Raw genomic sequence first — 115,343 nt, forward strand, 5'->3', positions numbered from 1 at the left:
TGCCGGGGTGGTGGAATTGGCAGACACACAGGACTTAAAATCCTGCGGTTGGTGTACAACCGTGCCGGTTCAAGTCCGGCCCTCGGCACCATTTTTGGCGGTGTGGCGGAATTGGCAGACGCGCACGACTCAAAATCGTGTTCCTCTGGAGTGTGGGTTCGACTCCCACCACCGCTACCATTTATACTTAAACGTCAGAGAAATCACTGTGAAACAGTGGTTTTTTTATTTTTATCAACGTCCTGTTTAATATATGTGTCCATCTATCATGTATGAACCCAGAGGTATCTCTGGGTTTTTTGTTTATTTTATGTTTTGGAATTGCTGATTCCTGTCACTTTGCCCTTCATAAAACGCTTCCTAGCGGAATATTTCTACTGTACGATGAAAAGTAAGACATATTCATATTTCATGCAATGGGGAGAAAAAGTGATGAAAAAAAAAGGATGGATTAGTGGTGGAATTTGTTTGCTGCTTGTCTGTGCGGCTGTTTTCTTTGGAGGATATTATTTTTATACCAAGGGTGTCGAGCGAGGCACGGAGGTAGAATTGTATCGAGGATCTCAAGTGCAGGTAGCCACTGCACCAAAGCTTGAACCGGAGAAAATGGAGAACTGGCTGCAACAGCAAGCGCTTCAATCGCTGTCCATCGATTCATTTGATGGCCTCATGTTACGTGCCGTGTACCTTGAACGTGGACACAATGCGAGTGGAACGGTTATTTTGATGCATGGGTTTCGTAAACAAAAAGAGGACATGGATGAACTAGCGAGGTTATATCATCGCATGAATTTTCATATCCTCATTCCTGATGCACGGGGACATGGTGAAAGTGAAGGGGAGTACATCGGTTATGGATGGCACGACCGCCTTGATGTGGCGGATTGGATACAGCTTTTAATAAATGAATACAACGCAGAGGACATTATATTGCACGGAGAGTCAATGGGGGCTGCTCTTGCTTTAATGGCAAGTGGAGAAGAGCTTCCTGATGAAGTAAAGGGTATTGTTGCAGACAGCGGGTATACCTCTGTGAAAGAAGAACTGGCTTATCAATTAAAGCATCTTTACGGTTTTCCGTCTTTTCCACTGTTAAATACAGCTAGTTTGATCACGAAAATCAAACACGGATATTCATTTGAGGAAGCTTCTTCTCTAGAACAGGTGCAGCATAACACACGTCCATTGCTGTTGATTCACGGCGCTGAAGATGAACTGGTTCCAACGGACATGGTTTATCGTATCAACGAGGCTGCTGGCGGAGATGTTGAACGGTGGATTGTACCAGAAGCTGCACATATAAAAGCATACGATACGGACCCCGATATGTATGAAATGCGACTGTGTTCTTTTCTGGAAAAAGCATTGCATGCGGATATTTGTGAAAACAGCGAAATTACACTGTCGGGCGAACTTTTGTGAAAAACGCAGAAAGAAAAGGAGTGTATCAATGAGCTGTTTGATACGTACAAAGCGGGAGCTACATCATGAAACAGGCAGCTTTGTTCATCAAAGAAACAACAAAAACGGAGTTGTATGAAAAGCTTCTAAACTGAAAAAAGACTGGGACACAAGTATAGGAACTATATAATAATCCGAACGATTTGTTAAAAATCAGTTCGGATTATTTGTTTATTACAGGAATTTCTATCATTGCTCCGTCAACATACGTCGCGTTCCGCGGGCACGTCCCGTGCTAGGAAATGGTACGTTTTGGGGCAGATGAGTGGACAATAGAAACTGATGCATTCCCGCTGTGCAGCTGTGTGAACATTTTTGCGGCTGCGTACAGCAGCTGCTCGCTCTCTTGTACACCCATGGAAGGACGTAAATAGAAGATTTGTAACGCATTTTTTGTACGTTCTGTCGTTTTTGTTCGCGCAGAGTCAACGACGGGACTGCCAAAAGCTCCAGTCTTATCCGTGGTAAACATTTTTCCTTGCATGTTGTTTTGTCTTCCGTTTAGTCCTTCAAATGTATCATCTTCTGTTCCGATAGAGATTTTGATATAATCACGTAAGGTATCGTAGTCATAAATACCAATTGGAATTTCATATTGCAAGGAGAAAAAATTATTTAAATCGGCAGCTGAATGAATGAAAGGAAGTGCTTTTCCTTTTTCAATACGCCGAAACAATGCTTCATGAGAAGGGCGGTATCGATGTGGATCAACTCCAATGTTTTTAAAAAGACGATGCCACTCCTTGACCCCTGGATAGTCTAAAACAGACTGATGGAGAAGGTCCGTTTTGATTTTTTCTTGAAAAAACTCAAGCCTTCCTTGCAGCATTTTAGGAGATTCATCGATAACAATGTTTTTATAATAAATAATGCCATATTTACTGTTTGGTATTCCTTGCAGGATAGAGTCTGATAACATGATGTCCAACGTGAACACATCCTTTGCATTCTTTCTTGTCAGTGTATCATATCTGTTTTCAAAATGAGAAAGGAGGGAAATTCATGACAGCGGCCCAGCTCAAAGAAAAAATTATTGCATACAGTAAGGATATCGGTATTGATAAGATTGGCTTTACATCCGCTGATCCATTTTTATCTTTAAAAGATAGACTGCTCGAACAGCAGCGGCTTCAATATCAGTCCGGATTTGAGGAGAACGATATTGAAAAGCGTACAACGCCCAAGAAACTTGTGCCTGAGGCAAAGACCATTATTTCCATTGCGCTTGCCTATCCTTCAAAAATGAAGAATCCTCCCAAAAGCAGAAAAGGAGAAAGACGCGGCGTATTTTGCCGTGCTTCTTGGGGAGAGGATTACCATAGAGTGTTAAAGAATCGTTTGCAAAAGTTAGAAGCATATATTCAAGAGCTTGTTCCAGAGGCAAAATGCCAATCGATGGTAGATACTGGTGAGTTGGCTGATCGTGCAGTAGCCGAAAGAGCAGGAATTGGCTGGAGCGGTAAAAACTGTGCCATTATTACACCAGAATTTGGTTCTTATGTATACCTTGGTGAAATGATTACGACGGTTTCCATTCCTGCTGACACACCAGTCACAGAGCAGTGCGGCACATGCAATAAGTGTGTTGATGCCTGCCCAACAGGCGCATTGGTGCAAGGAGGACAATTGGATTCGAATAAATGTATTGCTTATCTCACACAAACGAAAGACTTTTTACCAAAACGGTATCGTAAAAAATTAGGAAACCGCTTGTACGGATGTGATACATGTCAACAAGTATGTCCGGAGAACAAAGGAGTAGATTCTCATCGTCATGAAGAATTCGAACCAGATCCGGAATTGGTGAAACCAAAGCTCATGCCTCTTCTGGAGTTAAGTAATAAAGAGTTTAAACAAAAGTACGGCCGGCTCGCAGGATCTTGGCGTGGAAAAAAGCCGATCCAACGGAATGCAGTGATTGCGCTTGGCCATTTTAAAGCGGAAGAGTCCATCGAACTGCTTAGTCGTTTATTAACAAATGATCCTAGACCGGTCATACGTGGAACAGCAGCTTGGTCCCTCGGTCAAATGAATACGGCTGACACACAAAAACTGTTAGAACAAGCAAAACAATCAGAAACAGATGAAAAAGTGCTAGAAGAAATTGACGATGCCCTTCTACCGTTTCCATTACATTGAAAGTGTTGTTATGAGCAGCTCCTTATAATCATTAGAGGGAAGAAGAGAGGAAGGTGTGTTTATGTCGGATAAGAAGTATATCTACTACACAGATTATCATAGTGCCATTGGCCCTTTAACCGTTGCAGCCACACAGAAAGGAATATGTGCTGTTCAATTCGGAGACAAAACACAAACGCTTCCAAGTTTAAAAGCTTGGAGCAAAAAGCAGCATATACCAGGTCATATGGTTGAGGATAAAGCACCATTCATGGAAGCTGTTTATCAGTTGGAAGAATATTTTTCGCACCACAGACAAACATTTGATCTTCCATTTGATTTATATGGAACCTCGTTTCAAAAAGTAGTATGGAACGCGTTATCGGATATACCATACGGAGAAACACGTTCCTATAAACAAATCGCTGCTGCTATTGGCGCACCAAAAGCAGTGCGTGCCATTGGCGGAGCAAACAATAAAAACCCGCTTCCTATTCTTCTTCCTTGTCATCGTGTTATCGGCAATAACGGTAATATGGTAGGTTATGGCGGTGGGATTGATAAAAAAGTGTACTTGTTGCGGTTAGAAGGGGCTATCAGCAAGGTTTCTTCTTAACTAGAGCCAAAGGTGCTGTACCAAAAGCCAATTATCGGAAAAAATTTATAGGGAAATACAATTGATTCGCAGCATACTCTTGGAAAGTGACTTGTTGGTTACTTATGAAAAATCGCCTGCTTTCGTTTATGTAGTGGTTGGATACCGTCATGATACGAAAAGCGGCGATTTTTTGTATGTGTTGCACGAAAAGAGAGTTCTAAATCAAATGAAGGTGGAATCGTTCAAAGAAGCTCTCTTTTCGTTAGTTCACCTTCTGTTAAGTCGGATGTGTTCTAATACTTGTACTGAAAACTGCTGCTATCTAATAGGATGGAACAAGGTACGATTTGAGCAAGGGAGGGGACAAGTTTATGGGAAGAGTTTGGGAAAAAGCCTTGTTTTCACATATAGAGCAGTGGATTGATTATCAACTAGGAAATCAAAATAAACGGTTGCCAACAATGGTACCGCAGGAGACGGAAACGTTGTATCGGTCTAGATGTTCTCTTCATGAACGAAAGGGATCACTCTTAAAAGTAAAGGCGTCTGTCGAACCATACCGCCTGCAACGGATGGGGGAACAAGAACATATTACGTATCAAACTGTATTGATGAAATTGTATAAAGTAAATGGCAAATACCATCTAGAAGAACGCGTGCTGCATCGGACGGCTAAAACACATGATGGCCATTTAATTATTGATCAGCCAAATACGGAACAATTCTCGATGGACGCACGATGTCCAATTGGTAATTACGAAAAGACAGATCGAGCATTTCACTACGACCGCCATGCTGCGGTACAGTACGCGGAACGCTGGTGGAACGATTATAATCCAGCCTATCGAAAATTTAAGGATAACTGTACTAATTTTATTTCACAATGCTTACGAGCCGGAAACGCACCAATGAGAGGAATGCCAGATCGGGGAAAGGGATGGTGGCACCAAAAGCAGTCTTGGAGTTACAGTTGGGCGGTTGCCCATTCGTTTCGCTGGTATCTAAGCGGGTCAACAAGCGGATTAACAGCAGTAGAAGCAGAAGATGCAAAAGAATTAGGGCTTGGCGATGTCATTTGTTATGATTTCAATGGTGATGGTAATTGGCAGCACTCGACTATTGTGACAGCTTTTGATGGAAATAATGAACCGCTTGTTAATGCACAAACGGAAAACAGCCGCGGCCGATATTGGAAGTATGAAGATTCCACTGCCTGGACACCCAATATTCGTTATAAATTTTTTCGCATCACGTAGCCGTGTGGTCTCTTAGTGGACAGCAGTATTGTTCTGTTCTCTGAAATGTTACAGCAGGATGAATATAAATGTCTAATGATGATTGATGCGTATTTGGAGCTGCTCTACTAAAAACAATCGCTAGGTTTATGTTCCACTGACGAAAAAGTACACATTTAGTATGGGTGGATAATTATCGTTGTCATCAACATTGCGAGGGCATCCGTGTACGTGCAGCGAAGTCTTTGCCTGCACCTGAAGGGTTGGAGCCGGTCAAACCTTCTTTATTCAGAATCTCCCGCCTTTAGTATCAGCACAGGTGGGAGCAGCTCAAAATTGTGGTATAATAAACATGTGAGTGAAAGAATAGAATGAGGTGCAAAAATGAGTATTCATGTCGTATTATATCAACCAGAAATCCCCGCTAATACAGGTAACATTGCCAGGACATGTGCAGGGACAGGCACACACTTACATTTAATTCGCCCGCTTGGATTTTCCACAGACGATAAGATGCTTAAGCGGGCTGGCTGTGACTATTGGCCAAATGTGAAAATCCATTACTATGATTCACTAGAGGAACTTTTCAGTACGTATCCAGATGGAGAATTTTATTTTGTGGAAACAATTGGAACGAAACCATACAGTGATTTTTCTTATACGGATGCGAAAAAGGATTATTTTTTTGTGTTTGGAAAAGAGACAAGCGGACTTCCTGAAGAGGTGACAGCGAAATACAGTGAGCACTGTCTGCGTATACCGCAAAACGACCGTGTTCGTTCGTTGAACTTATCCAATACGGCAGCGATTCTTGTATATGAAGCATTGCGCCAGCAGCAATTTCCAGACTTATATTAGATATGAGAAAGAGCCCCTTCAAAGAAGAGACTCTTGAGTAACTAATATTTGTGTGGCTTATCTTCAAATCCGGCTGTCATAATGGATACGAGAAATGCCACGCACACACCAAGGATTAAGATTAGTTTCATTATGTAAAGCCTCCTTCTCGCCTTGTCTTATGAACATATTATACCTTATTTCGATGGGCGTGTGAATCCTTTCAGCTGGAGGTTCTTTCCACCTATTGTTATAATGTAGATAGATAACAGGTGAATGTTCTGTCTTTACTATGGGTAGCTGCAACTATTTTTATACAGGAGGTAGACGTACAATGTATGTTGTGATGAATGAACTTCACGTACCAGAAGAAGCCAAAGAAGCAATGAAAGGCCGTTTTGGCAAGAGTGCTGATAATATGAAGGAGATACCTGGATGCTTGGATTTTTTATTTTTGGAGCAAAATGAAGAAAACGGTAATCTCGTTGTGTTTACAAAATGGGAATCGAAAGAGCATTATGAAGACTGGCTCCACAGTGACGCATTTAAAAATGCACATAAAGAAAAGCGGGAATCAAAAGACAAAGGACCGGCATCGGGGAATGAATTAAAAACGTTTGACGTCGTTCATCACTTATAATCATCACTTATAAGAGGGTGGGTATAAGCTCAAACGGTTTCTTTTCTAAATAACTGTGTGAGGTACACATGAAAAATACATATCTTATCAGTCATTTTCCGCTTCTTTCCATTCTGTTGTTCAGCTTATCGCTAGCTATTTATATGGAATCAACAACCATTGAATGGTTTATTCAGGTTGGCCTGTTGAATGGAATGCTGGAATTTTTTTCGGAAACAGGGATCACCTTTACATTGTTGTTTTTATGGCTGGCTTTATTTTTTATGGCCTTTTCTGCGCTGAAACTCGTTGCCGGAACGATGATGGAATTATCGTTACTGCTTTTTTCAAAAGATGAAGACGGCAAAGCTTTGCGGCACATTCGAAGCGGAACATGGATTTATTTAATTGGAGGAGCTGTCTCCCTTGCGTTTGTACGTATGCCGGAAGGGATTGCCAGTGTGTTTCTGGTGAGTACAGTGTTATATTTAGCGTATTTTCTCTACCGGATGGCTGATTCGCTATCATTTGTCCGCTTTATTGGCATGACGTTGTTTCACGTAAGTTTTTGGTGTGCTTTGACTGCAGCTGTAGGATATACGGTGTTACGATTGTACAATGGCTTGATTAATAGTCTTCCGATTTGATTTAAAGAGACGACCGGTTCGCCGGTCGTCTCTTTCTAATCTAATGCAGGAACAATATCTTTCCACAAGCGGATATGCGGCTGTGATGCTTGGATACGTGTCATTGGTGAAGAGTCATCATGACCTACCCACACTCCCATGGTATATCGATCTGTGAAACCGACAAACCATAAATCACGAACGTTATTTGTCGTACCAGTTTTTCCGCCAATACGCTTACCCTCTGTACGTACGCCTTGTCCAGTGCCGCGTTCAACAACACGATACAGCATGGATCTCAGTTTATCATTTGTTTCTTTGTTCCACACAAGTTCAGCAAGAGCTGGCTGTTCGTATAGCACATGTCCACTTTCATCTTTAACTTGCTGGATACCTGTTGGCGCAATATATTGTCCACCTTGTGAAAACACAGTATAGGCTTTTGTGAGCTCCATAGGCGTTACTCCATGTGTTAAACCGCCTAATGCAGCAGAGTAGTGGTAGTCATCTGTCCCAATTTGTGAGAAATTGAATGGTTTTAAGTAGGAAAACGCTGTTTGAATACCTGTTTCTTCTAATAAGCGGACACTAGCCGTATTGTATGAATAAGCCAAAGCATTTTCTAAAGTGGTTCGGCCTACATAATGTCCTCCTGCATTAGCAGGGCAGTAGCCATTTTTACAAAAGCGGTCTGTTTGAACGGTCGAATAGATGCTGGCGTTTTTTTGATCGATAAATGGACCGTACACAAGCAGCGGTTTGAACGTCGATCCTGGTTGACGGTAGGCTTGGAAGCCGCGGTGAAAATCATATTTTTGATAATTCTTTCCTGCTGTTACGGCAATGATGTCATGTTGGATGTGATCAATAATGACAACTGCACCTTCTATCTGCCACTGATGCAAGTAAGTATGTGCTGTCGTTACAGCTTTTTTTTGAATGGCAGGGTCTAATGATGTTTCGATATGTACACCAGATTGCAGGACTTCACGTACGCGTTCGTTTAATTGATTATGCAGCTTTTCTGTTTTCTTTTTATTGTTACGGACGTTGTTAAAGCGCTCGATATATCCATCTTCCCTTGCAATAAGCTGTTTTAGTTCATGTTCAATATACGTTGTATAGGCAGGATAAGCATCTGATTGTTTGGTGTACTTGATGGTAATGTCTTCATTCAAAGCTGCTTGTTTTTCAGTTTCGCTAATCACTCCGCTATGTTTCATTTTTTCTAATACCCATTCCTGTCTGGCATGAGTTTGGTCTTTGTTTGTTAATGGATCATAGTGACTGGGATTTGCTGGAATAGCGGCTAAAAAGGCTGTTTCTGCCAGAGAGAGTTCATGACTGGACTTGCCAAAATATACTTGACTAGCTGTTTCAAATCCATAAAGCCCATGTTGAAAATACATCGTGTTAATGTAAAGTTCCAGTATTTTTTCTTTGCTGTATTCTTTTTCAAGCACATAGGCATACAGGACTTCTTTTAATTTGCGATGATAGGTCTGTTCATGAGATAAAAACACATTGCGGGCGACTTGCTGTGTAATCGTGCTGCCTCCTTCTTCAATGGTTTGTGCTTTCGCATTGACTAAAAACGCGCGAATAACAGCAGATCCGTCTATCCCTTCGTGTACAAAAAAGTCCTGGTCTTCCGTTGCAATAAATGCTTCGGTTACAAGGTTTGGTATGTCTTCAAAGGGAAGGTAATGACGGTTCATATCTTTGTTGATTACTGCAATCACATCACCATGTGTGTCATAAATATAACTATTTTTTGAAATAGGCATGTGTTGTATATTGGTACGCTCGGTTAAAAATTCTTCTATTGATTTGGCGTGTTGTTCTTCTTTAAGAAAATAACTGAAAAATATCATGAAGCAGCTCATAAAAATCAGCGTGCAGGCGAAGCCAGCCAATACTTTCACTTTATACTCCCCTCCCTTTTGTTATTTTTATATCTCAACTTTAATATCGGCAAAAGAGCACGGTTATGTTCTCTTAATTTCTGCATAGACATGTAGTAATCCACAAGACATTTAGGAAGCAGCCCAATCTGCTTTCTTCGCATTTAAAACTGTTTTACGAAGAAAGGGAGGCTCTTATATTGAATATTATTGATAAAATCCGTCAATCACGGGAAGAGGAAGAACAGTTAAAGTGGCGTGGAACGTTTAGAGAATACCTAGAACTGGTCAAAGAAAACCCTCATATTGCCCAAACGGCCCATTCACGCGTATACAATATGATTAAAGATGCAGGCGTTACGGAAAGAGACAATAAAAAAATGTACGAGTTTTTTGGAAAAGAGATTTATGGTTTAGAAGACTCATTAGAGAAATTAGTAGAAGAGTATTTTCATTCGGCTGCCAGAAGGCTTGATGTCCGCAAAAGAATTCTGTTGTTAATGGGGCCGGTAAGCGGTGGTAAATCAACAATTGTAACATTGTTGAAACGCGGATTGGAACAATACACAAGAACGGATGCAGGAGCGGTGTATGCCATTGAAGGCTGTCCGATGCATGAAGATCCGCTGCATCTCGTCCCAGTTCATTTACGTGATGAATTTTATGAAGAATATGGCATCCGGGTAGAGGGGCATTTGTCTCCGTTAAACATGATGCGGCTTGAAAAAGAGTATAACGGCAACATTGAGGATGTAATGGTAGAACGAATTTTCTTCTCCGAAGACCGGCGGGTTGGAATCGGAACGTTCAGTCCATCGGATCCGAAGTCACAAGATATCGCAGACTTAACTGGAAGTATCGACTTTTCTACAATCGCGGAGTACGGTTCAGAATCAGATCCGCGTGCGTACCGTTTTGATGGTGAGTTAAACAAAGCTAATCGGGGCATGATGGAATTTCAAGAAATGTTAAAGTGTGATGAGAAATTCTTATGGCATTTATTATCTCTGACACAAGAAGGTAATTTTAAAGCAGGTCGCTTTGCCTTAATTAGTGCGGATGAATTGATTGTTGCACACACCAATGAAGCGGAGTATAAATCATTTATTGCCAATAAAAAGAACGAAGCATTGCACTCTCGAATTATTGTCATGAATGTTCCGTACAACTTAAGCGTTACAAATGAAGAAAGAATTTATGAAAAAATGATTCGGGAAAGTGACATGTCTCATGTCCACATTGCTCCACATGCCTTGCGGACAGCTGCTATTTTTTCAGTATTAACGAGATTAAAAGAACCGAAAAAGCAAAATGTTGACTTAGTGAAGAAGATGCGTTTGTATGACGGCGAAGAATTAGAAGGTTTTAAAGAGCAGGATATAGCCGAGTTAAAAAACGAATATCAGGATGAAGGAATGGATGGCATCGACCCACGTTATGTCATTAACCGAATTTCTTCTGCAATTATTCGAAAAGATGTGCCTTCTATTAATGCTCTTGACGTATTGCGTTCGTTAAAAGAAGGATTGGATCAGCACGCTTCGATTTCAAAGGAAGATAAAGAAAGATATTTGGATTTCATTTCAGTGGCAAGAAAGGAATATGATGAAGCGGCGAAAAAAGAAGTACAAAAAGCATTTGTTTATTCTTATGAAGAATCAGCTAAGACGTTAATGGATAACTATTTAGATAACGTGGAAGCTTATTGTAATAAAAATAAATTAACTGATCCATTAACTGGTGAAGAAATGAGTCCAGATGAGAAGTTAATGCGTTCGATTGAAGAACAAATTGGAATCTCTGAAAATGCGAAGAGGGCATTTCGTGAAGAAATTCTTATCCGTATCTCTGCCTACGCCAGAAAAGGCAAGCGCTTTGATTATAATTCCCACGAGCGGTTAAGAGAGGCTATTCAAAAGAAACTGTTTGCTGATTTAAAAGACGTCGTAAAAATTACAACATCAACGAAAACTCCAGATGAGTCCCAGTTAAAGAAAATTAACGAAGTTATCGCACGGCTTATTGATGAACATGGCTATAACTCTGTATCTGCTAACGAACTGCTGCGCTATGTCGGCAGTCTCTTGAATCGCTAAATGAAATAAGGAAGCAGCATAGAAAAACGGAAAAGGACCAACCGTGATCTCTTCTGGCACGGTTGGTCCTTTTGTTGTGAATAAAAAAGAAGGGGGCATTGCCGTCCACCTTGTTGTCAAGGCTCTGTATTTTTCTAATTGGGAGGCTGCGGCAGTGGGGTGTGCTGGTGGTGGAAAACAAGAGGAAGTAACTTCTGAACCCGACTTGTGCCAAGCTTCATCCTGATCTCTGTTTTAAGCATGTCCATAGAGCTAAGAGGGATGTGTCAGAATAAGCAAACAATTGTCGTTTATTTATATCAGTGATACATTATAATAGAGTGAATGGAGGAGAGATAATGAACCACTTAGCACGGGAAATTTGGGATTGGATTAAGACATTTGCTGTTGTTTTGCTTATCGTCTTTATTGTTCGAACATTCTTTTTTGCTAACTATATGGTCCATGGAGAGTCCATGATGCCTACAATAGAAAATGGCGAGCGATTAATTATTAATAAAATCGGCTATGAATTTTCAGAACCAGACCGTTTTGACCTTGTTGTATTTCATGCAAATGAAGAAAGCGATTATATTAAACGGGTAATTGGTCTTCCAGGAGATCGTATTGAATATCGGGATGATACTCTTTATATTAATGGAGAACCATACGAAGAAAAATACTTAACACCGATGAAAAATCAAATGAGAACTGGGCAGGATTTTACGAATGATTTTACGCTAGAAGAAATAACGGGAAAGCAGCAAGTGCCGGAAGGGAAAGTGTTTGTCTTAGGAGATAATAGACAAAACAGCATGGACAGCCGCCAGTTAGGTTTTATTGATATGGATGAAATTGTGGGGAAAGCCAATATTCGTTACTGGCCATTAAATGAATTTACAATTATGCGATAAGAAACGGGCCTTTGTGGTTATTCCACAAAGGTTTTTTCCATATAATAAAAGCAGAAAGGTTGTTCTTTAGTCAGAATTTTTTGCAACTATGAAGTTTTCACCGCATAGGATAACAATAATCCACTTTAAATGGGTAGCAATGAAAGGGGGCCCATGATGTCAGGAAACAGTAAGCATAATTTCATAGTGTCTCGAGAGAACTGGTCCCTTCATCGTAAAGGTTATCAAGATCAAAGACGTCATCAGGAAAAGGTGCAGGAGGCTGTAAAACAAAACCTTCCAGACCTTATTTCAGAAGAGAATATTATCATGTCCAATGGAAAAGATGTCATTCGTATACCGATTCGCTCTGTGGAAGAATATAAGATTCGGTATAATTCGGAAAATAACAAATATGCTGGTCAAGGCGATGGGGACAGTCAGGAAGGAGATGTTATCGCAAGAGAGCCTGGAGGCAAAGAACAAAAAGGAGCTACCGGGAAAAAAGCTGGTGATAAAGCGGGAGAAGACTATTATGAAGCGGAAGTTTCTATTTTAGAATTAGAAGAACTATTGTTTAAAGAAATGGAGCTGCCAAATCTGCAGCAAAAAGAAAAAGATGATATTGTCGTAGAGGATATTGAATTTAATGATATACGTAAACAAGGTTTAATGGGGAATATTGATAAGCGACGCACCATTTTATCGGCATTTAAACGAAATGCACTCAAAGGAAGTCCGGCAATTAATCCTATCTATAATGAAGATTTGCGATTTAAAACGTGGAATGAAAAAATAAAACCTGAATCAAAAGCTGTTGTACTTGCAATGATGGATACTTCGGGGTCAATGGGACGCTGGGAAAAATTTATGGCACGTAGTTTTTTCTTCTGGATGGTCCGTTTTCTTCGGACAAAATACGAAACCGTAGATATTGAATTTATCGCACACCATACAGAGGCCAAAGTGGTGAACGAAGAAGATTTCTTTTCAAAGGGAGAAAGCGGGGGTACTATTTGTTCCTCTGCTTATGAGAAAGCGTTGGAAACGATTGATAAACATTACTCGCCAGTCCGTTATAATATTTATCCTTTTCATTTTTCTGATGGTGATAATTTAACATCTGATAACCACAAATGTCTGAAATTAATGAATGAATTGATGGATTGCTCAAGCATGGTTGGCTATGCTGAAGTGAATCAATATCAACGTCATTCTACGTTAATGCAGGCATATAGAAAAATTAATGATGAAAGGTTCCGCCACTATATCTTAAAGCAAAAAGGCGATGTTTTTCATGCACTGAAATGGTTCTTCTCAAACAAAGAACAAGAGGTAGTATGATGGACATGATTGAAACGTAAAGTGCTTCTCTTTCGTCTATGATAACGTCAACCATAAAGCAAAGCGAGGCGCATTGATAATGCTGATTGTGACGACAGAGACAGTAGCTGGAATGGAAGTAAAAGAGGCTCTTGGTGTAGTAAAAGGGAATACGGTTAGAGCAAAACACCTGGGAAAAGATATCGCAGGCGGCCTGCGCGGCCTTGTTGGCGGGAAGATGAAAGAATATGAGGAAATGTTTTTAGAAGCAAGAGAATATGCCGAAAAAGAGATGAGTGAAGCAGCTGAAAAATTAGGAGCTGATGCTGTGGTCGGCGTGCGTTACACTTCATCTTCTATTATGAATGGGACATCTGAGGTGATGGTTTACGGAACAGCAGTAACCTTGCAGAAATAAATAAGATAATGTTGGGTAAAAGAAGGCTTGCGTGCGGTACGCAGGCCTTTTTTGTATTGAAAGAAATGTATAGCATGTATGTATGCAGCCGGAGTATGTATCGCACTTCTTGCATCTGAAGGGATTTTAAGACCGCCTGGGATCAGATATGTTTTCTATTTTGTGGACAAGCGGACATGTATTGACGTGTCCATATCGGTCTTGTACAATGACTACCGGTCGTTAGTTTTGCAAGTGATAAAACAGGCAGGTGATACAATGACGAGTACGAACATAAAAAGGACAGCTCTGTCATTGTTTGCAAAACATGGCTACAATGGCACGAGTTTGTCCGACATAGCCAAGCAGGTTGGTATGAAAAAACCGTCGCTGTATAATCATTTTTCTAGTAAAGCAGACTTGTTTTTAGCTGTGGCTGACGAGGTGTTTGCTGCTTATGTGGATTATATAGAGAAGGCACTGGCACAGGTTAGGGGAACGAGTGTAAAAATGAAATTAAAACAGGCTCTCCTCTCCACAGCTCAGTTTTTAAGTTCTCATGATGTTGGGATGATGTATATGAGAATGGTAATGTTTCCACCAGCGGAGCTCTGTCAGGACATTCGGAAGCGTTTTGAATCATTTGAAGGAAAAACAGATGATATGTACATGGCATTGTTTCGCGAAGGCATACAAAATAACGAGATAGCACCAGGAGATATTAGCGTCTACGTAAAGTCATTTTATGCCTTACTGGATGGGATTTCAACAGAGATGTATATGTATTCATCGGAAAAAATGGATGCCAAAATAGAAGCAAGTTGGACAGTATTTTGGCAAGGAATTTGTGAAAGAAACTAGGTGAGATCATGCTAGAAATCATAAGTATATATATCAGCATATTTATAATGGCTGCTACACCTTGGCTGGAACTGTTAATTGTCATCCCGATTGGCATTGGAGCAGGATTGAACCCGCTAATGGTAGGGGCAGTTGCATTTGCAGGCAATGCACTGCCGGTTTTTTTATTGATTTATGCGGCCGAACGCATCAAATCGTGGAGATGGATACAGCGCATGAAGCAGTGGTTTAAGAGGAAGCGGTCTTCGCGTCATCACAAAGAAACACCGGAAAGACGCGCGAAAAAAGAAGCAAGAAAAGAAAAATTGCTGCACATCTTTGAAAAATATGGAGTAGCCGGTTTAGCATTGGCTGGTCCAGCTCTTACCGGTATACACTTAGCTACCATCTTTGCAATGGCTGTTCAGGCAAACAAACGCAAAGTTGCTTGGTGGATGAACGCCAGCCTGGCGCTTTGGACATTTGTGGTGACATTTATTGCATTTTATGGTGTGGAATGGTTCAAAGATTGGTTTAGTTAAAGAAGCTGGGACACATCTCAAACAGGTTTCTCCACAGTCGAACAATAAGACAAGAAAGTATATTGTATGTAAGCATCGTCAACGTACGGAGACTCGAACTTTGAACAACACGGAGGCTGCTGAAAAAGTACGGTAAATACTGGTTTTTGACTAGAAATCAATATTGTCCTTGTTTTCTGGTTTTTTTTATTTGTGACATATCATGTAACGGTTAATAAAGGTTCTATAAACTTTTTTGAGACTCATCATTATATCCAAGCTTCTGGTTAGATGGCTCCTCAGGCTCGGTTGCCTGCGTGAAGTCCCATCCAGGATGAGAGAATATTATAGACGAAAAGAAGGGCTGTCAAAAGGGCAGTTTTTATACCCTTTTGATACAGCTCTCCTCTAGTTTAGGCATAAACAGCATCAGGCGCACAAGATGTAAATGGTTATATTTGGAAATGGCATAAAAACACGTCTGCACAGACATTGTTGTACATACAAAAGCAGCTTTTCATTCATTTAGTATTAAATAAAATTTGACAGTTTGCAAAGTTTATATTTATTATACTAAATATAACGTTCGTTAAAAAAAGATAATGGAAGGTACGGAAAGGAGAAATGAAGCATGAAGTTACATGCAGCAAGGAATGAACTCATAGATGTTGCCCAAGGAAGACGTTCCGCTGATTTATACATAAAAGGCGGGACACTAATCAATGTATACTCCGGAGAGTTTTTGAAGCAAAATGTCGCGGTTTATAAAGATTCTATTGCCTATGTTGGGGAAAGTGAAGCTTCTATCGGAGAAAATACGCAAGTCATTGATGCAAACGGAAAATATATTTCTCCAGGTTTTATTGAAACTCATGCTCATCCCTGGGTTTTCTACAATCCCATCAGCGTTACGGAAAAAGTTCTCCCTCTTGGAACGACAACAACTGTTAACGATAATTTATTTTTTTATTTGCACATGGGAAGCAAAGGATTTAAACAGATGCTCAATGATTTGAAAGTAATGCCTGGAAATTTCTTATGGCTGGTGCGTCTTGTTTCGCAAGCGGATTACCCTGGTGAAAGGGAATGGTTCCACCCGGCGGATATACAAGAAATACTTGACGATGAACAAGTAGTGGGAACAGCTGAAGTGACACGCTGGCCGTTATTATACAAAGCCGATCCGTTTTTACTCGACACGATTGATGTTGTAAAAGAAAAAGGGAAAATCGTGGATGGACATAATGCTGGCTGCTCCTACGAAAAATTAAATTCTATCGCAGCGTCTGGAGTGGATGCATGTCATGAAGCTATTACAGCACAAGAAGCCTTTGACAGACTTCGCCTTGGATTATGGACAACTCTTCGAAACAGTTCCTTGCGTCCGGATTTGCCAGAGGTTATTAAACTTATCACGGAAGGAAACGTTAAAACAAACAGAGTGTTAATGACAACGGATGGACCCCATCCTGCCTTTATTGAAAAAGAAGGCTTTGTGGATGGCTTGGTTAGGCAGGCGGTAGAGCTTGGAGTGCCTGTGATGGATGCCATCCAAATGGTGACCTTAAACGCAGCCACATATCTGCGGCTCGACGATTACATTGGCGGCATTGCTCCAGGCAAACGTGCGGACGTATTAATCTTGCCGAATATTGAAGATTTCCGCCCAGAACTTGTCGTTGCAGGTGGAGAAGTGGCAGCGGAAAAAGGAGAATTGAAAGCGCCGCTTCCTGAAATAAATTGGGAAAGCTATGTCGTAAGAGAGCCTTTTACCGTTTCAAAATCCGTTTTGGAAAACCCGGACCTTTATAAATATCCACACTCGTTATCTGATGATTCCGTTCCGGTTGTTTACTTTAAAAGTAATGTCATTACAAAAGCAAAAGAAACGGAACTGCCATCTGTCAATGGATTTGCAGATATCTCTAATCAAGAAGGAATGGTTTATTCCGCATTAATTGATCGAAACGGCAAGTGGGTTACAAAAGGAATACTAGAACGATTCGCCATTGATTTAGATGGAATGGCATCGACGTACAATACGACAACCGAATTGCTTGTTGTCGGCAGAGACTCTAAAGCTATGGCAAAAGCAGCTTCAAGAGTGCATGAGATAGGAGGAGGCATTGTCGTTGTAGATGGAGAAGATATCATATTGGAAATTTCTTTGCCTCTGACTGGAATGATGAACACTGATTCGTCTTTTGATACAGCTGTAAAAAACCATGACGAGTTATTAACTGTATTACAAGAACGCGGCTTTCCATTTCACGATATCCTATATACATTGTTGTTCTTGACGTGTGACTTTTTGCCTGGCTTACGGTTAACCCCGTATGGATTGTATGACGTCAAAACGGATAACATTTTGCTGCCAGCAGAACCGGTTCCGGCTCTTTTGGGCAAAGAAGAAGGGTAAGCGCAAATAAAGACGCTGGTGAATGATAAACATTTGCCGGCGTTTTAAAAAACACAAAAAACCACCAGCAGGTTGAAGTGAACCTTGAAGGTGGTTTCAATCAAAATAAAAGCTGGCCGCACGGACCAACAAGTATATTTTGGTGATAAAGCGCTGTATCCCTGGATGGAAGAATGGTCGGGATGACAGGATTTGAACCTGCGACTCCAGACACCCCATGCCTGTGCTCTGCCAAGCTGAGCTACATCCCGCTTCTATGAAAATATTTTAATATATTCTATGTTTTCATGCAACGATAATACGAAGGAGATAAGCGTTGTTTGTCATAAAACAACGCTTATGCTTTCCAATACGTATGAATAAAGTCATCGCGGCCGGATTTGGCACGGTCTTCTTCATATGCTTTCGCCTGTTTTTTGTAGAATTGCTGATGATATGCTTCGGCAGGATAAAATGTTGCTGCAGGCAGGATTTTCGTAACAATAGGTTGTTGAAAACGGCCGCTGTCACTAATTTGCTGTTTTGATTGTTCCGCTGCGTTTTTTTGGGATTGGTTATGATAAAAAATCGCCGTTCTATACTGTGGACCGCGATCATGAAATTGGCCATGCGCGTCTGTTGGATCAATTTGCGGCCAATATAAATCAAGCAGCTTTTGATAAGAAAACAGCTCGGGATCAAATGTGATTTGAACCGCTTCATAATGACCGCTTTCACCCGTTTTTACATCTTCGTATGATGGGTTTTCGACGTGTCCGCCTGTATAGCCGGAAATCACCGAAATAATTCCTTCCATTTCGTCAAATGGCTTGACCATGCACCAAAAACATCCTCCTGCAAATGTAGCTTTTTCGTATCCTTTATCATTGTACATGGGAAATTCACTCCTGTTATACATAATGCCGTGCCTAGTATAACATGATGCAGGCTCTGTCCCTAATCAGAATGCTTCTCTTTTATGTTTTGTATTATAAAGGATTGCACTCAAGTCTACGGTGGGATAGAATGGCTGAATATATACATTTGTACAAAGATAGAAGGGGGAGGAAAAAGTGAATCGTATTCAATTATTTGTGAATAAATATTTTACAATATTTGTAATTATTATATCTTTTATCGCATTTTATTTGCCAGAATATTTTGCTTGGATTACAGGTTACATTACAATATTATTAGGGATTATAATGTTTGGCATGGGGTTAACGATGAAACTATCTGACTTTGCGATTGTAGCAAAAAAACCCCTGCCTGTTGGGATAGGGATTGCTGCTCAATATGTCATTATGCCGCTTGCTGCTTTTATAATAGCTGTCTTTTTGCAGCTGCCACCTGAAATTGCTGCAGGTTTGGTTCTTGTTGGAGCATGCCCTGGCGGTACAGCTTCTAATGTTATGGTGTATCTTGGAAAAGGAGATGTCGCTGTTTCGATAGCCATGACATCTGTATCAACGATGCTCGCACCTATTTTTACACCACTGATTCTTTTGCTTTTGGCGAATGAATGGCTTCCTGTAAATGCAGGCTCTATGTTCATGTCTATTATTCAAGTAATTATTATCCCAGTTGGATTAGGTATTTTGGTAAGCCGGTTCTTCCCCGCAGCTGTAGCGCGCAGCGTGCGGATGCTTCCAGTTGTCTCTGCTGCTGCTATTGTGGCAATTGTTGGCGGTGTTATTGCAGCGAATAAAGAAAATATTGTTGCCACAGGACTGCTTGTTATACTAGCAGTTATATTGCATAACGGCTTTGGATTGTTTTTAGGCTATATCGCGGCAAAAGCAACAGGATTAAATGAAACAAAACGAAGAGCTGTAGCGATTGAAGTAGGCATGCAAAATTCTGCGTTAGGCACACAATTGGCTGCCGCTCACTTCACGCCGCTTGCTGCTCTCCCGAGTGCAGTTTTTTCGATGTGGCATAACATTTCAGGTCCTATGTTAGTAGCATGGTGGAATAGAAAAGATCATCATTAAATAAAGTGGAAGGGGGTGTATCAAAAGGCCATAAAAATGCCTCTTTGACAGCCCTTATTCTTCCTGCATATGCTTCGCCTGGCTGCCATTCAAAGATGATGGAACGAAAAGAGCACTCCATACAGCCATCTCACCATTTAGTTTAGAAACCTGTTTTCATGTTAAACATACAAAAATCCCCCTAAGGACAACGGATTGTTAATTTTTTATCCGTCTGCCTTAAAGGGAATATATCAAAATCGGGAACAGCCCTGCTTTTTTCTTACGTTTACATGGAAGTTAGCGGGAGAAAACGGGTGACTTGGAAACCTTCCATATTTCCGAAGCATATTCTTGAATCGTACGATCACTAGAAAATTTTCCTGAGTGAGCAATGTTTGTAATACTCATCGTCATCCATTTTTGCTGATTTCGGTAAGTTTGATCGACAAATTCTTGCGTTTCCTCATAGCTGTTAAAATCTTTGAGTACAAAAAATTCATCATTGTGCGACAGCAAGTGGTAATAAATATCTTTAAAGTCTTTCTCGTCATTGCCGAAAAATCCATCATGCAGTTGGTTTAATATCAATTGAAGGCGTTCATCAGTTTGGTATATATCTTGGGCATTATAGCCCCCGTGATGATAATAATGAAGGACATCATCTGCTGTTAGTCCAAAGGTAAAAATGTTCTTGTCTCCAACCATATCTTTAATTTCAATATTAGCTCCATCTAATGTTCCGATGGTTAATGCACCGTTCATCATCATTTTCATATTTCCTGTTCCAGAGGCTTCTTTACTAGCTGTGGAGATTTGTTCACTTACATCTGCAGCAGGAATAATTTTTTCAGCAAGAGAAACGTTATAGTTTTCTAGAAAGACGACTTTTAATTTATCTTGTATTGCCGGATCATGATTAATAATATCTGCAGCTGATAAAATAAAGTGAATGACTTGTTTCGCAAAATAGTAACTGGGAGCAGCTTTGGCGCCAAAAATAAATGTTCGCGGAATGATGTCAAGATTTGGGTTTTCTTTTAATGTGTTATATAAATAGACAATGTGAAAAATGTTTAAAAGTTGGCGCTTATAACCGTGCAGCCGTTTAATATGAACATCAAAAATAGACTGATCATCAACGATTAGGCCAGTATGTTCTTTTATGTGGCGGGCGAGCACCTGTTTGTTATAAGTTTTGACCTCCATTGCTTTATCTTGAAAAGCAGTATCTTCAGCATAGCGTATTAATTTTATCAGGTCTTTTGGTCTTTCCACCCACTTATCTCCAATAGCAGAAGAGATTAAACGAGAAAGCTCTGGATTAATCTGCAAAAGCCACCTTCGATGCGTAATACCATTCGTTTTATTATTAAACTTAGAAGGATAAAGTTGATAAAAATGTTTCATTTCTTTTTTCTTTAAAATATCTGTATGGATTTTAGCGACGCCATTAACACTGTGACTGCCAATAACAGCAAGGTGTGCCATTTTTATTTGTCCATAGCTGATAACCGCAAGTTCGGGGATGCGGTCGCGGTAATCTTCATGATGAAACCAAAGGTGCTGGCAAAAGCGTTCATTGATTTCTTCTACAATCATGAAAATACGAGGCAGTAACGTTGAAAACATATCTGCCGGCCATGTTTCGAGTGCCTCTGAGAGTGTAGTGTGATTGGTATAAGCCACTGTGTTAGTTGTTATCTCCCAGGCTTTATCCCAGCCTAAACCTTCTCCATCCATCAGCAGTCTCATCAGCTCCGGAATAACGAGACTTGGGTGAGTGTCATTAATTTGAATGGCTATTTTTTTAGGGAACAACGAAAAATCTGCATTATATTTCTTTTTAAAGGAGTGAATGATGCTCTGCAAGCCAGCTGAAACTAGAAAGTATTGTTGTTTTAGGCGAAGTTTTTTGCCTTCTTCATGGGAATCATCAGGATATAAGAATGCCGAAATCTCCTCAATGGACTGCTTGTATTCCAAATAATCACGATACTGAGGAAGTTGATTTTGATCATATGATGCAGCATCCAAAGATGATTCTGCGCTCCATAAACGCAGCGTATTCACTGTTTGATTGTTGTAACCGGTGATTGGTACGTCAAAGGGGACGGCTTTCACTGTTTCTGCATTTTCATGAACAAAATGAAGTCTTCCGTTACGTTCTGTCATATGAATCGTTCCGCCAAATTTCACTTCGACGCTCTGTTCATTTCTTCTCTCTTCCCAAATGTAATCGTCTTTTAACCAATAATCAGGAAGCTCCACCTGGTTTTGATTAATAAGACGTTGTTCAAACAGACCGTACTTGTAACGGATGCCTATGCCGTGGCCTGGAATTTCAAGTGACGCCATGGAATCCAAAAAACAAGCAGCCAATCGGCCAAGGCCGCCGTTGCCAAGACCAGCGTCATGTTCGTACTGCAGCACTTCTTCTAATGAAAAACCGAGTTTCTGCATGGCTTTTTTTACAGGTTCCAATATTTGCAGGTTAATAAGGTGGACCTTCATTAATTTGCCAAGTAAAAATTCCATAGAAAAATAATATACTTGCTTTTCACTATTGTGGTCATATGCATTTTGGGTTAATGCCCAGTCTTGTTTTATTCTTTTAGTAAGTAAACGGCTGAGTGCGTAAAAAATGTCTTTATTAGAAGCTTCTTCAGCGGACGTGCTGAACTGTTTTAACTCGTTGTTGATGGCTTCTAGCACTGCTTTTTCTTCCATCATTCCATTCCCTCGTTTCTTCTTTGGGGGTCGTTACCCGTTGATACAATGAAATATATGTTTTTGCCGACTCGTCCCAACTATAAGTGGACGTATAGATATTTGTTAACAAGTTATCCCACAAATGCGGGCGTCTATAAATACTTAATGCATACTGCAAGGTGTGGAACATATCGTGGGCATTAAAGTTAGTGAATGAAAATCCATTTCCTTCATTGTTGTACTCATTATAAGGCGAGACGGTATCACGAAGTCCGCCCGTTTCACGAACAATAGGAACGGTCTCGTAGCGCATGGCTATTAATTGGCCAAGTCCGCAAGGTTCAAAACGAGATGGCATCAGAAAGAAATCGGAACCAGCATAAATTTGGCGTGCCAATTCTTCATCAAAGAAATTAAAAAACGCAACTTGATGAGGATGATGGGCTGATGCTTGATGAAGCATGCTTTCAACCGCCTCATCCCCTGTACCTAAAATAATTAATTGTACATTTTCTTTCATGATTTCAACAAGCATGCGAGTAACGAGTGTGAGTCCCTTTTGGTCTACAAGCCGTGAAACGATACCAATGACTGGAATATCTTGGTCAACAGGCAATTCTGTACGTTCTTGCAAAAAACGTTTATTCATTAATTTATCATTTCTAGAACGGGAATAGTTTTTCTTTAACGCTGGATCTGTTTTAGGATGGAATGCGGATGTGTCAATACCATTGATAACCCCGTACAAATCTCCGCTGCGTTCTTGAAGGAGCGGATGGAGCCCTTCTCCAAAATATTCGGATTGTATTTCCGATGCATAGGCAGGGCTGACTGTCGTTAATAAATCAGCATGGAAGATACCCGCTTTCATACAATTGAATAATCCATCCCATTCTAAACCGAACACATGTTCCTTTGGTAAGTTCAGTAAGTCATAAAACATTTCTAAGGGCATTTTTCCTTGATATTGCAGGTTGTGTATCGTAAATACGGTTTTTACACCCGGGATAGGGTTAAGTATCTTTAAAAATGCTGGAACCAAGCCGGTTTGCCAATCATGGCTGTGTACAACATCGGGGGTGTGCTGTAAGAAAGGCAGAGCTTCGATGATCGCTCTGCTGAAAAAAACAAATCGTTCACCATCATCAAAGTATCCATATGCACCGTTTCTGCCAAAATAGTATCCGTTTTTTATTAGATAGTACGTCACGCCATTATGAGTATATTGATACAAGGTAGCTGTTTGCTTGCGCCAGCCGACCGGGACGTGAAACGTTGCAACAAATGTGGTGTCCTTATGAACGATAGACATGTCGTCATAAAAAGGCAGGATGACGGACACGCTTGCATGGTTCTCTTTTTGTAAAGCAGCGGGCAGGGAGCCGATCACATCAGCCAACCCGCCGGTTTTAATAAAAGGACTGCACTCGGACGCGGTAAATAAAATATGAAACATCTGAATCTCCTTTTTCATTAAATAGTTGATCGTTTGGCAATGGCATATGGTTGTTCTTTCGCACCGATAATCATTCGGTTTTTTGAAACCGTTACGTCTTTATCGATAATCACGTCTTCTAACACAGCACCTTCTTCAATATGGCAGCGCTGCATAACAATCGAGTTTTTGACTTTCGCTCCGTGGTCAATTTTCACCCCGCGAAAAATAATGCTGTTTTCCACTTCGCCTTTGATGACACAACCATTGGCAATGAGGGAGTTTTTAACTTCAATGTGGCTGTTGTACTTAACAGGGGGTTCATCTTTGATTTTGGTATAAACAACGTGATCAGAAAAAAACAGCTCCCGGTACTTTTCTGGATCTAACAGCCGCATGTTATGTTTATAATAACTTTCTAAAGAGTTTACAACAGCGGCATAACCTTCATGCTGATATGTTTGGATGTGAAGTTTGTCAAGATTGTTTTTGATGCCATCATGAAAAAGGTTTTCCTTGCCTCTTGAAATACATTCTTCAACTAAATCTAGGAACAGGCGTTTCCCAATAATGTACATTCCAGAAAAAACGGCAGGGTTGGTTTTATCATTTGTGAGTGCCGTAACCCAGCCGTACTCATCGTGCTCAGTTTTTAAACAGTTGCGATGCTCTTCTTCTAAGGTAGGAAAGGTCTTTGTAATTAAGGTAATGTCAGCTTCTGTTTGCAGATGATGACGAAAAGCTTCGTGGAGAGGGATATTGCTGACAAACTGGCTGCCGCTGACACATACATATTGCGAGCTTCCTCGCGAAAAAAAGTCTCTGTTATTATGAAAGTGCTGCAAATCTCCTTTAGAGACATCTGTTGGATCATTCCAGTCAGGCGGAAGGATAAACAATCCGCCTCGTTTACGGTCTAAGTCCCATTCGGCTCCAGTACCGAGATGGTCCATTAAAGATCGATATTTGTTTCGTGTGAACACAGCAATATCACGAATGCCTGCATTGCACATATTAGAGAGCGTAAAATCAATTAATCGATAGCGTCCTGCAAATGGCACCGCAGCACCGCATCGAAAGTATGTTAGTTCTTGAAGAAAATCGTATTCTGAATCAAGGTTTACAACACCCATCATATCCGCCATAATATTCCCCTTTCGTAATTAAAGCTGATTGGCATAAGAAAATTGTTCGAAAATGGTGTCCTTATCAATAACAACCACCTGTTCCTCATCGGCAGGCTTGATCACACAACCATCGGGAATGACTGTATTTTCTTTGACAACGGCCCTTTCTACTGTGACCTGTTTTCCTACTTGTACGTTTGGCATAATAACGGAGTCTTTCACAAAAGAATCGGATTTTGTTTCCACGCCGTAAAACAAAATAGAACGTTGTACGCTGCCAAACACTTGGCATCCTTCATTAATCATTGAACCTCTTACAGTGGCTTCTTTACCAATATAGTGAGGAGGCTGATTCGGGTTAACTGTATAAATGCGCCAATCAGGATCATCAAGGCGCAGCTGCGACTCATCTTCTAATAAGTCCATGTTTGCTTCCCAGTAGCTTTGTACAGTGCCAACATCTTTCCAGTAGCCTCGAAAAGGAAAGGCACTTAATTTACGATGGTCACCCAGCATTTTGGGAATAATATCTTTACCAAAATCATGGCTGGAATCAGCGGAGGCTGCATCATCTGTTAAATACTGACGCAGCACTGGCCAGTTAAAAATATAAATTCCCATGGAAGCCAAGTTGTTTTTGGCATGCATTGGTTTTTCTTCAAAATCTGTAATAGTGTAATGTTCATTGGTATTCATAATGCCAAATCGCGATGTTTCTTCCCAAGGTACTTCAATTACGGAGATAGAAGCATCTGCACCTGTTTCTTTATGGAAATCAAGCATGGCTGAATAGTTCATTTTGTAAACATGGTCACCTGAAATAACAAGCACAAACTCTGGATTATATTGGTCAAGATAATGAAGATTTTGATAAATAGCATCAGCGGTCCCGGAGTACCAATTGCCGCCGTTTTTCACCCGGTGCGGCGGCAATATGCTCGTGCCGCCGTCACTGCGGTCCATATCCCATGGCTGGCCTATTCCAAGATGGCGGTTAAGAGCAAAGGGAGCATATTGGGTCAATACTCCAACGGTATCAATGCCTGAGTTTGCACAATTGCTTAATGTAAAATCAATAATCCGGTATTTTCCACCGAAATAAACGCCAGGTTTGGCCATGTTTTTTGTCAACAGACCGAGTCGAGTTCCTTCTCCACCAGCAAGAAGCATACCAACACATTCTTTTTTCATGTAATGCGTCTCCTTTTAATCAAACTTTTTTAAAATACTAATTGCAAAAGGGGGGATTTTTAGCTGCAGCGATTGCAATTGATTGTGCCAAGCGATAGGTTCTGAAAATAAAGTGGTGTCATTTACTTGATGAGAACCGCCGAAGCTATCCAGGTCAGAATTAAAGATTTCTTTGTAAGAGCCAGGTTCTGTCACTCCTATTCGAAAATCATAGTGAACAACAGGAGTGAAGTTGCAAATAATAAGAAGTGTGTCTTCTGCACAGACGCCATGCCGGCAAAAGACAAGAATGCTTTGTTCATGGTTATCTGGATCAATCCATGTAAAACCAGCCGGTTCATGGTCCCGGTCATACAAGCCAGCATGATGTTGATAGAAATGGTTCAGTTCTTTGACATAATGATGCATTTGTTGATGAAGGGGGAACTGCAAAAGCTCCCAGTCAAGATCGTCTTTATCTTTCCACTCATCATATTGAGCCAGCTCAGCTCCCATAAATAGCAGTTTTTTTCCAGGGTGGGCCATCATATAGCCGAGTAACAGCCGAAGCTGAGCGAACTTTTGCCATTGATCGCCTGGCATTTTGTTTAGAAGTGATTTCTTTCCATGCACGACTTCATCATGCGAGAAAGGAAGCAGATAGTTTTCTGAGTAAGTGTACATATGGGAAAAAGTGAGCAGTTCGTGGTGGTACTTGCGGTAAATGGGGTTCAGTTTCATATATTGGAGAATATCATTCATCCACCCCATGTTCCATTTGAAATTAAATCCTAAGCCGTTTTCATGAACCGGTGCACTGACAAGCGGCCATGCTGAACTTTCTTCAGCCATCATTAATGCTGAAGGGTAGTAGTGGAATACAGCTTTATTTAACTTTTGTAAAAATGCCAGCGCCTCTAAGTTTTCATCGCCTCCATAGGAATTAAATACAGCGTCTTCTCCTTCGTTTTTATCAAAATTTAAATAGAGCATGCTTGCGACTGCATCTGTGCGGAGACCGTCAATGTGAAATTCTTCAAACCAATAAATAGCATTGGAAATTAAGAAGCTTTGTACTTCGGGACGTCCGAAATCAAATGTTAACGTTCCCCAAGACGTTTTTTCAGCTTTGCGTTTGTCTTCGTATTCATACAAAGGTTCACCATCGAACAAACGCAAACCATGATCATCTTTACAAAAGTGCCCGGGAACCCAGTCCATAATCACTCCTATGTTATGATGGTGGCAAGTATTAATAAAGTATTTAAAATCATCAGGGCTTCCGTATCTGCTTGTTACAGAATAGTAGCCACTAATTTGATACCCCCATGATCCGTCAAAGGGGTGTTCAGACAGAGGCAGCAATTCAATGTGGGTATACCCGAGTTCTTTTACATAGGGGACTAAAAGGTCAGCCAGCTCTCTATAAGAATAAAAACTTCCATCCTCCTTTTTTTTCCAAGTCCCTGCATGCAGCTCATAAATGAGGAGTGGAGACTGATAAGGATTTTTATGTTGTTGTTGTTTCTGCCAGGAGTTATCCGACCATAAAAACGAGCTGCTCGGCCGGGTGATAGATGCTGTTGCAGGACGGATTTCGGATTGAAAAGCATAAGGATCGGACTTAAGCAAAACCTGGCCTGTTGGTGCGGTAATTTCATATTTGTAAGCGGCTCCTGCTTGAATATGGGGAATGAAACCGGCCCATAAACCAGCATCACTTACTTTTTCTAAAGGGTGACATGCTCCGTTCCAATTGTTGAAATCACCTGCTACACAAACGCGTGCTGCATGTGGAGCCCAGACAGCAAAACGGTACCCCGGTTGATGGTCTAATTGGTATGGGTGGGCTCCAAGAAGATGATGACTATGAAATAACGTTCCTTGATGAAATAAGTAGATGTCATCTTCTTTTAAACATTCAGAAATTTTCATGACGTTCCTCCAACTACTCGACACTTTATTTATTTTTTGACCACAAAACAATTTCTTCTTAAATTGCATAATCCCTTCCATTTTTTAAAAATTAACTAAAATAAAACATTTTTACATATTTGTAATAAATGGATGTTAAAAACGCCTATTTTTATGTTTTAAAAGGATTGTCTAATTCAATGAAGAACTATAAATTATAAACAAGAAATGGCAGATAACAGCTGTTTCTATGTTAAAATCAAGTCGTGAAAATGATTAGCGGCTTGGTGAAGAAGTGTTGCTGTACTTTTTTAGAAGGGTCTGTTTGTTCTTTAAAAGCTGAGTTGAAATGAAAGATAGAAGGAGTCGGTGTTAATGGATTGGAAAAAGCATTGGGAACGCTGGAAACATTGTGGGTGGCTGGGTGAAGATTTGCAGAAACAGCTTGAAAATATACAGAATGATGAACAGACATTAGAAGATTGTTTTTATAAATATATGGACTTTGGAACAGGCGGAATGCGCGGGGAATTAGGTCCTGGTACGAATCGTATGAATACGTTTACGATTCGAAGAGCTGCAGAAGGACTGGCTCGGTATATTGAAGAACACGGAAATAACGCTAAAACCCGCGGGGTTGTCATTGCATTTGATTCAAGACACCGTTCTAGAGAGTTTGCGCTAGAAACGGCGTTAACGTTAGGAGCACATCACATCCAAACATACATATTTCGTGATTTGCGTCCAACACCAGAACTTTCCTATGCGGTCCGTCATTTAAATACGTTTGCAGGTGTGATGATTACTGCCAGTCATAATCCTCCTGAATATAATGGGTTTAAGCTTTATGGCAGCGACGGCGGACAATTTCCTCCTGAGCCGGCAAAAGAAATTATGAAAAAAGTAAACGAAGTAGAAGATGAACTTGCTATAAAGACAGCTAATGAAAATGACATGCAAGCGTCACGGCTTTTACAAGTTATAGGAGAGGACATGGATACAGCTTATAATGATGAACTGCAAACAATTAGTATCCATCCTGAACTAATACAAGAAAAAGGGGATCGTGTTTCCATTGTTTTTACACCTCTACACGGAACTGCCAATATACCTGTTACTAGAGTCTTAGAAACGAGTGGTTTTACCAATGTCCATGTTGTTAAAGAACAAGCGCTGCCTGATCCTGAATTTTCTACCGTGAAAAGTCCCAATCCTGAAGATAAAGCTGCTTTTGAATTGGCAATTGAAGAGGGGGTGGAGCGTGATGCAGATGTATTGATTGCAACAGATCCCGATGCCGATCGAGTTGGGCTTGCGGTAAAAGGGAAGGACAATCATTATCAGTTACTTTCAGGTAATCAGACAGGTGCATTAATGTTAGAGTATTTGCTATCGCAACGGAGCAAAAAAGGTACACTTTCCAAAAATGGCGTCATGTTAAAAACGATTGTGACCTCGGAGATTGGACGTGCAATTGCTGAAAATTACGGAGTAACAACAATAGATACATTGACCGGCTTTAAATTTATCGGCGAAAAAATGAAGCAATTTGAAAAAGAGAATACCTATGATTTTCAGTTTGGGTATGAAGAGTCATATGGTTATTTAATTGGTGATTTTGTACGAGATAAAGATGCTGTGCAGGCTTCTTTATTGGCAGCTGAAATGACATTATGGTATAAAGAACAAGGCAAAACATTATACGATGGCCTCATCGATATCTATGAAAAATATGGATTTTACCTGGAAGATCTTGATTCCCTAACGTTAAAAGGGAAAATTGGAGAAGAAAAGATAGAAGGATTGCTGAAAGATTTTCGGCAGCATCCGCCTCTTTCGATTGGAAGTAAAGACATTACTGTGATTGAGGATTACCAAACATCTGAACGTTGGTATGTGCGTGAAGACAGAAAGGAAAGTATTCACTTGCCAACGTCTAACGTTTTAAAGTATAAAAGAGAAGATGGTGCGTGGTTTTGCATTCGTCCTTCCGGTACGGAACCTAAGGTGAAATTTTACTTTGGTGTTAATAAAGCAAACTTGGAACAAGCAGAAGAGACATTACTGCAGTTAAAAATGGATATTATGACGCAAGTCCATCAATACGTATAAACAGCAAGGCAATGCGCTCCGGGCACACACAACCGGAGCGTTTGCTAATCAATGTATTGTTTTCAGATAAAAGTATTTTTTATGGGATGGCGCGGTTGTGCCGCAGCATAAAGGGGTTTTATAGTATGCACAGCTGGACGAACGACTACTTAGACACATTACAATTAAAACGCGAAACTCCTTCAAAGAAATATCTAAAAAAAATTATCCGTGCGCACGTACGCACGTTTCCATTTGAAAATGTCAGCAAATTATGGTTGTATGAACGCTATCAAGATAAAGCTCCGATTCCTTCTGTGGAACAATTTTTAGAAGGTTATTGGAAATATCAAACGGGAGGAACATGTTTTGCGTTAAATGCGTGTTTATTTGATTTATTAACATCTTTAGGTTTTGAAGGATATCTCATCCGCCCAGGCGAAGAACACATGGCGATGATTATATATGATCCCGATGTAAAAGGACGGCGGTTGTATGTGGATGTTGGTACGACAGCTCCTTTATTTGATCCTATTCCTTTTCAAGGCCGAAAACAGTTAATTCCGCCATTTGCTGGTGAAAAACTATTATTTTTACCAGGTTCAAATGAGGGAGAGTATACATATATTCGTGTCCGGGGAGGACAAATTATCGATAAAAAATGGACATTTTCCATTTACGACAGTGTCACAAGAGAGGATTTTAAACCGTTTGTGAAAGCAACGTTTAGAGAAGATGCTGTGTTTATGAATGTCTTGCGTTGTCAGCGATGGGAACCCGAAAAAAGAAGAGGGCTTTCTCTAGTTAATAGGAAGTTTATGATTAAAAATGGCAATGGCGGTGTCCTCACAAAAACGATTTCAGATGAAAATGCGTTAAGGCAAGTGTTAAACGAAGAATTTCACATGCCGAAGCTGCCTGTTTCGATAGCTGTCGAGGTGCTTCAAAAGAAAGGAATTCATTTGTTTTAAGGCTAAATAGTAAAAAAGGGGGAGTCTCCTTCCTCTTTTGTATGGATAGAAAAGCATAAAATGTGGGTATGGGTGAATGATCAGTGTTTTTAGCATGTTCATAATATCCATATACGTGCGGCGAAGCCATCATCTGCACCTGAGGGCTTGGCACTGGTCAGGTTGTCTTTATCAAGAAAAAGCATGCACATGTGTTTGTCTTAACATATGAGACATGAACACATGTGCATGTTTTGATTAGCGACTCGGGTTTACAACGTGTGTGCATCTTCTTGTTAATACGTAATGTGAAAACGGTCGTTGTGGTCAACTGTATCTGTTTCATGAATATCAAGATAGTCCACACTCGACATCGTACTTCCGTTTTGTACCGCTGCAATAAACATCTGCATCGCTGAATCTTCTCCTTCGGCCTTGATTTCTACTGTTCCATCGTTCTTGTTTCGCACCCACCCTTTCATACCAAGTTGAAGTGCTTTAGACTGCACAAAATTGCGAAATCCCACTCCTTGTACTTTTCCGTGAACGATGATATGCTGTTTGGTCATGCAATGTGTCACCTCCATCGTTATATTTCCACTTTCGGCGTTTTCCCACACATAAAATGAAATCTTTGCAGAAACGAAAAGAGAATTGTTCATTGTCCGATTTTACGTTCATATAGTAGTAAGTAAGAAGCGTGGAGGAGGGGAAAACGTGAAAATTGAAGAAGAAAAAGAGCTGACCCGGGCCATTGATGAAATTACTGAAATTGCTGAAGGGTTCGGTTTGGACTTCTATCCGATGCGTTATGAAATATGTCCAGCAGATATTATTTATACATTTGGTGCATATGGTATGCCTACCCGTTACTCTCACTGGAGTTTTGGGAAACAGTTTCATAAAATGAAGCTGCACTATGATCTTGGCTTGAGTAAAATTTATGAACTGGTTATCAATTCCGATCCTTGTTATGCATTTTTACTGGACAGCAATGCACTCATTCAAAACAAGCTGATTGTTGCGCACGTTCTGGCTCACTGTGATTTTTTTAAAAATAATGTCCGCTTTTCCAATACACGAAAAGATATGGTTGAGAGCATGTCCGCTGCTGCAGAGAGAATATCTCATTATGAAATGGTTTATGGAAAAAAAGAAGTAGAAACATTTTTGGATGCTGTATTGGCAATACAAGAACACATCGATCCAAGCTTGGTTCGCCCGAAACTTGATTGGTCTATGGAAGAAGAAGTCGAAGAGCCTGTGACTAATCAGCCTCCGGGTCCTTATGAAGATTTATGGAGATTAGATGAAACAGAAGCCAAACCGAAAGAGCGAAGAAAAAAGAAAGCTTTTCCACCGCAGCCGGAAAAAGACTTGTTGTTGTTTATTGAAGAATACAGCCGTGAACTTGAAAGCTGGCAGCGTGATATTTTAACAATGATGCGGGAAGAAATGTTATATTTTTGGCCGCAGCTAGAGACGAAAATTATGAACGAGGGCTGGGCATCTTATTGGCACGCTAGAATTTTGAGGGAAATGGATCTCAGCACTGAAGAAAGTGTAGAGTTTGCTAAATTAAATGCCAGTGTTATACAGCCATCACGGACAACGATTAACCCTTATCATTTAGGACTTAAAATCTTTGAAGATATTGAAGAACGTTATGACAATCCAGATGAGCGGTTAAGAGAATTAGGGGTCAAGCCAGGAAGCGGACGGGAAAAGCTGTTTGAAGTAAGAGAGCTGGAGTCTGACACATCATTTATTCGTAACTATGTCACAAAAGAGTTAGTGCAAAAAGAAGACATGTATATCTTTCAAAAACAAGGACGCGATTATACAATCGTGGACAAAGAATGGCAAAACGTACGAGACCAAATTATACGTTCTCGCGTGAATGGGGGATTTCCATATTTAACAATTACAGATGGAGATTATGCAAAAGCGGGAGAATTGTATATTACCCATCATTATGAAGAAGAAGAGTTAGACTTGAAGTATTTGGAAAAAACATTGCCATATGTATATCAACTATGGGGCCGGACTGTACATGTCGAAACTATAGTTGATAAAAAGCCCGTTTTGTTTAGCTATAATGGACGTAAAGTTCACCGAAAAACATTATCTTAAACGGAAAATGTCCCCACCTTGAAATATCCCTCTAAACGTCAGCGTTTATCGCTGACGTTTAGAGGGACTTCGTTTTTGGAGGTGATTAAATGGCCCATTCGCCATTTCTCATAATAGGTTCCGTGCTGCCGTCTTTATGTTGACCATCAATATTCATATCAGCACTTCCGACCATAAAGTCAACGTGTGTAATACTAGTGTTTATTCCATGTGCTTCTTTTTCTTCTTTACTCATGTCTGTGCCGTTTTGTACACAGAATGCATAGGCACTGCCAATCGCTAAATGATTTGAGGCGTTTTCATCAAATAAGGTGTTATAAAAAAGTGTCCCTGTTTGTGAGATTGGTGAGCTGTGCGGAACAAGTGCTACTTCGCCTAAGTAATGCGAACCGTCATCGGTTTCAATGAGATGTTTTAACGTTTCTTTACCTTGCTTTACTTGATAGTCGACAATTTTGCCGTTTTTAAAGTGCAGTGTGAAGTCATCAATAATATTTCCACTGTAATTTAATGGTTTTGTGTTTGTTACGTATCCGTTTACCCCCGTTTTATGTGGAGCAGTAAAAACTTCTTCTGTTGGCATATTAGGGATAAATGAAACACCATCTTGATTTTTACTTCCCCCGCCTGTCCAAATGTGGCCTTCAGCCAGCTCGATGGTTAAATCCGTGCCAGGAGCGGTGTAGTGCAGCTGTGTAAACTGTTTATTATTCAATAAGTCAGCTTTTTCTTGCAGTTTTTGCTTGTGCTCTTCCCAGTTTTGAACAGGGTCCTTTTGATCAGCACGGACAGCTTGAAAAATGGCTTCCCACAACTTCTGTTCTGCTTCTTTTTCTGAAGCATCAGGGAATACTTTTTGCGCCCAGCCCGGGGATGGGGCGGCAATGACAAGCCAGCTGACTGTATCCGACTGAATGTATTCTCGAAACATTTCCATCGCTTCACCAGCAGCTTTATTGGCTGCAGCAATTCGATTTTGATCAATTCCTTTTAACAAGTCAGGATCGGTAGACTTAACGGTGATAAAAGCTGCACCTTCTTGTGCTAATTGTTCCCTTCCTTGAGCCACCCAGCTTGGGAATTCATGAAAGGCTTCATCAGGCGCTTTTTCATATTTCATACGAGTGAGTGCTTCGTCAACCCAGTCTACATGGACGTTTTTTGCTCCATTGTCATAGGCTTTTTCTGCTAACAAATGAACAAAAGAAGCAGAAGTAATGGGCGCGGATATAAATAGAGTTTGGTTATTTTGAAGGTTGACTCCTTGTTTTACAGCCAGTTCGGCATAGTTGTCTAAGTGCTGTTCAAACGTATTCATTTACATTCTCCTTTTAGAAAAATAAGCATATTTTTTGTTCCACTGACCGAAAAGTATAAAATGTCAGCATGGATGAAGAATCATCAATGTGTCGTTAACATATTGTAAACGAACAGCCGTGTCCGTCCAGCAAGGCTGCCGCCTGCGCTTGAAGACTTGGTGCGGCACTGAGCTTTTCTTAAAAATGTTAAAAGATTAATCAGTACCAGCTATATTTGGTTTGAAAGTATTGTAACATATATACGGATGCTGTCAGATAAGGATGTTTTTTACAGAGGGGTAATACACATAGTATACAACATTTTTATCTCGATCATAAACAAACAGGGGGAATGAAATGGATGAACACCTTAACAGTGTTTTGTGGAGCCAAAAAAGGTAATAGGCCCATATATATTCAAGCTGCGCAAAAACTAGGGCGTTTAGCAGCAGAGTTAGATGTTGAAATCATCTATGGAGGATCAAGTTCAGGACTGATGGGTGCCGTGGCTGATAGTGCCTTGGAAAAAAACGGAACTGTGACAGGTATTATTCCAGAAGAACTGAAGCCGCAGGAGATTGCCCATCAGCACGTATCACGCTTAATTACAGTAAACAGTATGCACGAAAGAAAAGCTTTAATGTATGAAAAAGGTGATGCATTTGTAGCACTGCCGGGTGGGATAGGGACATTAGAAGAGTTTATGGAGGTCATCACGTGGGGAGCCATCGGACAACATGAAAAACAATGTGCGCTCTTAAATGTCGGGAATTATTATACACCACTCGAAGAACTGCTCGAACACATGGTTCACGAAGGATTTTTAGCCAAACATATTAAAGAAAAAATTGTTATTGAAGAAGACGTCGAAGCATTATTGCATAAAGTCAACAGTTAATAAAATGCCCTCTAAAAAATCGCCTGCGTATAAGGAGGCGATTTTTTAAGAGGGCATTTTAATGGAACGGTTTTGTTTGCCTGACATATTAATCGTATTTCTTTTATAGAAATTATGGATGTTGGCAACAAAGCGAGTGGGTGGAGATTGTATTTTGGTGTTGTATTTATCGACAGTATTGTTATACATTTTTACGGCTTTTTGGATTTTGGCGTCTGTTTCATTCACTTTTTTTTCAAGAGAGCGAAAAGCTTGGTCTTTTCGTAATTCTGGAATTTCATCTAACGATAAAATGTGCTCTAATGCTTCGGAAAGCTCTTGATTAATGTCTAGCTGATGATGACGGTTGTCGTTAGGGGAAGCCAGCTGACTCCGTAATTCTACAATTCTTTCTAAGGTTTGCTGTTCATAGCGGACGTGCGGCTGCACAATATCAATAAACGAAGGGATTATTTCCATTCTCTGCTGCAATTGTGCATCAATCTCTGCCCACGATTCTTCGACCCAATTCAAATATTTTATTAATGAGTTGTATCCAATTATCCAGCTAACGATAGCGATAATGATAACAATGCCGAGAATAGCGCCAAAAAGGGTCAAGTCAATAAAACCTCCTTTACGGCTAAAGCCTTTAACAAAATGTGCCAACTACACAATACATTATCATACAATCAGTATAGCACGTTTTCATCATATCTATCATTCTTTAACAAGAATTGGTGATGAAATATATGTTTAAGAACATACATATAAACATACGCGTTATAAAAAAGAAAGGAAAGACTTGATGCAGTGTGTGATTGTACAAAGGGGGTTTGAAGAGACATATGGATTTTGAGTTAACGAACGAACAGCAAATAACAAAAAGCATGGTAAAAGAGTTTGCAGAGCAAGAAATTGCACCAAAGGCTATAGAGGTCGATAGAAATGCGCGGTTTCCTATAGAGACATTTCAAAAAATGGGAGAACTTGGGCTGTTGGGTATTCCGTTCCCCGAAAAATACGGAGGGGCAGGCGGCGACACTATAACATATGCGCTTTGTGTAGAAGAAATAGGAAAAGCTTGTGCAAGCACAGGTCTTAGTTATGCTGCAGCGGTATCATTGGGGGCAAGTCCCATTTATCAGTTTGGGACGGAAAAACAAAAACAACAGTACTTGATGCCGCTTGCTTCAGGCAAAACCCTGGGATCATTTGGTTTAACAGAACCTAATGCTGGTTCAGATGCAGGAGGTACGCAGACAAAGGCAAGAGAAGAAAAAGATGGTTATGTTATTAACGGTGAAAAATGCTGGATTACCAATGCACAATATGCCAGTACGGTTATTGTGACAGCGGTAACTGGTAAAACAACGTCTGGAAAAAATATCATTTCTGCATTTATTGTACCAACAGATACGAAAGGTTTTAAGATTACCAGTCCTTATGAAAAAATGGGGGTTCGCGGATCAAACACGAGCGAGTTAATTTTAGAAGAAGTGAAAGTGCCAAAGGAAAATATACTTGGTGATCGACAAAAAGGATTTCAGCAATTTTTGCACACGTTAGACGGCGGAAGAATATCAATTGCTGCTCTTGCGGTAGGTATTGCCCAAAAAGCCTATGAGAAAGCACTTCATTATGCAAAATCAAGGAAGCAATTTGGGAATCCGATTGCTTCATTTCAAGCGATTCAATTTAAGTTAGCAGATATGGCGATGGAAATTGAAGCAGCTCGTCAATTAGTGCTGAAAGCAGCCTGGTTAAAAGATAACAGGAAACCATTTAAAAAGACGGCTTCTTTTGCAAAACTATTTGCCTCAGAAATGGCTACGAAAACGTGTAATCAAGCGCTGCAAATTCACGGAGGATACGGATATATGCGTGAATACGAAATAGAAAGAATGTTAAGAGATGCCAAACTATTAGAAATTGGAGAGGGGACATCTGAAATACAACGTCTTGTTATTGCCAGGGAAATTGGCTGCTTGGAATAAAGCAGACAGAAGTATCATTATGTTGTTAACAAGGGGGAAGACCACTTGTTTGGAAAGATTCTTATTGCTAATAGAGGCGAGGTTGCATGTAGAATTGTACGAGCTTGTGAAGAGTTAGGGATCATGTCTGCAGCTGTATATTCGAAGGCAGATGCTGATGCAGAACACGTTCGAAGAGCGGACGAAGCATATCCGATTGGTCCATCACCTGTAAAAGACAGTTATCTCAACATGGAATCGATTTTGCAAGCAGCCAAAGATGCAGGATGTGACGCGATTCATCCAGGTTATGGGTTTTTGTCTGAAAATGCAGACTTTGCAAGGCGCTGCGAGGTGGAAGGGATTACGTTTATTGGACCTTCAGCAGAAGTCATTCGTCTTATGGGAGATAAAATCAGAGCCAAAAACACGATGAAACAAGCAGGTGTACCGATTATTCCAGGTACAACAGCTGCGGTTGCGGATGTGGCATCTGCTAAACATTTTGCCAAAAACTATGGTTATCCCCTGATGGTAAAAGCATCAGCCGGCGGCGGCGGTATTGGCATGGAGCAAGTCAATAATGAGCGTGAATTAGAAAAAGCGATGGAAGGGAACAAAAGCCGGGCGAAGGCATACTTTGGCGATGATACCCTGTATATCGAAAAGAAAATAGAACGTGCCAAACACATTGAAGTACAAGTGGTAAGTGATGCACGTGGGAAGATAATCCATCTCGGGGAAAGAGAATGCTCGATTCAACGGCGCCATCAAAAAGTTATCGAGGAAAGTCCATCTTCGTTTCTTGATGAGAAAACGCGTCAAAAAATGGGAGAAACAGCAGTACGAGCGGCAGCATATATCGGATATGAAAATGCGGGAACGTTAGAGTTTTTAGTAGATGAGCATCAAAACTTTTATTTTCTCGAAATGAATACACGACTGCAAGTGGAACATCCAGTGACAGAAGAAGCGGTAGGAGTAGATATTGTCCAGTGGCAGATTCGCATTGCTGCCGGGGAAGCGCTCTCGATATCACAATCGGATGTTGCACCCAGGTCTCATGCGATAGAAGCACGTATTTATGCGGAAGACCCTGTGCGGTTTTTTCCGTCACCGGGCACTATTACCCACCTGTCATTACCTAAAGCAGCACATATCCGTCATGAATGCGGAGTGAGGGAAGGGTCGGTGGTTACACCTTTTTATGATCCACTGCTGGCAAAAATCATCGCCGTTGGAAAAAATAGAAAAGAATGTATCAGCCGCCTCATCCAAGCGCTCCGCCACTATAAAATAGAAGGAATTAAGACTAATATTCCAATGATTATGCAAGTGCTTTCTCACGATGTGTTTATAAGCGGTCAAGCAGATATAACGTTTGTGAACAATATGCTGGCTGAGTGTGATAACGAAAAAGGGAGGAAGTAATATGAATGTTATTTCGGCGGCAATGGCAGGTAGTGTGTGGAAAATACTGGTGAAACCAGGTGATAACCTCGCGGAAGGCCAAGAAGTGGCTATTCTTGAGTCCATGAAAATGGAAATACCGATCACGGCAGAAAAGAATGGAAAAATAAAAGCTGTCTTAAAACAAGAGGGCGACTTTGTGAATGAAGGAGATGCATTGTTTGAATTGGAATAAAGAGGGAGAAAAATGATGGAGCTGCCGAAACAAATCACCATAAAGGAAGTCGGACCGCGTGATGGCCTGCAGAATGAAGACGCATTCATCCCTACAAGCCAAAAAATCAAATGGATTCATCATCTGGCTGAAAGCGGACTGAAGCATGTTGAAGTCACATCGTTTGTACACCCTAAAAAAATTCCGGCATTAAAAGATGCTGATGAATTAACACGTCAATTGCCAAAAAAACCAGGTGTGACATATTCAGCTTTAGTTCCTAATCTCAAAGGATTAGAAAGAGCGGTGGCATGTGGTGTCAGCGAAATAGCAGTGTTTATGTCTGCTTCTGAAACGCACAATAAAGCAAATATAAATAAGAGCATAAAGGAAACACTGCCGATTTTGCGCCAAACTGTAAAAGAAGCGAACCGTCAGCAAATACAAGTAAGAGGGTATATATCTACTGCTTTTTTTTGTCCATATGAAGGACATATTGAGGCCAAAGCCGTCCAGATGTTAAGTGAAACGCTATTGGAAATGGGCATCTATGAAGTTTCGGTTGGAGATACAGTTGGAACGGCATCGCCTTTACACGTAGAAGAGACACTGGAATGTTTGTTAAAGCGAATTCCTAGAAACCGTTTAGCGATGCACTTTCATGATACAAGAGGCATGGCGCTTAGTAACACGCTAAAAGCGTTAGAGATGGGGATAACCACGTTCGACAGCTCATGCGGCGGATTAGGAGGCTGCCCTTATGCACCGGGAGCACAAGGAAATACAGCGACAGAAGACCTTTTGTATATGTGCCACCAAATGGGTATCCACACGGGCATATCAGACGAGAAACTGCTGCAGCAAGCGCTTTATATAGAAAAAAACATCGGCCGCTCACTGCCAAGCAAGGCGTTACAAGTGTGGAAACAAAACATGGCAAAGAAAGGGAGGGGAAACTAGATGACCGAAGAGAATTTTTATGAACAGCTTGTAGACAAAATAGAGAAAGGCGGAGATTCAAAATACCATCAACAAAATGCGCAAAAAGGAAAATATTTTGTGCGAGAGCGGCTTGAGCTGTTATTAGATGATGGCATTGTCTATGAAGAAGGAAAATTTGCCAATCATCTAGAACAAGGATTTGCTGCAGATGGAGTTATTACCGGAACGGGGAAAGTAGACGGCCGCTGGATCTGTTTTATGGCGAACGATTCCACCGTAAAAGCTGGATCTTGGGGGAAAAGAACAGTAGAAAAAATCATTCGCATTCAAGAAAAAGCTGATAAGCTCTCCCTCCCGCTCTTATATTTAGTTGATTCCGCTGGAGCGCGTATTACTGATCAAGTGGAAATGTTTCCAGGCAGGCGTGGCGCCGGCAGAATTTTTTATAATCAAGTGAAACTTTCCGGAAAAATTCCACAAATCTGCATTTTGTTTGGCCCTTCAGCGGCTGGCGGCGCGTACATCCCTGCGTTTTGTGACAGCGTCATTATGGTGGAAGGAAATGCTTCTATGTATCTTGGCTCACCGCGAATGGCAGAGATGGTTATTGGTGAGAAAGTATCGTTAGAAGAAATGGGTGGAGCAAAGATGCATTGCTCTGTCTCCGGTTGTGGTGACATTCTGGCGTCAAATGAAAAAGAAGCGATCGCTTTTGCTCGTAAATATTTATCGTACTTTCCTGCAAGTTATGAACACAAAACAGAAATAGTTGCCGCACAGCCTGCCAATCCGCCTTCTAAACCGCTCCAAGACATTATTCCAACGCAGCAAAACACTCCCTTTAATATGATGCAATGTATTGAACACATTATAGATAAAAACAGCTTTTTTGAGATGAAAAAGGAGTTTGCACCAGAGATTATTACCGGATTTGCCCGCTTGAATGGAGAAGCCATTGGCATTGTAGCAAATCAACCTATGCAAAAAGGCGGGGTGTTATTTCACGATTCGGCCGACAAAGCCGCAAGGTTTATTACATTATGTGATGCTTATCATTTGCCATTATTGTTTTTAGCAGATGTTCCTGGATTTATGATTGGAACAAAAGTAGAAAAAATGGGTATTATCCGTCACGGAGCGAAAATGATTGCTGCAATGTCCGAAGCGACGGTGCCAAAAATATCAGTCGTTGTTCGAAAAGCATATGGTGCAGGTTTATATGCCATGGCAGGTCCAGCTTTTGAACCGGATTGTACATTAGCTCTACCGAGTGCACAAATAGCTGTAATGGGGCCTGAAGCAGCGGTTCAAGCGGTATATGCTAAGAAAATAGCTCAACTGCCTGAAGACAAACGTCATGATTTTATTAACGAAAAACGCCATGAATATCAAGAAAACATTAACATTTACAGGCTGGCCTCAGAGATGGTAGTGGATGATATTGTACAGCCGGCTATGCTGCGAACTATATTAATTCATCATTTTGAGAGCTATCGAAGCAAATATCAAGAGTTTTCCAGGCGCAAGCATGCGGTGTATCCTGTGTAATTTGCGTATTTGCCTGCGGCAAAATTAATTTTATTTTCCCTCCTCCTTCTTTTTCCTTAAATTTCTAGTTAATTTCTAGCATAGAGTTTGAAATTCGATACAAACTATGGGTACAAAGAGAGGAGGTGAACAGACAATGGCAAACAACAACAGCTCTAACAACTTGGTAGTACCTGGAGTTTCTCAAGCTCTTGATCAAATGAAAGTTGAAATTGCTCAAGAATTTGGAGTACAACTTGGTGCTGATTCTACTTCCCGCTCTAACGGTTCTGTAGGGGGAGAAATCACAAAGCGCCTTGTTCAAATGGCTGAACAACAAATGGGTGGTCAGCAGCAATAATTAAATAACATGGCTGAAGAGGCTGTCATAGAGGCGGTGGATGCCGCCGCCTTGGCAGTCTCCTCTTTGTGTGTAAAAAAAGCGTGCAAAAAAAGCCTGGAAATCATCCAGGCAGCTAATAGTTTAATTATGAGAAGGAGGCTCTTCTTTATCAAGGTCTCTTGCCTGATCCAGTTGATTGTGTTTACTGTATTTTGAATGAATGGTGCCGCCAGCTAATCCTTCGTTAATCATACGGTCTACATCCATGCTGTAATTTTCTTTATCTGTTTGTCCTTTTTGTAGCTTATCCATTCAATATCCCCCTCCTTGCTATTAGCTTATCCCAGCTGTATGAGGACATACCGAACAGATAATGGTAAGCAGTGGTTAAAGCGGCGGTGTGTGGTCTTCAAAAATATGGTACAAAACCAAATCATGTATTTGCTCTGTAATGACTTCCTGTGCATCAGAGGGCGGTTTTTGTGTTTGCCATTGAATCGAACCATCTTTATAGTAAATTGCTTTGTAATGAACGCCGCGAAAATAAAAAGAAATGTACCATTCTTTGTTTAACCAGTTGTTTTTTCTTTCCCGCCATTGAAAGTGAGATATCATCATACATCCTCCGCATACAGAATCTTTTATTTATCTATCGTATCATAAATATGATTTATACAGGGTGATGCTTGCCGAATAGACAAGCAATTGATAAAGTAAACATGGTATCTGCATCAAGGATAAAGGAGTTAAAACATGGAAAGTCTATGGCTTATGGTAGGTATGATATTACTCGGTGCTGTGATTGGCGGTGTAACGAATTCACTGGCAATAAAAATGTTGTTTCGGCCGTACAAGCCACTCTATATAAGAAAATGGCAAATTCCGTTTACTCCGGGACTTATTCCTAAACGCAGAGGAGAAATGGCGGAGCAAATGGGGAAGATGGTTGTTAATCATTTATTAACAGCTGAAGGGATTCAAAAGAAACTGCTGGAGACAACGTTTCGAAACAAAATGAGAGCGTGGCTGACAGATGAAGTAGCAACTGTGATGCACAGTTCCAACAGCGTATCCGATTATTTGGGAGAAACGTGGGAGAGCGAGCATATTCGGCATGCTCTTCATAAAAAAACGGAAGAGATGATAAAAGACAAGCTGGATGCCTTCATCACCACGCACCAGCATAGCACATTACATGAAGTGCTGCCGCGGGAACTAACAGAAAAAGGTGATGAAATGGTCCCTGTGATGGCGCGTCATTTAACACAAAAAGGGGCAGACTATTTTAAAGGTGACGATGGATACAAACAACTCCATGTTCTGTTAGAGAAGTTTTTGCAAGGAAAAGGCTCGATGTTAAACTTTTTAGGATCGATGTTTGGCAGTGATAAAATCATTGAGAAGTTACAGCCGGAAATTGTACGTTTTTTTGAAGATCCGGCATCAGAAGTATTCATACGCAGGTTTATTGCCGGGGAATGGGATAAAATAAAAAATAAACCACTTCATACAGTAGTATCTGCCGTAAATATTAATACAGATGTTGCCGCTAAAAAAGCAGCAGATGTGCTGAATCGTGAACTGCCGTTTTTTGAAAACCTCGAGCGGCCTTTGAAGGAATGGGCACCAGCTTATAAACAAAGTGTTCAAGAAGTGTGGATGCCAAAAGTGATGGAACAAATTAATATTTTTATTCAAGAAAGACTATATTCGTTATTTGAACAGTTAGCATTAGAAGAAGTAGTACGTGAACGAGTGGATGCTTTTTCAGTGGATAGGCTAGAAGATATAGTTCTTTCCATATCAAAACGTGAATTTACGATGATTACATATCTTGGCGCATTTTTAGGCGGGCTTGTTGGCTTGTTTCAAGGCACCGTTGTTATTCTTTTTTTCTAAAAATGGCGTATAAGGATGATTTGTAACGGTTATTCGTGTTATGCTCGGTAAAGATTGAAAAAAGGAGGACCTGACAACATGTCCAATATGTATGATAATGCTCGTGAGTTATCACAAGCATTGCGAAATAGTGATGAATTTCAAAATTTGAAAAGCTTGCATGAACAAGTAGAAAATGATGAAGTAGCTAAAAGAATGCTCGATAACTTCCGTAACATTCAGTTAGACTTGCAGCAAAAGCAAATGCAAGGACAACAACCGACAGAAGAAGAAATTACACAAGCACAAAAGCAATTTGAAATGGTGCAGCAGCATGAAGTTATTTCTAAGCTAATGGAAGAAGAACAGCGGATGAGCACCATTATCAGTGACTTAAATAAAATTATTACAGAACCTCTTGAAGATCTTTATGGTGTTCCTGAAGAAGGACAAGGACAATAGAGATGACTGCCCTGCAGCTTTTTCGCTGCAGGGCTTTTGTTATTTTAGACGTTTTGTAAAGGTTAGAGGTATCATCGCCTCTCTCTGTCTAGTTGACGGGCTTTTCCGATTCGCTCGCCGCGGCAAACTCTTTGGTTCAGCGGAAAGTATTATCGCAATATAGGTCTTCGGCGGTGTGGTGACTGCTGCGTTGCAAAACAAGGCATGTGTGTTCATAGTGGCAATCCCTTCCGAAGTTCCTTTCCCCTTAACCGTTTTTCCTTTTTGGAGTGCTTACACTTGTCTAATGAGGTCTCGTTTTGTTCCTCCGTTCTAAAGCCAGCTCGTTTGACATAGGGTAAAGTAGAAAAGGATTGCGTTGAGGAGGGGAAGAACAACATGAAATACCGATTATTGGCAATGAGCATAGACGGCGTATTATTAAAAAACAATGACCGTATCAGCCGGGAAACCAAGGACGCGGTCGACTTTGTGCGAAAAAAAGGTGTTTACTCCGTACTCGTTACGAATCGCAGCTTTTCATCAGCCAAAAAAATTGCACGGCAGCTGAAAATGGAACATGAAATGATTACGCACGGGGGAGCACTTTTAGCTGGTATATCTGGTATGCCTATTCTTGAAACGAGAATGCCGACAGAAATGGTGTTTGATGCAGCAGAATGTTTGGAACGTTATCCATGCCGCATTCAAGTAGAAAGCCAAGATTATGAATGGGAAAATAAACATCAGCATACAAGAAAAGTACTTGGCAAGATTCAATTCAGCCTAGGAGAAGGCTTGTTCCAGCCAAAAACATATACAGAACGAGTATCTACTGCCGTGTATGAACAACAATTAAGTGCTTTACGTCTATTTGGAGAATTTGACACAGAACAAGATGCTCATCATTGCAAACAAAAATTGATGGAAGCTATACCGGGCGTGGTTGTAGAGCAGAATAATCACCGCCTGACAGTCAAAAAAGAAGAAGCAACGAAAGAGTATGCTCTATCTTATCTTCTGTCTGAGCTGGGTATCGACCGGGAAGAAATAATATTTGCAGGTTCGTCCCTCGCAGATACGCCTGCATTAGAAATGGCAGGAATTGGTGTCGCCATGGGGCAGTCACCGCAGGCGTTAAAAGATAAAGCTGATTGGATTACGCGTTCGAATGATCAAGATGGTGTAGCGTATATGATTAAAGAAGTATTTCGAAAGCAAATGCGTGTAGAAGTATAAAGGAGCAAAAGGCCGGTATCTAACTCCGGCCTTTTTTTATGTGCTAAGAAGAGAGAATTTGTTGACCTAACGGTGTACATTTTGTACACTTAGGCTGATTTCAAGCTTGGCAGAAAGGTTGAACCCAATGATGATAAAAATACAAGGAGTGGAAGAAAAGGATCTTCGTCCGCTTCAACACATTATTGATATGTACAACATGCATGCGCAGTTAAAGATATCGCCAGAGACAGCAGAAGAGGCTGTTATCGCGTTTACAGAAACGGAAATTCGCGATTATATTGAAGTGAAAGCTGTTTTTTCATCCAATGATGCCGAGGTGTTAAAAGAATCGTTTCAAAAACATGCACCAAGAGATCTGGCAGACAAGGAGAAGCGTAAACGGGCGAAACAAGCGCGTTCACACGTGCTTGTGAAGTTGTTGAATACGTGGACAAAGACTGTTCAGCCCTGGGGCACATTAACAGGCATTCGTCCAACGAAGCTGTGGCACTCCCTTTACCGTGACGGGATGGAATTAGAGAGCATTCAAACATATTTACAAAATGATTACTTAGTCACTCCGGAAAAAACGGCGCTGTTAGAAGAGATTGGTTTACGCCAGCATCATGTATTACCGGACTTATATGACTTAGCAAATGGTGTCAGTATCTATATTGGCATACCGTTTTGTCCAACAAAATGTGCTTACTGTACGTTTCCTGCTTATGCGATTAACGGCAAAAATGGATCTGTTGAGACGTTTTTAGAAGGTCTGCACATTGAAATGGAACAAATCGGGAATTGGCTGAGAAAAACGGGTGTACCGGTTACCACCATTTACTTCGGTGGAGGAACACCGACAAGCATTACTGCAGATGAAATGGATGCACTCTATGCTAAAATGTATGAAGTCATTCCCGGTATTCATCATGTGCGGGAAATTACTGTAGAAGCTGGCAGACCAGATACGATTACGCCTGAAAAACTAGAAGTGTTGTCCAAGTGGAGCATTGACCGTATCAGTATTAATCCGCAGTCGTTTGACAACCAGACCTTAAAGGCGATTGGCCGCCACCATTCTGTAGAAGAAACAAAAGAAAAGTATGATCTTTCACGTAAAATGGGCATGAAAAACATTAACATGGATCTTATTATTGGGCTGCCTGGTGAAGGAGAAAAAGAAATGCAGCATAGTTTAAACGAAACAGAGCAGCTGCTTCCAGAGTCTGTTACGGTTCATACACTATCTTTCAAACGGGCATCCACCATGACGAAACAAAAAGATAAATACAAAGTGGCTGAACCAGATGAAATCGAAAAGATGATGAAGCAGACAGCTGACTGGATGAAAACGCATGACTATCATCCGTATTATTTGTATAGACAGAAAAACATTTTAGGTAATTTAGAAAACGTAGGTTATTCATTTGAAGGGAAGGAAAGTTTATACAATATTATTATTATGGAAGAAGTTCAATCGATTATCGGTTTAGGCTGCGGGGCTGCTAGTAAGTGGGTCCATCCACAAACGAAAAAAATCAGCCGGTTTGCCAATCCTAAAGACCCTGTAACTTATAATAATCATTATGAAGAATATACGCATAAAAAAATCACTGCGCTTGATGAATTATTTAACAATCAAAGTGGAATCAAGGCTGGGACAAAAGTATAAGAACCATATAATAATCCGAACGATTTATTGAAAATCAGTTCGGATTATTTGTTTATCACAGGGGTTTCTATCGCTGCTCCGTCAACATACGTCGCGTTCCGCGGGCACAGCCTCAGCTGTGGATCTTCAGCTCGTACTTCGACACGCAGGACGTGCTAGTGCCGGTGTTGGCCGCACGTCCTTCTTTCACGGCACTTGCGCTTTTCTTTGTATGTTATCGATGAAATAAAAGTAATTTTCCGTTCCGTGTCATGCGGTGTGTCGTATCTTGATACTTTTCTTCTGCAAGACGGTTTTTTCCATGTTCAATAGCTGCTTGGTCTTCGTCATATTGAAAGGATTCGTTCAACAGTAAGGAACCATCTTTATCAAATACCGTTAAGAAATAGTCCATATGTTTTTCCCTCTCCTCTATTTATCAAAATAGTCGCAATTTATTTTATTTTACGATGTTACGTACGCAGAAGCAAGTGGAAAATATCATGAAACGAATGATAAATGCTGACAGATAAAGCAAGTACTTTATGCACAAATGCCCGCTTTTTGAATAAGATAGGCAGAGAAAAGGAGGCGGGCATTCATATGAACAATAGCATGCATATGTATCACTTGTGTCAGCAGCATGTAGGACAGTTTGTGGCGGTTCAAACGAAAAACAATGAATGGTTTAATGGGTACATGGAGAATGTGGATGAAGAAAATGTTTATTTAATGATTCCAGAGTATGATCATAACACAATGGGTGTCATGGGAGCACAGACAAATAATGCGAATATGCATCAATACTCGCCCCAGCAGCCCTATCATGATCCTCAACACAATATGCCTGCCATGCGGCCAGGGGTGAAAAACGGGGCATGCGGCTGCCAGCGCGATCAACGGCAGTATTACCCACCATATGGTCCGTATTATTATCCATACCCGCGTTACCGCAGGTTAATATTGCCATTAGCAGCACTTGTTGCCTTGTCAGCACTGCCATTTTACTAAGGATTCTTTTCCCCTGTTTAGGGGTTTTTTTATGAGAACATATTTATTTCACAACGTTTTTTCAAAAGCAATCTTCTCACTTATCTATTGCAATGAAGATCACTGACACACATTTTACTTTTCGCAGGCAGTTTTTCAGCTTTCTGTGAGCATAAAGCACTCACGGCAGAATCTTAGGCGGATACTGTTCCGGCACCAGTCAGTGTGTATGTCAACTCTTTCCATGACACGCGGTGCTTCATCATAAAGCAAAGGCTGTGAAAAGGGGTTAAAAAACATACTGTGACAGCTCATTGACCAGTTTCCATTATGTGGAGTGATGATTTTGATATAATGACAAGACAATAATGATGAAAGGTGAACGATTAGATGGAACCTCTTCGTTTTATTCATGCAGCAGATTTGCATGTAGGATCTCCCATACCAGCTGCACAGCAGGCTCCGCGTCCGCTGCGGACCCAATTGGAAAACAGTATGAAAACCGCCGTGGCCCGATTAGTAGAAGACGCTGTTTTTTATGAGGTTGACTTTGTTATATTAGCAGGAGATTTGTTTGATCAAGAAAATCGAAGTTTAAAAAGCCAGTTGTTTTTAACGAAACAACTAAATCAGTTAAAACATTATCATATTCCGGTATATATTGTTTTTGGCAATCATGATCCAATGGACTACCAATATGCACCAGTAGGATGGCCGGAGAATGTAGAGATATTTTCTTCCAAACCGGAGATGAAAGTGTATCAAAAAGGCGGTGAAGTGCAGGCTCACTTGTACGGCTTTAGTTACGGCAAGCGAACAATACCGGAAAATATAGCTAAAACATACCAGCGCAAAGAAGGAGCGCTTTATCATATTGGTATTTTACATGGACAAGAACAAAATATGGCGGGTGCATCAACGTATGCTCCTTTTTCTGTTCAAGACTTGTTAGAAAAACAGATGGATTATTGGGCTCTTGGTCATATTCATACGAGAAAGAAGCTGAATGATCGTATTTTTTATCCTGGGAATATTCAAGCAAGACACCGATTAGAAACAGGAGAAAAAGGGTATTTGTTGGTAGAAATGAAGCCAGGCGATATTGATGTGTCTTTTCAGCCAGCAGCCGATGTTGTGTTTGAAACGATTCACCTGTCAATTGATAACCACGACACGTTTAATGAATTAACGGAACAGTTTATAAAATCCATGCAAAAATTTCAACCAAAGCGTGCATCTGGCGTTTGGATAGAAATGGAATTGTCAGGGAGCGGTCCATTAAGTGAGTATCTGCAAGAAGAAACAACGAAAAGAGAATGGTTAGATAACGTGAATGACATCGGGACAGACTCCTCTCCTTTTTTCTATGTGCATCGATTGACGGATAAAACATTGCCTTCATATGTGGTAAAACAAATAAATGAAGGAACCAGTCATTTCTTACGTGATGTTCAAAAAGCAGTTGATTATTATAAAGAATCACCGCATCAATTGGAAGAAGTATGGAAAGAGTTAACTCAGCATCCGGCTGTGAAACGGTATATAGATAAAACGGACGTATCAACGGTAATTGACGAAGCAGCACGTTTTATATGGACAAAGTGGGGAGAGGGGGAGAATGAGTGAGGATTGTCAAACTACATATTTATGGCTTTGGAAAATTCCATGACTTTACGTTGGAATTTCATCATCCTATTCAAGTTATTTATGGCCGCAATGAATCTGGGAAAACGACACTTCGGGCATTTGTACAAGCGATTCTATTTGGTTTTCCTACTAAAAAAGAAAAACTTCTTCGTTATGAGCCGAAAAAGAGCAGCTCTTATGGGGGGAATTTGACCCTCATGCTCGATAATCAAGAAACCATAACAGTAGAAAGAGTCATGAAACATAAGGCTGCTGGTGATATCACTGTACATCGGGAAAGTGGAGAAACTGCTGGGGAAAAAGAATGGTCTGCATGGCTTGGAAAGGTTGATCGTGCTACGTTTCAAGGAATCTTTTGTTTTGGTTTAGATGGATTAAATGAATTAAATCAGCTAAAGGGAACTGCATTGAATCGTTACATATACGAAGCCGGCATGACAGGAACGAAACAAGTATCACAAATAGATAAAGAACTGGGCCAAAAACTCGACCAGCTATTTAAACCAAGGGGACAAAAGCCCATCATCAATAAAAAAGCAAAAGAGGTAAACAAGCAGTATCGTAACGTGAAAGAATGGGATAACGAATTTGATCGTTATCATATACTTTTGCAGCAAGAACAGACACTCAACGAACAGCTTCGGCGCATAAAACGTGACAAAAAAGATTTGTTCAGCCAAAAAGAACAATGGCAGCGCCGTCAAACAGTTGTTCACATGCTGCAGGAAAAAAAAGAAATAGAACGAAAATTGGATATACTAGCATCTTCACGAGATGTTCCGCTTGAAGCAGAAGATGAGTGGGCACAATATTATCAGAAAAAAAACCAAGCCGCTTTTGAATATGAAGAAAGCGCCATACAAATAACACATGAATCGATGAAATATACTAATGCTGCTGTCTCTTGGAAAGCAGTGAAGCTGCTAGAAAAGACGCGAGAGCTGAAAGAACAGCTGCCGCTTTATAAAAAATATATACATGATAAAGACCGGCTGGAGTTTTCCATTCAAAAAAAACAAGATACAATGAATGACCGTATCAAACGTCTAGGAATAACGAATGAAAAAACATTGCGCCGCAGTAATACGTCTATCTTTGCTGAAGAAGAACTTTATCAACTCATTGAAAAAGGGAAAGAGTATAAAGAGAGAAAACGAATACTAGAAGAACAGTACATGGAGCAAAACAATAAAATCAGCCAAGTAGAAAGCGACCTTCATGACATGAAACAACAGCAGCGTTCCTTGCCAGAACGTCACGGGGCAGCTGTTCAAGAAGCAAAACGCTCCTTTTTCACTCGCTCATTTTTATTGCAAATAACAGCTGGATTGTTTTTTGGCTTGGGGGTATGGCAGGCGGCAGTTCAACATGTTTTCATGAGTATTGTGTTGTTTGTTGCTGCTTTGTTTCTTTTTTTAGCAAAAAGCGAGAAAAAAGCTGCTACATTATCTAAAAGCAGCTATCAGGAACAGAAAGACATATCAGGCACCGATTCATGGATAGAAACCGCTGTACGTGAACGGCAATGGCAGCTTGAACGAGAAACAGCATACGCAGAGACATTATCTGAGCGCATGAAAGACATGGAAGCAAAGTGGGAGGAGACCACGGATGATTTGCACAGGTGGTGTGTGACACATCATTTTCCATTGATTGACAATATACATGCCGCCGAACATATTTTTATTACGATGAGAGAGTATAACGATTTGTATGACGAGTACCAACGACTAAAAAACGAATGGAATGCTGTTGATGAGCAAGTGCAAGCTATAGCAGCCGATGTTCAACGCACAGCCGAGCAAATGAATGCAGCATCCGATGATTCCATCGAAGAATTAATTGTACTCCTGATTGAAAAAGCAGAACATGAAAATCAAAGGAATGACGTGTTGTTAAAACAGGCTGACAAGTTTGTAGAGCTGTATGAACAAAAACAATCGGCCAAGCAGAAACAACGCCAATATACTCAAAAGGTAGCAGCATTATATCAATCTGTTCATGCGTATGATAAAGAGTCATTTCTACAATCAATCGAAAAGAAGAAGCAGTATCTGGATGTAAACAAACAGCATCGTTGGCTGTCTGAACAAATAGCTGCCCAATTGGAGCCGGGAGAGAGTGAAACCGGATGGCTGGAGAATGTACTGGATGATGATACAAAACAAATGGAAACAATGGATAATGAGGTTGAGGCATTAGAAGAAGAAGAACAGCACTTGCATCAGCAGACAGCCGAAGTGAAACAAAAGTTAAAGACACTAGAGGAAAATGGAACGTATGAGCAGCAGCTCCAGCAGTATCAACAAGGAAAAGAAGAATTGCAAGAAAACATGCACCAGTGGCTCGTGTTAAAAACGGCAAAACAATTAATGGAACACGCAAAATCGGTATATGAAAAAGACAGGCAGCCCTATGTCATTCAAGAAGCATCACGCTATTTTTCTTTTATAACAAACGAACGTTACACGCGTCTTTTTGCTCCGATAGGGCTGGAGACGTTTATGGTTGAAGATAAAGAGGGGATAAGGTATTCTCCAGATGAGCTAAGCCGCGGTACGGCTGAACAATTATACTTGTCTTTGCGGTTTGCATTAGCCGCATCTTATCAGGAGTACACCGTTTTTCCTTTTGTGATGGATGATCCATTTGTTAACTTTGATGTAACCCGGCAAAAAGCGGCTTTTTCGTTGCTGAAAAAAGCGGCAGAAGACAGGCAGATTATTTATTTTACGTGTCATGAGCTGCCAGAATCATTTGAACATGACTATCCTGTGGAGATACTGTCTGATAATGATTGATATATGCATGCAGCGATTTGGAGAAGAAAGGATAAGATAACGTTATGTATCATATTTACTTAGTGGAAGACGAAGCGAATTTATCGGAAGTATTAAAAGCATATATGGAAAAAGAAGGTTGGAGCGTGACAATATTTGATAATGGAGATGATGCGGTCAAAGCAGTGGAAACGCCTCCTCATCTATGGGTGCTGGATATTATGCTTCCAGGTACAGATGGATACCACATTTTAAAAGAAATTCGCCAGCAGGAAGGAGATGTACCAGTCATTTTCATATCGGCAAGAGATCAAGATTTGGATCGGGTGCTTGGTTTAGAAATGGGGAGTGACGATTACCTTGCGAAACCATTTTTACCGCAAGAATTAATTATTCGAGCAAAAAAACTGTTATCAAGAGTGTATGGGGAAGAAAACACTGAAGCGAAAAAAGTAGAACTCAATGAATACACGATTGACCCGCAAGCTCGAACGGTAGTAGATCAAGAAAGTGATGAACAGATTGAATTAACAACAAAAGAAATGGATTTAATATTATTATTAACAGAAGATGTTGGAAAAGCCTTGTCGCGCGAGGAAATTATCGAAAATGTGTGGGGGGAAAATTATTTTGGGTCAGAGCGGGCAGTAGATGATGTGGTACGCCGTGTCCGCAAGAAGATGCCGCGAATTCACTTGGAAACATTGTATGGTTATGGTTACCGTGTATTATCGTCATGATGAAAGTAAATTTAACACAGCGAATCTGGCTGTCTTTTATCGCATTAATCGTACTGGTCGGTCTGACGATGGTTATTGTTTATCCTATATCAATCAAAGGGACATTAACGGACGAAACGTACCGCATTATTGAACAGGAACAGGCAAGAATGGCCAATCCTTTTAGTGATTATTTTACCCCTCCTCAGTCTGAGCTTGATTTTATTGAGAGAAGAGAAGCGGAGCGGTCTGTTGGACATTTGTTCTTATTCAATAATCTAGGGACACTTCGCGGCGAACCTGTGCCGCCAGACAGTGTATTAAAAGAAATGATAAGAAATACAATTAATCAAGAGCAAGAGCGCGATCGTTATGAGCTCACGTATAATGATGCCACTTTGTTTTATGTCATTACACGAATCGAATCAGACGGGGAAGAAGCATTTCAAATTTCTTATATGTGGGATACATACCGGGACCTTATGGTTAATCGTTTGTGGGAACGGCTTGTTTATTTGCTTTTGATTACAAGTGCTTTGAGTCTGCTGCCAGCCATATGGTTGAAACGCTATCTCCGGCAGCCGCTTCGTATGCTTGGCAATCATTTTGAGCAGATTGCCAAGCGCAACTGGCGGGAACCGTTTCGCTGGGAAGGAGACGATGATTTTCAAAAGTTGTCGGATCAGTTTGAGCAAATGAGACAAAATTTAATTCGTTATGACCGTTCGCAAAAAACATTCATTCAGCATGCATCTCACGAACTAAAAACACCGATTATGGTAGTAAAAACATATGCACAGTCTGTAAAAGACGGCATTCCGCCGAAGGATAATATAGAGGAAACGATGGATGTTATTTTAGATGAAGCCAATCGTATGGATAAGCGGGTAAAAGATATGTTGTATTTTACGAAGCTAGATGCTCTGCAGCAGGAGACGATTAATGCAGAAGAGATGGCTTTTGGCTATGTGGCTTTCCAAATTGAAGAAAGGTTTCGCATGCAGCGAGAAGATGTGACGTTTGTCATTCGTGGAGCAGACGTGACGATCGATGCCGACAAAGAACAAATCCAAGTATTGTTGGAAAACCTTGTAGAAAATGCGATGCGATATGCAAAAGATACGATTTGGATTATGGCTGATGCTGAAAATGATATGGTCAATATTCATGTAAAAAACAATGGTCCAGCGATTCCGCAAGAAGACGCTGCTCATATATTCAGTCCGTTTCGTAAAGGCAATAAAGGACAATTCGGCTTGGGATTGGCTATTGTTAAGCGGATAACGGAGCTGCATCAAGGAGATGCAGAAGTTATTAATGAGGATGATGGTGTGCGGTTTAAGGTGACGCTTCCGAAAAAAGATAGAGAAAAGATAGATACGAGAGAAGTGAATATCTGATAGCCATACGCATATGATGGAACCAAGGACAAGGTTTTAAGGAGGCTATTATGAATCATCATTCTAAAAAATTTTTAACAACGTTGATTGTGCTGTTTTTTATACTAGTGTTGTGGCAGCGCTTTGCGCAAGCAAATCCTGTACATTTGCCGACATGGGTCATATTGGCAGGACTGGGAATTGTATTTAGCGGCTATATGTATTGGCAGACAAGTAAATCGGAGAAAGAAGAGGATGAGCGCTGGATTGAGCAGGAAGGGCGCATTTTTATCCGAAGAATGGAAGAAGAGAAAGAAAAGAGAAAAGTTTCTTCCTAATCTGCTTGTATTAATCAGCCTGGCTGAGGTAATGGACCCGGCCAGGCTGATTTTATGTTTACTACGGAAAGGAAGGGATAAAGTGTGCAGCATGGGTGAATCACTGGCGCTGTTAACGTGTTGAGAAAAGCCGCATACATGCAGGCGAGGCAATTCGCGAGGGAGTTTGCGTTTGGCGGTTGTCTGTCCACAGGATGCGGTGACTTCTGCGCTCAACACAGGATGCACTTTCGACAGGGTATGATGATTTCGGACGTGTGTGTTCTTAGTAGAAGCACCTCCACCTTAGCTGAACTTCTCTTTTCCAAGATGCTAGGACTGTTCTTATTGTTTGTTTGAATTAAGCATCCACCCAGTCTTCATAAGAAGATTCTTTGACATCTATGTTTGCTTCATCCAGTAATTCCTGCATCACTTCTTCCACAGGTTTAGCTTGTTCTTCTTTGAGTTGTTGTTCTACATCCTGTGCAAGCTCTTCATATGTTTCTTTTTTATCTGTTACTTCGATAATATGGTATCCATAGTCGGTTTGGACAGGATCACTAATTTCACCAGGTTCCATACTAAAAGCAGCTTCATCAAATTCTTCGACCATCTGTCCTCTTGTAAATGAGTTTAAATCTCCGCCTTGTGAGGCAGACCCAGGATCTGTGGAATGCTCTTGAGCGAGTTCGGCAAAATCAGCACCATTTTCTAATTCATTTAGAAGGTCTTCAGCGGTTTCTTTTTCTTCCACTAAAATGTGACGCGCTGAAATGGTGACAAGATCTTCTTTATTTTCTTCGTAATACTGCTGTTTTGCCTCTTCTGACAAGTCGACATCAGCAGTCGCAAGTTCTTCTAACACTAATTGCGGCTTTAAAAATTCGCTTTTAAAATCATCAATGGATTCAATCTCCATTTGAAATTGCGTCTGCAGCATATTTAACAGCTGTTCGTCTTCTTCGATGCCGTAATCCTCTTTGAATGATTCAAGTTCATTATCGAGCTGTTCCTCGTCAATGTTCAATTCATCCGCTTTATCTTGTATAACGATATTTTGAATCATTTGATTTAGCAGTTGTTCGCCTACATTATTCTTTAATTCTCCCACAAACTCTTCTTCTGTAAGAGATGTATTATTTACTTCAACAATTGTTTTATTTTCACCAGATTCTTGGTCACTGCAAGCCGATAAAAATAAAACAGTACTTAAGCCGGCAGCCAGGAAGTAATGTTTCCGCATATATTCCATCCCCTTAACAATAATCGGACAGACCTAATCATACCATATATACCAAAAAATGAAAAATATGTAGGCAAAAACCTAAACCAAGCAAGACATAGTTACATATCATAACTCAGCAAGAGTATTAGGAGGTGTGGAGATGTCAAAAGGGTATTATGGTGGCTTTGCGTTGATTGTGGTGTTGTTTATTTTATTGGTGATTGTAGGTGCGGCTTGGTGTTAACACCAGCAAAAATTGTATGAAGGAGGGAAGGTAAATGGGTTACGGACATGATTCGAACTTCGCGTTGATTGTTGTGCTGTTCATTTTGCTAATTATCATCGGAGCAGCGTGGATCTACTAATATAAAAACTTTCCTGAAGGATGTTCCTTCAGGAAAGCTTTTTCTATTCATCAATGCATTTTCAATATCTTACCCGTATCCATGGAGTACATGGTTTTTACACAAACCAAAGTTCTACAAAGGTAGAGGTGAGTAAAATCGTCAATAAAATATTTATCGTTCGAAAAACTTTTGGCTGACGTTCAGCAGGGATCTCTTTTTGGACACAGAGGGCATTTGTCATGGAATTAATAACAAATAAATAAAACAAAGAGAATACCAAGAAAATTACAATGAGCATAGTGTTTACCCCCAATATCTTATATCTACTTTACTTTAACAAAACTTTCTCAAAAATGATAGGTTTTTAGGTGGCAGAAGTCGAAATGGACGTGCATACTAGAGACAGAAAAATCACAGAAAGCGGGTTTTTATCATGAAAACAACATCTCACCGATGGTGGAAATGGCTTTTTCTGCTTTTAGCCAGCTTGAACATAATTACGGCTGTTTTTTTGTTTTTTTGGATAAGCACAGAAGAGCCGCAGCATAAGATGGAAAATAATCGTCATACAAATGAGGAAGAGTCGTTTGAAGAGTATCTGTCTATACATATGACAAGCAGTCAACTAGAAAAACTGCTCAATGATGAGCTAGAAGGAATGGATGCTTCCATTTATGATAATCATATTCGAATCTCTTCATCTTATCAATTGTTAGGGCGGACCATTCAAATTTTTATGGATTTTGTTCCAGAGATACATAATGGCAATATTGTATTAAACGAAACAGGGTTTACAGCAGGAAATTTGCCATTATCCGGATCTCGTGTGTTATCCCTGATGCAGCAGCAGTCATCTCTGCCTTCTTATATAGAGATTCAATCTTCAAGAAGCCGGGTCCTCATACATCTTGATGAACTTTCTATTGCAGATACGTATGAAGTGAAAGCAGAAATGTTTAACTTAGAAGACGACAAGATAACATTCCTGCTTGGAAAAACAGAAAGCCAATAATAATGATGAAAGCAGCCGTTAAACCGGCTGCTTTAATAATATATCAATGCGATTTCTTTTTTGTTCAATGAAGCAATGACGGGGGGCTCCATGTAATTGTTTAACATAAATAAAATCATATACACTCAGTCCCGTGTTCAATGAAAGCACGAGTAAAAAGTAAAACATAAAAGGGGGAAACAAAAGAGCACCGATAAATGCAATTGTATGAATGAATAACGTTGGAAATAACATGGCCAAAACGTAAAAATTACGTCCTATCGGCTTAGTAAACGTTAATGTGATAAACGGAAACTTTTGCTTTTTTCCTTTTTTTCTTTGGGAAATAACTGTTTGAGTTTTGGCACCTGCAAGCCATAAAGGAATAAAATGGAGCAAGGCGTGAATAGGGTACAGTAATGCCAGTACACTAAGTGTTTTAACCATGCTTAACTCTGCATGACGAATATCCATATAATAAAAACTGAAAACAAGAAAACTGAGAATAAATGTCAGAATCATACATCCAACAGAAAGGAGCACCAATCTTGATGGAGTATATTCTTTTCCTAGATTAATTGATTTCCAACAATTCATGTGAATTTCCCCCTTTCTTCTGCCTCTAGTTGAATAATTTAAACGCTTATGCTGAAAAAATCAATAGAATAAAGAAAAAATGTCAAAAGGAAAAAGAATGCGGCAAAAACGGACAAAACATAAAAAAAGCCTGACTCTTTTTGCAAAGAATCAGACAAATGACGACGGTATGTTTCGTTATTTTTCAACAGATTTTACTGGAGTAAGCGTACCATCTTTTTCTGTAAATTCTTCATTAAAGGTGGATAAGGACTGTTCAAAAATTTTAATGAAGTCTTCACCATAAATATGGCGAAGGATTGTCATTAGCTCAGAAAAGTCAGGAAACTTACCATACAATTCTTTTATTGGCATAGCTCCGCTATAAACGTGATACGTATCAGGCTTATAGGCTTTAATGGTCTCCTGCAGAAGTTTATCCCCTTCAGCGGTGAGCTGGATATAGGTATTTCGTTTGTCCGTTGTTTTTTTGGAGAAGTGGAGCAATCCGCGTTCTTCTAGTTTCTTAGAAAAGTTAAATGCGGTTGAGACGTGCATCACACCAAATTTCGCGATGTCAGAGATAGAAGCGCCTTCCATGTGATAGGCAATCCACAATATTTGGTGTTCATTAATATTTAAATGATACGGTTTAATCCATTGCTGCCAGTCTTTTTCGACAGACTTCCACAATGCTTTTGTCATTTGTGCAAATTTATGGCTGAATAAGATGGATTGCTTTGTTTCCTCAAATTGATCCATATTATCCCCCCTCCTCTCCATAATTATTCTAATAAAAAATCTTTGTACATAAGCGGGAACATGATTAGTCATCTTGACGAATTTGTTCATTTAATTCAGCGATAGCGTCGGATATTTCCCTGACCTGATGTTGAATGGCTTCGACTTCAGGTTCCACTTCTTCTTTATAACGGCTGTATGTTTTCTTCATTTCCTGCGTTAAGCCATCAACTGCTTCAAAACCTTCCGTGGCTGCGTATTGCCAATCTTCTAAGGCATGCTTTCCCTCGTCTGCTGCTTTGCGGTTTAAGGAACGCCAATTAAAGTTTTTGACATTAGATCGTGTTTGGTTGCCAGGTGCTGGTGCCGTCAATAAAGCAGATAGTCCACCGATAGCTATTCCAGTTAAGAGGCCTGTCAATAAAGATTTCGAATCCACTCTAACACCCATCCTTTCTTTGTACTCTTTTTTGTTTTTTACAATAGTATTCTTTTATAACAGTATAGAAAAAAACAAGAAGAATGAAAAGCGTGCCGTTTATTTTTGTTGAAAAACACTGTTTGTGAAAAAAAGCTGTCGACAGACAATCTGTTGACAGCTTTCGTTTGTTAAGCAGAAAACGTTAGTGCTTATTATTGGTGTTTTTGTTGAAAGTCAATCATAAACTCTTGCAGTGCTTTGCATGACTCTACAGAGACAGCATTATAAATGGAAGCGCGGCATCCACCGACGGAGCGGTGTCCATTCAATCCGACAAATCCTGCTTTTTTCGCTTCATCAAGGAACGCCTTGTTTAATTCATCGGTTGCCAAATTAAACGTCACGTTCATGATAGAGCGGCTGTCTTTCTCTGCATGTCCTTTGTAAAATCCATTGCTGTTATCTATCACATCATACAAGAGAGAGGCTTTTTCTTGATTACGTTTTTCCATACCGCTTGCGCCCCCATTTTCTTTTACCCATTGCAAAACATTTTTCAGCATATAAATAGCAAAAGTTGGCGGTGTATGATATAACGAGTTTTTATCAACGTGAGTATTGTATGATAATAACGTTGGAATGTTTGTTTCAGCTGTTTCGAGCAGCTCTTTTTTTACAATAACTACAGTAACCCCTGATGGGCCAAGATTTTTTTGTGCACCAGCGTAAATAAGTGAAAAGCGTTCAACCGGGACAGGACGGCTTAAAATATCACTGGACATATCAGCGATTAACGGAGCGTTCGTGTTTAGTTGAAAGTCCTGCCATTGCGTGCCGAAAATGGTATTGTTAGACGTGATATGCACGTAAGCATCATCTGCCTCTGTTTCAATGGTGTCAGCATCAGGTATGTACGTGTAATTGCTGTCACTGGAGGAAGCACCAATTCTCGTTTCACCTAGTTTTTTCGCTTCTTTTAAAGCTTTTTCTGACCAAGAGCCAGTTAAAACATAGTTAGCTGTCTTGTCTTTTGGCGAGAAGTTCATTGGAATCATTGGAAATTGCAGGCTTGCCCCGCCTTGTAGGAGAAGGACTTCGTAATTATTTGGAACCTGCAGCAGTTCTTTTAGTAAGCTGATAGCTTCATTATGTACTTCTTCGTATTCTTTGCTGCGGTGGCTCAATTCCATCACAGACATGCCTGTGTTATTGAAGTTCACCATTTCTTGTTGTGCCTTTTCTAGCACATCAAGCGGAAGAGCCGCCGGACCTGCATTGAAATTATGGGCTCGAGTCATGATTTTCCACTCCTTCATATAGTTGCTTAAAAAAAGCTTTTGTGAATATCCTAACAAAACTGTGTGAGAAGTGCTAATATTTTTTGCTGCAAAAAGGAGTTGCAATAAGAAAAGCCTGCTGGTGGTGTGACAGCAGGAACGATGATTAGGACAAGTGTTTATTAATTTTTTTAGCAATATCCATTAAATCTTCTGCGGAATAGTTGTCGCTGTTATCTTCCCAGTGCGGCTGAAAACCATCATCTTTTCCGTAACGAGGAATAAAGTGCAGGTGATAATGAAAAACCGACTGCATGGCAGCTTTTCCATTATTATTCACCATGTTTAATCCCGCAGGATCAAATGCTTTTTTGATGGCATTCGCAATAGTAGGAGCAACACGAAACAGCTGGGCAGCTGTGTCTTCTTCTAGCTCAAAAATATTTTCTTGGTGTTTTTTTGGAATAAGAAGCGTATGTCCTTTCGTTACTTGTCCGATGTCAGTAAAAGCAAGCACATAATCATCTTCATATACAATGGACGCAGGAATATCTCCGTTTACGATTTTACAGAAAATACAATCGTTCTCGTGACCCATATCATCGGCTCCTTTTTGGATAAAGTGTATGTACTAAATATCTTATCAGCCAATGAAAAAGAAAACAACGAATCATAAAACGCTTTAAAATTTTGAAAATTTAAATTAATATAACAGTAGATCAATATAAGGGGGAATTTATGTGTATGTGCCACTTGTTCTAACACAATTTCTTGACAGAGCCAAAACATGGTATGGGGACAATACAGCTGTTGTGGATGGCGGCAGGCGCGTGACGTACCGGGAATTATATGATAGAGTCCAGCAGCTGTCGCATGGACTAAAATCGCTGAACATAAAAAAGGGGGACAAAGTAGCCTATCTTGCTCCGAACACGTTAGAAATGCTGGAAGGATTTTATGGTGTTTTTCAATTAGGAGCTGTGATGACACCATTAAATACACGTTTGAAACCGAGTGATTACGTATTTATTTTAAACCACAGTGAAAGCAGCGTCTTATTTGTGGAACAAGAACTTCTTCCATTGATTGAGCCGGTTATAGATGAATTAGAAACCGTGAAAACCATTATCGTTCATGGTGCCGATGCCAATACAAATGGACACAGAAGCTACAATCAGTGGCTGAAGCAGTTTTCAAAAGAGCCCGTTATAAGAGCAGAAGTGGATGAACATGATACTGCAACCCTACTTTATACAAGCGGTACTACTGGGAAACCAAAAGGGGTACTGTTATCACATCGAAGCAATTATCTGCATGCCATGTCTGCCATGCATCATCTGCGTGTTTCTGATTCGGACACGCTGCTGCACATTCTACCGATGTTTCATGTGAATGGCTGGGGTTCTCCCTTCTACTATACCGCTAATGGTGCAGCGCAAGTGATGCAAAGAAAGGTTGAACCGGCCTCTATATTTGAAAAAATCACACAACATAACGTAACGGTTGCACACATGGCTCCAACAGTGCTGAACATGTTGTTAGAGTATTACAGTGAACATCAGCCTCCCCTGCCCAAGCAGGATATGCGGATTGTAATTGCTGGATCCGCTCCGCCGCCTTCATTTGTAGCCATGGTGGAAGAAGAGCTTGGCTGGGAATTTATTCAAGTATATGGCATGACAGAAATCTCCCCGCTCATTACTGTTTCTACCATTCGTCCTCAGCATGACCATTTATCGAGCGGTGAAAAGCAGCGCACAAAAGCGAAAACCGGATACGCTATGATTGGTTCAGAGGTAAAAGTAGTGGACAGCGGAGGAAAAGAAGTTCCCAGCGATGGAAAAGCAGTTGGTGAAATCATCGTTAGATCCAATAACGTGATGGAAGGATATTTAAAAAACCCGGAGGCTACTTCTGACACGATAAAAAATGGCTGGCTGTACACTGGAGACATGGCTGTAGTTGATGAAAATGGTTATATCGATATTGTCGACAGGAAAAAAGATGTAATTATCAGCGGTGGGGAGAACATATCGTCCATTGAAGTAGAAGGATGTTTGTATGCTCATCCTGACATCGTTGAAGCTGCAGTGATTGCTCTTCCTCATGAGAAGTGGGGAGAAGTGCCGCATGCTGTGGTCGTAAAAAGAGAAGATTCTGCTATTTCAGAAGAGGAGATTATTCAATTTGCAAAGAAAAGATTAGCACACTTTAAAGCGCCAAAAAGCATCTCATTTATCGAAGCGCTGCCAAAGACGGCTTCAGGTAAAATACAAAAAGTACAGTTGCGCGATCAGTTTTGGAACCATTCAGAGCGTAAAGTGAATTGATAAAAGCCAGAGAACACGGAGTATTGCTCGTGTTCTCTTTTTATTAGCTTTGTTACATCCTATTGTGCTGAATGCAGTCTTTGTTTTTTGAAGCCGGCGGACAGCTTGTTTCCTCATGGTGTCCCGCAGGTGCCGCCTGTGGTATGTCACACCGGCAATATGTAAACAGCCGCATGTTTAGGCGGACAGCGACTGCCTTTAACAAAGCTTTTTATACAGAGGAAAGCAGGAGGTGGGAGTGAAACAATGATCTTCGTTTGACAGTTTTCCTTTACGAAAAGAGAGGGTAGAATAGATAGAGAGGAGTGTGAGATGCACTCACATTTATAAAAAGGAGCACGTAACATGACAAATCTTTTAATGATAGACGATTTAACAGGAGGTTATAATTTACATAAACCGGTGCTTCATGATGTGAATTTCAACGTCAATCATGGAGAAATGGTAGGGCTTATTGGATTGAACGGAGCAGGCAAGAGTACAACCATTAAGCATGTTTTAGGATTAATGGAACCGCACCGGGGAATTGTTCGTATTAATGGCCATCCCTTTCAAGACAACCCAGAAAAGTATCGGAAGACATTTACCTATATTCCTGAAACTCCTATATTATATGAGGAATTAACGTTGTGGGAACATTTACGATTAACGGCATTAGCATACGGCATTGAAGAAAAATTGTTTAAAGAGAGAGCCGGGGTGCTGTTAAAAGAATATCGAATGGAAAATATGAAAGATTGGTTTCCTAGTAACTTTTCAAAGGGAATGCGTCAAAAAGTAATGATCATGTGTGCATTTTTAGTAAAGCCGCCTCTTTACATTGTGGATGAACCATTTGTTGGTTTGGACCCCGTGGCAATTAAATCACTGCTTGACATGATGGTTAATATGAAGCATGAAGGGGCAGGGATCCTAATGTCGACGCATATACTGTCAACGGCTGAGAGATATTGTGACCGATTTGTTCTTCTTCATGAAGGGAAAATACGTATAAGCGGCACGTTGGAAGAGCTGCGGGAACAAGCAGGTATGCCTCATGCTAATTTAGATGATTTATATATTGAAGTAACTAAAGGAGCAATATAATGGATGTTGTACAACTTTGGAAAGATCGGTCAAAAGGGTTTTGGGGTGAAGCTATTCGCTACCTTCGCTTACTAGGAAACAGCGGTTTTATGTTTAGTTTATATGCGTTGTTTTTAGCAGGGGGATATTTTTATCCTGCTTTTATAGAGTGGCTGCCCGATACATTTCCAGCTGCGCTTGTTATTGCCGGTCTGTTTACATATTTGCTTACTCGTTGTCCTATCCGTACGTTTTTAAAACGAGGGGACTTGGTTTTTTTACTCCCGTTAGAGCCAAGACTGCAGCCGTTTTTTCGAAACAGCGTTATGTACTCCGTTATCATGCAGTCTGTAACGATAGCCGTTATTTTTTTGCTGTTAGGACCTCTCTTTGAGGACAGGGTATCACCAGAGACAAGTTATTTTTATTCTGTATTGGCACTGCTTTTGCTTGTAAATGCTTGGAATAACGCGGCAAGGTGGGCGGAAGTGCGTCTGCAAGAAGAAGAAAAGCGCCGCCTGCATGCAGGGGTCAGAGGAGTAATCAATGCTGTTTTTTGCGGATTCTTATTCACCACAGCGCCATTTTGGCTGATTGGAGCTGTTTGTGTCATTATGGCATGTTTGTATAGTTTTTATCATATATCCCTTTTAAGACAGCATCCATTAAAGTGGGAAGTGCTGCTTGAGATGGAGGAAAAGCGACTGTCTGCGTTTTATCGGTTTGTGCAGTCTTTTACCGATGTGCCGCACATAAAAATGTCTGTGAAAAGACGCCGGTTCTTAACTGCCATATCGGATCGCCTTCTTTGGAGGAGCGGATCTGTTTATTACGTATTATACGGGAAAGCATTTATTCGATCTGGTGAATATTTCGGGATGTACATGCGCTTGTTATTGGTTGGTGCATTAGTGATGTATGCTTTTCCTTATGATTGGTTTCGGCTGGGCGTAGGATTACTGTTTTTATATATGACAAGTGTTCAGCTTCGCTCGTTGTGGTATCACTTAGATATTACGATTTGGCCTGATTTATACCCTGTTTCTTGGAAAGAGAAAAAGTCAGCATTTCAGCTTTTGCTCAAGCAGTTATTAATTTTTCAAACCTTTTTGTTGGCGATTATTTACTGGCTCGTTGGTACATCGTTACTGCCTGGCTTTTTATTGTTAGCTGCTGGAATAGGAGCTGTATTCCTGCTTACTTCCCGCGTTAGCAGTAAAAACAGTCGGAGCGTTCATTAGGAGGGAGATAGTGGATACGTATGAACAAAAAGCATATGAAGAGGTGCAGGTGTGGCTTCGAAAATTACAAAAGCCTTCATCGATGCCGCAAACATTGACAAAAAACGTACAAACCCGCATGAATCAGTTTGTTCCGAAAAAATTCCATACGATGATGGGTCAGGCGGTTAAACAAATGGTAGAAGGCGTACTAAGCGGCTCTCAGTACTTGCCGAATAAGAAGGAACAGCCAGCCCAAACATTAAAAGAAGCAGATGAGCGGATGGAGGCATTAATATCGGTGTTTCAAAAGGGGGCAGCAGCTGAAGGAGCTGGAACTGGCGCTGGCGGCTTATTTTTAGGAGCAGCTGATTTTCCTTTGCTGCTCGGGTTTAAAATGCGGTTTCTGTTTACGGCTTCACAAATTTACGGACTGGACATATATGATTTTAGAGACCGGCTATATATGCTTCATATTTTTCAAGCTGCCTTTTCGAGTCCGGCGAAAAAACAAGAAACAGCAAAAAGGTTAGAAAACTGGGAAGAATATATTCAGAACAAGCCTAGAAAGTTATCGATGGCCAAGGAAATGGATTGGACATCTTTTCAGCAAGAATATCGAGATCATATCGACTTAGTAAAGCTATTGCAGCTGATGCCAGGTTTTGGGGCAGTTATCGGGGCAGCAGCAAATTATCATTTGCTTGCTCAGCTAGGTTATGCAGCCAAAGAAGGATATCGATTAAAATGGTTTTATATGAAAGAAAAGCAAGAGAATTAGACGTTTTAAAATTAAAACCCCCGCTGCACAATAAGACGTGTGGCGGGGGCTGTTTGTTGGCAGACAAAGCAGACTGTATTTCATATAAACACATTTTGTTTCCTTATTTTCCATAGTCGATTGCTGCTTTTCCGATAACTTTTGCCGCTGTAAGCATGGCTCGTTCATCAATGTCAAATTTCGGGTGATGATGAGGGTATGCTGTTTTCCACTCCGGGTGTTTGGCTCCTGTAAAGAAAAACGCCCCTTTGACGTGTTGTAAATAATAAGCAAAATCTTCTCCGCTCATTTGTGGTTTCATTTCTTCTACGACACTTACATCAGGAACTTGTTTCGCACATTCTGCTAGAAAACGAGTTTCTTCATCGTGGTTTACAACAGCAGGATAACCGCGGTAATAATGAAAATCGGCGCTTGCATTTGCACCTTGACAAGTGGTGTGCGTTAATTGTTCAAGCTCTGCTTCGATCAGCGAACGAACATCTTCACTAAACGTACGTACAGTTCCTTGAATTCTTGCTTGATCGGCAATCACGTTAAATGCATTGGCTGCTTCAAACGAACCAACAGACACAACAGCAGACTCCACCGGGTCTACACGCCGGCTGACAAGCTGCTGCAAATTCATAACAAGCTGGGAGCCGATGACAATCGCATCTTTCGTTAAGTGTGGCATTGCACCATGTCCGCCTTGACCGATAATGTCAATGTGAAAACGATCTACACTAGCCATCATCGGACCATATTTGTATTGAACGGTGCCGTACGGGACGCTAGCCCATAAGTGAGTGCCAAATATTACATCAACACCGTCAAGACAGCCATCCTTGATCATGTCAATGGCACCACCGGGAGCATATTCTTCTGCGTGTTGATGGATGAAAACGACGCTTCCTTTCCATTTATGTTTCAAATAATTAATAGCTTTAGCTAAGCCCAGCAGTGTTGCTGTATGGCCATCATGACCGCATGCATGCATCGCGCCGTCGACTTTTGAACGAAACGAATGAGTGTTCTCTTCCTGAATGGGCAGGGCATCAAAATCAGCACGAAGTGCAATCACAGGTCCTGGCTGGCCGCCTTCAAGCACCGCTGTCACTCCCCGGTTGCCTACATTTCTTCTCACTTGATGCCCTAAATGTTCATGAAATTCAGCAATATAAGAAGGAGTATATTCTTCTTGGAAGGAAAGCTCAGGATACTGGTGAAGGTGCCTGCGTATATCCACCATTTCATCGTACAGTTGGTCTAATTGTTCAAACAGAGCAGTTTCCAATCGATAACCTCCTTAAGGTAACATGTTTTACATCATATTTTATCATAATTCTGTTTGTTTCATGGTTTTTAAGAATCATAGGCATAAGCGTTTAGTAAACTTCGCATACAATAAGCGAAGACGGGCAATGCTTACATGTCTTTCAAATAATTTTAAAAAAATAGTGGATAATATAAAAGCATGTCGAAAAATATACCGAAAACGTACATACTGATTTATAATGGATACGATAATACTGCAAAAGACTTCCACGAAACATGCAGTGAAGGAGTAATAACATGAAAAGAAAATGGATAGTCTGGGTGCTTGGTGCGATTGTATTTATGCTTTTGAGTACCGGGATTTATCTGTCGTCCGTTGTTATTGGTGCAGCGGCTATTGATGAGAAGCAGTTAGTAATGAGCGAAACAAGCGAAATTTTTGACCTGGAAGGAGAAAAAGTTGCTGAACTTTATACTGAAGACAGAGAAATAGTGGACATTGATGATGTGCCAGAACATGTAAAAAATGCATTTGTGGCTGTAGAAGATATTCGATTTTATGAACATCAAGGGATTGACCCTCGCGCTATATTACGAGCTTTATATCGAGATATTTTAGCTGGTTCGGCTGTGGAAGGCGGCAGTACAATTACTCAACAATTAGCGAAAAACGCGTTTTTATCCAACGACAAAACCTTTTTACGAAAAACAAAAGAAGTGTTAATAGCTATGGGCTTAGAAAGAAAATTCACGAAAGACGACATTCTGGGCTATTATTTGAATCAAATTTACTTTGGCCATGGCGCTTACGGTATTCAGTCGGCTGCAGAACTATATTTTGATAAAGATGTACAAGAATTGAGTGTTGATGAAGCAGCACTGCTTGCTGGTATTCCCAAGGCACCATCTAATTATTCCCCGGCCGAAGACCCAAAGCAAGCTACAACGCGGCGAAATACAGTTTTAGCGCTAATGGAAAGGCATGGTTTTATTACCGCTGAAGAAGCAATGACGTATCAAGGGAAAACCGTACCAGAAACCATTCACCGCTCTGCAGCAAATAAGGCATTATACACATACATTGATATGATATTACAAGAAGCCGAACAAAAATATAATTTGACTGCAGAAGAAGTGTATCGCGGCGGTTATGATATTGTGGTTCCGATTAATACAGAAATGCAAGAGGCTTCGTATCAATTGTTTCAGGACGAGTCTTACTTTCCTGATGAAGCAAAAGATGTCCAGGGAGCATTTTTTATGATGGATCACCGCACTGGCGGGGTTGCTGCTGTGCAAGGCGGCCGTGATTATGTTCGCCAAGGTTTGAACCGAGTCCATGTAAAAAGACAGCCAGGGTCAGTCATCAAACCACTTGCTGTGTATGCGCCTGCGTTAGCATCAGGCAATTATCATCCTTACTCTATTCTAAAGGATGAAAAGGCGGATTATGACGGATACGCACCTGAAAATTACAATGGAGAGTACCGTGGTGAAATTACGATGGTGGACGCTCTCACTGAATCTACGAATACAGCTGCTGTCTGGCTGTTAGATCAAATTGGTGTAGAGACCAGTTTGGATTGGATGGAAGAGGCGGGACTTCAAATTGAAGATAGTGGCTTGGCAATTGCTTTAGGAGGGTTGTCAGAAGGGCTGTCACCGCGGGAATTAGCCGAAAGCTACACGATTTTTTCTAATGATGGTAAGAAAGTAGAACCTTATTTTATAAAAAAAATAACCGATCGACATGGAGAAGTCATCGGTGAGGCAGAAACTAAAACGCAAGAAGTGATGAGCACACAAAACGCCTGGTACATGAAGAGAATGTTAGAAAATGTCGTGGACGAAGGAACTGCATCTGATGGAAGCACGGATTATCCACTTGCCGGCAAGACAGGTACCACATCATTTTTAGAAGTGGAAGGCGGTACAAGGGATGCTTGGTTTGCTGGCTTTACTCCGCAGTGGACAGGTGCTCTGTGGATGGGATATGACAAGACGACAGAAGATCAGCACTTACAAGCCGGAAGCTCCTACCCAACTGAGTTATTTAAAGAAATTTTGAACCAAACGCCAGTTAATGGTAATGCACAAACTGCTTTTCAAAAACCGGAAAATGTGAATGATTTAGAAGATCCTATTGAGATGGAACCAGTGAATGATGTGTCTGCTTCATTGACGCTTCGCGGCGGCGGGCTATTTAATGTTCAGTTACAATGGACACCAGCTGAAGACAAGCGTGTATTGTACCGAGTATATGAAGTCAATAATGGAGAAGGGGAGTTAATTGGTGAAGTAGAAGGCAAAAGCGAATACACCATAGAAGGCGTCAATGTATTTAATTTACAGGAGTACATGATTGTTCCTTATAATGCTCAAACAGAACAAGAGGGCGATCCCTCTAATGTTGCAGAAGTTAGCGTTGGATCTATATTTGGTATTGCTGATTAAATGAAGCGGGGACGTTCATCAGGTGCGGCCCCGCTTTTCTATCTATTTTATGAACAAAGTTTCTGAGTACTGTACATGACAGTTGCACAGGAGTATGGTAAAAAGGGAATGGTAATAATGATGAACATAGATTATCACGTTTTTTCCGTGGACAGATAAAGGAGTGCTAGGAAATGGGTGTACAACCATTTAATGATAACTTTTTAAGGGCTGCTTTAGGAAAGCCGACCGACCATATCCCAGTTTGGTATATGAGACAAGCAGGAAGGTCGCAGCCAGAATACCGCAAGCTTAAAGAGAAATATTCTTTGTTTGAAATCACCCACGACCCTGAACTTTGTGCCTATGTGACAAAGTTGCCGGTGGACCAGTATCAAAATGATGCAGCAATACTATATAAAGATATTATGACACCTCTTCCTTCCATTGGTGTGAAAGTCGATATTAAACCAGGAATTGGTCCGGTAATCGACAATCCGATTCAAACACCGGCTGACGTGGAGAAGCTAGGGACGATTGACCCAGAAAAAGAAGTGCCATATGTATTAGACACGATTAAAATTTTGCGGGAGCAGCTTAATGTTCCATTAATCAGCTTTAGTGGTGCTCCTTTTACACTTGCAAGTTATATGATTGAAGGCGGGCCTTCTAAAAACTATCATAAAACAAAAGCATTTATGCACGCGTCACCAAAAGCGTGGTTTGCTCTAATGGATAAATTAGGAGACATGACAATTCAGTATGTAGCCTCACAAATAAAAGCAGGGGCTCAAGCGATTCAAATATTTGATTCTTGGGTCGGAACATTGAGTGCAGAAGATTATCGTTATTTTGTCAAACCTGTCATGAAGCGGATTTTTGATGCGTTTCAAGACGAAGAAGTTCCTTTTATTATGTTTGGCGTTGGGGCCGGTCATTTATTGAAGGATTGGAATGATTTATCTGTTCAAATCATCGGCCTTGACTGGCGGACGACCATTCAACAGGCTAGACAGCTTGGTGTTAGTAAAGTGCTGCAAGGCAATTTAGATCCTTCAATACTACTGGCTCCATGGCATGTTATTGAAGAAAAAGTAAAACCTATACTAGAGGCTGGTATGCAAGAGGATGGTTTTGTCTTTAATCTCGGTCATGGCGTTTTTCCTGAAGTAGATCCTGACACCCTCAAACGCTTAACAGCTTTTGTCCATGATTATACAAACAAGATAAAATAGGGGGCGGAAGACATGAAAAAAATAGGACTTTTAGTAATGGCGTATGGAACACCAAGAAATGTAGACGGGGTAGAACCTTATTACACACATATTCGCCGGGGCAGCAAGCCTTCACAAGAGGCACTGCAGGATCTCATTTCCCGCTATGAAGCCATTGGAGGTGTCTCCCCATTAGCGAAAATTACAAATGACCAAGGCGAGCGGTTGAAAAGCTGTTTGAATGAGCGGCATGACGATGTCGAATTTCATTGGTATTTAGGACTGAAACATATCGATCCTTTTATTGAAGATGCTGTACAAAACATGAAAGAAGACGGCATAGAAGAAGCATACAGCATCGTGTTAGCTCCTCATTTTTCTACTTTCAGTATTAAGTCTTACAATGGACGGGCACAAGAAGAAACGAAAAGAATAAACGGGCCTGTTATTCATTCTGTGGAAAGCTGGTATGATGAGCCGAAGTTTATACATTATTGGGTTGAGCAAGTAAAACAGACGATGGAAAAGGTGAACAATCCCAATGATACATGTGTTATCTTTTCTGCTCACAGCCTGCCGGAAAAAATATTACAAGACAATGATCCATACCCGAAGCAGTTAGAAGAGACAGCTGACTGGATTGCAAAAGGAGCCGGCATTCCTCGCTATGCTATTGGATGGCAAAGTGAAGGAAATACGCCAGATCCATGGCTTGGGCCGGATGTTCAGGATCTAACAAAAGATCTTTATCAAAAAGAAGGATACAAGGCATTTGTCTATTGTCCAGTAGGGTTTGTCAGCGATCACTTGGAAGTCTTATATGATAATGATATTGAATGCCGCGATGTTTGTGATGAATTGGGGGTTTCTTATTATCGTCCGAACATGCCGAATACGGATTCAATATTTATTGATGCGTTAGCAGATGCTGTAACGAAGAAAATGGATAAGTTTTCAGATGAAAAGTAAGCGGGGAATGTATCATGAAGGTAGCAATCATTGGCGGCGGTATTACGGGGTTAACTGCCGCCTATTATTTACAAAAAGAAGCATTGGCTCAGAACAGTGGCATAGATGTTGATCTTTTTGAAAGCAGCCGTGAATTAGGCGGGAAAATAAAAACGAATTACTATAAGGACTTTATTATTGAACAAGGACCTGACTCGTTTTTGGCACGGAAAGAAAGTGCAGCGAAATTAGCAAAAGAAGTAGGATTGGAACAAGAACTGTTTTCCAATACAACAGGCCAGGCCTATGTGTTAAAAGATGATATTCTGCACCCGATACCTGGAGGGGCAGTGATGGGGATCCCTACAAAACTGGGGCCATTTTTGACAACCGGGCTGTTTTCTCCAATTGGAAAATTAAGAGCTGCTCTTGATTTAGTGTTACCAAAATATCAGACAGTCCAAGACCAGTCTCTAGGAGAGTTCTTTAGACGCCGGCTGGGCAGCGAAGTGGTGGATAACCTTATTGAACCGCTTCTTTCCGGCATTTATGCTGGAAATATTGACAGGTTAAGTTTGCAGTCAACCTTTCCACAATTTAAGGAAGTCGAGCAGCAGCACCGCAGTCTAATTCTTGGCATGAAAGCCCAGCGGCGTCCAAAAACAGAACCCCAGAAAAAACAAGGTGCGTTTCTTACATTAAAAAATGGGCTGCAGTCGTTTGTTGATGCGATTGAAAATCATTTGGATGAGGATGCAGTGTATAAAGAACAGCCGCTTGAAAAAATCGTTCCAAACGATGAAGGGTATCAATTACGTTTTCAAAATGGAGAAACCAGAGTGTATGATAATGTTGTTTTTACTACACCGCCGCATGTCACAGCATCTTTTTTCCAAGATGAAAAGCTCAAAGGTGGTTTTTCATCTATACCATCTACTTCGGTGGCAACGATTGCGATGGCATTTGATAAGAGCCAGATAACCAGTGATTTCCACGGTACAGGATTTGTTGTATCGAAAAAGAGCGATTACCATATTACCGCTTGTACATTCACCCATTTAAAATGGGGACATACCGCACCAGATGATAAAGCATTGCTTCGCTGTTACGTCGGAAAGCCGGGGGAAGAGGCGATTGTTGATAAAGAAGATGAAGAGTTGAAAGACATTGTTCTAAAAGACTTAAACCGGGTGATTGCTGTAAATGGAGACCCGGAATATTACAAGGTGACACGATGGCACGATGCGATGCCGCAATATGAAGTCCATCACCAACAGCAAATAAATGAATTGTTTCAGACGCTGCAAGACACTTATCCTGGCGTATTTGTTGCTGGTGCTGGGTATCATGGCGTTGGACTGCCGGATTGTATTAAGCAGGGAGAAGAGGTTATTCAACAAATATTATCCGCTGCAAATATAAAACCAGCCCTTCTTTCATAGAAGGACTGGTTTTTTGGTATCGAGACGATATGTGTCATTCATTTTCTAGTTTATTGTCTTGTTTTGTCTAATAGAGGCTGGGACAAATCTAAAACAGATTACTCAACAGCCGAACAATAAGATATGAAAGCATATTTTAAGCAAACGTCGTCAACATACGGAGACTCCTGCGGGACGTCGGCTAAGACCAGCCACATCGTGTGGCCAACGCCGACACCAGCACGTCCTGTGCGTTGAAGGACGTGCTGAAGATCCACTTGGTAAAGGCCTGTTCTTTGCCACGTTAGTTGAGGCCGTGCCTGCGGAACGCGACGTATGTTGCCGGAGCATCGATAGACATTCTTGTGATAAACAAATAATCCGAACTGATTTTTAATAAATCGTTCGGATTATTATATGGTTCCTATACTTGTGTCCCAGCCTTGTCTACAGAAGTTCGAATTTTTGTACTTGCAAAACAGATTATTCAGCTGTTACTTCTTCTAAAAGAGAAGTATCCACTAAACCGTCCAAATCAGGCTGATCTTCGATAAATCCGAGATCATACGATGCATCTGCCCATGATTGCAGGGCATCTGCAGAAACATCTGTCGTGATATTCATCCGCTCCCATGCGTTTTCTAAAACAGCATCTGAAAATTCAGTTTGAGAAAGCTCATATACAAGATCATTGACAGAATTTAATGTTTCAGCTTCATTCTCCGATGTGAAGTCCACAGATTTTTGGTGAGCTTCTAATACACTTTTCACTTGTTCAGGGTTATTTTCCATAAATTCTTCTGATGTGACAAGCACCACACTTGGCAATGTTTCACCAAGGAATACTTCATTCCACTCTGTTACAACATTGGCATTAAATTCTTCAACAAGGTACGTTCCCCAAGGCTCTGGCGCTGCGGCAGCATCTACTTCACCTTGTTCAAAGCGGACCATCATCGAAGCAGGATCGACACGAGACTGATGCTCAACTGTGCCGCCCACACGGTTTGATTCTAGACCAAGCTCTTGCAGCATAATTTCCAGCTGAACATTATGGGTGCAGCCGTTACCTGGAGTACAAAAAGACTTGCCGTCAAAGTCGTCGAGCGATGTAATGCCAGAATCTTCGCTAGACACAATCAATGTGGCACCATTAGCAGCACCGCTCAAAATTTTAATGTCGCCGCCGCTTAAATAATAGTTAATTGCCGGACCAGGCCCGACATAACCAATATCTAAATCACCTGAATCAAGCGATTCAACAAAGTCATTACCGTTTGGGAAATTTCTAAATTCAATATCTGTGTTTTCTAGTTCTTCTTCAAAGAAACCTTGCTGCTTTCCAACGATACCAGCAGCATGGTCAAGGTTTGGAAAATAACCAATGGTTATTTCATCATTGGCGTTATCACCGCTGGCTGATTCTGATTCATCTCCAGCCCCGCAAGCTGCTAAACCAATAACAGCCATAGAAGCAAATAACGTCTTTATCCATTTTTTCATTGTAACCTCTCCCTTTATGTGTTAATTTACGATAATCCCCAGCGTGCAAACACTTTTTTCTCAATACGGTCAAATATAACAAATTCCATGATAAGCCCAATCGTAGCAATAATAATCATGATTGCAATGACTAAATCCATATTATAGAAGTCTCTGGCATCCATTAATGTTCGGCCTAAGCCCCCGGAGCCAATCAATTCAGCTGCCATCAGTGCTCGCCAGCCAAATGCCCAAGCAAGCCTCGTTCCAGACAGGAAAGATGGTACAGCAGCTGGAATCATTACATGCCAAATCAACTCTGATCCTTTGTACCCCATCGTTCTTGCTGCGCGGATAAGAATAGGCTGCACAGATTTAATACCCAGCCGCATGTTCGACGTCATCACCCACGTACCACCAAGTGTCACGATTAAAATAATCGGCAGTGTTCCGCTTCCGAATAACATCAGCATAATTGGCAGCCAAACGATACTAGGAATCGACTGCAGTGCAATAACGAGTGACCCGAGTGTTTCATCAGCTATTTTTGAACGGGCCAGCAAAAGTCCAAGAAGTGAACCAATGATAACAGCTATAATAAATCCGACGAGCAGTCGTTGAATACTTGTGAACAGGGCCTCTGTTAATATACCGGTTTCAAAAAATCCAATGTATAGTTCAGTTACAGAATTAATTGGCGAGGGAAAAGCAGTCACCGAAAAAAATTCATAACTTAAATTTAATCTATATATTGCTTCCCATATCGCGATCAGAATGATAAAGAAGAGCACCCTTCTTACTGTTGTAATCATCGCCCATCTCCTCTCTCATCACCTTTTCGATTTCTTTTGCTAATTTTTGCTGGATCTTTTCTTCAAGTTCCCCAAATTCATCAGATGATGGTTTTCTTGGTCTTTCTAGTGGTACATCAAATATTTCGACAATTCTTCCCGGGCGTGTTCCCATAAGAACGATGCGGTCGGATAGAAGAATGGATTCGCGAATATTGTGCGTGACGAAAACGACTGTTTTCTGCGTTTCCTGCCAAATATACTGTACCTCTTTATGAAGCATAGAACGCGTTTGTTCATCCAAAGCGCCAAATGGTTCATCCATCAGTAAAATATCTGGATCAAATGCAAGTGTGCGTGCAATCGAGACACGCTGTTTCATTCCGCCGGATAATTCATGAGGATAAGAGTTAATGAATTTGCTTAAGTGAACCAATTTTAAAAAATATTTGGCTCTTTCTTTGGCTTCTTCTTTTTTCATTTGCTTTTTAAGTCCAAACATAACGTTATCTAACACGGTTAACCACGGCATCAGTGCTGACTCTTGAAAAACTACCCCGCGGTCAGGGCCGGGAGCAGTGACTTTTTTGCCGTTTGCTGTTATGGTGCCGCTCGTTGGCTGATCTAGTCCGGCAATAATATTTAAGAGCGTAGACTTGCCGCAGCCGGATGGACCCAGCAAGGAAACGAATTCACCGGACTTTATATCCGTGGAGATGTCATTAAAAACGGTAAATGATGTTTTGTTTTCTTGATCGAAAAATGTTTTCTCTACTTGATCTATGACGACATCGGCCATTTTTTCACCGCCTGTTTTTATAATTCATATAAACTTAGTAGGTTTTATATGATGTTAGTATATGTGGCTTCGTGTTTCATGTCAACCATCTTTTTTAGAAAAGGTTATGCTGCTTCGTTTTGTTATGTTTTTAACATAATCTCATACCGTGAAATGTTATTATTTCGAATATGTACAGCGGTTTGAACGGGTGAAAAACTCGGACAGCCGCCGAGTTTAGATGGTAAAAGCCTCCGTTTCATCAGGTTTGAAAGATGTCGATTGGATACCGGCGTGATAATTTATACTGTCTTATGGGGATAAAAACGACTCTCCTTCGCTGGAAGGAGAGCCTGGGTTAGAGTGTGTTTTGTTTTATTGCTGCTGTTGAGCTTGCTGAAGTTCTTGTTGAACTTGCTGGAGTTCTTGTTGAGCTTGTTGAAGTTGTTGCGGGTTTTGTGCATTACCTGCTTGTTGAGCTTGCTGAAGCTGCTGCTGAGCCTGTTGAAGCTGTTGTTGGCTTTGTTGTAACATTTGCGGATTGTTAGCTGCATTTTGCATGTTTTGCTGAGCTTGTTGAATGGCTTGCTGAGCTTGTTGAACTTGTTGATTTTGCTGTGGCATAAGACAAAACCTCCATTAAAAATGTGTAGGTGAAACAATAGTTATCTTTTCCGCTCAACCAAAAAATATGCGGTGTGTATTTGCTGGTATTGTACCTATGACCGAATTTATGGTTATGGTACAATATGGTTTATCCTCAACTCTGTCTTTTGAGAAGTGCTGATATTGGAAGCAGAGAAACGATTACAATTACTTCATGACAATGTCAGGGATGATACGATGAACTATTTACAAATACTAAAGGGGTAATTAGCTGTAGAAAATTACACATATGCAGCAGCAACAAGTGGACAATATTATTAGAAAAAAACAGCGTGAAAGCCAACGAACGGGCACACTTAAACGTTCCGCAAGCTGCTGTTTACTTGTTGACCTTTCTATCCGCTTACACTTGACGTGCAAGCCCGAAAGCGTGTTGTTGACCGCTCAGTTTACGATAAAAAATGGTACGATTTTATCAGCAGGCTGTTGTGGTGCTTCACGATGATGTGGTTAAAGATGTGGATAACCACATGTTGCTATGATACATGCCTTGTCCGAAATTTTGTTGAAATGCGGTTTTACTGGCAAGGTTAATAATATACAAAACATAGGGAATTGGTTACAGAGCTGAAAAGACATAGGCTTACAGTATTACGTTTGGAACGAAGAAGAACTGCTTTTTACATCGATGTTGAATAAATGAGGTGACAAAGATTGTTTGTAGACAAAGTAAAAGTGTTCATAAAAGCTGGTGACGGTGGGGACGGTATGGTGGCGTTTCGGAGAGAAAAATTTGTTCCACAAGGCGGCCCGGCTGGCGGCGACGGTGGAAAAGGCGCAGATGTCGTGTTAGAAGTAGATGAAGGTCTTCGTACATTGATGGATTTTCGCTACCAAAAACACTTCAAAGCCAAGCGCGGTGAAAACGGACGCCCGAAAAATCAACACGGAAAAAATGCCGAAGACTTAGTCGTTAACGTCCCGCCAGGTACAACTATTATGGATGATGACACGGGAGAAGTCATTGCTGATTTAACAAAACATAAGGAAAGAGCCGTTGTAGCAAAAGGAGGAAGGGGAGGACGTGGAAATACAAGATTTGCATCGCCTTCAAATCCTGCTCCTGAGTTAAGTGAAAAAGGTGAACCTGCTGAAGAAAAGTATATTACATTGGAATTAAAACTGTTAGCAGATGTTGGCTTGGTTGGGTTTCCAAGCGTTGGAAAGTCCACATTATTGTCGGTGGTTTCAAGTGCGAAACCGAAGATAGCAGATTATCATTTTACGACCATTAATCCGAATTTAGGGGTCGTATCTGCAGCAGATGGCCGCAGCTTTGTGATGGCAGATTTGCCTGGTTTAATTGAAGGGGCACATGAAGGTATTGGACTAGGCCATCAATTTTTGCAGCATATTGAAAGAACAAAAGTCATTGTTCATGTAGTGGACATGTCTGGTTTGGAGGGCCGTGATCCTTATGAGGATTTTAAAAAGATTAATGAAGAATTAAAGCAGTATAATATGCGATTGTTGGAACGTCCGCAAATTATCATGGCCAATAAAATGGATATGCCTGGAGCAGAAGATAACCTCAAGGTATTTAAAGAAAAAGTGCCTGGTGAATATGAGATTTTTCCGGTATCGGCTCTGACGAAACAAGGTCTGAAAGAATTAATACTGGAAACGGCAGACCTTGTTGATAATACTTCTGAATTTCCTTTGTTAGAGGAACAAGAGCAGCAAGAGCGGGTGGTTTACCGCTATGAAAGACAGCAAGAACCGTTTACTATTTCGCGTGATGATGACGGTGCATTTGTATTGTCTGGTCCAGAAATTGAAAAAGCTTTTAAGATGACTGATATGAGCCGCGATGACTCGGTTAAACGTTTTTCTAGAAAGATGCGCCACATGGGGATTGATGATGCTTTACGCGAAAAAGGGGCGAAAGACGGGGATACAGTGCGGCTGCTTGATTTTGAATTCGAATTTATTGAATAATTGCTGCATGTTTGTTTTATTTTCTGTCGTTAAGGCTGTTCATGCAGCTTTATAACCAACAGCGAGTCATGTATAATTTGATTATGCGTAAAATGAAAGAGCAGTTGCCGGCGGTGGTGAACATATGGCAGAGCAAAATGAACAATTTTATTTAGTACGGCAGGATATGCTGACTGAAGCGATGCAAAAAACACTTGAAGCGAAATCATTGCTCGAAAGCAAAAAAGTACAAAAAGTAGGAGAAGCCGTACAAACCGTAGGATTAAGCAGAAGTGCTTTTTATAAATACAAAGATGCTGTATTCCCTTTTCACCAAATGATTCAAGAGCAGATTATTACTTTGTCCATACAGCTTGCAGATAAGTCTGGCTCGTTATCTGCATTATTAAAAGAAGTGGCAAAAACAAATGCAAACGTACTTACAATCAATCAAACGATTCCGCTGCAGGGACGTGCCAATGTCACGTTAACAGTAGATACATCTGCTGTGAAAATAGAGGTAATGGATTTAGTCAAGCGCATTCAAGAAATGGATGCGGTGGAAAATGCAGAAGTTGTAGGTTCTGGTTCATTGTAAAAAAACTTGAAGGAGTGGAGACGATGTCGGTGTCTGTTGGCTATTTAGGACCTGAAGGGTCTTTTACAGAGGCTGCAGCAAATGCAGTATTGCCAAGTCATAAATGTTACCCGTATGCTACAATTCAAGCGTGCATGGCTGCAGCAGCAAGTGACGAAGTAGATATCGCTGTGGTACCGTTAGAAAATGCGATTGAAGGGTCTGTTAATATGACGCTTGATTACTTGATTCATAAGCAAGACATACCTATTATTGGAGAAGTGACAGTGCCAATCCAACAACATTTAATGGTTCATCCAGATAATGAACATATATGGAAAAGCATGAATAACATTTATTCTCACCCACAAGCTATTGCACAATGTGATGATTTTATTACGAATACATTTTCTCATGCAAACATTCATTACATGAACTCAACGAGCCTGGCGGCAAAAGATATATCAGAAAACCCTGATATGGATGGGGTGGCTATTGCCAACGCACTTGCTGCCAAAAAGTATGGATTAAAAATTGTACAGCATCATATTCACGATTATGACAACAATCACACTCGTTTTGTACTTTTGTCGAAACAAGAACAAAAAGAAGCGCTGCAGCCAGTGAGACACGAAAAAGAAAAAACAACCTTAATGATTACACTGCCTTCTGATCATTCAGGAGCATTGCACCAAGTACTGTCGGCTTTTGCGTGGCGCAAATTGAACTTGTCGAAAATTGAATCACGGCCGATGAAAACCGGAATTGGTCATTACTTTTTCATTATTGATGTTGATCATGCGATGGATGATGTACTCATTCCGGGGGTAATAGCGGAACTTGAGGCACTGGGATGTGGAGTTCGTATTTTAGGGAGTTATCCCTGTTTACTTACTGAAACAGTGAAAGCAAAGCCTATTCCTGAATAAGGATAGGCTTTTTTTTTCATGGAGGAGGACAGGATTGCAAAACGTGGTTAACAAATTCATATAAGTGCGGAGAAGCCTGCCTGTACAAAAGGCCTGGCAGCTGGTCAAGCTGTCTTTCAAAAGCACAAGCACATGAATCTTTGTGCATGCCATGAAAATGCTCCGTCTATATGGCCTTCGCTGACACACGAATATAATGATATGTGGATTTCCCCACGCCGGCAAAGTTAGGACGTTAATAGAAATCCTTTTTCCTGCAGTTTCTTTTTTACTTCTTCCATAACCGATTCTGAAGAAGCTTCGACGGTATGTAAATGTGTACCATCGGTTAGCTGAGATAATAACGGTGCTTTCGTTTTTTCCAGTTCCACAATAAATTGCTGGACTTCCTTTCTTGTTGCCAGCATTAATGAAGCTGTTAAGTCTCCATACAGGGGATGTTCAATCGTCACATCCAAGACCTTTGCGCCATGATCAACAATAATATTTAATTCCTCTTCTGTCACAGAACGGTCTGAGGAATGAAAACAAGCAATTTGCTGCGTTACGGATGCAGCTGGCTGTTCTTGCAAAAATAAATAACCCTGTGATGTGGCAATGATTGGATAGTCTTTAGCTTTTAGCAATGAAATATCTTGGACAATCACCTGGCGGCTTACATTTGTTTTCGCGGCAAGTTCGCTGCCTGTAATCGGCTGTTTGCGCTCGGAAAGCCATTGCAAAATTAACTCTCTTCTTTTATTTCCAAGTATTTTATCTGGATGTTTTGTCAAGGTAGACCCTCCCTTTTTACTAGATACAGGTATTATTTTACAATATAACAAGTGTCTTTACATTGTTTAGCATTTGCTTAGAAGTCATATATGTATTTCCAAAAGCATATGTTTGCCATAGACGATGATGGGAACGGAAGGGAAGAATACTATTTCTTCAAACCGGCTTCGATCACTTACAGAGGGAGGAAAAAAACACTATGCAGATTCACATTGTTCAAAAAGGAGATACATTGTGGAAGCTTTCACAGCAGTATAATGTCGATTTTGAGGAAGTGAAAAAAGCTAATCCTCAGTTATCTGATCCAAATAAAATTATGCCCGGCATGAAAATAAAAATACCCGCAAAAAGCGTACCTGTAAAGAAGGAACAACAAATAAAAAAAGAACAACAGCAACCGGTACAAAAAGAGAAGAAAAAAGAACAGCCTAAACCAAAGCCAGAAAAGCCCATGGCTCAGCCTAAGCCGAAAATGCCACCGGTAAACCAGCCGAAACCGACACCGCCTAAACCGCCAAAAATAAGTCCTATTCAACAAGAGCAGCATTTCAATATGAATGTGAACTTATATAAGCCATATCCGCAAAAGCCAGCAAAAACTCAGCCGGAGAAAAAGCCGACTCAGATGCAGCAAATGCCGCCAAAGCCACCAAAAAAGCCGCAAGACAAACCGATGAAAACCGAGCAAGCGCCAGTACAGAAACAACCGCAAGAAAAGCCGCAGGTGAAACCACAAGTAAAACCACAGGTGAAACCACAAGTAAAACCACAAGTAAAACCTAAGATGGAGTCGCCATGGAAACCATCTGATAATGAGCAGATGCCTTCCATGCCAAAAATGCCTAAACAACCGTCAGCGCAAATATCACCATCAACATACGAACCATCTGCACAGCAGCCTATGCACTATCCAATGCAGCAGTCAATGCCGATGATGCCAAAGCCGGGGCCGTGCAGTCCTTGTCAGCCAATGCCCCCGCTTGTACCTTGCTGGTCGCCTTGTCCACCGCCAATGATGCCAATGCAAGCACCAGCACATCCTATGAATAATGGATACCATCATGATGAGATGGTACAAGGAGTGTCTCACTATCCAAAACCGTACGGAGCCTATCATCACTTTCCGCCAAATCAAATGATGAGTCCGTACGACGGGCATATGAACCACTCATCTCATCAGAATTATTATTCCCCAAATCACCAATATCATAATGATTATTATCAGAACCATAACAATAATTATGGTAATAACTACAATAATAACTATAACAACCATAATAATAACTATCATGACAACAATTATCATAATAACAACTACAATAATAACAACGACAACAACAACGGACAGCAGTATGGCGGCATGTATTCTCCGTGGATGAATAACAATAACCGAGAAGAGGAATAAAATTTTAGAGCAATTACCTTAGTTACCTCTAACTTACAGCTTAAAAGCTGCCTCCTTGAGTCACTATAAATGACGAAAGGAGGTTTTTAAATGAAAAAAGCTGCATTAACAATGACTGCATTTACTATTATTGCAAGTGGACTGGCTGGCTGCGGAACTGCTGAAGACAATGAAATGGGTGCATCTCCAACCCGTTATAGTGGATATGATAACAACATGGATGGCCGTGATGCTGGCGGTAATTATCGCAGTGACAATTACAGAGGAGAAGGACCTGTCACTGATATGATGACTGTCGATGATCGTCAACATGGCCGAAATGACCGAGGCACCGCTGATAATCGTGGCCAAATTGGTGATCGCAATGGTATGGTAGGTGAAAGAGGGAACTTAAATACAAGAAATGTAAATGATGGCAATCAGATGAACGACAGAACAGGAAATCAAGGAAACAATCAGCAAGAGGCAGAAGAAATTGCCAATAAAGTTGAAAATATAGACGGTGTGGATGACAGCCGTGTTATCGTACGAGATAATGATATCTTAATTGGTGTCGACACGTATGAAGATGGTGAAAAAGCAGACCGTATGGCGGATAAAATAAAGCGTCAAGTAGAAAAAAATGCAGGCGATGGTAAAAATGTATATGTTACAACAGACGAAGAACAATACGGCAACATTCAAGAAATTGATAACAACCTTCAAAATGGCATGGGATTAAATGAAGCTGGGGATACAATTAATGCTATGATTGAAGACTTAAGTAATGCTGCGCAAAGACCGTTTGAAAACAGTTAATGACAGAAAAGCGTTTCACAGCAGGACGTAACCCTCTGTGAGGCGCTTTTATTATGTCAGAGGGAATCCTTTCATTGTTCCTGAAGTATATGCTATATTAAATTGTTGGAGGAGGAATGAACAATGGCAGGACATTCCAAATGGCATAACATAAAACGAAGAAAAGAAAGCCAAGATGCAAAACGTGCAAAAATATTCACGAAGCTTTCTAAGGAAATATTTGCTGCAGTAAGAGAAGGCGGCACTGATCCGCAAACCAACCTAAGGTTGAGAATGGCGCTGACCAAAGCACGGGCAGAGAATATCCCAAACGATAATATTGAGCGCACCATTAAAAAAGCAGCAGGTGATACCGGTGGTGTACAGTATGAAGAGATTACCTATGAAGGTTATGGACCTGGAGGAGCTGCTGTTTTTGTACAGGCGTTGACAGACAATAAGAACCGCTCTGCAGCAGACATTCGCCATGCGTTCACTAAACACGGCGGCAATTTGGGTGAAGACGGCTGTGTTTCGTTTTTGTTTGATAAAAAAGGACAGCTCCTCATTTCTAAAACAAGTGATATAGATGAAGAAGAATTAATGCTTGCAGCGATTGAAGCCGGAGCAGATGAATGCGAAGCTGAAGATGATTATTTTTACATCCTTACAGCGCCTGAAGAGTTTGAACATGTAAAAAAAGCGCTGGAAAACGATTACCACTTCTCTAAAGCAGAGGTAACGATGATTCCACAAACGAATGCGGAGCTGACGGATGAGCATGCCGAAAAAATGTTGAAATTAATCGATGCTCTAGAAGATAATGATGATGTACAAAGCGTATATCATAACTTCAAAATTAGCGACGAACAATATGACCGAGTGGTGAATGGCTAAAGCATAAAAACCTTTTTTGTGGGGAAGACTCCCATAAAAAAGGTTTTTTCTGGTTTATACTTTTGTGAAAAAAGGAGAAAAGATATGCAGCATTTTTGGCGGTATATAGCAGTAGCAGTATGTTGTGGATGGTTAGTATTTCCATTAGGAGCTGAGGCATCTGATTCCTATCATCCTCGTTATCCTGCTGTTTATGAAGTGATTTTGGAAAAAGAAACATCTAATGGGGTCGTAGTGACTGCAAAGAAATATGAAACGGTTTGGGCGGTGGAAGATTTTTGGAGTAAGTATGAGTCTTGGAAGTTAGTCGATCAAAAAGAAGACCAGATTATCTTGCGAAAACCGTATGAAAAGCATTAATTTGTTTTTCATTATGCCAACAGTTTGCTATGATAAAAGAAAGCATGTTCGTATATACGGGGGAGGAGTCATTTGTTTTGTATGAATATCTAAGGGGAAAAGTTGTACACACGGAGAAAGAAACATTAACACTAGAGATTGAGAATATAGGCTATTTAATATATTGTTCGAATCCATTTGTTTTTGATAGGAATGAAGAAGAAATTACGATATATACATATCAGTATGTAAAAGAAGATGTCATACGGCTATACGGCTTTCCTTCTCGGAAAGAAAGAGGGTTATTTGAACAACTGCTGCAAGTATCAGGTATTGGCCCAAAAGGAGCACTTGCTGTTTTGGCTGCTGGTGCACCCCAGCAAGTTATCCAAGCGATTGAAGAGGAGAATGAAGCATTTCTTGTTAAGTTTCCCGGAGTCGGGAAAAAGACAGCGAGACAAATGATTCTTGATTTAAAAGGGAAACTGCAAGATATCGTGGGAGAGCCGGCAGGTAACGGTGATCTTGGTCTTCTTCAAGAAAACAGCCAGTCTGTGTCTCATTCTAATGCACTTGATGAGGCTTTGGAAGCGCTGCGAGCGTTAGGATACAGTGAAAAAGAAATATCTAAAGTTAAACCTGCCTTGCAAAAAGAACAATTAAGTGCTGATGAATATGTGAGACAAGCACTGCAAAAAATGCTGACGTAACAATTGGCAATAACACGTTTTAGACTGATGTAACGGGGGGTCTGTATGGAAGAGCGTATCGTCTCACAAGAAGCTCACCGTGACGATGACTATGCGGAGAGCAGTATAAGACCGGTTGATTTTAAACAGTACATCGGCCAGCAGAAAGTCAAAGAAAATTTAAAAATATTTATAGAAGCAGCCAAGCTTCGTGAGGAATGTTTGGACCATGTCTTGTTATACGGGCCGCCGGGTCTTGGCAAAACAACGTTAGCTATGATCATTGCAAACGAAATGCAAGTAAATATTAGAACAACCTCAGGTCCTGCTATTGAAAAACCGGGAGATCTTGCGGCTGTATTAACAGCCCTCGAACCAGGAGATGTGCTGTTCATTGATGAAATTCACCGTTTGCCACGTTCGGTAGAAGAAGTATTATACCCGGCAATGGAAGATTACTGCATTGATATTATTATTGGAAAAGAAGCAACAGCTCGATCTGTCCGGCTTGATTTACCGCCTTTTACTCTCGTAGGAGCTACGACCCGTGCAGGGATGTTATCATCTCCCTTAAGAGACCGTTTTGGTGTACATGCACGCTTGGAATATTACAATGAAACGGAATTGGCAGATATTGTTTATCGAAGTGGCAACTTAATGGGAGTTAGCGTTGAAGAGGAGGCAGCTTTGGAGTTGGCACGACGCTCAAGAGGAACACCAAGAATCGCTAACCGGCTGCTTAGGCGAGTTCGTGATTTTGCGCAAGTAAAGGGAAGCGATGGTATTAATTCTCTGCTCTGCCAAGACGCATTGGAAAAGTTGCAGGTAGACAGGCTGGGGCTCGATGAAATTGACCATAAATTGCTCGTTAATATTATTGAGAAATTCCGTGGCGGTCCTGTTGGGATTGAGGCCTTAGCAGCGGCAATAGGGGAAGAAGCAACGACTTTAGAAGATGTATATGAACCGTATTTAATGCAAATTGGCTTTGTAGTAAGAACTCCTCGCGGACGTATGGTAACCGAGCAAGTATATGAATACTTGGGGATGGAGGTGCCAGACCGTGGCTGATTTTCCAAAAATATTAATTGGTATTGGTATTGCCTTGATATTATTTGGCCTCGTATGGCAAGTCGGTGGTAAGTTTATATCTTTGGGCAAACTGCCGGGGGATATTATTATAAAAAATGAAAATTCCACTTTCTATTTTCCGATTGTGACATCAATTGTTGTCAGTATCGTGCTTTCTCTTATCTTTTTTATTCTTGGACGCTTTCGGTAACAACTTGTCATAGATATGGATTTTTTGTATGCTGATGAAGGTTTGTTGTTTGGAGAAAAGAGGTTGTATACATGAATGTTGAAGATTTCAATTTTACGTTACCAGAAGAATTGATTGCGCAAACACCATTACAAAGAAGAGATGCCTCACGGTTAATGGTACTAGACCCTGATGTAGAAGTGTTTAAACATGAAATGTTTCCAGATATTGTACAATATTTAAATGAAGGCGATTGTCTTGTTTTAAATGACACAAGAGTATTGCCGGCTCGTTTGTTTGGAGAAAAAGAAACAGGCGGGCAAGTGGAAGTGCTGCTTTTGAATCAAGAACGTAATGACGAATGGGAAACATTAATCAAGCCGGCGAAGCGCGTGAAGCCAGGAACCGTACTTTCTTTTGGCGGTGGCAAATTAAAAGCGGAATGCACAAGCATATTAGAGCACGGCGGTCGAATGCTTCGCTTTAAATACAGCGGCGTCTTTTTAGAAATTTTGGAAGAGCTCGGCGAGATGCCGCTGCCGCCATATATCAAGGAGAAGCTGGCAGATAAAGATCGTTATCAAACAGTGTATGCAAAGCATGACGGATCAGCAGCGGCACCGACAGCAGGGCTGCATTTTACCGAAGAACTGCTAGAGAACATCAAAGAAAAAGGCGTACATGTTACAACAATAACATTACATGTAGGATTGGGTACATTTCGCCCGGTTTCAGCAGAAACGGTAGAGGATCATCAGATGCATGCAGAATTTTATCAAATGACAGAAGGAACAGCGAACCTTTTAAACGAAACAAAAGAAAACGGCAATAAAGTTGTAGCGGTTGGGACAACGTCTCTAAGAACGTTAGAGACGATTGCTAAAAAGCATGGTGGATATTTTAAAAAGGAATCTGGCTGGACCGATATATTTATTTACCCTGGATATACATTTTATGGCATCGATGCACTCCTTACTAATTTTCATCTGCCGAAATCAACACTTGTTATGCTTGTGAGTGCATTGGCTGGAACAGACTTTTTGTTATCGGCGTATGAAGAGGCGGTGCGGCAGCGTTATCGCTTTTTTAGTTTTGGAGATGCGATGTTTATTATGAAAGGAAGTCGTCAAACATGGCAGCAATAAGCTATGAACTAATTAAGACATGCCAGCAATCTGGAGCGCGGCTTGGGAAAATCCACACTCCCCACGGCAGTATTGACACGCCGATTTTTATGCCTGTTGGCACATTAGCAACAGTCAAAACATTGAGCCCAAACGAATTAAAAGACATGAATGCTCAGATTATTCTTAGCAATACATATCACTTGTGGCTTCGTCCTGGAGAAGATATTATCTCTGAAGCAGGTGGTCTGCATACGTTTATGAATTGGGACCGGCCTATTTTAACGGACTCTGGAGGCTATCAAGTATTTAGTCTGAGCAAGCTGCGTGATATCAAGGAAGAAGGCGTTCATTTTAGAAACCATATAAGTGGAGAAAAATTATTCTTGTCGCCAGAAAAAGCCATGCAGATACAAAACGCTCTGGGACCTGACATTATGATGGCTTTTGATGAATGTCCTCCATATCCTGCCGGCCGAGACTACATGAAAGCTTCGGTCGAACGTACATCCCGGTGGGCAGAACGCTGTTTAGAAGCACATCAGCGGCCAAATGAACAAGCTTTATTTGGTATTGTACAAGGTGGAGAATATGAAGATTTAAGGAAACAATCAGCAAATGATTTGATTTCCCTTGACTTTCCGGGTTATGCTGTAGGCGGGTTGTCTGTTGGAGAGCCAAAAGATGTCATGAATCGTGTGCTTGAATTTACGACTCCGCTTTTACCAAAAGATAAGCCGAGATATTTAATGGGGGTTGGATCAGCCGACTCTTTAATAGATGGGGCAATACGAGGCATTGATATGTTTGACTGTGTGCTTCCAACGCGCATTGCAAGAAATGGTACGTGCATGACAACAAATGGACGTTTGGTCGTACGCAATGCAAAATACGCTCGTGATTTTAAGCCGATTGATGAGCATTGTGACTGCTATGCGTGCCGAAATTATTCGCGTGCTTACATTCGCCATCTAGTGAAATGTAATGAGACGTTTGGATTCCGGCTGACCTCTTATCACAACCTGCATTTCTTATTGACGTTGATGCAGCGAGTGCGGAAAGCCATTTTAGAAGACAGGCTGCTGGATTTTAGAGAAGAATTTTTTGAACAGTACGGCTTTAATAAAGAAAATGCTAAAAATTTTTGATGAAATGAAGTGTTTTCTTTAAATATAGTGTTACAGGGTAAGGCTAGGAAGGGAGGGAAATATTCATGGAAGCTATTATCATGCTTGTACTCATGTTTGCCATTTTCTACTTTTTGCTGATCAGACCGCAGCAAAAGCGGCAAAAGCAAATTCGTGAAATGCATGCGAATTTGCAAAAAGGAGATCGTATTATTACGATAGGGGGTTTGCACGGCACCATTGATGCGCTGGATGAGAACAAAATTGTTATATTGGTGGAGAACAACCAAAAACTAACGTTCGACCGCAATTCTGTGCGCGAAGTAGTTAATGAGGACTAACACGTTCTCATTTACATAGGATACTTGTGTATGCACAAGGGGAAGGGCTGTCTTAAAAGTTGTTATACGAATGACTTTTAAGAACAGCCCTTTTTTGGTTCCACGAAAATGAAGAAGACAGAAAAAGAGAACATATTCACCCTAGTTTTGTTTGATGTGGACAGCTTTGATTTGACTAAAAGCGTTACGAAACAGAATTTACACCAATTGCTGCTCCAACGGCTGAGGAAATCAGGAAGCTAGCAAATAGAATCACTTGTGAGCTGGTAATGGAGCTGTCATAGCCAAGGTATTGAAACAGTACAATCAAGCAAATAACGGCTCCTGCTGTTATCACCCCGGTTATTAACCCTTTTTCCTTCGATTTGATCCCGGCAATAATCCCTCCGATACCAAAACTGATAATGGCTAAGATATATAACAGCCATTGCATGGTGTCTTCCGAGACAGTAGTGAAGCGAAATAATACGGAAAATATGAAAGCGCAAGCAATTAACAAACAAATAATAACAGCCATGCCCGCTCCTATAGCTTGTATACGTCCAGAACGCTGCATCGTTCTCCCCCTTTTTTATTCTTCTCTAAAAATATATGGACAAGAGGCAGAAATAGAAGCGGGTTGGAACAGAAATTTTTTCAGGTACAGCAAAATAGCAGTTCAAAAGTGTATTTGCCACACATAAGCTAGTACAAATGTGTAAAAAAGGTGGTTGCTTGCGTGGAAGATGTTGGCATTGCACTTCTTATCTTTATTTTCAGCTACTTTTTTCTTATCACAGAAAAAGGTGATCGGGCGCTCGTAGCATGTGCCGGCGGATTATTGATGGTAGTAGGAGGGGTGCTCAATCTTGAGTTAGTATTTTTTCGATATATTGACTGGCACACGATTGCATTATTATTGTCGATGATGATTATCGTATCTATTAGTTCACAAAGCGGCATGTTTCAATTTGCTGCTGTGAAAACAGCTCAGCTTGTAAAGGGGAAGCCATTGCCGTTATTAGTTTTGCTGTCCGTGTTAACTGCAGCAGGTTCTGCCTTTTTAAATAATGTAACGACAGTTCTGTTAATAACTCCTGTGGTATTTACGTTAACTGGCATGCTGCATTTACGAGTGATACCGTTTTTGATGGCAATTATCGTATCATCCAATATAGGGGGAACGGCAACGTTAATTGGCGACCCTCCTAATTTAATGATTGGACAGGCGGCAAAGAGTCTATCATTTAACGATTTTTTACTGCATTTAGGCCCCCCGTCTATCCTGATTCTTCTCTTAACAATGGCCGGCTTAGCTGTTTATTACCGCAATGTTTTGAAACAAACAGAGACAAAAACAGCCCGCGAGGAGTTAATGAAAGTGCAGGCGGTTCATTATATTACAAGCAAGCCGCTTTTACTAAAAAGTGCCGGCGTTTTATTACTGACGATTGCTGCTTTTTTACTGCAGCCATTTTTGAAGGTTGAACTAACAGCTATAGCGATGGGCGGTGCCCTTTTTTTAATGTTCTTAACGCAAAAGGAGGCTGATCCAGAAGCTATATTCAAACAAATGGAATGGACCACCATCTTCTTTTTTGCAGGTTTATTTATGCTTGTCGGAGGATTAGAGGAAACAGGACTGCTCGAAGAACTAGCACGGGGCATTATTTTTATGACCGAAGGGGACATGACAAAAACCTCCTTATCTCTTCTATGGGTTTCTGGTATTGTGTCAGGGTTTGTCGACAACATTCCGTTTGTTGCTGCTATGATACCAGTCATCTTAGAACTAGAAGGGTATGGTATGGGAGATTTAACTCCAGTATGGTGGGCGCTTGCGTTAGGCGCTTGTCTGGGCGGAAATGCTACGCTTATCGGGGCGACAGCTAACGTTATTGTTGCGGGGCTTGCGACGAAACAAGGACATGGGTTTAGCTATTTTGACTTTTTTAAAATTGGAGCACCAACAGCTTTACTTTCACTTATTGTTTCGACAATTTACGTGTACGCAAGGTATTTAATGTTTTATTAATACGTACATGTTCATTCCGTAAACAGGAAATAATAGAGGAGACGAAGCGAGACAAGAAGGTGTAAAACTGTGGAGGTAACAACTGTTTTACTGCGCACTCTCCTCGTATATTTGTTTTTGTTAGTTATTTTGCGAGTGATGGGAAAGCGGGAAATCAAAGAATTATCGGTGCTTGATTTTGTTGTATCAATTATGATAGCAGAATTGGCTGTAACATCGATTGAAAATGTCAGTATCCCTGTTTTAGAATCTTTTGCACCGATAACAGCTCTTGCTGTCATTCAAATTCTTTTGGCTTATTTATCGTTAAAAAGTCCAAAACTGCGTCACATTATTGATGGAAAGCCGACTGTTTTGATTAGCAATGGAAAGATAGATGAAAAAGAAATGAAAAAACAACGTTATAATTTTGATGACCTGCTTATGCAAATACGGGAAAAAGATGTGAAAGATATCTCCGATGTGGAGTTTGCTATTCTAGAACCATCTGGAGACTTGTCCGTATTTGAAAAAGAATCAAACGAAGAGGACCAGGAATATTCGTACCCGGTCCCCTTAATTATCGATGGTGTTGTACAAAATGAACAGCTTCAACGTGTGGGAAAAGATGAACTTTGGTTGAGACGTGAGCTTCGAAAAGCAGGTATTGAGAGCACAAAGGCTGTTTCTTACTGTGTGATGCAGGAAAATGGCATATTATACATTGATATGAAAGATGAATAAATATGCCTCTACGTTTTAGGAACGAGCCGTTTCAGCTGGTTCCATTTTATTAATCCAGTGGCAAGCAGCAACAGAAGATACAAACCAGCTGACAGTACGGCAGCCGTCATTGATTGAACAAGAATCGTTTGATTGGAAAAATAGTGCTGAATCATCCAATACGCTGTGGAAACGGAAGCAAAAGATGTGAGTAAAACAATGAATCCGTATACACCTTCAAAAATAAACCCAACTGCTTTGGAAACAACGTAAAGGTGCAGAAGTGTCACGAGCATCATGTTAAGAGCAATGGCTAAAGCAGCACCTTTAATGCCAAGTTCCGGCTGAGAAGTTAGCACAAACAGTGCAGCCATTTTAATAATAGCGCCCACCAGTGTATTCACCATCGCAGATTTTGCTAAATCGAGTCCTTGTAATACGGCTTGCAGCGGTCCTTGCAAATATAAAAAGATGCTAAAGGGGGCTAAAATTTTAATATAATATGCAGCGTGGGGGGCGTCGTACATGACAGTCATTATTAATTCGGCGAAAACATATAAGAACATCGATGAAAAAACCCCTGCTAGCAGCGCTGTACGCAACGTTTGGCGAAGCCGATTTTGGATGACTTTATAATTATTGTTGGCGGCTGCTTCACTGACATTAGGAACGAGAGTGACAGAAAAAGAATAAGTAATAAATGTCGGCAGCAGCAGCAAAGGAATAACAAACCCGCTTAATTCCCCATATTGGGCAGTGGCCACTGCTGTGGCCACGCCGGCTAAAGCAAGGCTTTGTGCAATGATAATAGGTTCTAGAAACAATGAGATTGATCCAATCATACGGCTGCCGGTAGCAGGCAGCGAAATATTCATAAGCTGCTGAAAGGTAGTTTTTCCCTCTTTTAAGGCTCCTAAAAAGTGGCTTCTTACTTTTAATGGTTTATTGTTCTTGAAACACTTCATCATGAATAATAAAGACGCCAGCTCACCAGCAACAACGGAAAGCATGGCTCCAGCTGCAGCAAACTCTAGTCCATATGGAAGTAATGCTTTTGTACAAACAGCAACGAGAGATATTCGAACAGCTTGTTCAATTACTTGAGATATTGCGGTAGGTTTCATATTCTGGCGTCCTTGAAAGTATCCTCTTAAAACAGCTGAGACAGCTACTATTGGAATAATGGGAGTAATAGCGATAAGCGGATATAAGGCTCGCTCATCCGTTAAAAAATAAGCAGCGAATAAAGGCGATGCACTCATTAATGCAGCGGTAAATAAAATACTCAGCGTCCCGGTTACACAAAGGGAGACAACAAGAACTCGTTTCATTTTTTGTGTGTCGTGATGAATTTCTGCTTCGGCAATCAATTTTGAAATAGCAACAGGAAGTCCTAATTGTGTTAAAGTAATAATAAGCAGAAGCGTGGGAAAGGCCATCATATAAAGTCCTACACCTTCCGCTCCTAGTATTTTTGCTGTAACAATTCTATTGATAAATCCGAGTATGCGAGTAATCAAACCGGCAATAATTAAAATCAGTGTTCCTTGAATAAAGGTTTGTTTCATCCTTTCGCCTCCGCCACATTTATTCAGGTTTCTGATGGTATGAAAAAATCGATAAAGCTGTACTGTTTTTGTTGAGGGACTGGTTGTCGAACTCTTGTCTATGAAAGGTCTTTCTAGAAATGTATATGCTGTTTCTGTGGACAAGCATGACACCTTTTTCAATAAATGGAGGGAGTATATGATGAGTAATCAACAATTTGATGTTTGGAAAGAAGATGCTTGGCCGGCACTAAAAAGCAAAGTCGAAGAATTTCATTTGCTTGGATATCACCACGCCGATGAAGAGGCAGTCTGGGATTGTGTTGTAGAAAAGCTGCGCAAGAAAAAAGATTATGTTCGTTTTCATGTAGTCATCAATATGATTTTAACGCTACGTTTGAGTGAGTACATGAACCGGTTGACGATTCAGTCGTATAAAGAATCAAGCAGTGACACGTCAGATTTACATGCATTGATTGATGATATCGACAATCACTCTTCATCGAAACGTCATTTGACATAAAAAACAAGCCATCAGTATAATTGGTATGGCTTGGAAATCAGTTTTTTACGAGTTCATATAGTCATAGATTGAGTGTAAATGAGTTTATTTTTATACTCATACATACCCATTCGTTTATAAGGCTTGCTGCAAACCTTGGCAGAACGGTGTGCTACCGCCCGTTCTTCCTTTCTTTTTTTGAACGGCACAGGGAAGGGCCGAAGGAGGATGAAAAACATAAATGGTTAAAAAGTGGAGAATTGGATTATTTTTTGTGATTGTCATCCTGTTAGGTGGATTAATTTCACAAACAGTGATGAATACTGCGAAAGGGATTAACTTAGGTTTAGATTTACAGGGCGGCTTTGAAATTTTATATGAAGTGCACCCTAGTGAAGGACAGGAAGTAACCGACGAAACCTTGCAGGCGACGGTCAGTGCCTTGAATCAGCGGGTGAACGTGCTCGGGGTATCAGAGCCCAATATATCCATTGAAGGAGAAGACCGAATTCGCGTCCAGCTGGCTGGAGTAGATGATCAGCAGACAGCCCGTGAACTGCTTGCGACAGAAGCGGATTTAAGTTTTCGAGATGTAGAAGACAATGAGTATCTTTCTGGTGAGGACTTGGAGGAAAACGGAGCTGGTGTCGGCTTTGATCAAACAAACCAGCCGGTTGTTACCGTAGAGTTTAAAGATGGTGATGCATTTGGTGATGTGACACAACAAATCATTAATCAATACTCTCCTCCAAATAACCGCCTCGTCATATGGCTTGATTATGAAGAAGGTGACTCGTTCCGTGAAGAAGTACAAAAGGAAGATCCTAAATATTTATCAGCACCAACCGTAAATGAACCCCTCTATCATAAAAATATCCAAATTGAGGGGAACTTTGAATTAGAAGAAGCAGAGTTTCTAGCAGAAGTGCTTAATTCTGGATCGCTCCCTGTCGAGTTAGAAGAAATATATTCTAATGCTGTAGGTGCTTCCTTAGGTGAAGACGCGATGGAGAAGACTATTTTTGCCGGGTTTATTGGAATTGGTCTGATTTTAGCATACATGGTTGTCTTCTACCGCTTTATGGGTGCGATTGCAGCGGTTACGCTGGGTGCTTATATTTATATTGTGCTGACGATTTTTAATTGGATGGAAGGTGTGTTAACACTGCCTGGTATTGCGGCGCTTATATTAGGAGTTGGTATGGCAGTGGACGCTAACATTATTACATATGAACGGATTAAAGAAGAAATAAGAGCCGGCCGCTCCATTATGTCTGCTTTTAAGTCCGGTGCCAGACGGTCTCTTTCTACGATTGTCGACGCCAATATCACGACGATTCTAGCAGCAGGGATTCTGTTTTATTACGGAACAAGTTCCGTCCAAGGTTTTGCTGTGATGCTTATCGTTAGTATTTTGACGAGCTTTTTAACGGCGGTATATGGTTCAAGGCTTCTGTTAGGCTTGTGGGTGAAAAGCAGAATATTTAATAAGAAGCCCCGTGTTTTTGGTGTGAAGGAGAGTGAAATCAGTGAACTTTAATACGAAAAATAAATATGCCTTTGTCAAACACCGTAAAAAGTTCTTTTGGTTTTCACTCGTGTTTACACTTGCCGGCATCATTTTACTTTCAACGGCAGGGTTGAACTTAGGCATTGATTTTAAAAGTGGCTCGAAAGTAGAAGTGCTGGCTGATGGAACACTAACAGAGGATGAGGTGTATAATCATTTTGCTCAAGCTGGTGATGGCTACGAGCCAGATGACGTTACACTGGCTGGTGATAATAGCGAAATCGCATATGCCAGTTTTATTGGGACATTAAGCCAAGATGAGATTGCCGATATACAAACTCACTTTGTGGATACGTATGGTAATGAACCGAGTGTGAGTACAGTCTCTCCTCAAGTTGGTCAAGAGCTGGCAAAGAATGCATTGATCTCTGTATTGATTGCCGCTGTCGGTATCATTATTTATGTAAGCATTCGATTTCAATTTTTGTATGGCGTTGCTTCCATCGTTGCTTTACTGCATGATGCGTTTTTCATTATCGTCGTGTTTTCTATTGTACAATTTGAAGTAAACGTGCCGTTTATTGCGGCTGTATTAACGATTGTCGGGTATTCCATCAATGATACGATTGTGACGTTTGACCGCATTCGGGAAAACATGCGGCATACAGAGGATATCAAGACATTTGATGAATTGGCGGCTGTTGTCGACCTTAGTTTAAATCAAACGTTAACACGCTCCATCAATACGGTATTGACAGTTGTGTTTGCAGCTCTTTGTATTTTTATATTTGGCGGTGAAGCGATCCGCTCCTTTGCGTTTGCGCTTGTTGTAGGGCTTGTGGCTGGTACATATTCTTCTCTATTTTTGGCTGCTCAGTTGTGGACTGTTTGGAAGTGGAAGAGTATTGTACGTGAGAAAAACAAGCCAAACAAAGAAGAACCAGAAGATTTGGAGCCGGAAGTATAGTCTGCTTAAGTCATGGTACATACCATGGCTTTTTTATTGGTATAATGAACAGTATATGATATTCGGTGTTGGTGGTGGAGACATGGAAAGTTATGAAGAACGGCGCTATCGAATGGTAAGGCTGGGTGCTTTTATCGGAATTTTTGGTAATATTTTCCTGGCGCTGTTAAAAGGAATTGTCGGATGGCTCGCTAACAGCCGGGCGCTGATAGCTGACGCAGTGCACTCTGCTTCTGATGTAGCTGGTTCTGTGGCAGTATTTATAGGTGTACGAGCTGCGAAGCTTCCGCCAGATAAAGACCATCCATATGGCCATGGAAAAGCGGAGACAGTAACTGCAATTATCGTTGCTGTCCTTTTGTTTATTGTTGGATTTGAAATTGGTCTTGATTCCTTAAAAGATGCGGGGGAACCGGTGAGTGTTCCTAAAATGGCTGCTTTGTACGCTGTTATTTTTTCGGTTGTATTAAAAGAAGCGATGTTTCGCTATAAGCATTTTCTTGGAACAAAATATAAAAGTGAAGCGCTCTTAACAGATGCTTGGCACCATCGTTCTGATGTTTTTTCGTCATTGGCAGCTTTGCTTGGTATCGGCGCCTCTATTTTAGGAGGCAAGACAGATATTGCTTGGCTTCTTTATGGAGATTTAGCTGCCGGCTTGTTTGTTGCGATTTTAATTATGCGTATGGCTTGGAAAATGGGGAAAGAGTCGATTCATAACGCACTAGATCATGTATTGCATGCAGAAGATACCGCGGAGATGCGCACGCAAGTGGAAACAGTGGACGGCGTTATTCAAATTGATGAATTTTTTGCTAGAGAGCATGGCCATTATGTTATTGTTGACATTAAAGTTGCGGTAGACCCAGCCATTACCGTCCAAGAAGGCCACGCGATTGGAAAAGCAGTGAAAGAAAAACTGCTGCAGAATGAATACATTAAAGACGTATTTATTCATATTAATCCTTATGAAAGCAGTTAAATGGAAAGGGGAATGTTATGCGTGGACAAACACTTTTAATACTAGCCCTGTTAGCGGCATTAGTCATTGCTGTTTTTGCAGTAATTAATGTGGAGGCAGTAGAAGTTAATTACTTGTTCGGCACAGCAGAATGGCCGCTTATTTTAGTAGTTCTTGGCGCTGTCGTCATGGGAGCACTTATTGTTGGAAGCATTGGCATGTATAAGTTATACCGGCTTCAGCAAGAAGTCAAGTACTGGAAAAAACAAGCAGAGAGCAAGGAGACAGAAACAGAACAGGAAAAACATGAACTAGAGATGAATCAGAAGGAATGAGACAAAATCACGAAGATTATATAAAACCTAACAACACTGATTGTCTCTGTGCACCCCCTTTAGTATAATAAACAGGTCAGGGGTGTTTTATATGCTACGGTCAAAAACAAGATGGGACTGGACAGAAATATGCAGTGAGACGTGGAAGGAGCTGCAGAAACAGCTACACATATCAGCATTAACGTCTAAAATTTTACAAAGACGAGGCTATACATCAGCAGGCGAAGCGGAACGGTTTATTCACACGGATTTGTCTTTTATGCATGATCCCTTTAAGTTAGACGGGATGACAAAGGCTGTGGAAAGAATTAAGCGGGCTGTGGAAAACAAAGAAAAAATCCTTATTTTTGGAGATTACGATGCTGATGGTGTTTCGAGCACAACAATCATGATTATGCTCTTAAAACAATTGAACGCTGACTTTGGCTGGTACATACCGAATCGATTTACAGAAGGATATGGGCCGAATATACCTGCATTTCAGACGGCAAAAGAAGAAGGAGCGTCTCTTGTTATTACGGTGGATACAGGTATAGCGGCTGTGACAGAAATACAGGCGGCACGTGACATGGGGCTTGATGTCATTATTACTGACCACCATGAACCGCCGCCAGAACTTCCAGAAGCGTATTGTATTATTAACCCTAAAAAACCAGGATGTGACTATCCATTTAAAGAGTTAGCTGGTGCTGGGGTTGCACTAAAGGTAGCGCACGCGGTTTTAGGCTATTTTCCAGAAGATATGCTTGATATTTTTACGATTGGCACTATCAGTGATTTAGTACCTTTACTGGATGAAAATCGTGCGATGGTAAAACAAGGTTTAAAAGCATTAGCTTCGACGCAAAGACCGGGTCTTCAAGCTTTAAAACAAATATCTGGTATTGACAGTGATCAAATAGAAGAAGATCATGTCGGGTTTTCCATGGGACCGCGAATCAATGCCGCAGGGCGAATGGAATCGGCCGATCCGGCTGTTCACTTATTGATGTCAGAAACGATTGGTGAAGCAAAAGAGTGGGCCGCCGTCATTGATGCCTTAAACAAAAAGCGTCAGCAAGTTGTCAATGAAATGACAAAGGAAGCGGTAGAAGAAGTTGAATCCAACTACCCTCCTGATGAGAATAAAGTGATTGTCGTTGGAAAAGAAGGCTGGAATCCAGGTGTTATAGGTATAGCTGCTTCCAGGCTTGCTGAAAAATATTACCGTCCGGTTATTGTATTAGCAATAGATAAAGAGAAAAATGAAGCTAAAGGTTCCGCAAGAAGTATTGAGGGCTTTGATATGTATAAAAACTTATCAAAAAACCGAGATTTGCTTCCTCATTTTGGCGGCCACCCTATGGCGGCAGGGCTAACGATGAAACCAGATGATATGAATGAGCTGCAAAGACGCTTATGCGAACAAGCAGAAACAGAAGTGGACAGTGACATATTCATTCCATTAACAAAGATAGATGTGCCAGTAGAGCTTCATGAAGTGTCGATTTCTGCGCTAGAGGAACTGCGTGAGCTCGCGCCTTTTGGTGTTGGAAATCCAAAGCCTGTTTTTATGATCAGAGACACAGAGATAGCTTCATCGAGAAAGATTGGCAGCGATAAAAACCATCTTAAACTTGAGTTAACATCAGAAGCTTCTACGTTAGATTGCATCGGTTTCCGCTTGGGACATATCTATGACAATATTACAGAGCATGCAGCTGCACATGTTGTCGGGGAATTGTCAATTAATGAATGGAATGGTTTTCGAAAGCCGCAGTTATTTTTAAAGGATATGTCGGTGCAGCATTGGCAGCTTTTTGATAAACGAAAAGAGCGCCAGCACCTAAAAGAATGGCTGAATCAGCTTCCGGATGAAAAAACAGCAGTCTGTATCTTTCAAGAAGAAACATATAAAGAATTAGAACCGTCTCTGTCACACAAGCAGGTATGTTCTTCGTTTACACCATCACATCATACAAATGACGTTCCGTATGTTGTACTGGCGGACATGCCGGTGAGTTTGACTGACTTACAAGAGCAGTTATCATCATTTCATTGTGTAGAAAGAGTGTATGCGTTTTTTAAAGACCGTCACGAACTCTATTTCAAACCGGTGCCAACAAGAGAAGACTTTAAATGGTACTATGCGTTTCTGCGTAAGCGGGAATCATTTGATGTGGGGAAATATGGAGAAGAACTTGCTAAAAGAAAAGGATGGCTGACAGATTCAATTTCTTTTATGACAGATGTGTTTTTTGAACTCGATTTTGTTACAATGAACAATGGTGTTGTGACGGTAAATAAATCACCGGAGAAAAAAGATCTTCGTGAGTCTTCACATTATCAAAAACATATTGAAAAGTCCCGGACCGAACAAGAATTATTGTATTCTACCTACAATGACTTAAAAGCTGGATTGACACCGTATATACATGGTGCTGATTTCAAACATGATCTGAAGGAGAAGGTTGGCAATGGATTATAAAGATTACATCACGGTTGTTGAAGATTATCCGCAAGAAGGCGTGCGATTTAAAGATATTACAACCCTCATGCAAAATGGAGATGTATATAAAAAAGCAATGGATGATATGACAGCTTTTGCTTCGAATCAAAAAATTGATGTAGTCGTCGGGCCAGAAGCGAGAGGGTTTGTCGTTGGATGCCCAATCGCTTATGCTTTAGGGAAAGGATTTGTTCCTGTTAGAAAAAAAGGCAAACTTCCTCGCGAAACAGTGGACGTAGACTACGGTCTTGAATATGGAAAGGACAGTCTTTCTATTCATAAAGATGCAATCAAACCAGGACAGAACGTATTGATTACTGATGATTTGCTTGCTACAGGAGGAACGGTTAATGCAACAGTAAAGCTGGTGGAAGAATTAGGCGGCCGTGTAGCGGGGCTGGCTTTTATGATTGAATTAAAGTATTTAAATGGTCGTGAAAACCTGGAACAGTACGATATTTTTTCTTTAGTGGAATTTTCCTGACATCGCATTTTTCTTTACTCGCCAATACCGGCGAGTTTTTTCTAAATAGATGAGAAAATAAAGTCGTTCATTGTGCTACGACGATTCAAAGGGAATGAACTAAAGCGGTTACAAGCGTGAGTTTTTCTAATATTCGGCAGGCTTTATTTTTCCTTTACAGAACGGAAAAATTTAAAGATAATATAAAGTAATAATCATTTTAGAAAGGTATGCAGGGTGATTCCATGACCATCAATGAAGTGTTGGAAAAAGCTCAAGATTATTTATCAGACGATGACGTTTCTTTTTTGGAACGTGCTTATAAATATGCAGAAGCTGCCCATAGTGAGCAATACCGTAAATCCGGGGAACCATATATTTTACATCCTATTCAAGTAGCGGGGATTTTAATAGAACTCGAGATGGATCCTGATACCATTGCGGGCGCTTTTTTACATGATGTTGTTGAAGATACAGATGTGACCGTGGAGCAGCTGCAAGAAGCGTTTAATGAAGAAGTTGCAATGCTTGTTGATGGTGTGACAAAGCTAAAAAAGATTAAATATAAATCGAAAGAAGAACAACAAGCGGAAAACCATCGCAAAATGGTTCTGGCGATGGCAAAGGATATCCGGGTTATTTTGATTAAACTTGCAGACCGTCTTCATAATATGCGTACGTTAAAGCACCTTCCTCCGGCAAAACAGCGGAGGATTTCGAATGAAACGCTGGAGATATTTGCACCGCTTGCCCATCGTTTAGGGATATCAACAATTAAGTGGGAGTTAGAGGATACTGCTTTACGATATTTGGACCCACAGCAGTATTACCGCATTGTGAACTTAATGAAACAAAAGCGTGCTGAGCGTGAGAAGTATATTGAGGAAGTTATCGAAAACATTAAAGACAGTTTGGGAGATATTAACGTCAATCCAACGGATATTTACGGACGGCCAAAACATATTTACAGTATTTACCGAAAAATGGTGAATCAGAAGAAGCAATTCAATGAAATTTATGATCTTTTGGCTGTACGTATTATTGTCAAAAGCATCAGAGACTGTTATGCGGTGTTAGGAATTATACACACATGCTGGAAGCCGATGCCGGGTCGTTTTAAAGACTATATTGCCATGCCAAAAGCAAATATGTATCAATCTCTTCATACGACGGTTATTGGTCCGAAAGGCGAGCCGCTGGAAGTACAAATACGATCGGAAGAAATGCATCGGGTGGCAGAATACGGTGTGGCCGCACATTGGGCGTATAAGGAAGGGAAAACGGTATCAGGGAAAAAGTCATTAGAAGACAAGCTAACCTGGTTTAGAGAGATTATTGAATGGCAAAATGATGCTTCAGATGCTCAGGAATTTATGGAATCTCTAAAAATTGACTTGTTTTCTGACATGGTGTTTGTATTTACACCAAAAGGTGATGTAATAGAGCTGCCTCGAGGGTCGGTGCCAATTGACTTTGCTTACCGGATCCATACAGAAATCGGAAACCGTACGATTGGAGCAAAAGTAAATGGCAAAATGGTGCCGCTGGACCACCGCCTGCATACCGGAGACATTGTGGAAATGCTGACTTCTAAACATTCCTATGGACCTAGTAAGGATTGGCTGAAGTTAACGCAAAGCTCCCATGCAAAAAATAAAATCAAGCAATTTTTCAAAAAGGAGCGCCGTGAAGAGAATATTCAAAAGGGCCGGGAGATGCTTGAAAAAGAATTAAAAACACAAGACTTTGATCCAAAAAGCATGTTAACTGAAGAGAATATTCAAGAAGCCGCCGATAAATTTAGTTTCAGCGGAGAAGAAGATATGTTTGCTGCTGTAGGCTACAATGGGGTCAGTCCAAAGCAGGTAGTAACACGTTTAACAGAAAAAGTCCGTCAGCAAAAAGAACAGCAAGAAGAGGAAAAGTCCGTCGCTGAAGCGGTAAAAGATGTCTCTACTCAAAGGGCATCGAAAAAAACGAATACCGGTGTGAAAGTCAAAGGTGTAGACAATTTACTCATCCGCCTTTCCAAATGCTGTAATCCGGTGCCGGGTGATGAGATTATCGGCTATATTACAAAAGGGCGAGGGGTGTCCATTCATCGCGTTGACTGTCCAAATGTAAACACCGAAGAAGCACAGCAGCGTTTACTTCCGGTAGAATGGGAAGGATCCAATGAAAAGCGGAAAAATTACAGTGTTGATATTGAGATTACTGGTTATGACCGGCGCGGCCTCTTAAATGAGGTGCTGCAGTCTATTACAGAGTCTCGGACGAATATTACAGCGGTGAGTGGACGTTCGGATAAAAACAAAATGGCTGTTATTGATGTTACTATTTCCATCCATAACGTGGACCACTTGCACCGGGTAGTAGAAAAAATAAAAAAACTGCCTGATATTTACTCTGTGAGAAGAGTGATACATTAACATCTAGCTAGAGAAAGGGTTCATTTGTATGAAAGTTGTTGTACAGCGTTCACAATATGGAGAATGCACAGTAGAAGGGGATATAACAGGATCGATTGACCACGGAATCGTGGCACTCGTAGGTTTTACTCATGATGATACAGAAAAAGATTTACAGTGGATGGCTGAAAAGTTAGTTCACTTGAGGATTTTTGAAGATGAAACGGGAAAAATGAATAAAAGCCTCATTGATACAGGGGGGCAAATCTTGTCCATTTCACAGTTTACGTTGTACGGGGATTGTAAAAAAGGGAGACGTCCGAACTTTATGGAAGCAGCTAAGCCCGAACAAGCAGAAGAGCTGTATAATCGTTTCAATGCCATACTGCAAGATAAAGGAGTGCGTGTTGAAACGGGAACATTTGGGGCGATGATGAATATTCGTTTTACCAACGAAGGCCCTGTTACTCTTATCCTTGAGAGTCCCTCCTAGAAGCAGGTTGACAAGGCGTTATTACATTCGTATGATAGATAACAGTGAATATGAGTGAAGCTGATGAAGGAGACAGTAAACAAGGCAAAAGCAAATACAGAGAAGGAATGCACTAGCTGAGAGCATACCTATTTGTTTCTTGTTGAATAACACTCCTTCGGCTCTGTTTCGAACGCCGATAAGGTGAGTAGGTGCAGACGTAAGCAGGCGTTAACTGTAAAAAGCGGAAGCAGCGGATATGCTTCAATCAGGGTGGTACCACGGGTGTAAGACTCGTCCCTCGTTATATAACGAGGGACGAGTTTTTTTGTTAAAAGATAAGCAAGGATAAAAATTAGCGTTTTTCATGTCCAGTCCAAGCGCCCAGCCGCTCGGGGTTTCTCCCCTTTTTACTTTGGGCCGCGAACAGCCCTGCGCGAAAGCTCCAGAGCCTGTCACGGCTGGTCCAGGGCGCTTGCGCTTTTCTTATTTTGAAATGTTTGGAAAGGAGCGGTACATATGGATATTCGAATACCAAGAGGTACACAGGACATCTTGCCTGGAGACTCGGAAAAGTGGCAGTGGATTGAAGCGAAAATTCATGACATCTGCCGGCGATTTAATTATACCGAAATTCGAACGCCTATCTTTGAACAAACCGAATTATTTCAACGCGGGGTAGGAGACACCACCGATATTGTACAAAAAGAGATGTATACTTTTACCGACAGAGGGGGCAGAAGTTTAACCCTACGCCCGGAGGGAACGGCTTCTGTAGTACGTTCTTATGTGGAAAATAAACTGTATGGAAGCCCGAATCAGCCGGAAAAATTATACTATATTGGACCGATGTTTCGGTATGAGCGTCCACAATCCGGACGCATGCGCCAATTTTTTCAGTTTGGTGTCGAAGCTATTGGCAGTGACGATCCAGCTATTGATGCAGAAGTGATTGCATTGGCTATGCAATTTTATGAAGAAATGGGGCTGAAGGGGTTAAAGCTGGTTGTAAACAGTTTAGGAGATCAAGAAAGCAGAAAAGCTCACCGCGATGCGCTTATCGCCCACTTCAAACCGCACATACATGAATTTTGCAGTGACTGCCAAGAGCGGCTGGAAAAAAATCCGCTTCGTATTTTGGATTGTAAAAAAGATCGAGAGCATCCTCTCATTCATGATGCACCGTCTATATTAGAATATTTAAACGACGAATCCCGTGAATATTTTAATACAGTGAAGCGTTTGCTAGAAGAAATGGAAATTCCTTATGAAGTTGATGCAACGCTTGTGCGTGGGTTGGATTATTACAACAACACAGCGTTTGAGATCATGATCGAAGGAGAAGGATTCGGTGCTATTACTACATTGATGGGCGGAGGACGCTACAACGGCCTTGTTGAAGAGTTAGGCGGGCCAGAAACGCCAGCGATTGGCTTTGCGTTAAGCATTGAGCGTTTATTAATGGCGTTAGATGCACAGAATGCGGCTCTCCCCGTTGATAAGACATTAGACTGCTATCTCGTTGCGATTGGTGAAGAACCGAAAGAAAAGGCAGCAGTGTTATTAACACAACTGCGCCGGGCTGGAATAAAAGCAGATAAAGATTACGTTCATAAAAAGGTAAAGGGCCAGTTTAAAGCAGCTGATCGCTTGAGGGCATCTTACACTGCTGTTTTAGGAGAAGATGAGCTGGCCGGTGGTGTGGTCAACGTAAAATCCATGAATAATGGAGAGCAAACGGAAGTGCCAATTTCGGAGCTTGCAAATTATATGAAAGAAAAAATGGAGGAGAATGAAAAATGATAGGACGTACTCATTATTGCGGCGATATTTCTGAACAGCTCATTGGAGAAAAAGTTCAATTAAAGGGATGGGCACAGACGAGAAGAGATTTAGGCCAAGTCATTTTTGTTGATTTACGAGACCGCACAGGTGTTGTGCAAATCGTTGCAAACCCTGAAATTTCTCAAGAAGCATTAGACGTGATGGATACCGTGCGAAGCGAATACGTACTTGATGTAAAAGGTACAGTTGTAAAAAGAGATGAAGAAACGTACAATGAAAAAATTCCAACTGGTACGGTCGAGGTCCAAGTCGACGAAATGACTATTTTAAACGAATCCAAGCCGCTGCCATTTCAAGTGGATGGCGAAACGGATGTATCTGAAGACGTACGACTGCGTTACCGCTACCTTGATTTGCGTCGTCCAGAAATGCGCGATACATTTAAACTGCGTCATAAAACAACCAAACTTATTCGCGACTTTTTGGATGAAAATGATTTTTTAGATATCGAAACACCGATGCTGACAAAGAGCACACCAGAAGGAGCGCGGGATTATCTCGTACCCAGCCGTGTTCACCGCGGTGAGTTTTATGCTCTTCCTCAGTCTCCGCAACTATTTAAACAATTGTTAATGGTGTCCGGATTTGAAAAGTACTTTCAAATTGTACGTTGCTTCCGCGATGAAGATTTACGCGCGGACCGCCAGCCAGAGTTCACTCAAGTAGATATCGAAGCATCGTTTATGGAAAAAGAAGATTTTCTTTCCATGATGGAAGATATGATGAAAAAAATCATGAAAGAAGTACACGATATAGAGGTTCCAACACCGTTTCCGCGTCTCACTTATGAAGAGGCCATGAACCGCTACGGTTCCGATAAGCCGGACACACGCTTTGGCATGGAGTTAGTAGAGCTTTCTGATATTGTAAAAGACAGTGACTTCAAAGTGTTTGCCAATGCGGTCAAAAATGGCGGAATCGTTAAAGGATTGAATGTCAAAGGCGTCGCAGATAAAATGTCACGCAAAGAAATTGATGACTTGGCTGACTTTGTTGCCGTATATGGAGCAAAAGGCCTCGCCTGGTTAAAAGTAGAAGAAGACAGTTTGAAAGGGCCAATTGCGAAATTCTTTACAGAAGAGGAAACAGCCCAGTTACGAAAAGCGTTAGATGCGGAAGCTGGAGATCTGTTGTTCTTTGGTGCAGATAAAAAACAGGTTGTCTTCGATGCACTTGGTGCACTGCGTTTGAAATTCGGTAAAGAACTCGACCTTATTGACCACAGCAAGTTTAATTTCTTATGGGTAACAGAGTTCCCGCTAATGGAGTATGACGAAGATGAAGACCGCTACACAGCTATGCACCATCCGTTCACAAGCCCGATGCGTGAAGATATCTCGAAATTAGACAGCAATCCAGAAGACGTACGAGCAGAAGCCTATGACCTGGTGTTAAATGGTTATGAGCTTGGCGGAGGATCTCAACGTATTTATGAGCGCGACTTGCAAGAGAAAATGTTTGCTGCACTTGGTTTTAGTGAAGAAGAAGCTCGCGAACAATTTGGATTTTTGCTTGAAGCATTCGAATACGGTACGCCTCCTCATGGCGGTATTGCGCTGGGATTGGACCGTCTTATCATGATTCTTGCCGGCCGCAGCAATCTGCGTGACACGATTGCGTTCCCGAAAACAGCAAGTGCAAGCTGCCCATTAACCGGAGCGCCTGGAGAAGTAAGCACAAGCCAGCTGGATGAGCTGAATTTAGAAGTGGTGCAGTTTGAAGAAGAAGAATGATTTTATAAATGGCTGGTCCGTCTGAACTCAGAAATAAAAAAGCGGGGATCAGACTGGATGTGGAATGTTCGGACACCGCCTGTTGTATGAATGTATAAAAAGCCGATCTGCCCTTTAGACCAGCGGTATGAAATGTCAAATACCTCGTTAAGGGGATAGACATGGCCGCTGGTCTTTAAACTATTGGAATACAAGTAAATAAAGTCTTGATAGGTCACTTGTTTTTTCTCGAACCATTCAATTTTTTGCTCAATAATGATAATTTCTTGCTTTGCAAGGATGTGATTGTCATGTCGCTGGTGGTTTGTCAAAAGGATCAGCTCCGTTTAAGAAAATAAGAGTATCGTAACAATAATGTACTATACCCAGGAAACTAAAAGCAAAACCCGATATCACAACAGAGAACAAACATCAAACATGTATGGCATCAGTGGGAAAAGCCCAAAAATACTTTAAGCTTGAAAACACCTTGACCTGTTTGTGGCTCCATGCTATTATAGAAACACACAATTTGAAGAGTCCTGAGGTGTACGTGGGACACTAATCGTTTTGAGCCAACATTTATACATTGGGAGCCTGCGGTTTCAATCTGGATAACATGCCTCTTTATAAGTGGACGTTTGAAGGATTGAACAGGGCACCCACCTGCCGAGAGCAGGCTTCAAAACTAAGTTCGTTTGACGGCACATCGGGACTCTTCCAACGATAAAAACAATCCCTGGGGAACGATATAACCCCAGGTTTTTTTATGCTCATATAGGAAATGAGGAGGGATACATATGCTTCATCAGTTTTCACGCAATGAATTGGCTGTGGGACAAGAAGGACTGGATCGTTTGAAACATCAGTCTGTTGCTGTTCTTGGCGTCGGCGGAGTAGGATCATTTTCTGCCGAAGCATTAGTACGTTCAGGCATTGGCCGGGTAATATTAGTCGACAAGGACGATATCGATATTACAAATGTAAACCGGCAATTGCACGCTCTTACTTCCACTGTAGGACGGCCAAAAGCGGAAGTAATGAAAGAAAGGCTGCTGGAGGTTAATCCAGATTGTGATATTGAAGAAGTGAAAATGTTTTACACGGAAGAGACATATGAGGAATTTTTTGCTTATAAGCCTGATTATATTATTGATGCATCTGATACGATTTCATATAAAATTCATCTCATTACAGAGTGTCATAAACGCAGCATTCCCATTATTTCCAGTATGGGGGCAGCGAATAAATTGGATCCGACCCGTCTAAAGGTTGTTGATTTATTCGATACTACGAATGACCCTTTAGCCAGGGTGATGAGAAGAGAATTAAGAAAAAATGGGGTTACAGAAGGTGTTGATGTCGTATTTTCTGATGAAACTCCCATTAAAATCAAAGAAGAAGTGCGAAGTCAGATTGTCCCGGATGAGGCGGAAGAGAGCAATATTAGAAAATCAAAAATGCCGCCGTCATCTAATGCGTATGTACCATCTGTGGCAGGACTGATTGCAGCTGGATATGTTATTAATAAGATGTTAGAAAGTATCCCTATTGAAAGAATACGTCAGTAGATAAAAAAACTGTCTCTACGAAAAATAGAGACAGTTTTTATGCGTTTGGCATTATGGAGACAATTTTTCCAAATTGCCATTGCGGTCCATTCGGAAAATGTTTGCAGAAGGAAGTTGTTCTTCTGTCATTGCCATTTCACGTGCGCGGTTCATCATATGAACAACCGTATCATGATCACGTTTCATATCTTGATATTCTTTTTTCAAGTTGTTTATTTCTTGTTGTACGGACTGTTTGGCATGTTCTAATGATGTAATTTCCTTTTCGATTTGTTCAATAGACTCGGTATCCTCTTGTTGTGACAATTGAGAAGACAGTGATTCTAAGTATTGAATCATATCGTCTAATTGAAGAGGGCGGTTGGATATATGGTTAATTCGGTTTGCTGCCTGGCTTGCAGACGCACGCATTCTTCGTTTACGTTCGCGTTTTGCTTCTTTGACTTTATGCTCATATTTTTGCCGGACAATGGCGTTCCAGCGAAACCCACAAGCAGCTGAAGTTCGATCCAGCGTATCTCCGACTTCATCAAACGCTTTTAGTTGTGTGCTTCCTTCTCGAATATGTTTTAATACGGTTTCAGCGAGTAAACGGTCATCAGTATCAGACCATGCATCTTGTCTTATATTCATTTCTATTCGCTCCTTTATATATTTATAGATTTACATGCTGGGTGTTATCGGTAGATTTGCTGTTATCATTTTGGACGGAAATACAGCATTTTATACGTTTTGTGTGAGCGGTGCTGTTTTTTAATGGGAGATTGTTAGATATAATAAATCGGTAAAGACAAGCCACAGCTGAACATGAAGTAAATAAATAACTATTGTGTAAGGGTGAACCTATACGTGTTTGGAGTGAAAGTACATGAAGTATGAACCTCTCGCTTATCGAATGAGGCCTTCTGTATTAGAAGAAGTAATAGGCCAAGACCATGTGTTAGCGGAAGGAAAACCACTTTTTCAAATGATAAAAAAACAGCATTTGACCTCGATGATTTTATACGGCCGGCCTGGGATTGGAAAGACATCGATTGCCCATGCATTTGCAGGTTCTAGCGGGTTACGGTTTCGCATGTTAAATGCCACGTCAAGTAGTAAAAAGGATTTAGAAACCGTTGTAAATGAAGCAAAAATGTACCGTGAAACCATGGCTTTATGTGTGGACGAGATTCATCGTTTTTCGAAAACGCAAATCGAATTTCTGCTTCCGCATTTGGAAAAAGGGCTGTTAATCCTGATCGGTTTAACAAGTGAGAATCCGTACCATCATATTAATCCGGCTATTCGTTCCCGGTGTTTAATATTTGAATTACAGCCTCTAAAGAAAAGGGATATTGTGAAAGGACTTCAATACACCATCAATAATGAGGAAAAAGGTCTTGGGAAATATAACATTGACATAGAAGATGAGACGTTGGAGACTATTGCTGATATTAGCGGAGGCGATATGCGGCAAGCGTTAAACAAATTAGAGATTTCTTTTCTGGCTGCAGAAGAAGATGAAAACGGCCGCATACGAATTACATTAGAGACAGTCAAAGACACAATCCAAAAAAACGATGTAAATATCGATAAATCCGGGGATAGCCATTATAACGTATTAAGCGGGTTTCACAAGGCGCTTCGCGGGGGAGATGTTGATGCTGCTTGTTTGATGCTTGCATTGTTAATTGAAGCAGGTGATTTAATTGGTATATCACGAAGGGTTTTATGTGTGGCGTATGAAGATGTTGGTTTAGCAAAGCCTGAAATGGGAGAGCGCGCGCTTGCTGCTATTCAGACAGCAGAAAGGCTCGGATTCCCGGAAGCGCGGATTCCGCTTGCTAATATCGTGATTGAACTATGCCTTTCACCGAAATCGAACCGAGCTTACATGGCTGTTAATGAGGCGTTGGAATACGTACGGTCAGGCAAAAAAGTAACCGTTCCCAATCATTTAAAAGATACTCACTATCAAGGAGCAAAAGAGTTGGGGCATGGAAATGACTATAAATATCCGCATGACTATCAAATTGGGAAATTTGGAGGATGGGTGGCTCAGCAATATTTACCGAGCGGCATGGAGAATATGTCGTTTTACCATCCGCTTGAAGCGGGACAGGAAGAAAAGTATAAAAAGCTTTATGAAAAACTGAAACAAGAACAACTGCGCCAGCTGAACCGATTGTAAAACAGCTGGAGGGTTCCCTGAGCCCCTGCCATGTAAAAACATTATTTTTCATGCTATAATGTCTGTTAGTTATGGCAGATGACGGAGGATTATGCAAAGAGATAAAGAGAGCAGGGAGAAAATGGAGAGAACATTTGCTAAAGGCCAATACCTTTTATCAAGATGGCTCATTTTTATGATCGGCTTAATTATTATGTCCTTTGGAATCGCACTGATGATCACAGCCAATTTAGGAAGCGCTCCGTGGGATGTGCTGCATATTGGTTTACAACAGCAGGTTGGATTGACGGTAGGCACGTGGAATATTATAATAGGTATCTTTATTATTAGCACCACTTCACTTCTTGAAAAAGAATGGCCGCAAGCGGGCGGCATTGTTAACATGGTGCTTGTTGGGGTTTTTATTGATATATTTTTATTTCTATTGTCCACACCGGAGATGTTTGTATGGCAGCTTTTTATGCTGCTGCTGGGAGTCCTCATTATAGGGTATGGCATTGGTATTTATATTGCACCAGAGTGTGGAGCTGGCCCGCGGGACAGCCTGATGCTTGCTCTTAACAGAAGAACGGGCTGGAAAGTTTCAAAAGTTCGTGGAATGATGGAAATCATTGTGTTAGCGGTTGGCTGGTCGTTAGGGGGTCCGGTGTTTATCGGTACCATTTTGTATTGCTTTGGAATCGGCCATGTTGTTGGTTTTGCCATGCCGCAATGCAAAACATTGGTTCATCAACTCATTGAAAGAGGTGGAAAACGTGAAAATTTCAACAAAAGGCCGGTACGGGCTTACAATTATGATGGCGTTAGCAAAAAAGTACGGTGAAGGCCCGGTATCATTAAAATCTATTGCAAAAGAAAACTCGTTGTCAGAGCATTACCTTGAACAGCTTATTGCTCCACTGCGAAATGCGATGCTGGTAAAAAGTGTTCGCGGTGCTTATGGAGGCTACATGTTAACAAAGGACCCAAGTGATATTACAGCTGGTGATATTATCCGGGTGCTGGAAGGGCCGATTAGCCCAGTTGAAGTGTTGGACGATGAAGAACCAGCAAAACGGGATTTATGGATAAAAATTCGAGATGCTGTAAAAGATGTGCTTGACAATACGACCTTATATGACCTTGCTGCCTATGAAGGCAGAGACGACCATGAATATTATATGTTCTATATTTGATGGCAGGCTAGGATGGTGAAAACGTGAAGAATATTTATGCAGACCATGCTGCATCTGCTCCAGTGCACCATGAGGCAGCCAAAGCGATGATGGAGGCTATGGAAAATAATATTGGAAATCCATCGAGTATCCATCATTATGGAAGAAAGGCGCGCATGCAGCTTGACCAAGCAAGACAACAGTTGGCCGATTCCATCGGAGCAGCAGTGGATGAGATTATATTAACAAGCGGCGGAACCGAGGCAGACAACCTCGCACTAGTTGGTTATGCAAAGGCCCATAAAGACCAGGGCAGCCATATTATTACGACACAGATTGAACACCACGCTGTTCTTCATACTTGTGAAAGACTAGAAAACCAAGGTTTTGACGTAACGTATATCCCCGTTAACCAATATGGACAAGTATCGTTAGAAGCTGTGCAGGAAGCAATTACAGACAAAACGATTCTTGTGTCGGTCATGCATGGAAATAATGAAGTCGGCACCATACAGCCTATTGAAGAAATTGCTGATATTGCGCAAGCTAACAATGTTGCGTTTCATACAGACGCTGTTCAATCATATGGATTAATGCCAATCGATATGAAACAAACTCCGGTGACATTGATGTCTGTTTCTTCTCATAAAATTAACGGCCCTAAAGGGATAGGATTTTTATACGCCAAAAAAGGCACGAAGCTGATGCCATTTTTAACAGGGGGAGAACAAGAAAAGAAGCGCCGCGCGGGAACGGAGAATGTTGCTGCAGCGGCAGGATTTGCTAAAGCTGTAGAAATGGCGGTGGAACAACGAGAAGAGCGGGCTGGTTTTTATCAGCAATTAAGCGATTATTTTTTAAAATGCTTAGAGTCCGAAGGCGTTCGATTTGAATTAAATGGTGCAAAAGAAGAAAGACTTCCTCATATTACGAACATTTTTATTCCAAACATTTCCTTGGAGTCTTTTCTTGTACAGTTAGATTTAGCTGGTATTGCAGCATCCAGCGGTTCAGCTTGTACAGCAGGATCGGTAGAACCGTCCCACGTGTTAAGTGCGATGTTTAACGATCCAAATCGATCAGCATCGTCACTTCGCTTCAGCTTTGGACAAGGGAATTCGTTTGAAGAAGTGGAGCAAATCGCCAAAGAAATTCGTACGATTGTCCATCGAATGAATAGTGGATAAAGAAAGGAGGAAAAAACGATGAAAAAACCAGAAGACACAAGGGTCATCGTTGGTATGTCAGGCGGTGTTGATTCTTCTGTTACTGCCGCGCTGTTAAAAGATCAAGGATATGAAGTCATCGGTATTTTTATGAAAAATTGGGATGATACCGATGAATTTGGAGTCTGCACGGCAACGGAAGATTATGATGATGTGATTAAAGTATGCAATCAGCTTGATATCCCGTATTATGCTGTCAATTTTGAGAAAGAGTACTGGAACCACGTCTTTACGTATTTCCTTGATGAATACAAAGCCGGAAGAACGCCAAACCCTGATGTAGTGTGCAACAAGGAAATAAAATTTAAAGCATTTTTAGACCATGCCATGTCTTTGGGGGCTGATTATTTAGCAACGGGTCATTATGCCAGAGTACAACGAAATGCCGATAACACTGTGTCCATGCTTCGAGGGGTGGACAGTAATAAAGACCAAACGTACTTTTTGAACCAGCTAAGCCAAGATCAGCTAAAACATGTGATGTTTCCTCTTGGAGAGTTAACAAAGCAAGAAGTAAGGCAAATAGCTGTTGACAAAGGATTAGCGACGGCTTCGAAAAAAGACAGCACAGGCATTTGTTTTATCGGCGAACGTAACTTTAAAGACTTTTTGAAGTCTTACTTGCCGGCTCAACCAGGTGATATGGTCACACCAGAAGGGGAAGTAAAAGGACAACACGATGGTTTAATGTATTATACCCTTGGTCAAAGACAAGGTCTTGGCATTGGAGGAGCAGGTGAGCCATGGTTTGTAATTGATAAAAACTTAAAGGATAATACGTTAATTGTCGGTCAAGGGTTCCATCACTCAGGTTTGTATTCACAAGGGCTGTATGCGTCTAATATTAATTGGATTGAAAACAAGCTGACGGAACCATTTACGTGCACAGCGAAATTCCGGTATCGTCAAAGTGACCAGGAAGTGACGGTGTATCCAGAAGGAAACGGTTTGTATAAAATTGTTTTCCATGCGCCACAGCGTGCGATTACACCAGGCCAGGCTGTTGTACTGTATGATGGAGAAGTTTGTCTTGGTGGAGGAACAATAGAAGAAGCAATAAAAACAAGGGAAAGCGTAGAGGCATAATACGTTTTCCCTTCTTTACATATCAAACAATAAAAACATTCTAGCAAAGGAGTATGTTTGAGTAATGGATGCAAATGAGCAAGCAATGAAGGCGATTCAAGAAGGCGAATTAGAAAAAGCAGCAGAGCTGCTTCATACAGCGATTGAAGAAAATCCAGAAGATCCTGTGCCGTATATTAACTTTGGCAATGTGTTAGCGGAATTGGGCGAAAGCGAGAAAGCGCTGAATTTTTATCAAAAGGCGCTAGAGCTTAATAATGAAGCTGCCGCGGCTTATTATGGTGCCGGCAATGTTTTGTACAATGAAGAGAAGTATGCAGAAGCAATTACAATGTATCAACAAGCGCACAAAGCAGGGTTGGATGATGCAAGTCTGCACTACATGATGGGATTAACCTACATGCATTCTGGCAGACTTCCTCATGCAATGGCGTCTTTACAACGAGCACTTGAATGCAGTCCAAATGATACAGATGCGAGGTTTTATTATGGATTGTGTTTAGCTCAATCCGAACAGATTGATGAAGCCATTCCTCATTTTAAACAGGTTATTAAAGAGGATGAAGAACATGCGGATGCTTATTATAATTTAGGAGTAGCCAGCATGTATCATGATGACTTATTGTCCGCGATTTCTTATTTTGATAAAGCAATTGAATGCCAAGAAGACCATTTATTAGCTCAAAATGGTAAGAAGCAAGCAGAGAAAATGCTTGAGCAATAATGCGGAGGTTTTCTACATGTCATTGATGCCTTATGAATCTGATGCAGAGCCAGAGTCGTTTATAAGTGGTACTGTTATACATGTTATTTTTAGAAATGAAGATAATGGCTACAGTGTGTTACTGATTAGGATAAAAAATGCAAAGCCTGCTTTGGATGAAAAGAAAGCAACAGTTGTCGGATATTTTCCAGCTATTGATACGGATGAACGCTATTACTTTGAAGGGGTTTATAAAGAGCATCCCCGCTTTGGTAAACAATACCACGTGCATTCGTATAAAAAAGAAATTCCAACGGAAAAAGAAGCATTGATTACGTATTTGTCTAGTGAGCGCTTCCCTGGAATTGGAGATAAAACAGCTGCTCTGCTTGTAGAAAAATTTGGTACAAATGTTATCGA

112 protein-coding genes, 3 tRNA genes, 1 other RNA gene and 1 other annotated feature (1 of these 117 running past the window's edge) are annotated in these 115,343 nt (G+C 40.9%); of the genes, 84 read left to right on the forward strand and 32 right to left on the reverse strand.

Annotated features, from left to right (window positions below; genetic code table 11):
- The first annotated feature begins 1 nt into the window (after nt 1).
- The 3 genes from BLT18_RS07285 to BLT18_RS07295 all read left to right on the forward strand — a co-directional run bounded on the left by BLT18_RS07285 (nt 2) and on the right by BLT18_RS07295 (nt 1,422).
- Nucleotides 2-91, forward strand: a tRNA-Leu gene (locus BLT18_RS07285).
- Nucleotides 92-96: 5 nt separating this feature from the next.
- Nucleotides 97-180: transfer RNA gene (locus BLT18_RS07290), tRNA-Leu, on the forward strand.
- A gap of 252 nt (nt 181-432) precedes the next feature.
- Complete coding sequence (locus tag BLT18_RS07295) at nt 433-1,422, forward strand: alpha/beta hydrolase (protein WP_091272593.1); 990 nt, start codon at nt 433-435, stop codon at nt 1,420-1,422.
- A gap of 274 nt (nt 1,423-1,696) precedes the next feature.
- Here BLT18_RS07295 and BLT18_RS07300 read toward each other — a convergent pair whose 3' ends face one another.
- Nucleotides 1,697-2,380, reverse strand: a complete 684-nt coding sequence (locus BLT18_RS07300) for a B3/B4 domain-containing protein (RefSeq protein WP_322787560.1) — start codon at nt 2,378-2,380, stop codon at nt 1,697-1,699.
- 83 nt (nt 2,381-2,463) lie between these two features.
- Between BLT18_RS07300 and queG the strand changes: the two genes are divergently transcribed.
- From queG to BLT18_RS07330, 6 genes are all read left to right on the forward strand, one after another.
- A complete protein-coding gene (queG, locus tag BLT18_RS07305) occupies nt 2,464-3,600 on the forward strand; it encodes a tRNA epoxyqueuosine(34) reductase QueG (protein WP_091272596.1) in 1,137 nt (378 codons plus the stop codon).
- Between the two features lie 61 nt (nt 3,601-3,661).
- Entirely contained in the window at nt 3,662-4,195 is a 534-nt protein-coding gene (locus BLT18_RS07310) for a methylated-DNA--[protein]-cysteine S-methyltransferase (RefSeq protein WP_091272598.1), read from the forward strand.
- A 353-nt stretch (nt 4,196-4,548) separates the two neighbouring features.
- On the forward strand, nt 4,549-5,433 hold the full coding sequence (locus BLT18_RS07315) for an amidase domain-containing protein (protein ID WP_245705206.1): 885 nt from the start codon (nt 4,549-4,551) through the stop codon (nt 5,431-5,433).
- A gap of 363 nt (nt 5,434-5,796) precedes the next feature.
- Nucleotides 5,797-6,270, forward strand: coding sequence for a tRNA (uridine(34)/cytosine(34)/5-carboxymethylaminomethyluridine(34)-2'-O)-methyltransferase TrmL (gene trmL, locus BLT18_RS07320; RefSeq protein ID WP_091272600.1), 474 nt, complete (start codon nt 5,797-5,799; stop codon nt 6,268-6,270).
- A gap of 313 nt (nt 6,271-6,583) precedes the next feature.
- On the forward strand, nt 6,584-6,889 hold the full coding sequence (locus BLT18_RS07325) for an antibiotic biosynthesis monooxygenase family protein (RefSeq protein ID WP_091272601.1): 306 nt from the start codon (nt 6,584-6,586) through the stop codon (nt 6,887-6,889).
- Nucleotides 6,890-6,957: 68 nt separating this feature from the next.
- Nucleotides 6,958-7,515, forward strand: coding sequence for a DUF5366 family protein (locus tag BLT18_RS07330; RefSeq protein WP_091272603.1), 558 nt, complete (start codon nt 6,958-6,960; stop codon nt 7,513-7,515).
- 35 nt (nt 7,516-7,550) lie between these two features.
- Here the strand turns inward: BLT18_RS07330 and BLT18_RS07335 are convergent, their stop codons facing one another.
- Entirely contained in the window at nt 7,551-9,419 is a 1,869-nt protein-coding gene (locus tag BLT18_RS07335) for a transglycosylase domain-containing protein (RefSeq protein WP_091272604.1), read from the reverse strand.
- 179 nt (nt 9,420-9,598) lie between these two features.
- On the opposite strand from BLT18_RS07335, the gene BLT18_RS07340 reads away from it, so the two are divergent.
- From BLT18_RS07340 to BLT18_RS07375, 8 genes are all read left to right on the forward strand, one after another.
- Complete coding sequence (locus tag BLT18_RS07340) at nt 9,599-11,494, forward strand: PrkA family serine protein kinase (RefSeq protein ID WP_091272606.1); 1,896 nt, start codon at nt 9,599-9,601, stop codon at nt 11,492-11,494.
- 43 nt (nt 11,495-11,537) lie between these two features.
- Entirely contained in the window at nt 11,538-11,720 is a 183-nt protein-coding gene (locus BLT18_RS07345; protein ID WP_091272607.1) for a hypothetical protein, read from the forward strand.
- A 112-nt stretch (nt 11,721-11,832) separates the two neighbouring features.
- Nucleotides 11,833-12,387, forward strand: a complete 555-nt coding sequence (lepB, locus tag BLT18_RS07350) for a signal peptidase I (RefSeq protein WP_175487411.1) — start codon at nt 11,833-11,835, stop codon at nt 12,385-12,387.
- A gap of 156 nt (nt 12,388-12,543) precedes the next feature.
- Nucleotides 12,544-13,710: a sporulation protein YhbH gene (gene yhbH / locus BLT18_RS07355; protein WP_091272609.1), complete on the forward strand. Its 1,167-nt coding sequence runs from the start codon at nt 12,544-12,546 to the stop codon at nt 13,708-13,710.
- A gap of 79 nt (nt 13,711-13,789) precedes the next feature.
- A complete protein-coding gene (locus tag BLT18_RS07360; RefSeq protein WP_091272610.1) occupies nt 13,790-14,107 on the forward strand; it encodes a YbjQ family protein in 318 nt (105 codons plus the stop codon).
- A gap of 186 nt (nt 14,108-14,293) precedes the next feature.
- The gene (locus tag BLT18_RS18655; protein ID WP_217635733.1) at nt 14,294-14,947 is read left to right on the forward strand and encodes a TetR/AcrR family transcriptional regulator; all 654 of its coding nucleotides are present in this window, start codon (nt 14,294-14,296) and stop codon (nt 14,945-14,947) included.
- 8 nt (nt 14,948-14,955) lie between these two features.
- A complete protein-coding gene (locus tag BLT18_RS07370; RefSeq protein WP_091272613.1) occupies nt 14,956-15,468 on the forward strand; it encodes a small multi-drug export protein in 513 nt (170 codons plus the stop codon).
- A gap of 610 nt (nt 15,469-16,078) precedes the next feature.
- A complete protein-coding gene (locus BLT18_RS07375) occupies nt 16,079-17,866 on the forward strand; it encodes an adenine deaminase C-terminal domain-containing protein (protein ID WP_091272615.1) in 1,788 nt (595 codons plus the stop codon).
- A gap of 174 nt (nt 17,867-18,040) precedes the next feature.
- On the opposite strand, the gene BLT18_RS07380 is transcribed toward BLT18_RS07375, so the two are convergent.
- A tRNA-Pro gene (locus tag BLT18_RS07380) sits at nt 18,041-18,117 on the reverse strand.
- Between the two features lie 86 nt (nt 18,118-18,203).
- Nucleotides 18,204-18,740, reverse strand: coding sequence for a peptide-methionine (S)-S-oxide reductase MsrA (gene msrA / locus BLT18_RS07385; RefSeq protein ID WP_091272616.1), 537 nt, complete (start codon nt 18,738-18,740; stop codon nt 18,204-18,206).
- Nucleotides 18,741-18,918: 178 nt separating this feature from the next.
- On the opposite strand from msrA, the gene BLT18_RS07390 reads away from it, so the two are divergent.
- Entirely contained in the window at nt 18,919-19,839 is a 921-nt protein-coding gene (locus BLT18_RS07390; protein WP_091272618.1) for a bile acid:sodium symporter family protein, read from the forward strand.
- 279 nt (nt 19,840-20,118) lie between these two features.
- Here the strand turns inward: BLT18_RS07390 and BLT18_RS07395 are convergent, their stop codons facing one another.
- From BLT18_RS07395 to glgB, 5 genes are read right to left on the reverse strand one after another with little or no spacing between them, the layout of a single operon-like run.
- Nucleotides 20,119-22,551 carry a glycogen/starch/alpha-glucan phosphorylase gene (locus BLT18_RS07395; RefSeq protein ID WP_091272619.1) on the reverse strand — a complete coding sequence of 811 codons (2,433 nt, stop codon included), beginning with the start codon at nt 22,549-22,551 and terminating at the stop codon, nt 20,119-20,121.
- Complete coding sequence (locus tag BLT18_RS07400) at nt 22,484-23,986, reverse strand: glycogen synthase (protein ID WP_091272621.1); 1,503 nt, start codon at nt 23,984-23,986, stop codon at nt 22,484-22,486. Before BLT18_RS07400 ends, BLT18_RS07395 begins: the two co-directional genes overlap by 68 nt.
- A 17-nt stretch (nt 23,987-24,003) precedes the next feature.
- A complete protein-coding gene (gene glgD / locus BLT18_RS07405) occupies nt 24,004-25,110 on the reverse strand; it encodes a glucose-1-phosphate adenylyltransferase subunit GlgD (protein WP_091272623.1) in 1,107 nt (368 codons plus the stop codon).
- Between the two features lie 18 nt (nt 25,111-25,128).
- A complete protein-coding gene (locus BLT18_RS07410) occupies nt 25,129-26,283 on the reverse strand; it encodes a glucose-1-phosphate adenylyltransferase (protein WP_091272624.1) in 1,155 nt (384 codons plus the stop codon).
- A 15-nt stretch (nt 26,284-26,298) separates the two neighbouring features.
- Nucleotides 26,299-28,197: a 1,4-alpha-glucan branching protein GlgB gene (gene glgB / locus BLT18_RS07415; RefSeq protein WP_175487413.1), complete on the reverse strand. Its 1,899-nt coding sequence runs from the start codon at nt 28,195-28,197 to the stop codon at nt 26,299-26,301.
- Between the two features lie 354 nt (nt 28,198-28,551).
- Between glgB and BLT18_RS07420 the strand changes: the two genes are divergently transcribed.
- On the forward strand, nt 28,552-30,288 hold the full coding sequence (locus BLT18_RS07420; protein ID WP_091272626.1) for a phospho-sugar mutase: 1,737 nt from the start codon (nt 28,552-28,554) through the stop codon (nt 30,286-30,288).
- Between the two features lie 125 nt (nt 30,289-30,413).
- Entirely contained in the window at nt 30,414-31,238 is an 825-nt protein-coding gene (locus BLT18_RS07425) for an arylamine N-acetyltransferase (RefSeq protein WP_175487414.1), read from the forward strand.
- A gap of 275 nt (nt 31,239-31,513) precedes the next feature.
- Here BLT18_RS07425 and BLT18_RS07430 read toward each other — a convergent pair whose 3' ends face one another.
- Entirely contained in the window at nt 31,514-31,786 is a 273-nt protein-coding gene (locus BLT18_RS07430) for an acylphosphatase (RefSeq protein ID WP_091272629.1), read from the reverse strand.
- Between the two features lie 148 nt (nt 31,787-31,934).
- Here BLT18_RS07430 and BLT18_RS07435 point away from each other — a divergent pair, with 148 nt between their 5' ends.
- Nucleotides 31,935-33,350: a SpoVR family protein gene (locus BLT18_RS07435; protein WP_091272630.1), complete on the forward strand. Its 1,416-nt coding sequence runs from the start codon at nt 31,935-31,937 to the stop codon at nt 33,348-33,350.
- Between the two features lie 85 nt (nt 33,351-33,435).
- Here the strand turns inward: BLT18_RS07435 and BLT18_RS07440 are convergent, their stop codons facing one another.
- Complete coding sequence (locus BLT18_RS07440) at nt 33,436-34,668, reverse strand: aminopeptidase (protein WP_091272632.1); 1,233 nt, start codon at nt 34,666-34,668, stop codon at nt 33,436-33,438.
- Nucleotides 34,669-35,009: 341 nt separating this feature from the next.
- Between BLT18_RS07440 and BLT18_RS07445 the strand changes: the two genes are divergently transcribed.
- A complete protein-coding gene (locus BLT18_RS07445) occupies nt 35,010-35,546 on the forward strand; it encodes an LOG family protein (protein WP_091272633.1) in 537 nt (178 codons plus the stop codon).
- Between the two features lie 45 nt (nt 35,547-35,591).
- Here the strand turns inward: BLT18_RS07445 and BLT18_RS07450 are convergent, their stop codons facing one another.
- Nucleotides 35,592-36,146 (reverse strand): LemA family protein, encoded by a 555-nt coding sequence (locus BLT18_RS07450; protein ID WP_175487415.1) that lies wholly within the window; start codon nt 36,144-36,146, stop codon nt 35,592-35,594.
- A gap of 227 nt (nt 36,147-36,373) precedes the next feature.
- Here BLT18_RS07450 and BLT18_RS07455 point away from each other — a divergent pair, with 227 nt between their 5' ends.
- From BLT18_RS07455 to BLT18_RS07480, 6 genes are all read left to right on the forward strand, one after another.
- Nucleotides 36,374-37,522: an acyl-CoA dehydrogenase family protein gene (locus BLT18_RS07455; protein WP_091272637.1), complete on the forward strand. Its 1,149-nt coding sequence runs from the start codon at nt 36,374-36,376 to the stop codon at nt 37,520-37,522.
- Between the two features lie 45 nt (nt 37,523-37,567).
- Entirely contained in the window at nt 37,568-38,932 is a 1,365-nt protein-coding gene (locus tag BLT18_RS07460) for an acetyl-CoA carboxylase biotin carboxylase subunit (RefSeq protein ID WP_091272639.1), read from the forward strand.
- 1 nt (nt 38,933) lies between these two features.
- Nucleotides 38,934-39,146 carry an acetyl-CoA carboxylase biotin carboxyl carrier protein subunit gene (locus tag BLT18_RS07465; protein WP_091272640.1) on the forward strand — a complete coding sequence of 71 codons (213 nt, stop codon included), beginning with the start codon at nt 38,934-38,936 and terminating at the stop codon, nt 39,144-39,146.
- A gap of 15 nt (nt 39,147-39,161) precedes the next feature.
- On the forward strand, nt 39,162-40,085 hold the full coding sequence (locus BLT18_RS07470; RefSeq protein WP_175487424.1) for a hydroxymethylglutaryl-CoA lyase: 924 nt from the start codon (nt 39,162-39,164) through the stop codon (nt 40,083-40,085).
- Nucleotides 40,086-41,615, forward strand: a complete 1,530-nt coding sequence (locus BLT18_RS07475) for an acyl-CoA carboxylase subunit beta (RefSeq protein ID WP_091272643.1) — start codon at nt 40,086-40,088, stop codon at nt 41,613-41,615.
- Nucleotides 41,616-41,751: 136 nt separating this feature from the next.
- Nucleotides 41,752-41,955, forward strand: a complete 204-nt coding sequence (locus tag BLT18_RS07480; protein ID WP_091272645.1) for an alpha/beta-type small acid-soluble spore protein — start codon at nt 41,752-41,754, stop codon at nt 41,953-41,955.
- A gap of 123 nt (nt 41,956-42,078) precedes the next feature.
- On the opposite strand, the gene BLT18_RS18140 is transcribed toward BLT18_RS07480, so the two are convergent.
- The gene (locus BLT18_RS18140) at nt 42,079-42,249 is read right to left on the reverse strand and encodes a hypothetical protein (protein ID WP_175487416.1); all 171 of its coding nucleotides are present in this window, start codon (nt 42,247-42,249) and stop codon (nt 42,079-42,081) included.
- A gap of 75 nt (nt 42,250-42,324) precedes the next feature.
- Complete coding sequence (locus BLT18_RS07485) at nt 42,325-42,552, reverse strand: DUF5342 family protein (RefSeq protein ID WP_091272647.1); 228 nt, start codon at nt 42,550-42,552, stop codon at nt 42,325-42,327.
- Between the two features lie 138 nt (nt 42,553-42,690).
- Here BLT18_RS07485 and BLT18_RS07490 point away from each other — a divergent pair, with 138 nt between their 5' ends.
- The 4 genes from BLT18_RS07490 to BLT18_RS07505 all read left to right on the forward strand — a co-directional run bounded on the left by BLT18_RS07490 (nt 42,691) and on the right by BLT18_RS07505 (nt 47,149).
- On the forward strand, nt 42,691-43,836 hold the full coding sequence (locus BLT18_RS07490) for a DUF445 domain-containing protein (protein WP_091272649.1): 1,146 nt from the start codon (nt 42,691-42,693) through the stop codon (nt 43,834-43,836).
- A 78-nt stretch (nt 43,837-43,914) separates the two neighbouring features.
- Nucleotides 43,915-44,277: a YlbF family regulator gene (locus BLT18_RS07495; protein ID WP_091272650.1), complete on the forward strand. Its 363-nt coding sequence runs from the start codon at nt 43,915-43,917 to the stop codon at nt 44,275-44,277.
- 378 nt (nt 44,278-44,655) lie between these two features.
- Complete coding sequence (locus tag BLT18_RS07500) at nt 44,656-45,495, forward strand: HAD-IIB family hydrolase (RefSeq protein WP_091272654.1); 840 nt, start codon at nt 44,656-44,658, stop codon at nt 45,493-45,495.
- Nucleotides 45,496-45,622: 127 nt separating this feature from the next.
- Nucleotides 45,623-47,149, forward strand: a complete 1,527-nt coding sequence (locus tag BLT18_RS07505; RefSeq protein WP_091272656.1) for a coproporphyrinogen III oxidase — start codon at nt 45,623-45,625, stop codon at nt 47,147-47,149.
- A gap of 214 nt (nt 47,150-47,363) precedes the next feature.
- Here the strand turns inward: BLT18_RS07505 and BLT18_RS07510 are convergent, their stop codons facing one another.
- Nucleotides 47,364-47,543, reverse strand: coding sequence for a YhzD family protein (locus tag BLT18_RS07510; RefSeq protein WP_091272658.1), 180 nt, complete (start codon nt 47,541-47,543; stop codon nt 47,364-47,366).
- A 188-nt stretch (nt 47,544-47,731) separates the two neighbouring features.
- Between BLT18_RS07510 and BLT18_RS07515 the strand changes: the two genes are divergently transcribed.
- From BLT18_RS07515 to BLT18_RS18755, 6 genes are all read left to right on the forward strand, one after another.
- The gene (locus tag BLT18_RS07515; protein ID WP_091272660.1) at nt 47,732-48,139 is read left to right on the forward strand and encodes a hypothetical protein; all 408 of its coding nucleotides are present in this window, start codon (nt 47,732-47,734) and stop codon (nt 48,137-48,139) included.
- 369 nt (nt 48,140-48,508) lie between these two features.
- On the forward strand, nt 48,509-49,744 hold the full coding sequence (locus BLT18_RS07520) for a metallophosphoesterase family protein (protein ID WP_091272663.1): 1,236 nt from the start codon (nt 48,509-48,511) through the stop codon (nt 49,742-49,744).
- Nucleotides 49,741-52,566 (forward strand): ATP-binding protein, encoded by a 2,826-nt coding sequence (locus tag BLT18_RS07525; RefSeq protein ID WP_091272665.1) that lies wholly within the window; start codon nt 49,741-49,743, stop codon nt 52,564-52,566. Before BLT18_RS07520 ends, BLT18_RS07525 begins: the two co-directional genes overlap by 4 nt.
- Nucleotides 52,567-52,610: 44 nt before the next feature.
- Nucleotides 52,611-53,285 (forward strand): response regulator transcription factor, encoded by a 675-nt coding sequence (locus tag BLT18_RS07530; protein WP_091272667.1) that lies wholly within the window; start codon nt 52,611-52,613, stop codon nt 53,283-53,285.
- Nucleotides 53,282-54,664: a sensor histidine kinase gene (locus BLT18_RS07535; protein WP_091272670.1), complete on the forward strand. Its 1,383-nt coding sequence runs from the start codon at nt 53,282-53,284 to the stop codon at nt 54,662-54,664. Before BLT18_RS07530 ends, BLT18_RS07535 begins: the two co-directional genes overlap by 4 nt.
- Nucleotides 54,665-54,714: 50 nt before the next feature.
- Nucleotides 54,715-54,981 (forward strand): sporulation YhaL family protein, encoded by a 267-nt coding sequence (locus tag BLT18_RS18755; RefSeq protein ID WP_091272672.1) that lies wholly within the window; start codon nt 54,715-54,717, stop codon nt 54,979-54,981.
- Between the two features lie 340 nt (nt 54,982-55,321).
- On the opposite strand, the gene BLT18_RS07545 is transcribed toward BLT18_RS18755, so the two are convergent.
- Nucleotides 55,322-56,206, reverse strand: a complete 885-nt coding sequence (locus tag BLT18_RS07545; protein ID WP_175487417.1) for a peptidylprolyl isomerase — start codon at nt 56,204-56,206, stop codon at nt 55,322-55,324.
- A 142-nt stretch (nt 56,207-56,348) separates the two neighbouring features.
- Here BLT18_RS07545 and BLT18_RS07550 point away from each other — a divergent pair, with 142 nt between their 5' ends.
- Both BLT18_RS07550 and BLT18_RS07555 read left to right on the forward strand, forming a co-directional pair.
- Nucleotides 56,349-56,432 (forward strand): YjcZ family sporulation protein, encoded by an 84-nt coding sequence (locus BLT18_RS07550; RefSeq protein WP_091272676.1) that lies wholly within the window; start codon nt 56,349-56,351, stop codon nt 56,430-56,432.
- A gap of 34 nt (nt 56,433-56,466) precedes the next feature.
- The gene (locus tag BLT18_RS07555) at nt 56,467-56,553 is read left to right on the forward strand and encodes a YjcZ family sporulation protein (RefSeq protein WP_091272678.1); all 87 of its coding nucleotides are present in this window, start codon (nt 56,467-56,469) and stop codon (nt 56,551-56,553) included.
- Nucleotides 56,554-56,650: 97 nt separating this feature from the next.
- Here the strand turns inward: BLT18_RS07555 and BLT18_RS07560 are convergent, their stop codons facing one another.
- A complete protein-coding gene (locus tag BLT18_RS07560) occupies nt 56,651-56,833 on the reverse strand; it encodes a hypothetical protein (RefSeq protein ID WP_091272681.1) in 183 nt (60 codons plus the stop codon).
- Nucleotides 56,834-56,968: 135 nt separating this feature from the next.
- Here BLT18_RS07560 and BLT18_RS07565 point away from each other — a divergent pair, with 135 nt between their 5' ends.
- A complete protein-coding gene (locus BLT18_RS07565; RefSeq protein WP_091272684.1) occupies nt 56,969-57,547 on the forward strand; it encodes a YpmS family protein in 579 nt (192 codons plus the stop codon).
- Between the two features lie 18 nt (nt 57,548-57,565).
- On the opposite strand, the gene BLT18_RS07570 is transcribed toward BLT18_RS07565, so the two are convergent.
- From BLT18_RS07570 to BLT18_RS07590, 5 genes are all read right to left on the reverse strand, one after another.
- Entirely contained in the window at nt 57,566-58,123 is a 558-nt protein-coding gene (locus BLT18_RS07570) for a DUF3267 domain-containing protein (protein ID WP_091272686.1), read from the reverse strand.
- 177 nt (nt 58,124-58,300) lie between these two features.
- Nucleotides 58,301-58,864, reverse strand: a complete 564-nt coding sequence (locus BLT18_RS07575; RefSeq protein WP_091272687.1) for an HTH-type transcriptional regulator Hpr — start codon at nt 58,862-58,864, stop codon at nt 58,301-58,303.
- A gap of 64 nt (nt 58,865-58,928) precedes the next feature.
- Complete coding sequence (locus BLT18_RS07580) at nt 58,929-59,282, reverse strand: YtxH domain-containing protein (RefSeq protein ID WP_175487418.1); 354 nt, start codon at nt 59,280-59,282, stop codon at nt 58,929-58,931.
- A 194-nt stretch (nt 59,283-59,476) separates the two neighbouring features.
- A complete protein-coding gene (gene serC / locus BLT18_RS07585; RefSeq protein WP_175487419.1) occupies nt 59,477-60,562 on the reverse strand; it encodes a 3-phosphoserine/phosphohydroxythreonine transaminase in 1,086 nt (361 codons plus the stop codon).
- A 145-nt stretch (nt 60,563-60,707) separates the two neighbouring features.
- Nucleotides 60,708-61,139, reverse strand: a complete 432-nt coding sequence (locus BLT18_RS07590) for an HIT family protein (RefSeq protein WP_091272691.1) — start codon at nt 61,137-61,139, stop codon at nt 60,708-60,710.
- Nucleotides 61,140-61,281: 142 nt separating this feature from the next.
- Here BLT18_RS07590 and BLT18_RS07595 point away from each other — a divergent pair, with 142 nt between their 5' ends.
- The 4 genes from BLT18_RS07595 (at nt 61,282) to BLT18_RS07610 (ending at nt 65,937) form a co-directional block, all read left to right on the forward strand.
- Nucleotides 61,282-62,871 carry a fatty acid--CoA ligase gene (locus BLT18_RS07595; RefSeq protein ID WP_091272693.1) on the forward strand — a complete coding sequence of 530 codons (1,590 nt, stop codon included), beginning with the start codon at nt 61,282-61,284 and terminating at the stop codon, nt 62,869-62,871.
- Nucleotides 62,872-63,216: 345 nt separating this feature from the next.
- Nucleotides 63,217-63,957: an ABC transporter ATP-binding protein gene (locus tag BLT18_RS07600; protein ID WP_091272695.1), complete on the forward strand. Its 741-nt coding sequence runs from the start codon at nt 63,217-63,219 to the stop codon at nt 63,955-63,957.
- Nucleotides 63,957-65,177 (forward strand): ABC transporter permease, encoded by a 1,221-nt coding sequence (locus BLT18_RS07605; RefSeq protein WP_091272698.1) that lies wholly within the window; start codon nt 63,957-63,959, stop codon nt 65,175-65,177. The genes BLT18_RS07600 and BLT18_RS07605 overlap by 1 nt, the downstream gene beginning before the upstream one ends.
- Before the next feature lie 10 nt (nt 65,178-65,187).
- Nucleotides 65,188-65,937 (forward strand): EcsC family protein, encoded by a 750-nt coding sequence (locus BLT18_RS07610; protein ID WP_091272701.1) that lies wholly within the window; start codon nt 65,188-65,190, stop codon nt 65,935-65,937.
- A 103-nt stretch (nt 65,938-66,040) separates the two neighbouring features.
- Here BLT18_RS07610 and BLT18_RS07615 read toward each other — a convergent pair whose 3' ends face one another.
- Complete coding sequence (locus BLT18_RS07615) at nt 66,041-67,213, reverse strand: M20 family metallopeptidase (RefSeq protein ID WP_281242346.1); 1,173 nt, start codon at nt 67,211-67,213, stop codon at nt 66,041-66,043.
- Between the two features lie 278 nt (nt 67,214-67,491).
- On the opposite strand from BLT18_RS07615, the gene BLT18_RS07620 reads away from it, so the two are divergent.
- The 4 genes from BLT18_RS07620 (at nt 67,492) to hemY (ending at nt 73,231) form a co-directional block, all read left to right on the forward strand.
- Nucleotides 67,492-69,648 (forward strand): transglycosylase domain-containing protein, encoded by a 2,157-nt coding sequence (locus tag BLT18_RS07620; protein ID WP_091272703.1) that lies wholly within the window; start codon nt 67,492-67,494, stop codon nt 69,646-69,648.
- A 173-nt stretch (nt 69,649-69,821) separates the two neighbouring features.
- Nucleotides 69,822-70,862, forward strand: a complete 1,041-nt coding sequence (hemE, locus tag BLT18_RS07625; protein WP_091272706.1) for a uroporphyrinogen decarboxylase — start codon at nt 69,822-69,824, stop codon at nt 70,860-70,862.
- A 12-nt stretch (nt 70,863-70,874) separates the two neighbouring features.
- On the forward strand, nt 70,875-71,810 hold the full coding sequence (gene hemH, locus BLT18_RS07630) for a ferrochelatase (RefSeq protein ID WP_091272707.1): 936 nt from the start codon (nt 70,875-70,877) through the stop codon (nt 71,808-71,810).
- A gap of 14 nt (nt 71,811-71,824) precedes the next feature.
- Nucleotides 71,825-73,231, forward strand: a complete 1,407-nt coding sequence (gene hemY, locus BLT18_RS07635; RefSeq protein WP_091272709.1) for a protoporphyrinogen oxidase — start codon at nt 71,825-71,827, stop codon at nt 73,229-73,231.
- A 462-nt stretch (nt 73,232-73,693) separates the two neighbouring features.
- Here the strand turns inward: hemY and BLT18_RS07640 are convergent, their stop codons facing one another.
- The 4 genes from BLT18_RS07640 to BLT18_RS07655 form a co-directional block, all read right to left on the reverse strand.
- Complete coding sequence (locus BLT18_RS07640) at nt 73,694-74,713, reverse strand: aliphatic sulfonate ABC transporter substrate-binding protein (protein WP_091272711.1); 1,020 nt, start codon at nt 74,711-74,713, stop codon at nt 73,694-73,696.
- Between the two features lie 26 nt (nt 74,714-74,739).
- The gene (locus BLT18_RS07645; RefSeq protein WP_091272712.1) at nt 74,740-75,504 is read right to left on the reverse strand and encodes an ABC transporter permease; all 765 of its coding nucleotides are present in this window, start codon (nt 75,502-75,504) and stop codon (nt 74,740-74,742) included.
- On the reverse strand, nt 75,437-76,282 hold the full coding sequence (locus tag BLT18_RS07650) for an ABC transporter ATP-binding protein (RefSeq protein ID WP_091272718.1): 846 nt from the start codon (nt 76,280-76,282) through the stop codon (nt 75,437-75,439). Before BLT18_RS07650 ends, BLT18_RS07645 begins: the two co-directional genes overlap by 68 nt.
- A gap of 354 nt (nt 76,283-76,636) precedes the next feature.
- A complete protein-coding gene (locus tag BLT18_RS07655; RefSeq protein ID WP_091272720.1) occupies nt 76,637-76,885 on the reverse strand; it encodes a hypothetical protein in 249 nt (82 codons plus the stop codon).
- A 696-nt stretch (nt 76,886-77,581) separates the two neighbouring features.
- On the opposite strand from BLT18_RS07655, the gene obgE reads away from it, so the two are divergent.
- From obgE to pheA, 3 genes are all read left to right on the forward strand, one after another.
- Entirely contained in the window at nt 77,582-78,865 is a 1,284-nt protein-coding gene (obgE, locus tag BLT18_RS07660; RefSeq protein WP_091272721.1) for a GTPase ObgE, read from the forward strand.
- A 124-nt stretch (nt 78,866-78,989) separates the two neighbouring features.
- A complete protein-coding gene (locus BLT18_RS07665; RefSeq protein WP_091272723.1) occupies nt 78,990-79,442 on the forward strand; it encodes an ACT domain-containing protein in 453 nt (150 codons plus the stop codon).
- A 29-nt stretch (nt 79,443-79,471) separates the two neighbouring features.
- Nucleotides 79,472-80,350: a prephenate dehydratase gene (gene pheA / locus BLT18_RS07670; RefSeq protein WP_091272823.1), complete on the forward strand. Its 879-nt coding sequence runs from the start codon at nt 79,472-79,474 to the stop codon at nt 80,348-80,350.
- A gap of 227 nt (nt 80,351-80,577) precedes the next feature.
- On the opposite strand, the gene BLT18_RS07675 is transcribed toward pheA, so the two are convergent.
- Nucleotides 80,578-81,123: a transcription repressor NadR gene (locus BLT18_RS07675; RefSeq protein ID WP_091272724.1), complete on the reverse strand. Its 546-nt coding sequence runs from the start codon at nt 81,121-81,123 to the stop codon at nt 80,578-80,580.
- Between the two features lie 200 nt (nt 81,124-81,323).
- Between BLT18_RS07675 and safA the strand changes: the two genes are divergently transcribed.
- The 10 genes from safA (at nt 81,324) to yajC (ending at nt 89,084) form a co-directional block, all read left to right on the forward strand.
- On the forward strand, nt 81,324-82,529 hold the full coding sequence (gene safA, locus BLT18_RS17965) for a SafA/ExsA family spore coat assembly protein (protein WP_139184719.1): 1,206 nt from the start codon (nt 81,324-81,326) through the stop codon (nt 82,527-82,529).
- Between the two features lie 90 nt (nt 82,530-82,619).
- Nucleotides 82,620-83,327, forward strand: coding sequence for a YhcN/YlaJ family sporulation lipoprotein (locus tag BLT18_RS07685; protein WP_091272726.1), 708 nt, complete (start codon nt 82,620-82,622; stop codon nt 83,325-83,327).
- A 123-nt stretch (nt 83,328-83,450) separates the two neighbouring features.
- Nucleotides 83,451-84,203, forward strand: coding sequence for a YebC/PmpR family DNA-binding transcriptional regulator (locus BLT18_RS07690; RefSeq protein ID WP_091272728.1), 753 nt, complete (start codon nt 83,451-83,453; stop codon nt 84,201-84,203).
- An 84-nt stretch (nt 84,204-84,287) separates the two neighbouring features.
- Nucleotides 84,288-84,563, forward strand: coding sequence for a BofC N-terminal domain-containing protein (locus tag BLT18_RS07695; RefSeq protein ID WP_091272729.1), 276 nt, complete (start codon nt 84,288-84,290; stop codon nt 84,561-84,563).
- Nucleotides 84,564-84,640: 77 nt separating this feature from the next.
- The gene (gene ruvA / locus BLT18_RS07700; protein WP_091272731.1) at nt 84,641-85,252 is read left to right on the forward strand and encodes a Holliday junction branch migration protein RuvA; all 612 of its coding nucleotides are present in this window, start codon (nt 84,641-84,643) and stop codon (nt 85,250-85,252) included.
- A 45-nt stretch (nt 85,253-85,297) separates the two neighbouring features.
- Nucleotides 85,298-86,302: a Holliday junction branch migration DNA helicase RuvB gene (gene ruvB, locus BLT18_RS07705; protein ID WP_091272732.1), complete on the forward strand. Its 1,005-nt coding sequence runs from the start codon at nt 85,298-85,300 to the stop codon at nt 86,300-86,302.
- Entirely contained in the window at nt 86,295-86,513 is a 219-nt protein-coding gene (locus tag BLT18_RS07710; RefSeq protein WP_175487420.1) for a DUF2905 domain-containing protein, read from the forward strand. The genes ruvB and BLT18_RS07710 overlap by 8 nt, the downstream gene beginning before the upstream one ends.
- Before the next feature lie 71 nt (nt 86,514-86,584).
- Complete coding sequence (gene queA, locus BLT18_RS07715; RefSeq protein ID WP_091272736.1) at nt 86,585-87,637, forward strand: tRNA preQ1(34) S-adenosylmethionine ribosyltransferase-isomerase QueA; 1,053 nt, start codon at nt 86,585-86,587, stop codon at nt 87,635-87,637.
- Nucleotides 87,625-88,764 carry a tRNA guanosine(34) transglycosylase Tgt gene (tgt, locus tag BLT18_RS07720; RefSeq protein WP_091272738.1) on the forward strand — a complete coding sequence of 380 codons (1,140 nt, stop codon included), beginning with the start codon at nt 87,625-87,627 and terminating at the stop codon, nt 88,762-88,764. The genes queA and tgt overlap by 13 nt, the downstream gene beginning before the upstream one ends.
- Nucleotides 88,765-88,829: 65 nt before the next feature.
- The gene (yajC, locus tag BLT18_RS07725; protein ID WP_091272740.1) at nt 88,830-89,084 is read left to right on the forward strand and encodes a preprotein translocase subunit YajC; all 255 of its coding nucleotides are present in this window, start codon (nt 88,830-88,832) and stop codon (nt 89,082-89,084) included.
- Between the two features lie 184 nt (nt 89,085-89,268).
- Here the strand turns inward: yajC and BLT18_RS07730 are convergent, their stop codons facing one another.
- Complete coding sequence (locus BLT18_RS07730; RefSeq protein ID WP_091272741.1) at nt 89,269-89,640, reverse strand: TIGR04086 family membrane protein; 372 nt, start codon at nt 89,638-89,640, stop codon at nt 89,269-89,271.
- 162 nt (nt 89,641-89,802) lie between these two features.
- Between BLT18_RS07730 and BLT18_RS07735 the strand changes: the two genes are divergently transcribed.
- Both BLT18_RS07735 and BLT18_RS07740 read left to right on the forward strand, forming a co-directional pair.
- Nucleotides 89,803-91,098, forward strand: coding sequence for an ArsB/NhaD family transporter (locus tag BLT18_RS07735; protein ID WP_091272743.1), 1,296 nt, complete (start codon nt 89,803-89,805; stop codon nt 91,096-91,098).
- 69 nt (nt 91,099-91,167) lie between these two features.
- The gene (locus tag BLT18_RS07740) at nt 91,168-91,821 is read left to right on the forward strand and encodes a DUF421 domain-containing protein (RefSeq protein ID WP_091272745.1); all 654 of its coding nucleotides are present in this window, start codon (nt 91,168-91,170) and stop codon (nt 91,819-91,821) included.
- Nucleotides 91,822-91,829: 8 nt separating this feature from the next.
- Here BLT18_RS07740 and spoVB read toward each other — a convergent pair whose 3' ends face one another.
- Nucleotides 91,830-93,368, reverse strand: coding sequence for a stage V sporulation protein B (spoVB, locus tag BLT18_RS07745; protein ID WP_091272746.1), 1,539 nt, complete (start codon nt 93,366-93,368; stop codon nt 91,830-91,832).
- Nucleotides 93,369-93,549: 181 nt separating this feature from the next.
- On the opposite strand from spoVB, the gene BLT18_RS07750 reads away from it, so the two are divergent.
- The 11 genes from BLT18_RS07750 (at nt 93,550) to aspS (ending at nt 107,031) form a co-directional block, all read left to right on the forward strand.
- Entirely contained in the window at nt 93,550-93,870 is a 321-nt protein-coding gene (locus BLT18_RS07750; protein ID WP_245705207.1) for a post-transcriptional regulator, read from the forward strand.
- Between the two features lie 220 nt (nt 93,871-94,090).
- Nucleotides 94,091-95,389: a protein translocase subunit SecD gene (secD, locus tag BLT18_RS07755; RefSeq protein WP_091272749.1), complete on the forward strand. Its 1,299-nt coding sequence runs from the start codon at nt 94,091-94,093 to the stop codon at nt 95,387-95,389.
- Nucleotides 95,379-96,326, forward strand: coding sequence for a protein translocase subunit SecF (secF, locus tag BLT18_RS07760; RefSeq protein ID WP_091272751.1), 948 nt, complete (start codon nt 95,379-95,381; stop codon nt 96,324-96,326). Before secD ends, secF begins: the two co-directional genes overlap by 11 nt.
- Before the next feature lie 82 nt (nt 96,327-96,408).
- Nucleotides 96,409-97,308: a cation diffusion facilitator family transporter gene (locus tag BLT18_RS07765; RefSeq protein ID WP_091272753.1), complete on the forward strand. Its 900-nt coding sequence runs from the start codon at nt 96,409-96,411 to the stop codon at nt 97,306-97,308.
- 17 nt (nt 97,309-97,325) lie between these two features.
- A complete protein-coding gene (locus tag BLT18_RS07770; protein WP_091272754.1) occupies nt 97,326-97,622 on the forward strand; it encodes a LapA family protein in 297 nt (98 codons plus the stop codon).
- 91 nt (nt 97,623-97,713) lie between these two features.
- Nucleotides 97,714-100,089, forward strand: a complete 2,376-nt coding sequence (gene recJ / locus BLT18_RS07775; protein WP_091272756.1) for a single-stranded-DNA-specific exonuclease RecJ — start codon at nt 97,714-97,716, stop codon at nt 100,087-100,089.
- Nucleotides 100,079-100,594, forward strand: coding sequence for an adenine phosphoribosyltransferase (locus BLT18_RS07780; RefSeq protein ID WP_091272758.1), 516 nt, complete (start codon nt 100,079-100,081; stop codon nt 100,592-100,594). Before recJ ends, BLT18_RS07780 begins: the two co-directional genes overlap by 11 nt.
- Nucleotides 100,595-100,818: 224 nt before the next feature.
- Complete coding sequence (locus tag BLT18_RS07785) at nt 100,819-103,002, forward strand: RelA/SpoT family protein (protein ID WP_091272760.1); 2,184 nt, start codon at nt 100,819-100,821, stop codon at nt 103,000-103,002.
- Nucleotides 103,003-103,030: 28 nt separating this feature from the next.
- Nucleotides 103,031-103,474: a D-aminoacyl-tRNA deacylase gene (gene dtd / locus BLT18_RS07790; RefSeq protein WP_091272761.1), complete on the forward strand. Its 444-nt coding sequence runs from the start codon at nt 103,031-103,033 to the stop codon at nt 103,472-103,474.
- Nucleotides 103,475-103,528: 54 nt separating this feature from the next.
- Nucleotides 103,529-103,758: a binding site (T-box leader), on the forward strand.
- Nucleotides 103,759-103,972: 214 nt separating this feature from the next.
- Nucleotides 103,973-105,256, forward strand: coding sequence for a histidine--tRNA ligase (gene hisS / locus BLT18_RS07795; RefSeq protein ID WP_091272763.1), 1,284 nt, complete (start codon nt 103,973-103,975; stop codon nt 105,254-105,256).
- Entirely contained in the window at nt 105,253-107,031 is a 1,779-nt protein-coding gene (aspS, locus tag BLT18_RS07800; RefSeq protein WP_091272764.1) for an aspartate--tRNA ligase, read from the forward strand. Before hisS ends, aspS begins: the two co-directional genes overlap by 4 nt.
- Nucleotides 107,032-107,033: 2 nt before the next feature.
- Here aspS and BLT18_RS07805 read toward each other — a convergent pair whose 3' ends face one another.
- A complete protein-coding gene (locus BLT18_RS07805) occupies nt 107,034-107,342 on the reverse strand; it encodes a hypothetical protein (RefSeq protein WP_091272766.1) in 309 nt (102 codons plus the stop codon).
- Between the two features lie 204 nt (nt 107,343-107,546).
- Here BLT18_RS07805 and ssrS point away from each other — a divergent pair.
- Both ssrS and BLT18_RS07815 read left to right on the forward strand, forming a co-directional pair.
- A non-coding RNA gene (gene ssrS / locus BLT18_RS07810) (6S RNA) lies at nt 107,547-107,730 on the forward strand.
- Nucleotides 107,731-107,810: 80 nt separating this feature from the next.
- Nucleotides 107,811-108,581 (forward strand): tRNA threonylcarbamoyladenosine dehydratase, encoded by a 771-nt coding sequence (locus BLT18_RS07815; RefSeq protein ID WP_091272768.1) that lies wholly within the window; start codon nt 107,811-107,813, stop codon nt 108,579-108,581.
- 51 nt (nt 108,582-108,632) lie between these two features.
- On the opposite strand, the gene BLT18_RS07820 is transcribed toward BLT18_RS07815, so the two are convergent.
- Complete coding sequence (locus tag BLT18_RS07820) at nt 108,633-109,214, reverse strand: RsfA family transcriptional regulator (RefSeq protein ID WP_091272770.1); 582 nt, start codon at nt 109,212-109,214, stop codon at nt 108,633-108,635.
- 235 nt (nt 109,215-109,449) lie between these two features.
- On the opposite strand from BLT18_RS07820, the gene BLT18_RS07825 reads away from it, so the two are divergent.
- The 7 genes from BLT18_RS07825 to recD2 form a co-directional block, all read left to right on the forward strand.
- On the forward strand, nt 109,450-110,754 hold the full coding sequence (locus BLT18_RS07825; protein ID WP_091272772.1) for a replication-associated recombination protein A: 1,305 nt from the start codon (nt 109,450-109,452) through the stop codon (nt 110,752-110,754).
- Nucleotides 110,755-110,875: 121 nt separating this feature from the next.
- The gene (locus BLT18_RS07830; protein ID WP_091272824.1) at nt 110,876-111,577 is read left to right on the forward strand and encodes a YczE/YyaS/YitT family protein; all 702 of its coding nucleotides are present in this window, start codon (nt 110,876-110,878) and stop codon (nt 111,575-111,577) included.
- Nucleotides 111,510-111,929 (forward strand): cysteine metabolism transcriptional regulator CymR, encoded by a 420-nt coding sequence (cymR, locus tag BLT18_RS07835; protein WP_091272774.1) that lies wholly within the window; start codon nt 111,510-111,512, stop codon nt 111,927-111,929. Before BLT18_RS07830 ends, cymR begins: the two co-directional genes overlap by 68 nt.
- A gap of 23 nt (nt 111,930-111,952) precedes the next feature.
- Nucleotides 111,953-113,095 carry a cysteine desulfurase family protein gene (locus BLT18_RS07840; RefSeq protein WP_091272777.1) on the forward strand — a complete coding sequence of 381 codons (1,143 nt, stop codon included), beginning with the start codon at nt 111,953-111,955 and terminating at the stop codon, nt 113,093-113,095.
- Nucleotides 113,096-113,113: 18 nt separating this feature from the next.
- Nucleotides 113,114-114,220 (forward strand): tRNA 2-thiouridine(34) synthase MnmA, encoded by a 1,107-nt coding sequence (gene mnmA, locus BLT18_RS07845; RefSeq protein ID WP_091272779.1) that lies wholly within the window; start codon nt 113,114-113,116, stop codon nt 114,218-114,220.
- Nucleotides 114,221-114,284: 64 nt separating this feature from the next.
- A complete protein-coding gene (locus BLT18_RS07850; RefSeq protein ID WP_091272781.1) occupies nt 114,285-114,944 on the forward strand; it encodes a tetratricopeptide repeat protein in 660 nt (219 codons plus the stop codon).
- A 16-nt stretch (nt 114,945-114,960) separates the two neighbouring features.
- On the forward strand, nt 114,961-115,343 hold the 5' end (the start) of the coding sequence (recD2, locus tag BLT18_RS07855; protein ID WP_091272783.1) for an SF1B family DNA helicase RecD2. 1,909 nt of this gene lie beyond the right edge of the window; the window shows 383 of its 2,292 coding nt (coding positions 1-383); it begins with the start codon at nt 114,961-114,963; its stop codon lies off the right edge, out of view.

The organism is Alteribacillus persepolensis, from assembly GCF_900099605.1.
In the GTDB taxonomy this organism is placed as follows: Bacteria; Bacillota; Bacilli; order Bacillales; family Marinococcaceae; genus Alteribacillus; species Alteribacillus persepolensis.

Coding starts and splice junctions, on each gene's coding strand:
- BLT18_RS07295 (WP_091272593.1), top strand. CDS start 433: ATGAAAAAAAAAGGATGGATTAGTGGTGGAATTTGTTTGCTGCTTGTC.
- BLT18_RS07300 (WP_322787560.1), bottom strand. CDS start 2,380: ATGTTATCAGACTCTATCCTGCAAGGAATACCAAACAGTAAATATGGC.
- queG (WP_091272596.1), top strand. CDS start 2,464: ATGACAGCGGCCCAGCTCAAAGAAAAAATTATTGCATACAGTAAGGAT.
- BLT18_RS07310 (WP_091272598.1), top strand. CDS start 3,662: ATGTCGGATAAGAAGTATATCTACTACACAGATTATCATAGTGCCATT.
- BLT18_RS07315 (WP_245705206.1), top strand. CDS start 4,549: ATGGGAAGAGTTTGGGAAAAAGCCTTGTTTTCACATATAGAGCAGTGG.
- trmL (WP_091272600.1), top strand. CDS start 5,797: ATGAGTATTCATGTCGTATTATATCAACCAGAAATCCCCGCTAATACA.
- BLT18_RS07325 (WP_091272601.1), top strand. CDS start 6,584: ATGTATGTTGTGATGAATGAACTTCACGTACCAGAAGAAGCCAAAGAA.
- BLT18_RS07330 (WP_091272603.1), top strand. CDS start 6,958: ATGAAAAATACATATCTTATCAGTCATTTTCCGCTTCTTTCCATTCTG.
- lepB (WP_175487411.1), top strand. CDS start 11,833: ATGAACCACTTAGCACGGGAAATTTGGGATTGGATTAAGACATTTGCT.
- yhbH (WP_091272609.1), top strand. CDS start 12,544: ATGTCAGGAAACAGTAAGCATAATTTCATAGTGTCTCGAGAGAACTGG.
- BLT18_RS07360 (WP_091272610.1), top strand. CDS start 13,790: ATGCTGATTGTGACGACAGAGACAGTAGCTGGAATGGAAGTAAAAGAG.
- BLT18_RS07370 (WP_091272613.1), top strand. CDS start 14,956: ATGCTAGAAATCATAAGTATATATATCAGCATATTTATAATGGCTGCT.
- BLT18_RS07375 (WP_091272615.1), top strand. CDS start 16,079: ATGAAGTTACATGCAGCAAGGAATGAACTCATAGATGTTGCCCAAGGA.
- msrA (WP_091272616.1), bottom strand. CDS start 18,740: ATGTACAATGATAAAGGATACGAAAAAGCTACATTTGCAGGAGGATGT.
- BLT18_RS07395 (WP_091272619.1), bottom strand. CDS start 22,551: ATGATGGAAGAAAAAGCAGTGCTAGAAGCCATCAACAACGAGTTAAAA.
- BLT18_RS07400 (WP_091272621.1), bottom strand. CDS start 23,986: ATGTTTCATATTTTATTTACCGCGTCCGAGTGCAGTCCTTTTATTAAA.
- glgD (WP_091272623.1), bottom strand. CDS start 25,110: ATGGCGGATATGATGGGTGTTGTAAACCTTGATTCAGAATACGATTTT.
- BLT18_RS07410 (WP_091272624.1), bottom strand. CDS start 26,283: ATGAAAAAAGAATGTGTTGGTATGCTTCTTGCTGGTGGAGAAGGAACT.
- glgB (WP_175487413.1), bottom strand. CDS start 28,197: ATGAAAATTTCTGAATGTTTAAAAGAAGATGACATCTACTTATTTCAT.
- BLT18_RS07420 (WP_091272626.1), top strand. CDS start 28,552: ATGGATTGGAAAAAGCATTGGGAACGCTGGAAACATTGTGGGTGGCTG.
- BLT18_RS07425 (WP_175487414.1), top strand. CDS start 30,414: ATGCACAGCTGGACGAACGACTACTTAGACACATTACAATTAAAACGC.
- BLT18_RS07430 (WP_091272629.1), bottom strand. CDS start 31,786: ATGACCAAACAGCATATCATCGTTCACGGAAAAGTACAAGGAGTGGGA.
- BLT18_RS07440 (WP_091272632.1), bottom strand. CDS start 34,668: ATGAATACGTTTGAACAGCACTTAGACAACTATGCCGAACTGGCTGTA.
- BLT18_RS07445 (WP_091272633.1), top strand. CDS start 35,010: ATGAACACCTTAACAGTGTTTTGTGGAGCCAAAAAAGGTAATAGGCCC.
- BLT18_RS07455 (WP_091272637.1), top strand. CDS start 36,374: ATGGATTTTGAGTTAACGAACGAACAGCAAATAACAAAAAGCATGGTA.
- BLT18_RS07465 (WP_091272640.1), top strand. CDS start 38,934: ATGAATGTTATTTCGGCGGCAATGGCAGGTAGTGTGTGGAAAATACTG.
- BLT18_RS07470 (WP_175487424.1), top strand. CDS start 39,162: ATGGAGCTGCCGAAACAAATCACCATAAAGGAAGTCGGACCGCGTGAT.
- BLT18_RS07475 (WP_091272643.1), top strand. CDS start 40,086: ATGACCGAAGAGAATTTTTATGAACAGCTTGTAGACAAAATAGAGAAA.
- BLT18_RS07480 (WP_091272645.1), top strand. CDS start 41,752: ATGGCAAACAACAACAGCTCTAACAACTTGGTAGTACCTGGAGTTTCT.
- BLT18_RS18140 (WP_175487416.1), bottom strand. CDS start 42,249: ATGGATAAGCTACAAAAAGGACAAACAGATAAAGAAAATTACAGCATG.
- BLT18_RS07485 (WP_091272647.1), bottom strand. CDS start 42,552: ATGATATCTCACTTTCAATGGCGGGAAAGAAAAAACAACTGGTTAAAC.
- BLT18_RS07490 (WP_091272649.1), top strand. CDS start 42,691: ATGGAAAGTCTATGGCTTATGGTAGGTATGATATTACTCGGTGCTGTG.
- BLT18_RS07495 (WP_091272650.1), top strand. CDS start 43,915: ATGTCCAATATGTATGATAATGCTCGTGAGTTATCACAAGCATTGCGA.
- BLT18_RS07500 (WP_091272654.1), top strand. CDS start 44,656: ATGAAATACCGATTATTGGCAATGAGCATAGACGGCGTATTATTAAAA.
- BLT18_RS07505 (WP_091272656.1), top strand. CDS start 45,623: ATGATGATAAAAATACAAGGAGTGGAAGAAAAGGATCTTCGTCCGCTT.
- BLT18_RS07510 (WP_091272658.1), bottom strand. CDS start 47,543: ATGGACTATTTCTTAACGGTATTTGATAAAGATGGTTCCTTACTGTTG.
- BLT18_RS07515 (WP_091272660.1), top strand. CDS start 47,732: ATGAACAATAGCATGCATATGTATCACTTGTGTCAGCAGCATGTAGGA.
- BLT18_RS07520 (WP_091272663.1), top strand. CDS start 48,509: ATGGAACCTCTTCGTTTTATTCATGCAGCAGATTTGCATGTAGGATCT.
- BLT18_RS07530 (WP_091272667.1), top strand. CDS start 52,611: ATGTATCATATTTACTTAGTGGAAGACGAAGCGAATTTATCGGAAGTA.
- BLT18_RS07535 (WP_091272670.1), top strand. CDS start 53,282: ATGATGAAAGTAAATTTAACACAGCGAATCTGGCTGTCTTTTATCGCA.
- BLT18_RS18755 (WP_091272672.1), top strand. CDS start 54,715: ATGAATCATCATTCTAAAAAATTTTTAACAACGTTGATTGTGCTGTTT.
- BLT18_RS07545 (WP_175487417.1), bottom strand. CDS start 56,206: ATGCGGAAACATTACTTCCTGGCTGCCGGCTTAAGTACTGTTTTATTT.
- BLT18_RS07550 (WP_091272676.1), top strand. CDS start 56,349: ATGTCAAAAGGGTATTATGGTGGCTTTGCGTTGATTGTGGTGTTGTTT.
- BLT18_RS07555 (WP_091272678.1), top strand. CDS start 56,467: ATGGGTTACGGACATGATTCGAACTTCGCGTTGATTGTTGTGCTGTTC.
- BLT18_RS07560 (WP_091272681.1), bottom strand. CDS start 56,833: ATGCTCATTGTAATTTTCTTGGTATTCTCTTTGTTTTATTTATTTGTT.
- BLT18_RS07565 (WP_091272684.1), top strand. CDS start 56,969: ATGAAAACAACATCTCACCGATGGTGGAAATGGCTTTTTCTGCTTTTA.
- BLT18_RS07570 (WP_091272686.1), bottom strand. CDS start 58,123: ATGAATTGTTGGAAATCAATTAATCTAGGAAAAGAATATACTCCATCA.
- BLT18_RS07575 (WP_091272687.1), bottom strand. CDS start 58,864: ATGGATCAATTTGAGGAAACAAAGCAATCCATCTTATTCAGCCATAAA.
- serC (WP_175487419.1), bottom strand. CDS start 60,562: ATGACTCGAGCCCATAATTTCAATGCAGGTCCGGCGGCTCTTCCGCTT.
- BLT18_RS07590 (WP_091272691.1), bottom strand. CDS start 61,139: ATGGGTCACGAGAACGATTGTATTTTCTGTAAAATCGTAAACGGAGAT.
- BLT18_RS07600 (WP_091272695.1), top strand. CDS start 63,217: ATGACAAATCTTTTAATGATAGACGATTTAACAGGAGGTTATAATTTA.
- BLT18_RS07605 (WP_091272698.1), top strand. CDS start 63,957: ATGGATGTTGTACAACTTTGGAAAGATCGGTCAAAAGGGTTTTGGGGT.
- BLT18_RS07620 (WP_091272703.1), top strand. CDS start 67,492: ATGAAAAGAAAATGGATAGTCTGGGTGCTTGGTGCGATTGTATTTATG.
- hemE (WP_091272706.1), top strand. CDS start 69,822: ATGGGTGTACAACCATTTAATGATAACTTTTTAAGGGCTGCTTTAGGA.
- hemH (WP_091272707.1), top strand. CDS start 70,875: ATGAAAAAAATAGGACTTTTAGTAATGGCGTATGGAACACCAAGAAAT.
- hemY (WP_091272709.1), top strand. CDS start 71,825: ATGAAGGTAGCAATCATTGGCGGCGGTATTACGGGGTTAACTGCCGCC.
- BLT18_RS07640 (WP_091272711.1), bottom strand. CDS start 74,713: ATGAAAAAATGGATAAAGACGTTATTTGCTTCTATGGCTGTTATTGGT.
- BLT18_RS07645 (WP_091272712.1), bottom strand. CDS start 75,504: ATGATTACAACAGTAAGAAGGGTGCTCTTCTTTATCATTCTGATCGCG.
- BLT18_RS07650 (WP_091272718.1), bottom strand. CDS start 76,282: ATGGCCGATGTCGTCATAGATCAAGTAGAGAAAACATTTTTCGATCAA.
- BLT18_RS07655 (WP_091272720.1), bottom strand. CDS start 76,885: ATGCCACAGCAAAATCAACAAGTTCAACAAGCTCAGCAAGCCATTCAA.
- BLT18_RS07665 (WP_091272723.1), top strand. CDS start 78,990: ATGGCAGAGCAAAATGAACAATTTTATTTAGTACGGCAGGATATGCTG.
- safA (WP_139184719.1), top strand. CDS start 81,324: ATGCAGATTCACATTGTTCAAAAAGGAGATACATTGTGGAAGCTTTCA.
- BLT18_RS07685 (WP_091272726.1), top strand. CDS start 82,620: ATGAAAAAAGCTGCATTAACAATGACTGCATTTACTATTATTGCAAGT.
- BLT18_RS07690 (WP_091272728.1), top strand. CDS start 83,451: ATGGCAGGACATTCCAAATGGCATAACATAAAACGAAGAAAAGAAAGC.
- BLT18_RS07695 (WP_091272729.1), top strand. CDS start 84,288: ATGCAGCATTTTTGGCGGTATATAGCAGTAGCAGTATGTTGTGGATGG.
- ruvB (WP_091272732.1), top strand. CDS start 85,298: ATGGAAGAGCGTATCGTCTCACAAGAAGCTCACCGTGACGATGACTAT.
- queA (WP_091272736.1), top strand. CDS start 86,585: ATGAATGTTGAAGATTTCAATTTTACGTTACCAGAAGAATTGATTGCG.
- tgt (WP_091272738.1), top strand. CDS start 87,625: ATGGCAGCAATAAGCTATGAACTAATTAAGACATGCCAGCAATCTGGA.
- yajC (WP_091272740.1), top strand. CDS start 88,830: ATGGAAGCTATTATCATGCTTGTACTCATGTTTGCCATTTTCTACTTT.
- BLT18_RS07730 (WP_091272741.1), bottom strand. CDS start 89,640: ATGCAGCGTTCTGGACGTATACAAGCTATAGGAGCGGGCATGGCTGTT.
- spoVB (WP_091272746.1), bottom strand. CDS start 93,368: ATGAAACAAACCTTTATTCAAGGAACACTGATTTTAATTATTGCCGGT.
- BLT18_RS07750 (WP_245705207.1), top strand. CDS start 93,550: ATGAGTAATCAACAATTTGATGTTTGGAAAGAAGATGCTTGGCCGGCA.
- secD (WP_091272749.1), top strand. CDS start 94,091: ATGGTTAAAAAGTGGAGAATTGGATTATTTTTTGTGATTGTCATCCTG.
- BLT18_RS07765 (WP_091272753.1), top strand. CDS start 96,409: ATGGAAAGTTATGAAGAACGGCGCTATCGAATGGTAAGGCTGGGTGCT.
- BLT18_RS07770 (WP_091272754.1), top strand. CDS start 97,326: ATGCGTGGACAAACACTTTTAATACTAGCCCTGTTAGCGGCATTAGTC.
- recJ (WP_091272756.1), top strand. CDS start 97,714: ATGCTACGGTCAAAAACAAGATGGGACTGGACAGAAATATGCAGTGAG.
- BLT18_RS07780 (WP_091272758.1), top strand. CDS start 100,079: ATGGATTATAAAGATTACATCACGGTTGTTGAAGATTATCCGCAAGAA.
- BLT18_RS07785 (WP_091272760.1), top strand. CDS start 100,819: ATGACCATCAATGAAGTGTTGGAAAAAGCTCAAGATTATTTATCAGAC.
- dtd (WP_091272761.1), top strand. CDS start 103,031: ATGAAAGTTGTTGTACAGCGTTCACAATATGGAGAATGCACAGTAGAA.
- hisS (WP_091272763.1), top strand. CDS start 103,973: ATGGATATTCGAATACCAAGAGGTACACAGGACATCTTGCCTGGAGAC.
- aspS (WP_091272764.1), top strand. CDS start 105,253: ATGATAGGACGTACTCATTATTGCGGCGATATTTCTGAACAGCTCATT.
- BLT18_RS07815 (WP_091272768.1), top strand. CDS start 107,811: ATGCTTCATCAGTTTTCACGCAATGAATTGGCTGTGGGACAAGAAGGA.
- BLT18_RS07820 (WP_091272770.1), bottom strand. CDS start 109,214: ATGAATATAAGACAAGATGCATGGTCTGATACTGATGACCGTTTACTC.
- BLT18_RS07825 (WP_091272772.1), top strand. CDS start 109,450: ATGAAGTATGAACCTCTCGCTTATCGAATGAGGCCTTCTGTATTAGAA.
- BLT18_RS07830 (WP_091272824.1), top strand. CDS start 110,876: ATGGAGAGAACATTTGCTAAAGGCCAATACCTTTTATCAAGATGGCTC.
- mnmA (WP_091272779.1), top strand. CDS start 113,114: ATGAAAAAACCAGAAGACACAAGGGTCATCGTTGGTATGTCAGGCGGT.
- BLT18_RS07850 (WP_091272781.1), top strand. CDS start 114,285: ATGGATGCAAATGAGCAAGCAATGAAGGCGATTCAAGAAGGCGAATTA.